Raw genomic sequence first — 115,343 nt, forward strand, 5'->3', positions numbered from 1 at the left:
GTTTGATCCGGCATCCTGGTCGGCCCTAAGGCCGCCATCGGGAGCAAGTCGAATCGTCGCACCGCCCCTCCCACAGGGACAGCGCCATACCAGAAGTTGTGTAGATACCCATGCCCATCGCAGGCAAGCCAGCTCCCACATTCGACTGCATTCCTTCAGACAAAATGCGGTCAACTGTGGGAGCTGGCTTGCCTGCGATAGCGGTCTAAAGGCTACACAGCTTCCCGATACGGATTACGCGGATCCTGCGTCCAATTCAAAAATGGCTTGCCGGTGTCCATCGGCACCATCTCGATGCAGTCCGCCACCGGGCAGGTGATCTGGCACAAGTTGCAGCCCACGCACTCATCATCAATCACTTCATACTTATGCGTGCCGTCCGCCTGTTTCAAACTGGCGATTGCCTGGTGTGAAGTGTCCTCACAGGCAATGTGGCAACGCCCACAACCGATACATGCCGCCTGATCGATCCTGGCGATCACCTGGTAGTTGATATCCAGGTACTTCCAATCCGTGGTGTTACCCACGGCCCGCCCGGAAAAGTCCTGCAGGCTGGTGTAACCCTGGCTGTCCATCCACCGCGACAGGCCGTCCTTCATCTCGTCCACAATCCTGAAGCCATGCAGCATCGCCGCCGTGCACACCTGCACTGCGCCACAGCCCAGGGCGACGAATTCCGCTGCATCGCGCCAGTTGCCGATACCGCCGATGCCGCAGATCGGCAAGCCCTGGGTCTGCGGGTCACGGGCGATTTCGGCGACCATGTTCAGGGCGATCGGCTTGACCGCCGAACCGCAGTAACCGCCGTGGGTACTCTGGGTGCCGACCACCGGCAGGGCGACCATGCGCTCCAAATCCACGCTGGTGATGGAATTGATGGTGTTGATCAACGACACCGCGTCCGCGCCGCCGCGATACGCTGCCCGCGCCGCCACGCGGATGTCGGTGATGTTGGGCGTGAGCTTGACGATCACCGGCAGCGAGCAATATGTCTTGCACCAGCGTGTCACCTGTTCCACATACTCCGGCACCTGGCCGACCGCTGCGCCCATGCCACGTTCGGGCATCCCGTGGGGGCAGCCGAAATTCAACTCGATGCCGTCGCAGCCGGTCGCCTCCACCAGAGGCAGGATGTTTTTCCAGGACTCCTCAACACATGGCACCATCAGCGATACGATCAGTGCACGGTCAGGCCAGTCCTTTTTCACCTGGGTGATTTCCCGCAGGTTGATCTCCAGTGAGCGGTCGGTGATCAGTTCGATATTGTTGATGCCCAGCACTTCACGATTCGCCCCGAAATGCGCCGAGTAGCGTGACGACACGTTCACCGCCGCCGGGTCTTCGCCCAGGGTTTTCCACACCACGCCACCCCAGCCGGCTTCGAACGCACGGACCACGTTGTAGGCTTTGTCGGTGGGCGGCGCGGAGGCCAGCCAGAACGGATTGGGGGCTTTGATACCGGCGAATACAATCGAGAGATCGGCCATTACGCAGCCTCCACATTCAGCATGAGTTGGGCGTGCATGGCCTCGGCGGCCAGCTTGCCGTGTTGCACGGCCTGCACGGTAAGGTCCTGGCCAAGGCTGACGCAATCGCCGCCGGCATACACGCCGGGGATACTGGTACGCAGCTGTTCATCGACAAAGATGCGCTCGCCCACGCGGTGCAGTTGCTGGGCCAGCAGGTCGTGCAGTGCGTCGTTGTCAAAGCCTTGGCCGATGGCCTTGAAGATCGCATCGGCGGCCAGTTCGAAGGTTTCCCCCGTCGGTAGCAAGCGACCATTTTCCAGGTGGGTGCGGGCCAGGCGCATACCGCGTACGCGGCCCTGGTCGTCGAGCAACACTTCGTCGGGTTGGGCCCAGGTCAGCAGCCGCACTTGATTGGCCTTGGCAATGTCTTGTTCGTGTTGGGTCGCGCCCATGTCCGCCAGGCCACGGCGGTATACAAGGTTTACCTCGCGGGCACCGAGGCGGGCCATTTGCACGGCCATGTCGATGGCGGTATTGCCCGCGCCGAGCACGATGCAGCGGTCGGCCAGGGGCAGTTGGGTGAGGTCATCGGCCTGGCGCAGCTCGCGGATGTAGTCGGTGGCGGCGAGCAGGCCGGGGGCGTCTTCGTGGGCCAAGCCGAGCTGTTTGCTGGCCGCCAGGCCGAGGCCGAGGAACACCGAATCGAATTGCTGATGCAGTTCGCTCAAGGTCAGATTGTCGCCCAGGCGCTGGCCATGGCGGATTTCGATGCCGCCTACTTGCAGAAGGAAATCCAGTTCTTTCTGAGCAAAATCATCCACCAGCTTGTACTTGGCGATCCCGTATTCATTCAGGCCGCCGGCTTTCTCCTGCGCTTCGAAAACCACCACGTCATGGCCGTGCAACGCGGCGCGGTGGGCGCAGGCCAACCCCGCCGGCCCGGCGCCGACCACGGCGATGCGCTTACCGGTGGGCGCGGCGCGCTGGAACGGGTGTTCGCTGAAGTGCGCGTTGTCGATGGCGTAGCGTTGTAACAAACCGATCAGCACCGGCGCGCATTCTTGGGCGTTGTTACGCACGCAGGCTTGCTGGCACAGGATCTCCGTGGGGCAAACCCGAGCGCAACTGCCGCCGAGGATGTTGGCCGAGAGGATTTTCTGCGCAGCGCCTTGCACGTTCTCGGTGTGGATATTGCGGATGAACGACGGGATGTCGATCTCGCTGGGGCATGCGTTCACGCACGGTGCGTCGTAACAGTACAGGCAGCGCGAGGCTTCCAGATGCGCTTGCCGGGCGTTGAGCGGCGGTGCCAGGTCGCTGAACTGGCTGGCGAGGGGGGCCGCGTCATCGCGGGGGTGGGGAAGGTGGGTCAGGGTCTGGATCACGGTATTGGCCTCACGGTTATTGAGGTGCTGCCTCTGATGGGCATTGGTTTTTGTGTTGATTGTTCGGGCCTCATCGGGAGCAAGTCGAATCGTCGCACCGCCCCTCCCACATTGGAATGCGTTCCACTGTGGGAGGGGGCTTGCTCCCGATAGCGGGTTCAGCGGTTCACAGCCACTGGTTTGGAAAGCGCTGCCCGCTTGCTCAACTGCTCGAACACCGACGGATACGCCGGCCGCTCCACATAGCGCCCGGCACCCCGTTCTGCGCGCAGGTCGCCATCGGCCCAGACCAGCTTGCCCTGGCTGATGGTGTGGCTCGGCACGCCGCGCACGGTCTTGCCTTCGAAGATGTTGAAGTCGACCTGCTGGTGGTGGGTCTTGGCCGAAATGGTTCGCGTGCCTTCAGGGTCCCAGAGCACCAGGTCGGCATCCGCCCCGACGCGAATCGCGCCTTTACGGGGGTAGAGGTTGAAGATTTTCGCCGTGTTGGTGGAGGTCAGCGCAACGAACGCCTGCATCGACAGGCGCCCCGTGTTGACGCCTTCGTGCCACAGCAGCGCCATGCGGTCTTCGATACCGGCGGTGCCGTTGGGGATCTTGCTGAAGTCGTCACGCCCGGCGGCTTTTTGCTCGGCGCAGAAGCAGCAGTGGTCAGTCGCGGTGGTGTGCAGGTTGCCCGATTGCAGGCCGTGCCACAGGGCCTCCTGATGCCCGCGCGGACGGAACGGCGGGCTCATGACATAGCCGGCGGCGGTCTGCCAATCCGGGTGCTGGTAGACGCTGTCGTCCAGCAGCAAGTGGCCGGCGAGTACTTCACCGTACACCGCCTGGCCCTTGCCCCGAGCGTAGGTGATTTCATCCAGCGCCTCTTTGGTCGACACATGTACCAGGTACAGCGGCGTGCCGATGGTCTCGGCAATTCGTATTGCGCGGCTGGCCGCTTCGCCTTCCACCTGGGACGGGCGCGACAGCGGATGGGCTTCCGGTCCGGTGATGCCCTGGGCCATCAGCTTGCGTTGCAGGTGATACACCAGCTCGCCGTTTTCCGCATGAACGGTGGGCACCGCGCCCAGTTCCAGGCAGCGTTCGAAGCTGGCGACCAAGGTATCGTCAGCGGCCATGATTGCGTTCTTGTAAGCCATGAAATGCTTGAAGCTGTTGATGCCGTGATGGCTGACCAGTTCGGCCATTTCCTCGCGTACCTGCTCGCTCCACCAGGTGATCGCTACATGGAAGCCATAGTCGGATGCGGACTTTTCTGCCCAGCCGCGCCACTGGTGGAAGGCTTCCATCAACGATTGCTGCGGGTTTGGAATCACAAAGTCGATGATCGACGTGGTACCACCGGCCAAGCCTGCGGCCGTACCACTGAAAAAGTCTTCGCTGGCCACGGTGCCCATGAAGGGCAGTTGCATATGGGTGTGGGGATCGATGCCGCCCGGCATCAAGTATTGGCCGCTGCCATCGAGTATTTCAGTGCCGGCGGGAATATCCAGATCGGTGCCAATGGCCCGAATTAGACCGCCTGCGCATAACACATCGGCGCGGTAACTTTCATCATGGGTAATAACGGTTGCGCCACGGATCAACAGCGACATGTCGAGTTCCTCACAGGCTTGACCGGCTTATGCCAGTTCTAAGTGTTGTAATACTGCCGGTCGATGGAGGATTAATTCCTGTCATCGGTGACAGGAATAGAAACTAGCCCGAGTTTTTCGATTGGGCAAGAAGATTTTTCTTAAGCTTATAATTAAATTAAGTGGCTGAATTAAAAGAGAAAAATAACAAAATCACCAAAATGTAGCGAGCGCTCACCATTTTGACGCACTTGACAGCTTCTGTTTTTGAGCAACATTTCTTATTGCAAATCAGGCGCTTGAGATATGCCTCTTGACGGCACTGAAAAATAAAAATAATTGTGTTGCACCAGATTGAGACCTGACGGTTCTGGCAACTTGCGCAATGGCTGGCCCCAATAGCGCGGCAAGTAACCCAGGCTCACTCGGAAAGCTGATAAACATCAGCATGTTATATAAGTGGTGCGGGTTCAGCAGCCGTTGTCGGCACGGTAATTGAGTGCAAAGGCAATTGGTCGGGGCCCGAGATGTCATGTTGTTTATGCGGTACTCCGGCCTCCTGTACACAGCGTGCAGGTGAGCAAAAATAATTTTAAAAAAACCGTGGAGCGGCCATGCAACAGAACAGATCGCAAGTCATCGAGCGCAACGGCCTGTACGAACTCGACGCCGGCCCCGACGTCCTCGACAGCCCTCGCTACAACCATGACATGGCACCCACCAAGGTGCATGAGCGCACCTGGAACAAATGGCACATCACCGCATTGTGGGTCGGCATGTCGATTTGCGTGCCGACCTACACCCTGGGCGGGGTACTCACCGCGTATTTCGGCTTGTCGGTGGGCGAGGCGCTGATAGCGATCCTGCTGGCCAATATCGTGGTGTTGATCCCGCTGACGCTCAACGCATTTCCCGGCACCAAGTACGGCATCCCGTTTCCGGTGCTGTTGCGCTCGTCATTCGGCATTCTCGGCTCCAACGTGCCGTGCCTGATTCGCGCGTTGGTGGCCTGTGGCTGGTTCGGGATCCAGACGATGTTTGGCGGGTTGGCGATTCACCTGTTTCTCGGTTCGATTTTCGAGGGTTGGAAGTCGCTGGGTGGTACCGGTGAAGTGATCGGCTTCATGATTTTCTGGTGCCTGAACCTGTGGGTGGTGTTGCGCGGTGCCGAGTCGATCAAGCGCCTGGAAACCCTGTCGGCGCCGTTGTTGGTGGCGGTAGGCATCGGCCTGCTGGTGTGGGCGATGCCGAATGTGTCCCTCAGCGAGCTGATGGCGATCCCACCCAAACGCCCTGAAGGCGCAAGCCTCACCGGCTATTTCATGGCGGGTCTGACCGCGATGGTAGGCTTCTGGGCCACCTTGTCGCTGAACATTCCCGACTTCAGCCGCTACGCCAAGAGCCAGAAAGACCAGATCCTCGGGCAGATCTTCGGCCTGCCGCTGACCATGTTCCTGTTCGCCGCCCTCGGCGTGATCATGACCGCCGCCTCGGTGAAACTGGTGGGCGTCAGCGTCTCCGACCCGGTGACCCTGATCGGCCATATCCAGAGCCCGGTGTGGGTGGCAGTGGCGATGGCGCTGATCATCGTCGCCACCTTGTCCACCAACACGGCGGCGAACATCGTTTCGCCCACCAACGACTTCCAGAACATCGCGCCCAAGCTGATCAACCGCACCACCGCGGTGATCCTGACCGGGCTGGTAGGGCTGGCGCTGATGGCCCATGAGCTGCTGAAAAAGCTTGGGTTGATCGTTTCCGATGTCAGCCTGGAGACCGTTTACTCCAATTGGTTGCTCGGCTATTCGAGCCTGCTGGGCCCGATTGCCGGGATCATGGTGGTGGACTACTTCATCACCCGCAAACAGCAACTGGACCTGGCAGGACTTTACCGTGATGACGTGTACCCGGCGTGGAACTGGAGTGGTTTCATCGCCTTTGGCGTGCCGGTGGTGCTGACCCTGTTGTCGCTGGGCAGCGATGCGTTCAGTTGGTTTTACAGCTATGGCTGGTTTACCGGTTCGGCGTTGGGCGGGGTGTTGTATTACGGGCTCAATGCCAAGCGCGGTATCAACCCGGCCGTAGCCAAATCATCCTTGTGAACGCGGTCAATGTGGGGGGCTTGCCCCCGATGGCGATGTATCAGTCACGCATATATCGACTCGGCCACTGCTATCGGGAGCAAGCCCCCTCCCACATTTGACCGCGTGCCACCTGTTCCAATCATAAGAAATACAGCCTGAGGAGATCCCCATGAACGCTGCCCTCGACGTTCTGCAATCGACCCATCAGCACATCAACCGCGACCGCCTGTGGCAGTCGCTGATGGACCTGGCCAGGCTCGGCGCCACCCCCAAGGGCGGGGTGTGTCGCCTGGCCCTTACCGACCTTGACCGCAAGGCCCGCGATCTCTTCGTGCAGTGGTGCGAAGAAGCCGGCTGTACCGTAAGCATCGACGGTATCGGCAATATCTTCGCCCGCCGTCCAGGGCGCAACGCGGACCTGCCGCCGGTGATGACCGGCAGCCATATCGATACCCAGCCTACCGGCGGCAAGTTCGACGGTTGCTTCGGTGTACTGGCGGGGGTGGGAGTGTTGCGCACCCTTAACGACCTCAAGATTGAAACCGAGGCGCCGTTGGAAGTGGTGGTGTGGACCAACGAGGAAGGTTCGCGGTTTCCACCGTGCATGATGGGCTCCGGCGTGTTCGCCGAAAAATTCAGCCTGGCCGATACCCTGGCCAAGGTCGATGCGGACGGCGTCAGCGTCGGCGATGCGTTGAATGCCATCGGCTATGCCGGGACCCGCCCCGAGAGTGGGCATAAGGTTGGCGCCTATTTCGAGGCGCACATCGAGCAAGGGCCGATTCTTGAGGATGAAAAGAAAACCATCGGCGTTGTACTCGGCGCCCTCGGACAAAAGTGGTTCGACCTCAAACTGCGCGGTGTCGAGGCGCACGCCGGCCCGACCCCGATGCACCTGCGCAAGGATGCCCTGGTGGGCGCAGCGGTGGTGGTGGCGGCGGTGAATGCGGCGGCGCTGGGGCATCAGCCGCACGCCTGTGGCACGGTGGGTTGCCTGCAAGCGTATCCAGGGTCGCGCAACGTGATTCCGGGGGAGGTACGCATGACCCTGGATTTCCGTCATTTAGAGCCAGCACGGCTGGACTCGATGATTGCCCAGGTGCGCCAGGTGATTGAGGACACTTGTGCCAAACATGGGCTGAGTTACGAGATGGAACCCACCGCCGACTTCCCGCCGCTGTACTTCGACAAAGGCTGCGTCGACGCCGTGCGCGATGCGGCCAATGGGTTGGGCCTGTCGAATATGGACATTGTCAGCGGGGCAGGGCACGACGCAATCTTCGTCGCCGAGCTTGGTCCGGCGGGGATGATCTTCGTGCCGTGTGAAGGTGGCATCAGCCATAACGAAATCGAAAATGCCGCGCCGGATGATCTGGCGGCGGGGTGTGCGGTGTTGTTGCGCGCCATGGTGGCAGCTTCAGCAGCTATCGCCAGCGGTTGAAAATGTGGGAGGGGGCTTGCTCCCGATGACGGTGTGTCAGTCAATTTGTCCGTCGCTGACCCGCCGCTATCGGGAGCAAGCCCCCTCCCACATTTGGACTTTTTTTGAAGTTACACCCAGATGGCATCCCACAGGGGGTAGTCGCCAATTCGCTCGACCAAGCCCGCTCGCAATGGGTTAGCCACCACATACCTGGCCATTTTGATCAGGTCATCTTCCTTGCGCAGCACCCGATCATGGAAGCTTTCCTGCCACAGCCGCCCGTTGCGTCCGCTAGCACCATTCACGGTGCGTGTGCTTTTGGATTTTACCTGGCACATCAAGTCCGCCAGCGAGCCTTTTTTCAGTTCGAAAATCCAGTGAAAGTGGTCGGGCATGATCACCCATGCCAGAGAATTCACCAGCCCTTGGTACTGAGCGAGCCGAAACTGCCAGACCACCAGGCGCCCGAGATGAAAGTCGCTGAATAGGCGAATGCGTTCATGCGTATTAGTGGTGATCAGGTAGACGCGGTTCGGTTCACTGAAGCGCCCGATGCGCAGGCGGTGTGACGCGGGTAGATCTGCCATTCCATGGCCCTCTCGTGTTGTGCTTGGAGAGGCTAGATTGCAGTGCCAATAACTGACGGGCAGGCTTATGGCAGGATGTGTCCGGGCGGACGCAATCGGGAGCAAACCCCCTCCCACAGGGGGCCGCGGTGTTCATACATAGTGTGTCTGGCGCGGAACCAGTGTGGGAGGGGGCTTGCTCCCGATTGCGGTATTGACGTCAGGCGCCAGGTTGCCAGCCACCGCCGAGTGCGGTCAAAAGCCCCACACTTGCCACCAACTGCCGCGTCTGTACGGCCTGTAATGTGCGCTGCGCCTGTAGCGCCGCAGTTTGTGCGGTGACCACATCCAGATAACTCACCGCCCCCGCCTGATAGCTGTTCATCGCCAACGCCTGGGTATGTTGCGCCGCCTGCGCCGCCGCCTGTTCATCCTGGGCTTGCTGCTGCAAGTCCCTCAGTTGCCCCAGGTTGTCCTCTACCTCTCGTACGGCTTGCAACACATGGCTACGGTATTGCGCCGACGCCTCTTCAAACTCGGCCTTGGCCTGGCGCTCATTGGCACTCAACCGCCCGCCATCAAAGATCGGCAGGCTCACCAACGGCCCCAACGCCCAATATCGATTGCCAGCTGACAGCAGATTCCCGACGCCTTGCGTCTGCCCGCCTATCAACCCGGTCAGGCTGAAATCCGGATACCACGCTGCCTTGGCTACGCCGATATTTGCGTTGGCCGCAAACACCCGGCGTTCAGCCGCGGCAATGTCCGGGCGACGTTGCAGCAAGTGGCTTGGCAACTGCGATGGAATCCTTGGCAAGGCCATCAACTGCGGGCTGGGCGGCAATGAAAAATCACTGGCCGCCACGCCCACCAACTCGCCGATTGCATGCTCGGTCAGGTTGCGTTGCCCACGCACTTCATCCAGTTGCGCCTTGGCCTCGGCCAGTTGATTTTGTGCGCGGGTCAGGTCCAGTTCCGAGGCAATCTGGCCTTCGTAGCGACTGCGCGTCAGTTGCAGCGCCTGGCTGAAATCCTCCAGCGAGCTGTCGAGTATTCGGCTCTGTGCATCCAGGCCATTGAGTTGCACATATAACGTCGTCAACTGCCGTTGCAGGCTCAGGCGAGCCACCGCCAAGTCATCGCCTGACGCTTGCGCCTGAGCGTCGCCGGCCGCGACCTGATTGCGGATCTTGCCCCACAGGTCCAGGTCGTAGCTCAACGAAAACCCGGCAATGTTGCTGTTGTACACCGACGGCTGCGTTGTGCCGCGCAACGGTCTCGCGTCCGATTGCCGTTGGCGCTGCGGCTGTGCGCTGGCGCTGATTTGCGGGAACAGCCCGGCGTGCAACTGGCTGGCATACGCCTGGGAGGCATCGAAGTGCGCCAGTGCCGCGGCCAGGTCCGGGTTGCTGTTGAGCAATTGCTGCTGCAGCTTGTTCAACGTTGGATCGTTATAGAGTTGCCACCACTGGGTCGCCAACTGATCGGACGGTTGCGCGCTGTGCCATGGGCCGTCGCTGGTCTGTTCGCGGTAGTGGGCGGGCAGGTCAATCGATGGCGCGGTATAGGTCGGTGCCATCGAGCAACCCTGCAACGCCAGCAGCATCAACGCCGCGAGCGGTTTAAGCCTTGGGCGCATGGGCACCTCCGGCGGCGTCGGCCAGTTGCACCGGGTCGCCTTCGCGCAGGGCATCGGGCGGGTTGTCGATGATGTGGTCGGTGGCTTTCAAACCCTGGTCGATCACCAGGCGCTCGCCCAGGTCCAGACCGATGTGGATGTCTCGCAGGTGCACATGATTCTGCCCATCCAACACTGCCACTTGCGTACCCTGGGCGCGGAAGATCAAGGCGCTGGCCGGGATGCTCACGCCGTGAGTGTCGGCCGGAATCGGCAGGCTGGCTTCGGCGTAGTCGCCCGGTAGCAATTCACCGCTGGGGTTGTCGACGACGAACTGGGCGAGCAGGGTGCCGGAGCGGCGGTCGATGGCGGTGGAGTCACCGATCAGGCGCGCCTTGAAGTGTTCGGCTGGGTGCTCAGGCACGGTCAACTCGGCTTGCAAGCCCGGATGGATTACTGCCGCGTAGTTCTGCGGCACCGGCACATACAGACGCAGTTGGTGGGTGTCGGCCAGGGTGAACAGCGCCAGGTCGCTGTCGGTATCGGCCTTGATCAACTGACCGATATCGGTATGCCGCGCAGTGATGGTGCCAGCGAATGGCGCACGCAGGGTTTTGTAGCCCTCCAATGCTGACAAGCGAGCGTAGTCCGCTGCGCCAGCCTCGGCATTGGCTGTGGTCGCGGCGGCGTTCGAGGTTTTTTCATCGGCTTCCTGACGCGACACCGAATGGCTCGCCAACAGGTGTTGCCAGCGCGTGGCAGTGGTGGCTGCCAGACGTGCATTGGCCTGTTCCTGAATCAGCCGTGCGTGAGTCTGCGCCAGTTGCTGGTCGAGGTCAGGGCTGTCGATTTCGGCGAGGATTTGCCCGGCCTTGACCTGCGTGCCCATATCCACTTTCCAGTCTTTCAGATAGCCGCTGACCCGCGCATGGATCGGCGCTGTGCTCCAGGCTTCCAGGTGCGCCGGCAAGCGCAGCGTATCGCCGGCAGTGTTCTGTTGGGGTTGGAACACGATCACTTGGGGAATGGCCGCCGTTTCGGTCCAGGCAGCGACAGATCGCTCGTGCAGCGTGCGGGCGTGCAAGCCGCTGGCCACCAACAGGGCAGCGAGGGTCAGGCCGCCGATACCCATCAGCATCAGACGCTTGCGCGAGGGTTTGTGATCAGACGACATGGGGCGTTTCTCCAGCAATTGCGCGAGTAGGGTGACGGCCGTGGACCAGGCTGAAGACCACGGGTACAAACAACAGAGTGGCGATGGTGGCGAAGATCAAACCGCCGATAACGGCGCGACCCAGCGGCGCGTTTTGCTCCTCGGACAGCGCCAGGGGCAACATGCCGATGATCATTGCCAGGGCGGTCATGCACACTGGGCGAAAGCGCGTGTAACCGGCTTCCATGGCGGCTTTCAACGCGTCGCCATGTTCGGCCAGGCGTTCACGGCAGAAGCTCACCACCAGGATCGAGTTGGCGGTGGCCACGCCCATGCACAGGATGGCGCCGGTGAGCGCCGGGACCGATAACGAGGTGCCGCTGAGGAACAGCATCCACACGATCCCCGCCAGTGCGGCCGGTAACGCCGTGATGATCACAAAGGGGTCGGCCCAGGACTGGAAGTTGACCACGATCAGCAAGTAGATCAGCACCACGGCGCCGAGCAGCCCCAAGCTCAAACCACTGAACGCCTCATGCAGCGCATCGATTTGCCCGTGCAGGCTGATGGTCGCGCCTTTGGGACGCATGGATGCAGTGTCGTCCAGCACTTTTTGCACATCACGGGCCACGCCGCCCAGGTCGCGACCTTGTACGTTGGCATACAGGTCCAGGGTCGGTTCGATGTTGTAGTGGGTGACCACCGCCGGGCTTTGTACGCGGGAGATGGTCGCCACGCCCCCGAGGATTTGCGATTGGCCATCGGCACCGGTCACCGGTAGGGCCTCCAGTGATGGCAGGCTGTCGAGACGGTACTGCGGGGTGGCGGCGACGATGGAATAGGACACGCCATTGGCCGGGTTGAGCCAGAAGGTCGGTGCCACCTGGGAGCTGCCGGCCAGGGAGGCAACCATGCTGTTGGTGACGTCTTTTTCGGTAATGCCCAAGCCGTTGGCGCGCAGGCGGTCGACATTGACCTGCAAGGAGGGGTAACCGGTGGACTGCTGGATATGCAGGTCTGCAATGCCTGGTACGTGTTGCAAGCGTCGTTCGAGTTCTACGGCGTAAGCGCGGTTTTCTGCATCGCTGCGCCCGGAGATTTTCACATCCAGCGGGGCCGGCGCGCCGAAGTTGAGAATCTGGCTGCTGATGTCTGCCGGCAGGAACGCAAAGTGGCTGCCGGGGAAACTTTGCGGCAGGGCTTCACGCAGTTTTTTCACGTAGTCGGCGGTGGGGGCGTGGTGCTTATTCAGGGTGACCTGGATATCGCCATCCTGAGGGCCGATGGTGCCGCTGCTGCTGTAGGCCATGTCGATACCGCTGAGCGGGATGCCGATATTGTCGACGATGGTGTCGAGTTCGTCGGCGGGGATGACCTCGCGAATGCGTGCTTCGATGCGATCGAACGCAGCGGCGCTTTCCTCGATTCGCGTGCCCAGCGGCAAGCGCACATGCAGCGCGAGGGCACCGGCATCGGTGGCCGGGAAAAAGTCCTGGCCCAGGCTCGGCAGCAACGCGAATGAGGCGATTACGCAGGCCAGGAAGCCGACAATGAAGCGCTTTCGCGCCCCCAGCGCCAACGTCAGCAAGCCATGGTAAGTGTCACGGATATTGGAGAAGTGACGCTCAAAGCCCTGTTGGAAATTCAGCACCGATTGCAGCAACGCATTGCGCGGTTTCGCGTGTTGCTCACCCTCATGATGGTTGATGAATTGATCTTCGGGATGATGCCCCACGCCTTGCTCCGGCGTATGCGGCTTGAGCAGGAACATCGCCAGCGTCGGCACCAGGGTGCGCGAGAGTATGAACGAACTGGCCATGGCAAAGATCACCGCCAGCGCCATTGGCCGGAACAGATAACCGGCGATGCCTTGCAGCAAAAACATCGGCACAAACACGATGCAGATGCACAGCAGCGAGACAAACGCCGGGCCGACGATTTGCGCGGCACCGTCGAGGATCGCAGTGTTCACCGCCTTGCCTTGTTCCAGGTGCCAGTTGATGTTTTCGATGGTCACTGTGGCGTCGTCCACCAGAATCCCCACCGCCAACGCCAGCCCGCCGAGAGTCATCACGTTGAGGGTTTGCCCGCTGACCGCCAGCAGCGCGATGGCCGAGAGCACCGCCAGCGGAATCGACGCGGCGATGATCAAGGTCGAGCGCCAACTGCCGAGAAACAACAGGATCATCGCACTGGTGAGCAGCGCGGCAATGATGCCTTCCTGGGCTACGCTGCCCACCGATTGCTTGACGAACACCGAGGCATCACCCAGCAGTGAGGTTTTCAGTGAAGGCGGCAGGGTTTCGTTGATGCGTGGCAGCATCTGGCGGATGCCGTCGATGATCGACAGGGTAGAGATGCTGCCGTTCTTCAACGCCGGCATCAGCACCGCGCGATGGCCGTCGACGCGCACGATGTTGGTTTGTGGCGGCGAACCGTCGCGCACATGGGCGACCTGGCCGATGGTGATGATTGCGCCGTCGACTGTCTTGATCGGCAGGTCATTGAGTTCATCGATGGCCTTGGGGCTGTTGTTGAGCAGGATCGTGTATTCGTTGGAACCCAGCTTGGCGGTGCCCACCGGGATGATCTGGTTCTGCAAGGCCAGGGCATTGCCGACGTCCTGGGCCGACAAGCCCTTGGCAGCCAGGGCCTGGGGGTCGAGGTCGAGGGTGATCTGACGCTGCTTGCCGCCCATCGGCGTGGGCATGGCCAGGCCGGGCAGCGCGCTCAGGGGCAGGCGGATGTTGTTCTGCACCAGGTCGCGGATCCTGGCTTCGGAAAGGCTCGGGCTGGAGAACGCCATTTGCAGGATCGGCACCGTGGAGGCGCTGTAGTTGAGGATCAGCGGCGGCGTGATACCCGGTGGCATCTGCTTGAGCACGGTTTGCGACACCGCTGTGACCTGGGCGTTGGCGGTGCGGATATCGACGCCGGGCTGGAAGAAGATCTTGACGATGCCCATGCCGGGCAGTGATTGCGATTCGATATGTTCGATGTCGTTGACGGTGGTGCTCAAGGAGCGTTCATAGGTGTAGATCACCCGCCCGGCCATGGCGTCCGGGGACAGGCCGTTGTACTGCCAGACCACCGCGACCACGGGTATGCCGATATCGGGAAACACATCAGTGGGCGTACGCAGGGCCGCCATGGGCCCGATGATGCAGATGAATATGGCCAACACGATAAACGTGTACGGCTTTTGCAGTGCGGTCTTTACCAGCCCGAGCATGCGTGAGTCTCCGAGAAGAGCAGGATTGCAAACCCCGGCAGTCTTGCCCGACCCACCTAACACGCACCTTTCAGCCAGGTGAAGGAAGATTTAGGTAATGGCTGAAGATCGTTTCATTTGTATTCATTTGTTCTGCAAACGCCGGCTCTTCAAGCTTGCCAGCCATCGGATACGTCTTTTTTTGATGTTCTTTGGAGCCCTGCCATGTCACTGAAAACCCTGTTGTTGATACCTATGCTGAGCGTTGTTGTGTTGCTCTCGGCCTGCGCCGGCCCGCTGCCCAAGGCCGACCCGAGCCAAGCCTGGATCGGCCTGAAAGAGGAAGCGCCAAATGACCTGATGGCCGAGCGGGTGGACGGTAAACGCGTCGATGACGGGCGCTACTTTGAAGTCAGCCCCGGTGACCATCGGCTGGACGTGACCTTGTTTGAAGACGAACCCGGCGACGACAACCAGCAAGACTGCCAGGGCCGGGTGGAATACAAACACTTCAAGGCGGGTGAGCATTACACACTGGAAGAGTCGAGCCTGGGCACCACCGTGCGTGCATCCCTCAAGGACGGGCACGGCAAGGAAATCGCCGCCACCCAAGACTTCAATTGCATGCCTGGCTAGGCGTGATGAGCCGTCGCCTTGGGAGGCTTGGCGGGCGCGGCAGGTTTGACGTGGGGGTGATGATGCCGGCGAGTCACGCGCATGACCCCCCACAACATGGCCGCGGCCACTGCCAACCAACCACAGATCAACAGAAAAATTGTCGTCGCAAGGCTCATTCGGGCCTCCTTTCGCCCACTTGGGGGCACACACAGTCTTCTCAATGGACAGTCTAGCTACCTGGCGGTTGCCTGCTATTGACCAATGGTCGTGTCTGTCCAACTTGTTTGCTCTATCGCGGGTGCTTTACTGATGTGCCAGGCTATACCCGCGCTCAAGAGCATCCTATGATCAGGGCCCTCACCGCCCGTTGATCAAGAGAGTAAAACATTGCGCTTACGCTCGAACCTTAAAACATCCATCTTGCTGGCTTGTGCCCTGGGGTTAACGGCTTGTTCCAGCCAACCGTCGAAGCTGTCCGGCCTGCCGGAGCGCGTTGAACTCAACGGCGTGCCGACCTTTCGCAGCGAGGCTTATCAGAGCGGTCCTACGGCACTTGCCAGTATGCTGTCGCAACAAGGCATTGTCATGACACCGGGGTTGCTGGACAAGCCGCTGCGCCTGCCGGGTGCTGAGGCGAACCTCGAACGCAACATGCAGGTGCTGGCGCGCGAATACGGGCTGATGGTGTACCCACTGGACGCCAAGCTGACCGCGGTGCTGGCGCAGGTGGCGGCGGGTTACCCGGTGATGGCGCGAATCAATTCCAGCTTCTGGTCCGGAGCGCGCTATGTCGTGGTGGTGGGGTTCAACCAGCAGAAGAGCACGGTGTTGTTGCGCTCTGGAAACGAGCGCCGATTGATTATGGAATTCAGCGACTTCGAGTCGGCGTGGAAGAGCGCGGGGCACTGGGCTATCCTCACACAGCGGCCGAGCCAATTACCGGCCAATGTGGATGCGCAGCGCTGGCGTGATGCGGCGAATGCAACAGGCCAGGCGGGGCAGGAAGGGGCAGCGGCCCAAGCGCTCAAAGTGTTGGCAGAACGCAAATAAAAATGTGGGAGGGGGCTTGCTCCCGATAGCGGTTGATCAGGATAAGTTTTATAGCCTGGCACACCGCCATCGGGAGCAAGCCCCCTCCCACATTGGGCCTGCTTATTTCAATAAGATGGTGGTTAGTTAGCGGCGAACTTCTACCGCATTCCCCCGGTTCTTCAGATTCTTGTCAGCCTTGTAGCGCAACGCAACGTCCGGCACCGCGCCGCCTTTGCCGGTCTCAACCCAGCTGCGAATCCGGCTGGCGTCGGCAAAGTGGGTGAACTTGCCAAAGGCATCCAGGATCACCAGCGAAACCGGGCGGTTGCCCATGCTTGTGACCAGCACCAGGCAATGCCCCGCCTGGTTAGTGAAGCCGGTCTTGGTCAGCTTAATGTCCCAGTTGGCGCGGTTGATCAGGTGGTCGGTGTTGGAGAAACCCAAGGTGTAGTTGGGCTTGCGGAACGCCACGGTCTTTTCCTTGGTGGTGCTCAACTGGCTCAGCATCGGGAATTTACGCGCGTACGCCAGCAGCTTGCTCAGGTCGCGAGCGGTCGAGACGTTATGGATCGACAGGCCGGTAGGCTCCACATAGTGGGTGCTGGTCATCCCCAGGGACTTGGCCTTGGCGTTCATCGCCGCAATGAATGCCGCATAGCCACCCGGATAGTGGTGGGCCAGGCTCGCTGCGGCGCGGTTTTCCGAGGACATCAGCGCAATCAGCAGCATTTCCTTGCGCGGCATCTGGCTGCCGATTTTTACCCGGGAGAACACGCCTTTCATCTCTGGCGTGTCGGTGATGTTGATGTCGATGTACTCATCCATGTTCTGCTTGGCTTCCAGCACGATCAGGCCGGTCATCAGTTTGCTCACTGAAGCGATGGGGACCACCACGTCGGGATTGCTGGAATAAATGACTTTGTTGGTTTGCAAGTCCACCAGCATGGCGCTGCCGGAGGCGATTTGCAGTTTGGAGGCGTCACGCGGGGCCAGGGTGGATTCGGCGGCGTGGGCGAAGGTGCCTGTCAAAGCGAAAAACAGGCCGACAATAGAGACGAATTTTCACGCGGATGAACTCGCTAAAAAGTAAGGAAATACCGTTCGGGAACGGGCTTTATGAAAAATGACGTTACATTCTAGGAGTATGGATCAGAAACTGTCGAATGTTCTTCCAGAACCGGATGAAAGTGCTTAAAAACTAAGAAAAAACAGTTTTTTCTCAGGCAATAAAAAGCCCCGCACTAAGGCAGGGCTTTTTCATTACGCTTGGTTATTAACCGTGCAGGGTTTCTGCTGCGTACAAGGTATTTTCCAACAGGCAGGCGCGGGTCATCGGTCCGACACCACCTGGCACTGGCGTGATCCAGCCGGCGCGGGGCAGGGCAGTGTCGTAGACGACGTCGCCGACCAGCTTGCCGTCATCCTGGCGGTTGATGCCCACGTCGATGACGATGGCGCCTTCCTTGATCCATTCACCTTTGACCAACCCCGGCTTGCCAGCAGCGACCACCACCAGGTCGGCGCGGCCAACGTGGCCAGCCAGGTCCTTGGTGAAGCGGTGGGTGACGGTCACGGTGCAGCCGGCCAGCAGCAGCTCCATGGCCATCGGGCGACCGACGATATTGGATGCGCCTACCACGACTGCGTCCAGACCATAGAGATCGACCCCGGTGCTTTCCAGCAAGGTCATGATGCCTTTGGGTGTGCATGGGCGCAGCAGCGGGATACGTTGGGCCAGGCGGCCGACGTTATAAGGGTGGAAACCGTCGACGTCTTTGTCCGGGCGGATGCGTTCCAGCAACTTGGAGGCGTCCAGGTGCTCGGGCAGCGGCAGCTGCAGCAGGATGCCGTCCATTTCCGGATCATCGTTGAGGCGGTCAATCAGGTCGGTCAGGGCCTGTTGAGTGGTGTCAGAAGGCAAGTCGTAGGCTTTGGAAATAAAGCCGACCTCTTCACAGTCTTTACGCTTGTGCGAGACATAAACCTGAGAGGCAGGATCGCTGCCGACCAGGATCACCGCGAGGCCAGGCGTGCGCAGGCCTTGCTGGCGACGCTCGGTGACGCGTTTGGCGATCTGCTGGCGCAGGCTGGCGGCGATTGATTTGCCGTCGATAAGTTGTGCAGTCATTACGCGTGATTAACCATCGAGAGGGGGAAGAAAAGTGCGCGCATTCTCGCACGCCAGGGCGCGAGGGCAAAGGCGCTTGGTCTGCAAATTGCCCTAAGCCCTTAAATAAAATCAGTTTTTTTCAAAAAAGATTTGACGGGTATCAGGACGCTCTATACTATTCGTCGCACTTGTCGGGCACAGCCTAGCACTGGTTAGAAGGTCGAGCAGAATTGTTGTCCTGCAAGGCTGGAAACACTTAGTTTGTAATCCTCCAAGAGTACAGATTAATCAGGCGCCCGTAGCTCAGCTGGATAGAGCATCCGCCTTCTAAGCGGATGGTCGCAGGTTCGAGTCCTGCCGGGTGCGCCATTAGGCAGCTTTGGCACAAGTAGCGCTATATGGTGGGCGTAGCTCAGTTGGTAGAGCACGGGATTGTGACTCCCGTTGTCGAGGGTTCGATCCCCTTCGTCCACCCCATATTTTGAAAGGCGCCAGATTAATCGTCTGGCGCCTTTGCTTTAAGAGCTTCAAGCGCGGATGTGGTGGAATTGGTAGACACACTGGATTTAGGTTCCAGCGCCGCGAGGCGTAAGAGTTCGAGTCTCTTCATCCGCACCAATTAAAGCTTTGCTGTGCCGTCAGGCGGGGCAGGGCTCAACAAAGAAGTAGTTTGGTTTCTTTGTTAACGCAATATGGTGGGCGTAGCTCAGTTGGTAGAGCACGGGATTGTGACTCCCGTTGTCGAGGGTTCGATCCCCTTCGTCCACCCCATATTCGAAAGGCGCCAGATTTAACAGTCTGGCGCCTTTTTTGGTTTTAGCGGTTCGTATATCCGGCAGCTGCAGGTGCAAGGTCGAAAGGGTGGGGTGTTTCATCGTATTTGTGTGTCTCGATGATGCCGCGCTGCCCGCAGGCCCTGTGCGCGGGGTCGGGCGTCAGGGAAATGACTGGTTTCTTCTATATAGAAGAGGCGGCGCAGAGCCCTGGCGCAGTTGGCTGTATTTGTCACCGGGGCGAGGTGCATCCGTGCCTTCGTACCGATAAATTGCCGGCTGTTTTCCGCTGTATTTTCAGTAGGGTGACTTCTTGAGTTTGACCCACTAGAATGCATGCCCTTGATTGGGGTCGGAAATGGCCGGCTAACGTCTGTGCAACGAGGAATATCCATGCAAGTTTCTGTTGAAAATACTACTGCTCTCGAGCGCCGCCTGAGCATCACCGTGCCGGCAGAGCGTATCGAGACTGCGGTCAACAAGCGTCTGCAGCAGACTGCCCAGAAGGCCAAGATCGCTGGTTTCCGTCCAGGCAAAGTGCCGATGAGCGAAATCAAGCGTCGTTTTGGTGCCGATGCGCGCCAGGAAGCTGTAGGTGACGTGATCCAGGCTTCCTTCTACGAAGCCGTTGTCGAGCAAAAGCTGAACCCGGCTGGCTCGCCTTCGATCGAACCCAAGTCCCTGGAAGCTGGCAAGGACCTGGAATACGTTGCCGTATTCGAAGTGTTCCCGGAATTCGAAGTGGCTGGTTTCGAAGGTATCGAAATCGAGCGTCTGAGCGCCGAAGTGGCTGATTCGGACCTGGACAACATGCTGGAAATCCTGCGCAAGCAGAACACCCGTTTTGAAGTGGCCGAGCGTGCTGCCCAGAACGAAGACCAGTTGAACATCGATTTCGTTGGCAAGGTTGACGGCGAAGTGTTCGCTGGCGGCTCCGCCAAGGGCACTCAGCTGGTGCTGGGTTCCAACCGCATGATCCCTGGCTTCGAAGACGGTCTGGTTGGCGCCAAATCCGGCGAAGAGCGCGTTCTGAACCTGGAATTTCCAGCGGACTACCAGAACCTGGACCTGGCCGGCAAAGCTGCCGAGTTCACCGTTACCGTCAACAGCGTTTCCGAGCCTAAGCTGCCAGAGCTGAACGAAGAGTTCTTCGCTCAATTCGGTATCAAGGAAACCGGCATCGAAGGTTTCCGCACCGAAGTTCGCAAGAACATGGAGCGTGAACTGCGCCAGGCCATCAAGTCCAAGGTCAAGAACCAGGTCATGGACGGTCTGCTGGCCGCCAACCCGATCGAAGTGCCAAAGGCCCTGCTGTCCAACGAAGTGGATCGCCTGCGCGTACAAGCTGTTCAGCAGTTTGGTGGCAACATCAAGCCTGACCAGTTGCCAGCCGAGCTGTTCGAAGAGCAAGCCAAGCGCCGCGTTGTGCTGGGCCTGATCGTGGCTGAAGTGGTCAAGCAGTTCGACCTCAAGCCTGACGAAGACCGCGTTCGCGAAATGATCCAGGAAATGGCTTCGGCCTACCAGGAACCTGAGCAGGTCGTGGCTTGGTACTACAAGAATGACCAACAGCTGAACGAAGTACGTTCGGTTGTGCTTGAAGAACAAGTTGTGGATACTGTTCTGCAGAAGGCTAAGGTGACCGATAAAGCGGTCTCTTACGAAGAAGCAGTCAAACCGGCGGAAGCAGCACAAGCCGACTGATTGTCCAACTCGTTGGAAATTCAACCATAAGCCAGCCTCGCGCTGGCTTATGCGTTTTCAAGACATGACTATTTGGGAGTAACTGCAGAGCATGTTCCGTAATTCCTATATTCAGCAGAACTCTGATATCCAGGCCGCCGGCGGCCTGGTCCCGATGGTTGTCGAGCAGTCCGCTCGTGGCGAACGCGCCTACGACATCTACTCGCGCCTGCTCAAGGAGCGAGTGATCTTTCTGGTTGGCCCGGTAGAGGACTACATGGCTAACCTGATCTGTGCGCAATTGCTGTTCCTTGAAGCGGAAAACCCGGACAAGGACATCCATCTCTACATCAACTCGCCAGGTGGTTCGGTGACCGCAGGGATGTCGATCTACGACACCATGCAATTCATCAAGCCAAACGTGTCGACTACCTGCATCGGCCAGGCTTGCAGCATGGGCGCGTTCCTGCTGACGGCGGGTGCCGAAGGCAAGCGTTTCTGCCTGCCGAACTCACGCGTGATGATTCACCAGCCACTGGGCGGTTTCCAGGGCCAGGCATCGGACATTGAAATCCATGCCAAGGAAATCCTCTTCATTCGTGAGCGTCTGAACACGCTGATGGCCAAGCACAGCGGGCACACACTGGAAGAAATCGAGCGCGATACCAACCGTGACAATTTCATGAGCGCAGAAGCCGCCCGTGAATACGGGTTGATCGACGCAGTGATCGAAAAGCGCCCCGCTTAATATAAGCCGCTCAAAATAGGGCTGGTCGGCATGTCCGACCACTTGCGGGCTTGAAAAAGCCCGCATAAGCCTTCATCTTGTGTTGCAAGCCTATCGGATTTGGATCGAACGAATGACTGACACCCGCAACGGCGAGGACAACGGCAAGCTGCTCTATTGCTCCTTCTGTGGCAAAAGCCAGCATGAAGTACGCAAATTGATTGCCGGCCCCTCGGTGTTTATCTGCGACGAATGCGTCGACCTGTGCAATGACATCATCCGCGAGGAGGTGCAGGAAGCCCAGGCCGAGAGCAGTGCGCACAAACTCCCATCGCCTAAAGAAATCAGCGGCATCCTGGACCAATACGTTATTGGCCAGGAGCGTGCAAAGAAGGTTCTGGCCGTAGCGGTGTACAACCACTACAAGCGCCTGAACCAGCGTGACAAGAAAGGCGACGAGGTCGAACTCGGCAAGAGCAACATCCTGCTGATCGGTCCTACAGGCTCGGGTAAAACCTTGCTTGCGGAAACCCTCGCTCGCCTGCTGAACGTTCCGTTCACCATTGCCGACGCCACCACCCTCACCGAGGCTGGCTATGTGGGCGAAGATGTCGAGAACATCATTCAGAAACTGCTGCAGAAGTGCGACTACGACGTAGAGAAGGCCCAGATGGGTATTGTCTACATCGATGAAATCGACAAGATTTCGCGCAAGTCCGACAACCCGTCGATCACTCGGGACGTTTCCGGTGAAGGCGTGCAGCAGGCACTGTTGAAACTGATCGAAGGCACGGTTGCTTCCGTACCGCCACAAGGCGGTCGCAAGCACCCGCAGCAGGAATTCCTTCAGGTTGATACGCGCAACATCCTGTTCATTTGTGGTGGCGCATTCTCCGGCCTGGAGAAGGTTATCCAGCAGCGCTCCACCCGTGGCGGCATTGGTTTCAGTGCGGAAGTGCGCAGCAAGGAAGAAGGCAAGAAGGTGGGCGAGTCCCTGCGTGAAGTCGAGCCTGACGATCTGGTCAAGTTTGGTCTGATCCCGGAATTCGTCGGCCGCTTGCCGGTCCTGGCGACATTGGACGAATTGGATGAGGCGGCTTTGATTCAGATCCTCACCGAGCCCAAGAACGCCCTGACCAAGCAATACGCCAAGTTGTTCGAGATGGAAGGCGTGGACCTCGAGTTCCGTACCGACGCGCTCAAATCGGTGGCCAAGCGGGCACTGGAGCGCAAGACGGGTGCACGTGGCCTGCGTTCGATCCTCGAAGGCGTGTTGCTCGACACCATGTACGAAATCCCCTCGCAGTCTGAGGTGAGCAAAGTGGTGATCGACGAAAGCGTTATCGAAGGCAAGTCCAAGCCACTGTATATCTACGAAAACAGTGAGCCGACGGCCAAGGCTGCGCCAGACGCGTAAGCGTTCAGCAGTTGCGGTACAAGCAAGGGGCCTTTAGGGGCCCCTTGTTTTTTGGGGCGTTTTCTTGGTGCGGTGGTTAAATTCGCGTGTATTCATGCGTTTAACTACTGGCATTGAGCTTGTTTTTTTTGCATGTAACCCCCATCTTGGTTTCATGCTTACTTATCAACTGTCATAGAGGCGAAATCATGAAGACAACCATCGAATTGCCTCTCCTGCCGTTGCGTGATGTCGTCGTCTATCCGCACATGGTTATCCCGCTGTTCGTGGGGCGCGAGAAGTCTATCGAAGCCCTCGAGGCTGCGATGACGGGCGACAAGCAGATCCTGCTGTTGGCCCAAAAGAATCCTGCTGATGATGATCCGGGTGAAGATGCCCTGTATCGCGTCGGCACCATTGCCACTGTGCTGCAATTGCTCAAGCTGCCTGATGGCACCGTCAAGGTGCTGGTGGAAGGCGAGCAGCGCGGTGCCGTAGAGCGTTTCATGGAAGTGGACGGGCACCTGCGCGCCGAAGTGGCACTGATCGAAGAAGTCGAAGCTGCAGAGCGCGAATCCGAAGTGTTTGTGCGCAGCCTGCTCTCGCAGTTCGAGCAGTATGTGCAGTTGGGCAAGAAAGTCCCCGCTGAAGTGCTGTCTTCCCTCAGCAGCATTGATGAACCAAGCCGCCTGGTTGATACCATGGCCGCGCACATGGCGCTGAAAATCGAGCAGAAGCAGGACATCCTCGAAATCATCGACCTGTCGGCCCGTGTCGAGCATGTGTTGGCGCTGCTGGACGGCGAAATCGACCTGTTGCAGGTAGAAAAGCGCATCCGCGGTCGGGTGAAGAAGCAAATGGAGCGCAGCCAGCGCGAGTACTACCTGAATGAGCAGATGAAGGCTATTCAGAAGGAGCTCGGCGACGGCGAGGAAGGCCACAACGAAATCGAAGAGCTGAAAAAGCGCATTGATGCCGCTGGCCTGCCCAAAGATGCCTTGACCAAGGCTACCGCCGAGCTGAACAAGCTCAAGCAGATGTCGCCAATGTCGGCCGAAGCCACCGTGGTGCGTTCCTACATCGATTGGCTGGTGCAGGTGCCGTGGAAGGCCCAGACCAAGGTACGCCTGGATCTGGCTCGCGCTGAAGAAATCCTCGATGCCGACCACTATGGTCTTGAGGAAGTCAAAGAGCGCATCCTCGAATACCTTGCCGTGCAAAAGCGCGTGAAAAAGATTCGTGGTCCGGTGTTGTGCCTGGTTGGCCCTCCGGGTGTGGGTAAAACCTCCCTGGCCGAGTCGATTGCCAGTGCCACCAACCGCAAGTTTGTGCGCATGGCCCTGGGCGGTGTGCGTGACGAGGCGGAAATCCGTGGTCATCGCCGTACCTACATCGGTTCGATGCCAGGAAGATTGATTCAAAAGATGACAAAAGTGGGCGTGCGCAACCCGCTGTTCCTGCTCGATGAAATCGACAAAATGGGCAGCGATATGCGTGGCGATCCTGCCTCCGCGCTGCTTGAGGTGCTCGATCCGGAGCAGAATCACAACTTCAACGACCATTACCTGGAAGTCGACTACGACTTGTCTGACGTAATGTTCCTGTGCACCTCCAACTCCATGAACATTCCGCCAGCCTTGCTGGACCGGATGGAGGTGATTCGTCTGCCGGGTTACACCGAAGACGAGAAGATCAATATCGCCGTCAAATACCTCGCACCCAAGCAGATTTCGGCCAACGGCCTGAAGAAGGGCGAGATCGAGTTTGAGGTCGAGGCGATCCGCGACATCGTGCGTTACTACACCCGCGAGGCCGGTGTACGGGGCCTTGAGCGCCAGATCGCGAAGATCTGCCGCAAGGCGGTGAAAGAACACGCACTGGAAAAACGTTTCTCTGTGAAGGTAGTTGCCGACTCCCTGGAGCACTTCCTGGGCGTGAAGAAATTCCGCTACGGCCTGGCCGAGCAGCAGGACCAGGTCGGGCAGGTGACTGGCCTGGCGTGGACTCAGGTGGGTGGCGAATTACTCACCATTGAAGCTGCGGTGATTCCCGGCAAAGGCCAGTTGATCAAGACCGGCTCCCTGGGTGACGTGATGGTCGAATCCATCACGGCCGCGCAGACCGTGGTGCGCAGTCGCGCCCGCAGCCTGGGCATCCCGCTGGACTTCCATGAGAAGCACGACACCCATATCCATATGCCGGAAGGGGCGACCCCGAAAGACGGCCCTAGCGCGGGCGTAGGCATGTGCACGGCCCTGGTGTCGGCATTGACTGGCATCCCTGTGCGAGCTGACGTCGCAATGACCGGGGAAATTACCCTGCGTGGTCAGGTATTGGCCATCGGTGGTCTGAAAGAGAAATTGCTGGCGGCTCACCGGGGCGGAATCAAGACGGTGATCATTCCGGAAGAGAATGTTCGCGACTTGAAGGAAATTCCTGACAACATCAAGCAGGATCTTCAGATTAAACCGGTTAAATGGATTGACGAGGTCCTGCAAATTGCGCTGCAATACGCGCCGGAACCCTTGCCGGATGTAGCTCCGGAGATAGTCGCGAAGGACGAAAAACGCGAGTCAGATTCCAAGGAAAGAATTAGCACGCATTAATGTGTTAAAGCCTGGGGGCTTCCTTGACAGCTTTTTAGAGCCCTTGTTATAAAGCGGCTCTTAAGTGTCTGTAGGCCACCCAGCACTGGTTTTTGCTTTTACCAAAAAACTTAGAATCATACTCAATAGATATATAAGGGGACTTAGAGTGAACAAGTCGGAACTGATTGATGCTATCGCCGCATCCGCTGATATCCCGAAAGCTGCTGCTGGCCGTGCGCTGGACGCAGTAATCGAATCCGTCACTGGCGCTCTGAAGGCCGGCGACTCCGTGGTACTGGTAGGCTTCGGTACTTTCTCTGTGACTGACCGCCCAGCTCGCACTGGCCGTAACCCACAGACTGGCAAAGCACTGCAAATCGCTGCTGCCAAGAAACCAGGTTTCAAAGCCGGTAAAGCCCTGAAAGAAGCCGTTAACTAAGCTTCGATCAAGCCTTTGCTTACCCGGGTCGGACGCACGTCCGACCTGGCAGCGGAGCGGTAGCGACCCACGTATCCATCGGGTCGCCACGCCGGGGGTGAGAGTTCAAACCCCCGTCCGCTCCGCCAGTTACGAGAAGGCGCATCCTCGGATGCGCCTTTCTTCTATCCGGACTCTACCCACGCTCCACGGTTGCCTATTTTTGAAGTTCAACCGTTTCTGGGGGACGCATGCTGCAAAATATCAGGGACAATTCACAAGGCTGGATTGCCAAGACCATTATCGGGATCATCGTCGCATTGATGGCGTTCACCGGTATCGAAGCCATTTTCCAGGCTTCGGGTAATAACGCGCAGGACGTGGCCAAGGTCAACGGTGAACAGATCACCCAGACCGAACTGAGCCAGGCTGTCGACATGCAACGTCGCCAGCTGATGCAACAGCTGGGCAAGGATTTCGATGCTTCGCTGCTGGACGAAAAACTGCTGCGCGACGCGGCCCTCAAGGGCCTGATCGACCGCAAGCTGCTGCTGCAAGGCGCTGCTGATGCCAAGTTCGGTTTCTCGGAAGCCGCTTTGGACCAGGTGATCCTGCAGACGCCGGAATTCCAGGTGGATGGCAAGTTCAATGCCGAACGTTTTGACCAGGTGATCCGTCAACTGGGCTATAGCCGTATGCAATTCCGTCAGATGCTGACCCAGGAAATGCTGATCGGCCAGGTTCGCGCAGGTATCGCCGGCAGCGGTTTCGTCACCGATGCCGAGGTGCTGGCATTCGCCCGTCTGGAAAAACAGACCCGCGATTTCGCCACCGTCAACATCAAGGCAGACCCGGCAGCGGTGAAGCTCACCGATGATGAGGTCAAGGCTTACTACGACCAGCACGCCAAAGAGTTCATGACCCCGGACCAGGTGGTCATCGACTATCTGGAATTGAAGAAGTCCTCCTTCTTCGACCAGGTCACCGTCAAGGACGATGAACTGCAGGCTGCCTACGAGAAGGAAACCGCCAACCTCGCTGAACAGCGTCGTGCCGCGCACATCCTGATCGAAGTCAACGATAAGGTCACCGAGGCGCAAGCCAAGGCCAAGATCGAAGAAGTCCAGGCACGCCTGGCCAAAGGCGAGAAGTTCGAAGCCCTGGCCAAGGAGTTCTCCCAGGATCCAGGTTCGGCCAACAATGGCGGTGACCTGGGCTTTGCCGGCCCGGGCGTCTACGATCCGGACTTCGAAACGGCCCTGTACGGCTTGAAGCAAGACCAGGTATCGGCGCCGGTGCGCAGTGCCTTCGGTTGGCACTTGATCAAGTTGCTGGGCGTTGAAGCACCTGAGGTGCCATCGTTTGCCAGCCTGAAAGACAAGCTGACCCGCGAGCTCAAGACCCAACAGGTTGAACAGCGGTTTGTCGAAGCGACCAAGCAATTGGAAGATGCGGCATTCGAAGCGTCCGACCTGGCCCAGCCGGCATCTGACCTGAAGCTGACCGTCCACACCTCGGCGCCGTTTGGCCGTGAAGGTGGCGAAGGCGTTGCAGCCAACCGTGCCGTGGTGACTGCGGCATTCAGCCCGGAAGTGCTGGATGAAGGTGCCAACAGCAGCGCCATCGAGCTGGACCCGGAAACCATCATCGTGTTGCGTGCCAAAGAGCATCTCAAGCCGGCTCAACTGCCGCTTGAGAGCGTTGCTGCGGCGATTCGCACCCAGATGACCAAGGAGCGTGCGAGCGCTGCCGCCAAAGCCCATGCCGACGAGTTGATCGCCAGCCTGCGTGACGGCAAAACCGCGCTGGACCAGCCGATTGACGGTCAGGCCTGGAAGGTGACTGAAGCGGCGACCCGCGGTCAGGAATCCATCGATCCAGCCGTGCTTCAAGCCCTGTTCCGCATGCCCAAGCCTGCGGCCAAGGACAAGCCTACTTTCACCACGGTGACGCTGCGTGATGGCAGCCTGGTGATTGTGCGCTTGAACGGCGTCAACGAAGCGGCAGCCCCTACGGACGAAGAAAAGGCGCAATACCGCCGCTTCCTCGCTTCCCGTATCGGTCAGCAGGACTTCGCGGCGTTCCGCAAGCAGCTGGAAACCCAGGCAGACATCAAGAAGTACTGATGCCGGCTTGAATAAAAAAGACCCCGTCCTGAAAAGGCCGGGGTCTTTTTTTGCCCTTGATAAAGTGGGTGCTTAACTCGCCTTATGGGTGCTTGCCTGAAAACTTGAGCTTGCCCCAGGTCAGGCCGATCACCGCTGCCAGGGTCGAAGCGGCCAATACACTGAGCTTGGCGGCCGAGAGCAAGGCCGGGTCCGAGAAGGCCAGGGACGAGATAAAGATCGACATGGTGAACCCGATCCCGGCCAGCAGGCCAACCAGGCCGACGCCTGTCCAGGTCACACCGTCCGGCAGCTTGCAGATATTGAGCTTGACCAGCATCAGGCTCGCCAGCATCACGCCCAGGGGTTTGCCGAGTACCAGCGCAAAGATGACCCCCATGAACACCCCGTGAGCCATCGGATCATCCAGGTTGAAGCCGTGCAGGCTCACGCCAGCATTGGCCAGGGCGAAAAGCGGCATCACGCCGAATGCCACCCACGGATGCAGTGCCGATTGCACCCGTTGCACTGGCGGCAACATCTCCCGTTGGGCTTCGCGCAGTTGTTTGAGAGGTTTGGCGACTTGCTGCGCCCCTTCATTCGATTGCGAGAAGCGCTCCATCAGCTCGTTGAACGTGCGTTCAATGGTCTCCAGCGGGCGCTCCGTGGTGGGCTTGGAGTTGACCGGCGTCATCAAGCCCAGGATCACCCCGGCGAGGGTCGGGTGCACGCCGGTCTTGAGCAGCCCGAACCATACAATCGCGCCAGGTAACAGATAGATCGTGGCCTTGCCGATGCCCATGCGTTGGAACACCAGCACCAGCGCCAGACCGCCTGCGGCAATCACCAAGCCCATGTAATCGAGACTGGCAGTGAAGAAGATCGCGATGATCAGGATCGCCACGATGTCATCGATGATCGCCAGGGCCAGCAACAGGATACGCACGCCACTGGGAATCGACTTGCCCAGCAGCGCCAGCACGCCCACAGCAAACGCGATGTCGGTCGCGGTGGGTACCGCCCAGCCACTGGCGGCGACGGTGCCGTGGTTGAGCAGGGTGTAGATGAGTGCAGGCATCAGCACACCGCCCAGCGCAGCGCCCAAGGGCAGCGTGGCCAGTTTCAGGTTGGCCAGGGCGCCATCTTTGATTTCCTGACGGATCTCGGCGCCGACTACCAGAAAGAAGATGGTCATCAGCCCGTCATTGACCAGAAAGTGCAGGGAGCGCGAGACGCTGTAATCGCCAAGTCCCAGGGTAACAGGCGTATTCCAGAAGTGTTCGTAGGTCGCTGCGGCGGGGCTGTTGGCCCAGATCAGCGCCACGATCGCTGCCAACAGCAGGACGATACCGCTCACGGCTTCGATATGGGAAAAACGCTCAAGGGCAGACAGCGCGCCCTCAGTCAGGCGCTGAGGGCGGGGGATGGCAGGGTGTTTATCAGGCACGACAAATCTCCATTGGCGGCCCGACCAATGCTTGGCTTTTAACCTGCGCCGCGCCTTATGCAGCAACGCACCCAGAGGCGATGATAGGAAGTAGAGGAATAAGTTGTAAACAAACTTGTCATCGGCCGTGCCAGGCCTTGCCCGTCATTGCACCCAGCGCCAGCGCTATCAACCCCATCACGGCCCATGGAAATGCGATGACGCCCCAGTGTTGGAGCATCAAGCCGCCAGCCAGCCCACCCCCGGCAATGCCAAGGTTCCACGCGGTGACCAGCATGGATTGCGCGGCATCAGCCGAGTTGCCGGCCGACTTCGCGAGTGCGGTTTGCAGCAGGGCCGGCAGGCCTCCGAAAGCCAGGCCCCAGGCCGCCACGCTGATGTAGATGCAGATCGCAGAGCTGGTCCAGAAACCCAGGAGCAGGGCAGCTGCGGCGAACGTCGCGCAACTGATGAGGGTCAGCAACCGCAGGTGTTGATCAATCCATATGCCCACCAACCAGATGCTTACCAACGCCATCAAGCCGAACACCAGTAATACCTGGTCGATCTCGCTGCCGATGCCGGCGGGCACCAGCAAGGGAGCGATGTAGGTGTAGAGGATGTTATGAGCCAACACATAGGTGAAGGTCACCCACAGCACTGGGCGGATTCCCGGCAGGGCCAGCACGCGATTCAGGCCCAGACGTTTGCTGGCTGCTTCGCCGGCAAAATCCGGCAATTGCCCGCGCGCCCACACCAGCAGTAACAGGGTCAGGCCGGTCATGATGGCAAAGCTGCTGCGCCAACCGACCAGCGTGCCTAGCAGGGTGCCAGCAGGTACGCCGAGGGACAAGGCCAGCGGCGCACCGAGCATGGCCACGGCGATCGCCCGGCCCTGCAGATGAGGGGCAACCATGCGGCTGGCGTAGCCTGCCAACAGCGCCCACAGCAGCCCGGCGAATACACCCGCAAAGAAGCGAGCGATCAAGGTCACGCCGTAGTGGCTGGAAAACGCGGTGACACTGTTGACCAGGGCAAAGCCGCCTATGGCGATCAACAGCAGAGGCCTGCGACGCCAGCCACGGGTCAGCAAGGTCAGCGGGATGGCCGCGAGCAATGAGCCCAGGGCGTAGAGCGTCACCAACTGCCCGACCAGCGCCTGTGACACTTCCAGCCCGGCGCTCATTTGCGGCAGCAGCCCGGCGGGCATGGCCTCGGTGAGGATGGTGATAAAGCCGGCCGAGGCCAGGGCCAGCAACCCTGCCAATGGCAAGGGTTCATGCACGGACGCCGTAGGGGCCAATGAAGTGTTGTTGTTCATGGGAGTCTCCTTGAAGGGGCAAGGAGGCAGGGTAGGGGGCTGCGATGCGCGGAAAAACAGGCTAAGGTGCCGAACTTATCGGGCATTTTCGTCCGCAATCGACCAAGGCATCAGCATGGACAGTCTGAGCGGGCTCTCGGTATTCGTACAGGTCGCGCAAACCCGTAGCTTCACCACCGCCGGGCGGGTATTGGGCGTGTCATCCTCAGCGGTAGGCAAAAGCATCGCACGCATGGAGGAGCGCCTGGGCGTCAGGCTGTTTCATCGAAGTACCCGCAGTATCACCCTGACCAGTGAGGGCGCGCTGTTGCTGGAGCGCTCGCGGCGCATCCTGGCGGAAGTGGAAGCGGCTGAGCTGGAGTTGAGCGAGGCCAGTGCCACCCCGCGGGGCAAACTGCGTATCAGCGTGCCCCAAGTGCGCGGGTTGCTGATGCCGGTGATCAGTGGTTTTATGCGCGCCTATCCGGATATCGAGTTGGACGTGGATTTTTCCGACCGTATGGTGGATGTCATCGATGAAGGCTTCGACGCGGTGATCCGCACCGGTAAACCGCAAGACTCGCGCTTGATGGCGCGCCATCTGGGGCATTATCAATTGGTACTTGTCGGTACGCCCGGCTATTTCGACCAATACGGCACGCCACTCCTGCCCCTGGACTTGAGTCATCACGCCTGCCTTCGGCACAAATTCTGCGCCTCCGGCAAACTCGAGCCCTGGCCGCTGCGACTGGTGCCGGGCGCGGCGGAGCCGAGCTTGCGTGCGCCGCTGGTCAGCAGCACCATTGAGTCTCTCAAGCATGTGGCCCAGGAAGGTCTCGGTATTGCGTGTCTGCCGGACTACATGGTCAACGAGGCGGTTGCGCAAGGGGCTTTGCAGCGCGTGCTGGATGAGCACCTCGAACACCGCGGCAGTTTCTGGTTGCTGTGGCCGGCCAGTCGCCATGCCTCGGCCAAATTGCGCGTGTTTATCGACCATATGTGTGCCGGGCTTTTTCCTACTGACGCGGCTTCACAAGGCTGAGATGTTTAACCGACAGGAATGCGCGCTTCAAGGCCGCGTTCTGTTGCACAATACCGTCCGGACCGTTTTCCACAGGATTTTCAATGTCGACATCATTTCACTTGCGTAGCCTCGGGTTGGCGCTGGTGCTGGCGGGCGCCGCGGGCTGCTCCTCACCCAAGACCGCTATCTATGAACATGAGAATTTCGACGATTCCGGTACGTTTTCCCGCGATTACCCGGTCAGCGATGTAGTGGCGTGTGAAGCGGCGCGTCGTGCCCTGCTGAGCCAGGGTTACATCATTACCAGCAGCGATCCAAAGCTGGTGGCGGGCAACAAGAGTTTTCAGCAGACCGGCGAGACCCATCTGCAGATCAGTTTCAACGTGGTGTGCGCTGCTGATGGCAAAGGCAGCAATCACTCGACGATGTTTGCCAACGCCTTGCAGGATCGCTATGCGCTGAAGAAGGTCAACAACTCCGCCAGCCTCGGCGTGGGTGTGCTGGGTTCGGTGTCGATGCCGATCGGCTCCACTGACGACTCGATGGTGAAAGTCGCGAGCGAGACCGTCTCGGCGCCGAAGTTCTACGAGCGTTACTTTGCGCTGGTGGATGTGTTCCTGCCGCAGGAGGTCAAGCAGGCCGAGCATATACCCGAGCAGCCCAAGGCTGACCTGGGTGTGCCTGAACCCAAGGCCGCTCCGGTAGCCGAGAAGGTCGAGGCGCCGAAGGAGGCACCTGTAGCGCCTGCCGCTTCGCAACCCCTGGCACCGCCACCTGAGGCTGCGCCGATCGCACCGACCCCGGAACCTGCGCCTGCCTCGGCGCCAGCAACCGAGCCCGCGCCGGCGCCGACCAATCCCAGCCTGCCTGCGCCGACAGAGGCAATACCGCCCTTGCCAGCGCCTGCGCAGTAACTCAGATGGCTACGGGATCGGCCTTGTCGACGTTGATCCCGTAGCGGCTGATGGCCAGGGCGACGTTGTCACGACCAATCACACCGTCATCAGCCAACGCCTTCAAGGCTGCTAAAGCGATAAAGTGCCGGTCTACCTCGAAGAACTCGCGCAATGTCTCGCGGGTGTCCGATTGCCCGAAACCGTCGGTACCCAGTGCGACAAAACGGCGGTTATGCACGAAGGGGCGAATCTGGTCGGCGAACAACTTCATGTAGTCCGTGGCCACCACCACAGCGCCGGTTCTCCCGGCAAGGCAGGTTTCGACGTAGCTTTGGCGCGGCTCGCTTTGCGGGTGCAGGAGGTTCCAGCGTTCGGCGGCGTGCCCATCACGGCGCAATTCGGTCAGGCTGGTGACGCTCCAGACATCGCTATGCACGGCGAAATCCTTGGCGAGCAACTCGGCTGCGGCGATCACTTCGCGCAAGATTGAACCGCTGCCCATGAGCTGCACCTTTGCCTGCGGGTGGCTGCTCAGCGGATACATGCCCTTGAGAATGCCTTCTTCAACGCCTTCCGGCATCGCCGGGTGCGGATAGTTTTCGTTGAGCAGGGTGATGTAGTAATAGATGTCCTCCTGTTCGACATACATGCGCCGCATACCCTCGCGAATAATCACCGCCAGTTCGTAGGCAAAAGTCGGGTCATAGGCCACGCAGCAGGGAATCACCGACGCCAGGATATGGCTGTGTCCGTCGTCGTGTTGCAAGCCTTCCCCCATCAGCGTGGTGCGTCCGGCCGTGGCGCCCAGCAGGAAGCCCCGTGCTCGCGCATCGCCCGCCGCCCAGGCCAGGTCGCCGACGCGCTGGAAGCCGAACATCGAGTAGAAAATATAGAACGGCACGGTCATCAGGCCATGGTTGCTATAGGACGTGCTTGCCGCAATCCAGGAAGAAATGGCGCCGGATTCATTCAGCCCTTCCTGCATGATCTGTCCGTCTTTGCTTTCTTTGTAGTAGCTCAATTGCCCGGCGTCCTGTGGGGTATAGAGCTGGCCGACGGCTGAGTGGATACCGATCTGGCGGAACAGGCTTTCCATGCCAAAGGTACGCGACTCATCCGGCACAATAGGCACGATCAGCTTGCCCAAATGCGGGTCCTTGAGCAGCGTGCCGAGGATGCGCACAAAGGCCATGGTGGTGGAGATGGCGCGCTCACCGGTGTCTTTGAGTTGGGTGGCGAAGGCGCTCAGCTCGGGGATTTGCAGCGGCGCAACGCTCGTGTGGCGCGCTGGCACATAGCCTCCCAGCGCCTGCCGTCGTGCGGCAAAGTAGTGGGCCTCTTCGCTGTCGACGGCGGGTTTGAGGTAGGGGATTTCTTCGAGCCGGTCATCGTCGACCTCCAGGCCGAAGCGGTCGCGGAAAGCTTTTACCGCTTCGGCCCCCATCTTCTTCAGATGATGGTTGATGTTTTGGCCTTCGCCAGCTTCACCCATGCCGAAGCCCTTGACCGTCTTGGCCAGTATCACCGTGGGCTGGCCCTTGTGGCGCACGGCGGCGGCGTAGGCGTTGTAGACCTTGTCCGGGTCATGCCCGCCCCGTGAGAGTTTCCAGATGTCGTCGTCGGACATGTCCGCAACCAGCGCCAGCAACTGCGGGTATTTGCCAAAGAAGTGTTCACGCACATAAGCGCCATTCTGGGATTTGTAATTCTGGTAGTCGCCGTCCACGCATTCCATCATGCGTTGGCGCAGCAGGCCGCTCTGGTCCTTTTCCAGCAGCGCGTCCCAGCCGCCGCCCCAGATCACCTTGATCACATTCCAGCCGGCGGCACGGTACAGGCTCTCGAACTCCTGGATCACCTTGGCATTGCCGCGCACCGGACCATCCAGGCGTTGCAGGTTGCAGTTGACCACGAAGATCAGGTTGTCGAGTTTTTCGCGGCCCGCCAGCGAGATGGCCGCCAGGGATTCGGGCTGGTCCATTTCGCCATCGCCGAGGAATGCCCAAACCTTGCGGCCCTGATGCTGCTTGAGGTCTCGAAACTCCAGGTATCGCATAAAACGCGCCTGGTACGCGGCAGTGATCGGTCCCAGGCCCATGGAGACCGTAGGGAATTGCCAGAAGTCCGGCATCAATCGTGGGTGAGGGTAGGAAGACAAACCCTCGCCACCGGCCTCGCGCCGAAAGTTATCCAGCTGCGCTTCGCTGATACGGCCCTCCAGGTAGGCACGGCCATAAATGCCTGGTGAGGAATGGCCCTGGATGTACACCAGGTCGCCGTCGAATGTGTCGGTTCGGCCACGGAAAAAATGATCGAAGCCTACGTCATACAGCACGGCGGCTGACGCATAGGTGGCGATATGCCCACCCACGCCTGAGTGTTTGCCTGCGCGCAATACCATCGCCATGGCATTCCAGCGGATGAACGCATTGGTGCGCCGCTCGATGGCCTGGTTACCGGGGTAGGGCAACTGGCGCTCAACCGGGATGGTATTGACGTAGGGGGTGGTCACCCGCCCGTAGAAGTCGCCATGCCGTGCAACGTCGAAATCCAGCAACTGATCGATCAGGTAATGAGCGCGGGGACGGCCCTCGGTGGACAGCACCGATTCGATGGACTCCAGCCATTCGCGGGTTTCCTGCGGATCATCGTCGAGTCTTACTGGGTCATTCGGGGTCATGTGAGGCTCCAGGGTAGGCGGATTCAAGCAGCGAGCTCCTCGCGGGAGTGATGCAAAATGTAGTTGCAATTGCAATGACATGCCAGAATCTAGCGCGGGATGAGCTACTATTGCAATCTTCTTGAAATTCCCCGGATGGTGTTGCATGTCGTCGAAAGAGCCGGATGTATGGTTCCGTTTTGTCAGGGCTCACAGGACGGTCATCCGTGAAATCGAGCGGCGCCTGGCTGCGGCGGGCCTGCCGCCGTACGCCTGGTACGATGCGTTGTGGGGCCTGGAAAGCGGGCCCGGCGGCACCCGGCGTATGCACGAACTGGCCGATGTGCTGGCCATTGAGCGCTATAACCTCACGCGCCTGGTGGACCGCCTGGAAAAGGACGGCCTGGTAGTGCGTTCCCGCTCCGATGGCGACGGTCGTGCGGCGTTTGCCTCGATCACGGACACGGGTCGAGCGCTGCGCAAGAGCATGTGGAAGATCTACGAAAGCACCGTGGACGAGCTGTTCATTTCACAAATCGAACCCGAGCAGCGCCAGGCATTTGCCGATGCCCTGGAGCGCACGGCGGGCTTGGCGATGGATGCGGGTGTGCAAGTGCGCAGCCGACGTAAATCGTAGGTTCGAAAACAGACTCAGTGCGGGGGACCTTGCTTGCGCAATTGCATTCCCCCTCACTTCAGGTGATAGCGCTGCAGTGCGTTTTCCACCTGCTGCACCTCGGTACGCCCTTCATCGGCCAGCGCTCTTAACGCTGACGCCACAATCCAATAGCGGCTCGGCGCAGAGGCCTGCATCGAGCCTGCGCCCAAGGCGATAAATCGTGCATCTACATGCGCGGCTAATTGATCGACAATCACCTGCGGATAACCGGTGACGGCAATGACGGGTGCGCTAATGCCTGCCAGGCAATCACGTAAATGGCAGCTGCGCCTGGGGGCCAAGGGGTGCAAGCGGTTCCAGCGCTCCGCGGTCGCCGCCTCACGGGCCAACCGTGTGTAGCTGGGGCTGCTCCACACCTGCGCCGTAATATTCCAGTCCTGTTCCAGCAACCTTGCGGCATGCATGACCTCTTGCAATGCCCGGCCAGCCCCGAGCAGGCGCACATCGGCTGCTTGATTACGCTGGATCGGATACATGCCTTTGTGGGCATCCTCTCGGTCCTGGGCAGTCAGTGTCGTGGGGGCATCCTGGTCATGCAGCGCCAGATAATAAAAACCTGGCTGGCCGTCGACGTACAGCGTGCGTAGTCCTGCCAGCACAATCGCTCGAGCTTCGTCTCCCGAGGCGGGATCGTAGGGTGTGCAGCGTGGATGAGCCGCCAGCCATACTGGCAATGACGGGTGCGTGCCCTTGGGCCACGGGGAAGGCTGGTTCTCGATGTCATTGCACAAGATGCCACGTTGGGCGGTCTGCTCCGACAGTGCGCACAACTGTGCAGACGACACTGCGCTGTGCAGATAGAGCAGGGGTTTTTCGCCGCGATTGCGCGCAAACCAGATAGGCCAGTTGCCCACGCGGCGGCTGCATGACTGGCCACGGATCACCCAGGCGTGCCGGCTGGATTCCAGAGTATTGGCCATGCTCATCACCGTATACAGCGGCGAGTTGCCCGGGCAAACGGCGGTGCTGAGTGCATCGATGCAGCTCTGCGCAGAATGCGCGATAGAGGCAGGCATGGGTCCAAGCTCCTTCCAACGGATATTTGTACCCTACTGGAAATGTGATTGCATTTGCAATGATTGCAATCGTACTTCAAGTCATGGGATTAAATTATCCGGCGCCTGTCGCGTTTAACTTTTCAAGCGCAGGAATGTCACAACGTCGACATTTTTTCGTCATGACGGCACTTTAGGCTGGGTTCGCAGGTCATTTACCTGCCACCGCTTTCATTTGAAGAAGGAGTCCACCATGGATGATTACCAGGAAGAACTGCTGGAGTATCAGGCATTCGAGTTGGACCCGCTGGATCCGGTCGACGATGCCACCGAGCTGTAACGCTGACTTCAGGCGGAATGCCGCTGACTGCGGCGAAATTCCCCTGGGGTCTGGTTATTCCAGCGCCTGAAGGCCCGCTGGAAGGCTTGGGCTGAAGCAAAGCCAAGCAAGTAGGCGATCTCGCCAAATGCCAGCTCGGTATCGCGAATATAGGTCATGGCCAGGTCGCGGCGGGTGTCGTTGAGAATTGCGCGAAACTGTGTGCCTTCCTCGGCCAGTTTGCGCCGCAGTGTCCAGGTCGGCAGTTTCAAGCGTGCCGCCACCTCTTCCAGGTCGGGTTCCCGGCCGCCATTGAGCATCGGCCCGAGCAACCGCGTGATGCGCTCGCGCAGGCTGCGGGTGCGAGTCAGCTGCTCCAACTCCCTTTCACACAGCTGCAGCAGCAGGTGCCAGGTGCTTGGGCAGTGCTGTGGGTTGCGCAGCGCCAAGGTGGGTTGGCTCAGACGCAGTTGATTGGCATCGGCGCCGAAGTGCACCAGGCCGCTTCCCAGCCTGTTGTAGTGTTCGTGATAGTCCGGCGCGTCGAATTCGATTTCTATCCGTTGTGCCTGCACCGGCTGTTGCGCCAGGCTGGATAATTGTTGCAGCCAACCGGCGATGATCGAGTCCACCACAAAGCGGTTATAGGCGTTGTAGGGGCTGATGGAGTAGAACCGCAGCCAGGCGCCTTCGGCATCTTCATGAAAGCTCGATTGCCCACGATAGTTGGAGCCGTACAGCGCTTCAAAGCGTGTGAGCGTGCGCGCCGCTTCGCGCACATTGGGGGCCTGGGCGGCGGTGACACCGGCCAGGCCGGCCTGGCTCAAGCGGCTGAGTTGGCCCATGCGCAGGCCCAGGCCCGGGTCGCCGGTCAGTTGGATGGCCGCGTGGCCCAGGCGCATATAGCGCGGGATCGACAGGCGTGCGCCGGCTTCAGCCAGGCGTGCAGGGTCCAGGCCGTATTGCAGCAACAGCGGTTGCGGGTCCAGGCCGTGGCTCTGGATGGCATCGGCCAGGGTGTGCACGAAGCCCACCGACAGATCCCCCAGGCGCACCGGCTTCAAGGGCTACAGCCAGATATTCAGCAGGCGCGCGCCACGGGCATCGCCGTCGGCGAACACTTGCCCGTTGCTGCTCAGAAAACTCTGGCCGGCGCTGCCCAGGTCCCAGAACTGCCCACGTAAAAACACGCTCATGCCCGCCATTGCCTGGCTGACAGGCTGCTGGCTGATCAGTGTGAGGCGGCGCCAGGCGGCGCCTTCGCTGGTTTCTTCGGGTTTGAGGCTGACCTCGGAAGGCGTCGACACGCTCTTGAAGCCGCGCCATGGACGGTCCCAGGTGTCGCGGCCAGTGACGAAGGCCGGTACTGCGATCAGTTGCGCACCTTGCTCGTTGAGCTTGCGATAGTTGTCCGGGTACCAGCTGTCGCTGCCGACCAGGGTGCCCAGGCGCCCGGCAGGCGTATCCACCACGCTGACGACATTCTCATCGCCTGGCTCGATAAAGCCACGCTCATCGTAGATCGGGTAGAGCTGACGCTGCGGTTGGCCCAGTGGCAAACCGTCGGCGGCAAACACCACGCTGGCGTTGTACAGCGCGCCATGGCCGACTTCCAACTGCCCCTGGATCACGCTCGGGTTGGGCAGGGCGATGGAACCGGCCACCAGGGTTACGCCAAATTCTTTTGCCAGCCCGCCGAACACCACTTGATAGTCGCGCGCCATGGCAGGGGCCTTCATGCGCAGGTAGGCGTCATCCATGCGGTTGTCGCCGGTGGCGCTGATCCAGGCTTTCGCAAACTGCAGTGGGTTGCTGATCGACAGCCAGTTCATCGCATCCTTCAAATGCGTGGCCTGGTACAGCTCGTTTTTTTCGCCCTTGAGCATCAGCCAGGTGCCGATATGTTCGGGCAGCACCACGATGGTCTTGGCGTTGATCAGGCCTTGGTCGCGCGCTTTTTGCAGGTAGCTCGACAGCTTCAAATGCAGGCGTTCCAGGCTTTGATAGTCGGCAGGGAACAGCTCTGGCTGAATGCCGAGCAGGTTGCCACGGTCGGCTGGTTCGCCCTCATTGACGGCGAGGGTGATACGCAGGTCCGACAGGTAATGCGCCACGGGGCGCTCCTGGGTCCACACCAGATACGCGGAGAGGGCGGCAACCAGGGCCATGGTGACGGTGAACGCTAGAAGTTTACGCATGGGGCAACAGACAACAGACCAGGTGCAGGGTTCGCGACTAGGGTAGGGCCCATGGCGCGGCTTGCCAAGGGGCGCTGTGCATTTGGATCAATAACTTGTCAGTTTCAGTCATTGAGCCGTGGTCCACCGCCTCTTAGTCTGTGGGACATAAACCGATGGCACACCGTTCGAGTGCGCCACGTCCCGTGATGATCCGTTGTGGAGCTGTACCATGACCGCTGCTGCCTACCCGCACCTGCTGGCCCCGTTGGACCTGGGTTTTACCACCTTGCGCAACCGTACCCTGATGGGCTCGATGCACACCGGCCTGGAAGAAAAGCCCGGCGGTTTCGAGCGCATGGCAGCCTACTTTGCCGAGCGCGCCCGTGGTGGCGTGGGCCTGATGGTCACCGGCGGCATTGGTCCGAATGATGAAGGCGGTGTATACGCCGGGGCAGCCAAGCTGACCACTGAAGAAGAGGCGCGCAAGCACAAGATCGTCACCCAGGCGGTGCACGAGGCGGGCGGCAAGATCTGCATGCAGATCCTTCACGCCGGGCGTTATGCCTACAGCCCCAAGCAGGTGGCGCCGAGTGCGATCCAGGCGCCGATCAACCCGTTCAAGCCCAAGGAATTGGATGAGGAGGGCATCGAGAAGCAGATTCAGGATTTTGTCACCTGCTCGTTGCTGGCCCAGGCCGCCGAATACGACGGTGTGGAGATCATGGGTTCGGAGGGCTACTTCATTAACCAGTTCCTCGCCGCCCAGACCAACCATCGCACCGACCGTTGGGGCGGCAGCTTTGAAAACCGTATGCGCCTGGCGGTGGAGATCGTGCGTCGCGTGCGCGAGGCCGTCGGCCCGAACTTCATCATTATCTTCCGCCTGTCGATGCTTGATCTGGTGGAAGGCGGCAGCGTCTGGAAGGAAATCGTGCAGTTGGCCAAGGCTATCGAGCAGGCTGGCGCGACGATCATCAACACCGGTATCGGCTGGCACGAAGCGCGTATCCCTACCATTGCCACCAAGGTCCCGCGTGGCGCCTTCAGCAAAGTCACCGCCAAATTGCGCGGTGCGGTGCAGATTCCGCTGATCACCACCAACCGCATCAACACCCCGGAAATCGCCGAGCAGATCCTGGCCGAAGGCGATGCCGACATGGTCTCGATGGCGCGCCCGTTTCTGGCCGACCCGGAGTTCGTCAACAAGGCCGCCGCTGGGCGCGCCGATGAAATCAACACCTGCATCGGCTGCAACCAGGCGTGCCTGGACCACACCTTCGGCGGCAAGCTGACCACCTGTTTGGTCAACCCGCGCGCCTGCTATGAAACCGAACTCAATTACCTGCCCGTCAAGCAGATCAAGAAAATCGCGGTGGTCGGCGCCGGCCCTGCCGGTCTGGCCGCTGCCACTGTTGCCGCTGAGCGTGGGCATCAGGTGACCTTGTTCGATTCCGCCAGCGAGATTGGCGGCCAGTTCAATATCGCCAAGCGTGTGCCGGGTAAGGAAGAGTTTTTCGAAACCCTGCGTTACTTCAAACGCAAATTGCAGACCACTCACGTAGAGCTGTGCCTCAACACTCGTGTGGGCGTCGAGCAGCTGGTGGCAGGTGGTTATGACGAGGTGATCCTGGCCACCGGTATCGCGCCGCGCACCCCGGCGATCCCGGGAGTCGAGAACGCCAAGGTGTTGAGTTACCTGGATGTGATCCTGGAGCGCAAGCCGGTGGGCAAGCGTGTGGCGGTGATCGGTGCCGGCGGCATCGGTTTCGATGTATCGGAATTCCTCGTACACCAAGGCGTGTCTACCAGCCTGGATCGCGAGGCGTTCTGGAAAGAGTGGGGCATCGATACCCAACTGGAAGCACGTGGCGGGGTGGCCGGGATCAAGCCCGAGCGCCATGCGCCGGCCCGCGAGGTGTTCCTGCTGCAACGCAAGGCTTCCAAGGTTGGCGACGGCCTGGGCAAGACCACCGGCTGGATTCACCGTACCGGTTTGAAGAACAAACAGGTGCAGATGCTCAACAGTGTCGAGTACTTGAAGATCGATGACGCAGGCTTACATATCCGCATCGGCGCCGAGGGTGAACCGCAGGTGCTGGCGGTGGACAACATTGTCATCTGCGCCGGCCAGGACCCGCTGCGCGAACTGCATGACGGCCTGGTCGCTGCCGGCCAGAACGTGCACCTGATCGGCGGTGCCGATGTGGCCGCCGAGCTGGACGCCAAGCGCGCCATCAATCAGGGCTCGCGCCTGGCGGCCGAGTTGTAAGGCGACAATAGGGGGGGTGTTAGACTTGCCGCCCCTTTCTCATTCAGATACCTGCCGATGGGCCCTTTCGATTGGCTGCCTTATGCGCCCCTTGAACCTGTGCAGCTTGATTGGCTGAACGGCATCGAGTTGGCCGTGCTGCGCCTGGACCGCATCGACCCGCTGATCAGCGGCAACAAGTGGTTCAAACTTGCCGAACACTTGGCTCAGGCCCGCGCTACCGGCGCCAAAGGGGTTATCAGCCTTGGCGGGGCTCACTCCAACCATCTGCACGCACTGGCAGCGGCGGGCAAGCGCTTTGATTTTCCCACGGTCGGCCTGTTGCGCGGCCATCCCCAAGACACTCCCACGGTGCTCGACCTCAAGACCTTCGGCATGCAACTGCATTGGTTGGGCTACGGCGGTTATCGGGTGCGGCATGAGCCGGGTTTCTGGCTGCCCTGGCGCGAGCAGTATCCCGACCTTTATCCGATACCCGAAGGCGGTGGCGGTCTGGACGGTGCGCTGGGCTGTGGGGTGTTGGTGGAGCAGGCGCGGGTGCAGTTGAGACACCTCGGTTGGACGGATTACGACGCATGGTGGCTGGCGGCGGGCACCGGTACTACTCTGGCCGGGTTGGTGCTGGCGGAGGCCGGCGCGCATCCGGTGTACGGCGCAATGGCTGTGCCGGATGATCATGGCGTGGCGCAGAATGTGAGTGCGATTGTGCAGACCGGTTATGAGTTGCTGGACGCCTGCCGTGGCGGCTTTGCCAAGGTCGATCCGCTGCTGCTCGACTTTATCGAGCGCACCGAACGGGCCTGCGGTGTGCCACTGGAGCCGCTCTACACCGGCAAGGCGCTGCTGGCATTGAAGCAACAGATCGAGGCCGGACGCTTTGCCCCCGGCGCGCGGCTGATCTTCATCCACACTGGCGGCCTGCAAGGCCGCCGAGGTTTCCTGTAGGTGTCAACGGGTGGGATTGTGCCCGCCCGGCATCATTCGCAAGGCAGTGTTATCGCGCATCACATAATGGTGAAAGATCCCCGCCAGCGCATGCAGCCCGATCAGCCAGTAACCGATCTGGGCGAACAGCACGTGCCAGCCTTCAATCTCCTCGGCCAACGCCTTGTTTTCTGCAATCAGCGGCGGTAACTCCATCCCATAGAACATCACCGAATGCCCCTTGGCACTGACGATCAACCAACCGGCAATCGGCAACCCGATCATCAACGCATACAGCGCCCCATGCATCAGCTTCGCCAGCCGGCTCTGCCATGGCGGCGGTGCCGGCACGATCTTCGGCGCCACCCCCAGGCTGCGTGCGAACAGGCGCAGCCACACCAGCACAAACACGGTAAGTCCGAACATAAAGTGCATTTCGACAATCAGCGTGCGCGCACCGCTGCCTTTGGGGAATTGCCCGCGTAACTCAATGCAGGCGTAGACCACCGCCAGCAGCACTACCATCAACCAGTGCAGCGCAATCGACATGGTGCTGTAGCGCGTATCGGAATTTTTCCACGGCATTGCTTTTTTCCTCACTCATCAGGGCATACCTCCGCTCTTTAGCGACGGAGTACGTTAACTGTATGCCCGTTTTGAGCGCTTCGCTCGTTGCCAATGCCGTTGCCTTGATCCTGGTCAGTAACTTTGCGGCATTTCCCCGCGTGCCAGGCGTGCGTTGATGTCGGCGATGACATTCGGCAGGTCGTTGATAGTGTCGATCAGGTAGTGCGGGCGCGAGCCTTCGAACATCGTTTCGATGCGCTGACGCTCGCTGGCCAGTGTGGCGCTGTCCAGGGCGCGAAATTGCTCGTAGGTCAGGCCCAGGGCATTGCCCGAACAGGTCAGCGCTACGGTCCACATCCCGGCACGACGGCCTTCGAGAATACCCGGCACGGTGTCGTCGACCTTCACGCACGCGGCCACATCATCAATGCCCAGGGCGATCACGTTGGCCAGGGCCTGGGCCGGCCAAGGGCGGCCGTTGGGGACTTCATCGGTCGCGACCACGTGGTCGGCGACATAGCCGTTGGTGGCGGCCAGGGCGACGACTTTGTCCATCACCTGCTTGGGATAGCCGGAGCAGGAGCCGATCTTGATACCTTGGGCGCGCACGCCGGCCAGGGTGTTGAGGGCGCCGGGGATCAGGGCTGAGTGTTCGGCGATCTTCTCGATTTGCAGCGGCATGAAACGCTGGTAGATGGCGGTCACGTCATCATCGGTCGGTGTGCGGCCGAAGGCCTTGCGGTAGCGCTCGGCAACTTGCGGCTGGTCGCAGAGAGTGCGGATATGGTCCCACTTGCCCATGCCCATCGGGCCACGGGCTTCTTCGATAGAGACTTGCACGTCGAACTCGGCAAACGCCTCGACAAAGATCTGCGTGGGGGCAAAGGAGCCGAAGTCGACCACGGTGCCGGCCCAGTCGAGGATAACGGCCTGGAGGGTGTTGGGGTTTTGATAGTTCATGGTTCAGGTCCTGTGGGTAATGGGGGCAGTCAAATGTCCAGCACTTCCATTTCTTGCAGCACGTCGGCGATAGCCTTGACCGCCGCCTGCATACCGGCCGCATCGACATGGCCGATGCAGCCCACGCGAAAGGTTTCCACCTGGGTCAGCTTGCCGGGGTAAAGGATGAAACCCTTGGCCTTGACCCGTTCGTAGAAGTCCTTGAACTGGTAGCGCGGGTCTTTTGGTGCGTGGAAGGTGACGATGATCGGCGCCTGGATCGCCGCCGGCAGGAAACTGCGCAGGCCCAGCGCAGCCATGCCGTCCAGCAGTGCCTGACAGTTGTCGGCGTAGCGTTGATGACGGGCGGGCAGGCCGCCTTCTTCGGCGTATTGCAGCAACGCTTCATGCAGGGCCGCGACGACGTGGGTCGGTGGGGTGAAACGCCATTGTCCGGTCTTGGCCATATAGGTGTGCTGGTCGAACAGGTCCATTGCCAGGGAATGGCAGTTGCCCTGGGAGGCGGCCAGCGCAGCTTTTTCGGCAAAGACAAAGCCCATGCCCGGTACGCCTTCCAGGCATTTGCCCGAGGCGGCGATCAGCGCCTCGAACGGCACTTCGCGAGCATCGATCGGCAGCGCGCCGAAAGAACTCATGGCATCGATGATCAGGCGCTTGTCGTGGCGTTTGACGACCTGGGCGATCTCCGCCAGCGGGTTGAGAATGCCGGTACTGGTTTCGCAATGGATCAACGCGACGTGGGTGATTGCCGCGTCAGCCTGCAGTAGGCGATCTACATCGGCAGCGGTGGTGGGCTCGTCCTCAGCGGTTTCAAAGGTGCTGAACGAGCGACCGAGCACTTCGCAAATCTTCGCCAGGCGCTTGCCGTAGGCGCCGTTGATCAGCACCAACACCTTGCCATTGCGCGGGACCAGCGTGCCGATGGCGGCTTCGACGGCGAAGGTGCCGCTGCCCTGCAACGGCACGCAATGGTGGCTGTCGGCAGCATTGAGGATCGCCAGCAGCTGCGTGCAGACGCTGGCGGTGAGCTGGTTGAAGCGATCATCCCATGACCCCCAATCCACCATCATCGCCTGACGGGTGCGGGTCGAAGTGGTCAGGGGGCCAGGGGTCAACAGGATCGGCGCGGCAGTGGTCATCTCAAATCCTCGCAAGGGTCGGGGTTGAAGCTACGGCGCCTAAATTGCAGTTTGGCTTGTTATCAATCAAATTGTTTGTTGTTATGCGAGCTATCAGTGAGGCCGATAGCTATGAACCTGTTTCAACTGCGTGCATTCGATGCCGTGGCCCGCGAGGGCAGTTTTACCCGTGCTGCGGCGCGGCTGTTCATCAGCCAGCCGGCGGTAACCGGGCATATCAAGGCGCTTGAAGAGCATTACCAGATTGCGCTGTTGCGCCGTACCGCCCGCCGGGTGGAGTTGACCGAAGAGGGCGCACGCCTGGCGGCCATCACCCGGGCGATCTTCGGTTTGGTGGATGAGGCGCAGACCATGCTGGAGGCCAACCGTCAGTTGCTCACTGGGCGTCTGGAGGTGGCGGCGGATGGTCCGCACCTGGTGATGCCGATGATCGCCAGCCTGCGTTCGCGCTACCCGGGCATTACCGTGAACCTGCGCCTGGGCAATGCCCAGGAAACCCTGGCGGCGCTGCTGTCCGAACATGCCGATGTGGCAGTGCTCACCGAGGTGGAGCCGCGCAATGGCTTGCACCTGCAACCTCTGGACGAGTCACGGATTTGCGCCCTGGTGCCGAAAGCGCATCCGTGGGCAAAGCAGCCCGACGGGATTGAACTGGCGCAGCTGCATGAGGTGATCATGGTGCTGCGTGAACCCAGTTCCATTACCCGGCGCACGTTCGACGACGCGTGCATGGCGGCGAATGTGCAGCCCAAGGTGCTGCTGGAACTGGACAGCCGTGAAGCCGTGACCGAAGCCGTCGCGGCCGAACTGGGGGTAGGGGTGGTGTCGTCGATGGAGGTCAGCCCGGACCCGCGGGTACACGCTGTGCCGATCCTGGGCGATGGCCTGCTGAACCGGCATACGCTCGGCTGCATGGAGCGGCGCCGTTCGCTGCGCTTGATTCAGGCTTTTTTCGAGTTGGCGTGAAGGCTGTCACGCACGATCTCCAAAAAGCTCGCCACCACGCGACGTGAGCTCTGTTCTTTCAGGCAGACGAGGGTTTCCTTCATGCGCTGAGTGCAGTCGCGGATCGGCATGGCGTACACCCGAGCGTCGGCGCCGAACTCTGCCGCCGATACCACGCCCACGCCAATGCCCACCACCACTGCTTCACGCGCGGCTTCGCGGCCTTCAACTTGAATCGCCGGGCGAATGCGCAGGCCGGCCTGGCGCATTTCCTGCTCCAGGGTCTGACGGGTCACTGAGCCGATTTCCCGCAGCACCAAGGGCGTGTCATCCAGGTCGGCCAGGCAGATGGATTCGCGCCCGGCCCAGGGATGGTTGCAGGCGACAAACGCCAGCAGTTGATCGTCGGGCAATGGCAGCGACAGCAGGCGCGCATCGTCGACATCGCGACCCAACAGCGCCAGGTCGGCCTGGTAGTTGTACAGGCGCAACAACGACTCATCGGTGTTGCCGGTTTCGATCTTCACGCTGATTCCCGGGTACAGCCGGCAGAAGCGGGCAATCTGTGGCAGTACATGTACGGGCGCATCCACCGCCAGGGTGAGGGTGCCAGTGAGCAGGGCGCGGGAGTCTTGCAGCAATTCTTCGGCTTGCGCCTCGATCACAAACAGGCGCTGAGTAATGCCCAGCAGGCGTTCGCCCAGGTCGGTCAGGCGTACCGAACGTTTGTTGCGGTGAAACAGCAATACGCCGAAGCGCTCTTCGAGTTTGCGCACCTGGTCGGAAATCGCGGGCTGGGTCAGGAACAGGCGCTCGGCGGCGCCGGTAAAACTGCCGTGCACGGCCACCGCATGGAAGGCTTTGAGCTGGGCATGGGAAACCGACATGGCACGTCCTCTTACAAGCTGAGCTTATATTTGAAATACGATAAATCGATTTTACCTATTAGTCAGGCATTGCTTTGATGCACCTCAGCCGCCGTAGGTTGAGTCCTACAACCTCGACGGCCATGGGCGCAGGCACACCGCGTTCATCTGACCAATACCGCGCCCTCCAAGGCCCGGCATTGCAGTGCTCAACCATAAAAAAAACAGGCGTTTTCTTTCGATTCTGCCGGCACACTCACACCTGAGGTCAGAACCACCATGAATATCCCTATGGGTAGCATCAAGCGTTGGCGCGTGCAGATTTTCGCCATCACCTGGCTGGCGTACGCCGCGTTCTATTTCACCCGCAAAGCCTTCTCGGTGGCAAAACTGGGGATCGGCGACGACCCAAGCTTCCCCCTCGATAAAATGATGATGGCCAACCTCGATGGCTTGTATCTCGCCGCGTACGCCGTGGGCCAGTTCACCTGGGGCATGCTCGCCGACCGCTTCGGGCCACGGGTGGTGGTGCTTGGCGGCTTGCTGGTTTCCGCCGCCGCCGCGCTGGTGATGGGCACGTTTGCGACCTTGCCGATCTTTGTCACCTGCATGTTGATCCAGGGGTTGGCGCAGTCCACCGGCTGGTCGGGGTTGTGCAAGAACCTCGGTAGTTTCTTTCCGGCCCAGCAGCGTGGGCGGGTGTTGGGGCTGTGGAGTTCGTGCTATGCCTTTGGCGGCTTGGTGGCTTCACCGTTCGCCGGCTGGTGGGCCTACACCCTGATCGGTAGTTGGCACGCGGCGTTTATCTCCAGTGCTGCGGTGGTGGCGGTGGTGGCCGGGCTGTTCTTTATGTTCCAGCGCAATACCCCCCAGGATGTGGGTTTGCCAGCGGTGGAGCCCGAGCCGCTCATGAGTGCCGAGAACAGAGCCGCCGAACAGCGCATCAGTGTGCTTGAACCGTTGCGCGCTATCTTGCGCAACCGCACGGTGTTGACGCTGGGGCTGGCGTACTTCCTGCTCAAGCCGGCGCGCTACGCGATTTTGCTGTGGGGCCCGGTAATCGTCTACGAACAGATGCCGTCGGTGGGCAAGGTCGGCGCGGCCATCGTGCCCACCGCGTTTGAGCTGGCCGGTTTGCTCGGGCCGGTACTGATCGGCCTGGCTTCCGACAAACTGTTCGGCGCCCGGCGTATGCCGGCCTGTGTGCTGAGCCTGCTGGCGTTGACCGTGGCCCTGGCGTTGTTCATGGGCGCGCTGCACACCGGCAGTGTGGTGCTGGTGATGGCCTTGCTGTTTGTCATGGGCCTGACTCTGTACGGTCCGGACTCGATGATCAGCAGCACCGCTGCCATTGACTTCGGCACTGCCAAAGCCGGCGCCACGGCGGCAGGGTTTGTGAATGGTTGCGGTTCGGTGGGCGCGATCCTCGGCGGTTTGCTGCCGGGCTACTTCGATACCGTAACGGTGTTTATCGTGTTTGCCGGCGCGGCGCTGTTTTCTTCACTGGTATTGATGCCCTACTGGAACGCCAGGCCGGCTGTTCTGGCGCAGGTGGGGGACTTCATACCGGATCGCAGTGCCACCATCAAACCCCTGCGCACCTGAGGCACCTGGCCGGTTTTTTGGTGGATTAGCGTGTTCTTGCGCTATAAACTCTGCCCCCAAAGCGCCGGCCAGTAGACGTTTCGGCGCCATGGAAAGTAGAGAGTGAGTCATGGGCGCACAGTGGAAAGTCAAACATAAAGAAGCGGCAGCCAATGCCAAGGGCAAGATTTTCGGCAAGCTGGTGAAAGAGATCACCATCGCCGCCCGCAACGGCGCCGATACCGCGACCAACGCGCACCTGCGCCTGGTGGTGGAGCAGGCCAAGAAAGCCTCGATGCCCAAGGAAACCCTGGATCGTGCGATCAAGAAGGGCGCCGGTCTGCTCGGTGAAACCGTGCAGTACCACCGTGTGACCTACGAAGGGTTTGCCCCGCACCAGGTGCCCCTGATCGTTGAGTGCGTAACCGACAACATCAACCGCACCGTGGCGGAAATCCGCGTGGCGTTCCGCAAGGGCCAGATGGGCGCTTCCGGTTCGGTGGCGTGGGATTTCAACCACGTCGGCCTGATCGAAGCATCGCCGGACACCCCTGATGCTGATCCGGAAATGGCCGCCATCGAAGCTGGCGCCCAGGATTTTGAAGACGGTGAAGAAGAGGGCACCACCCTGTTCATCACCGAAACCACCGACCTGGATGCCGTGCAGAAAGCTTTGCCTGAGCAGGGTTTCACCGTGCTGTCGGCCAAGCTGGGTTACCTGTCGAAGAACCCGGTCAGTGGTTTGACCGATGAGCAGATGGCCGAAGTCGAGGCGTTCCTGGAAGGCCTGGATAACCATGATGATGTGCAGGATATGTTTGTCGGCCTGGCTGGCTGATTCTTATCCGGATGCATGGGATCAAAATGTGGGAGGGGGCTTGCTCCCACATTGTTCCAGCGGTGTTAGATAGCGCTCAGTACGCCGTCGATTTCTTCAAAGCTTGGCCGCGCCAGCACATCGGGCTGGCAGCAGCTTTTTTGCAGTTCAACCAGATCCTCACTTACTGCCCCTTCACCCCGATCCAACAATTCCCCCAGCAACACCCCGAATGCGCGCACTTCAATACGCTGCAACGCCCTGGTTTCCAAGGTGTCGGCCGTGGCATGGAATGACGCCGCGCCGAAGTCTCCGAGCAAACAATCACCCGTCACATTCCACAGGATGTTGTGGCCATACAGGTCACCGTGGGTAATCCCCTGACGGTGCAAGTGCGCCGCCACCGAAGCGATGCCTCGTGCCATGCGCAGCGCCACGTCGAGGCTGAAACGGGTATCGGCTTCGTAGATGTCCCGGGTGCAGGACGCCAGGCTAGGCAGCGCCGCGAGGTTGCGGTAGCTCGGGTCGATCAGGCTCATGACCAATGCTGCCTGATGTTGCGGGTGCCCGATGACACGGCCTTGCACCTTGATCAGGTTGGGATGCAGCCCGGCGGCAATGCAGGCTTGCATTTCATGCAGCGGTGACCCGTCGCTGGTGATGGTGCCTTTGTATAGCTTGACCGCGACCGGCAGCGCCTGGGGTTTCCAGATTGCTTTGTGAATGATCCCGGAAGCGCCTTCGCCCAATACTTCTCCCAGTTCCAGTTCAGACCAGGGAATGTTCGGCGTCCCATCTTCGCCCGTCACTGTCACGGCCATTTCCACCGGGTTGCCGGCGTAGGCCAGCCAGGTCAGGCTTGGCAGCTTCAGCAGCCACTGCGGCAGGTGGGTCAAGCGGTTGGAGGCGATGCGGATCAGTTCCAGGTTTTGGCAGTGGGCCAGGCTTTGCGGCAATTGCGTCAGTTGGTTACCGGCCAGCATCAACTTTTGCAGCAACGGGCGCTGACCCAGTTCATCGGGCAATTGGCTGATGCAGTTGTCGGTGAGGATCAGCCAGCGCAACTTCGGCGGCAGGGCGGCGGCGGGCACATGGCCGATCTGGTTGGCCTTGAAGCCGATCATGCTCAACTTCGCGCACTGGCCCAGGCACGCCGGCAGCTCGGTAAACGCGTTGTCCGAACAAAACAGCACACGCAGGTGCGTCAGGCGGTGCAGGTCCTCGGGCAGGCTACTCAAGGCATTGCCGGTGAGATTGAGGATTTCCAGGGAGTCGGCCAGGTCGAAGATTTCCCGGGGGAACTCGGTCAGCCCGCAGGCCAGGTCCAGGCGCTTGGCGCCGGCCAATTGGCCGGCCTTGAGTTGGGCGAGGGTATTCATGAACAGCGCGGCACTCGGAAGGGGGCGTAAAAGGCGCTCATGATAGCGGCTCGGGCGCGGTTTGCGGGCAGAGCATGTGCAATTGGCGCAGGCGACTGGCGGTCCGGGCGAGGTCGATGGCCTGGCCTTCCAGGGCTTTATCCAGCGGCTGGTGACCCATGAGGGTCAGGTGTTTGTCCTGATCGTAGAGCACGTCCACCAGGTTGATAAAACGCTGTTGCACGGCGATAGGGCATTCGGCCAACTGCGGCAGGCCGTCGATGATCCAGTGGTCGAAGTCCTGGCACAGCAGCAGGTAATCCATCACGGCGGTGAGCTGTTCACACAGGTCGTTGAAGGTGAACAGGATGGTCCGTGCCTGATGGTCTCGGCACAGCAACTGCCGATTGCCAACCGTCAGGGTTTGCGCCGGGCCATTGGTGGCAGGCACACCCAGGCTTTCCCGCTGTGCCGGTGTACCCGGCCACACATAGTGGCCGCGGGTGAAACGTTGTTGAGCGTGGGCCTGGGGCAGGCTGCGAAAGTCCTGGGGCGCGCTGACTTCCAGCACGTCCATGCGTGCGGCAATCAGGTCGATCACCGGTTTGAATCGTTCGTGATACAGCGGGTTGGGCAGCAACCCTTCGGGCGGGTAGTTGGACGTTACCAATACCAGCACGCCGCGTTGGAACAGGGCCTTGAACAAGCGGCTGATGAGCATTGCATCGCCGATATCGTGCACATGGAACTCGTCAAAACACAGCACACGGCAATCAGCGAGCAACTGATCCAGAGTGACACCCAAGGCATCCTCATGCTCGCGGTGCACAAACATGCCCTGGTGCAGCCGGGCAAAGAAGTCGTGGAAATGCACGCGTTGCTTCTCGGCGATGGGCAGCGCCTGGAAAAACCCATCCAGCAGCCAGCTCTTGCCGCGACCTACCGGGCCGTGCAGGTACAGGCTGCGCGTGGCCTGGCCATTAAGCAGGTGCTGGGCCTGCCGATTCAGGGCGGTAATCGCCCGGATTTGGCCGTCACTGAGGGTGTAGCCTTGTTGTTCGGCCTTTTTCTGAAAATAGGCAGGAATGGGCGAGGCTCCCCAGGCGTCGGATTTTTTACCCAGCAGGCGCTGGAACAGGGCAAGCACGGCCAAGAATAATCACTCTGTATTGCGGTGGTCGCTTACTGTAGGACGCTTGATGCCATTTGACCAACAGTGAAGGGCGCCGAGCCTTGCAAACTGGCACTTTCGCGTTAACTGGCTAACCTCATACAAGGTTGTTACCCCTGTATAAGGAATTGGGGCAGTGAAGGGATTGGCGGTATTGGCTGTCATGGGCGCGATGCTCTGCAACACGGCTTCTGCTGCGCAACTCCAGGTGGAGGTGCGTATCGACGTGCAGCGGGGTTGCCAGTTGGTGGGCACCACTCGCACTGCGGGCATCGAGCAACTTGGCGTATTGGATTTCGGCAGCGGCCCGCGTCTGGATGACCCGGCCGGCCCCCTGAGTGCGGCCCTGATCAGCCAGCGCCAGCCGCGCCTGGAGTGCAACCCCGACACGCCTTACCAAATGCGCGTTGACGGCGGCCTGCACGGTGGCGTGGGCGAAGTGCGTTACCTCAGTAATGCGATGCCCTCAAGCAAGCCCATTCCTTATCGCATTTATGCCGACGCAGCCCGGTTGATCCCCTTGCCGGTGGACGTGCCGGTCAGCGGCCGCGTACCGGACACCGGCTCGGTTGATCTGCCGTTGTATGGCCGCATTGAACCGCTCAAAGACATCCCTGCGGTGGGGCGTTATTCCGACCTGCTCAAGGTCACGGTCACATGGTAAGCCGCTATCTGGCCGTCGCGGCCTTGGGCGGCCTGCTGTTGCTGGCCGAGGACGCGCAGGCGGCTGTGGTCAACGGGCAGATTCATGCGCGGTTGGTGATTACCGCCAGTTGCGAAGTCAGCAAAGGCGTGGAACGCGCGCCAGTGACGCCGGACGGTGGCACTGCGCTGTTGGATTTTGGCAGCCAGGGACCGACCTGGAACGACACCTTGGGCGCGACCATTTCCGATGGCGATAAAGCGCCGCTGTCGGTCTCCTGCAACCCGTCGTTGGTCAGCAGTTTTACCGTGACCATCGACGGTGGCGCCCATGGCGACGGCACCACGCGCCGCTTGAGCAACGGGCGCCAGACCATTCCCTATCGGCTATCGGCCGATGCGCTGGGCCAGAGTGCCTACCGCATCGGCCAGCAACGCAATTTCGTCGTGACCCAGGGCGCGCAGGTACCCATCCCGGTATTCGGCTCCGTGGTGGCGAATACCAGGGCCCTACCGGCCGGCATCTACACAGACACCCTGACGGTGACTCTGGATTGGTAAACCATGAGGATGGATATCATGCATGTACTCGTATCGCGAATGGGCGTGTGTGCCCTGGGCCTGGCGCTGGCCTCCAGCCTGAATGCGGCGACCACGGTTACCGGGCAGATCAGTTCGAGCCTGACCTTGATCGCCAGTTGCCAGGTCAACGGCTCCGGGGCGGCTACCGGGCTGAATTTCGGTAGCTTGAACTTCGGCACCACCAACAGCCTGTTTACCAATGCCGACGCCCAGTTGCTGGGCGGCACCGGCACCGGCGGGGCGCTGTCGATTCTGTGTTCAGCCGGTACCACGCCAACGGTGACGGTGCGTGCCGGCGCCCATGATGGCGCCTCGCCGGGGGGCACCCGTGCGCTGGCCGATGGGGCGGGTAACTTCGTGCCTTACGATTTCTACACTGACAGCGGGCGTTCCGCGCTGTTGGCGATCGATGGCGTGGTGACGCTCGCCACCAGTACCGGCGTGGCACAAACCGTCAACCTCTACGGTCGCGCGGTGGGCAAGGCGGGCCTGCCGGCAGGTACTTACACCGATACCGTGGCCGTGGAGCTGACGTTCTGACCCTGTGGCTCAGGCTGGGGGTGGCCTGTGGATTGGCGCTGCCGTTGCCGTTGTCGGCAGCGACCAGCCAGAGCTTCCAGGTCAGCGCGACCATTACTCCCGGTTGCCTGATCGTGGGCGGCGGCTCCAACTACGGCGCGTTGGCCTATGGCAGCTATTCGGCATTGGCCACCGGTACGGTCACGGCAGCCCTTACTGGCGGTGTGACCTTGCAATGCACTCCGGGGGTGGCGCTGACCATGAGTGTGGATGGCGGTCTTTACAACAGCGCCGGGCGCAATTTGCAGCTCAACAGCGGCAGCGCGCGGGTGGCCTATCAACTGTTTCGCGACGCGGCGTTCAGCCAGAGCCTGGGCGTCAGCCAGAGCGTCAGCGTGACTTACAGCGATGCCAACAACATCAGCCTGCCGATTTACGGGCGGGTGGTATTACCCGGCAATCAGCCTGGGGGGACGTACAGCGACACGCTGCAGGTGCAGCTGTCGTGGTAGGGCTAACGGTATTGAGGAGTGGATTTATGCATTCAACTTCCCGGCGGTGGTGGGCCGCGGGTATTGCCTTGGGGCTTTTGTGTGGCGCAGGGCTGGTGCAGGCGGCCAGTTCGGTGCTGATCTGGCCCATCGACCCGGTGCTGGAGGCCGATCAACAGGCCAGCGCGCTGTGGTTGGAGAACCGTGGCACGGAAACGGCCAACCTGCAGATCCGCGTATTTGCCTGGAGCCAGAACGGTTTCGACGAGCAGTACCAAAACCAGCGCGACGTGATCGGCAGCCCGCCGGTGGCCAAAATCGAGCCCGGCCAGAAGCAACTGGTGCGCCTGACCCGAACCCGCGAAGTACCGCCGGGACAGGAGCTGGCCTATCGCATCATCATCGATGAAATCCCCTCGGCGCTGCAGGTGCCGGCGCCGCCGGAAGGCAAGAACACAGCGGCAGCGATTCGCTTCCAGATGCGCTATTCGGTGCCCTTGTTTGCCTACGGCGCCGGGTTGTGGAGCAAGGACGACGCCACACGTCAACGCGACCCCAAGGGTGCCGGCAAGCCGGACTTGAGCTGGCAAAAGGTCAACGTAGGCGGGCGCAGTTACATCGAGGTGCGCAACCAGGGCGCCGTGCATGCGCGGCTCACCGATGCGTCGTTCAAACAAGGCGGGCAGGCCCGGCCGCTGGTAGAAGGTTTGCTCGGCTATGTGCTGCCGGGCGCGAGTATGCGCTGGCCGGTGCCGGATGCCGTATCGGCCGACCAGCCGTTGCAGGTCAGGGTCAACGGTGCGCCGCAATTGGAAAGCCTGGCGCCCAAGCGATAACCGTCAGGTAGCGCTACGGGCATACGCCCGGGTTTTAACAGGATGGAGATGTCCATTGAAGGACACAACGCCATGGTGAGTCGTGGTTGGGCTCGGGGTTTATGGCCATCGGTGGCAGTGGCAAGCGGGTTGTGGGGCGCTGCGATGGCAGGCGACTTGCCGCCGCCGCCGGGCAGCATGGAGGCAGTCGCCGATGCACAGCTGTTTCTGGAACTGGTGGTCAACCAGATGGACACCGGCCGCGTCATTGCGGTCGACCAGCGCGCCGGCCAGCTGTTTGTGCCCGCCAGCGCGCTGCAGGACGTGGGTATGAAATTGCCCGGCGAGCCTGTCGGCAGCGTGGCCCTGGACCAGGTGCCTGGGCTGCACAGCGACTACGACAGCAACGGCCAGCGCCTGTTGCTGGATGTACCGCCATCCTGGTTGCAGGCGCAGTTTATCGGCAATCGCAATACCTATCCGCGCACCCAGGCCATGAGCAGCTTCGGCGCCTTGCTCAACTATGACGTGTATTTCAACGACACCGATGACGGCGGCAGCTACCTCGCCGCCTGGAACGAAGTGCGGCTGTTCGACACCAGGGGCACCTTGTCCAACACCGGGCAGGTGCGCCAGACCCTGGCTGATGGCATCACCGACAGTACCCTCGGCAACGGTTACCGGCGCTACGACACCACCTGGCGATTTTCCGATGATGAGCGCCTGCTCACCTACGAGGCGGGCGACGTGATCAGCGGCTCGCTGCCCTGGAGCAGCTCGGTGCGTCTGGGCGGGGTGCAAGTGTCCCGGGACTTTGCCGTGCGCCCGGACCTGGTCACTTACCCTTTGCCGCAGTTCGCCGGTGAGGCGGCGGTGCCCTCGTCGGTGGACCTGTTTATCAACGGCTATAAATCCGACACCGCGCAGCTGAAACCCGGGCCTTATACCCTGACCAACGTGCCATTTATCAACGGCGCCGGGGAGGCTGTCGTGGTGACCACCGACGCCCTCGGGCGCCAGGTGTCGACCACGATGCCGTTCTACGTCACCAGCACCTTGCTGCAACAAGGCTTGACGGATTTTTCCGTGGCTGCCGGTACCTTGCGCCGTGACTACACCCTGCGCGATTTCGGTTACGGGCCGGGCATAACCAGTGGCACCTTTCGCTATGGCTATTGCGACAGCCTGACCCTGGAAAGCCATGCCGAAGCATCCAGCGACCTGACCCTCGGCGGGCTTGGCGCCAACCTGCGCCTGGGCAACTTCGGCGTGCTCAATACCGCCCTCAGCCAGAGCCAGTTCGACAGCCGCAGCGGCCAGCAACTCAGCCTTGGCTACCAGTACAACAGCACGCGCTACAGCCTGATGTACCAGCGCGTTGAACGGCGCGATGACTACGCCGACCTGACCCTGGTCGACACCCCTTACGCCAGCCTCAGCAAGCGCAGCGAGCAGGTGACGCTGAGCCTCAACCTTCAACGTTTCGGCAGCCTGGGCCTGGGGTATTTCGACGTGCAGGCGGCAGACGATTCGCGCACGCGCCTGCTCAACCTCAGCTGGAGCAAACCGCTGTGGCGCAACACCAGCTTCTACCTGTCGGCCAACCGCGAAATCGGCGACAGCAACTGGGCCATGCAGGCGCAACTGGTGATCCCGTTCGACCTCAACGGCAGCCTGGCCTTGAGCACCGAGCGCAGCAAGGACGGCACCAGTCGCCAGCGCATCAACTACAGCCGCGCGGTGCCCAGCGAAGGCGGCGTGGGCTACAACCTCGGCTATGCCCAGGGCGATGCGCCAAGCTATCGGCAGGCCGACCTGACCTGGCGCTTGCAGTCAGTGCAGTTGCAGGCCGGCGTGTACGGCAGCAGTGACGCCCAAACGCGCTGGGCGGATGCCAGCGGCTCGCTGGTGTGGATGGGCGGCGAAACCTTTGCTGCCAACCGTATCAATGACGCGTTTGTGGTGGTGAGTACCCAGGGGTTCGCCGGGATTCCAGTGCGCTACGAAAACCAGCTGGTGGGCCAGACCGACCGCAACGGTCATTTGCTGGTGCCATGGAGCAGCGCGTATTACCGCGGCAAATATGAAATTGACCCGTTGAACCTGCCGGCGAACGTGCAGAGCCCCAATGTGGAGCAGCGCGTGTCGGTACGCCGGGGCAGCGGCTATCTGTTGGAGTTCCCGCTGCGCCGGGTGCTCGCCGCCAGTATCACCCTGGTGGATCGCCAGCATCAGGAGCTACCGCTGGGCAGCCTGGTGGTGCACGAGCAAAGCAACACCCAGGCGGTGGTGGGGTGGGATGGGCTGGTCTATCTGGAAAACCTCAGCGCCCACAATACTTTGCAGGTCACCCTCAGTGAGGGGCGCACCTGCCAGGCGACATTCGCTATCGATGAGCAGCAACAGGACGTGCCCCTGATCGGGCCGTTGGTGTGCCAGTGAGTGCTTGAGCAAGGAGACTGCGGGTGAGGGGCAAGGCATGGATGTATGGGGCAGGGCTGTTATTTTCCGGGCAGGTTATGGCGGTGTGTTCGGTGGTTTCCACGGTGCCGGCCAGTTTCGGTTCGATCAGCTCGATGACGGTGCGCACTGCCGCGCAAACCAGCTCTACCACCAACTCCGGATTGAGTTGCACCCAGGCGTTGATTTCGCTGCTGGTGTCCACCGACCACTTCTACGCCACGATCACCTCGTCCACCGCTGGCATGGTCGGGCCGACCGGTGATGTGATTGGCTACACGATTTATGGCAATAACAGCACCAGTTATCCCATCACCCGCGGCACTCAATTCGATTTTGGGGGCGCGGGCGGCATTGCCCAGAGCATTGGCCTGATCGCCGGGCCCGGGGCGAAAACCGTGCCGTTGTACCTGAGCAGCATTACCGGCAGCAATATCGCAGCGGGGCTGTACACCGAGACATTGAACATCGCCTGGGTGTGGAATTATTGCTCGGGAATCGGCGTTGGCGGCATTTGCCTGGGGCGTGACACGGGCAGCGGCACGGCAAGCCTGACCGTCAGCATGACCGTGACCAATGACTGCCAGATCACCGCGCCGAATATCAGCTTTGGCAGCGCGCCGGTGGTCAGTGGGTTTACCGCAGTGACCGGCCAGACCATCAATATCGCCTGCACCAAGGGCAGTGCCTACACCGTGGGCTTGAGCGACGGCCAGAACCCGATCAGTGTCGGCGGGCGCCGACGCATGGTTTCCGGCAGCAACTACCTGGCCTATGACCTCTTCAAAAGCGCCGGCACCACACGTTGGGGCAGCGTCGGCGCGGCGCGGCGGGCCAGTTCCACAGCGGAGGTCAACCCTGGCAATGGGTTGGGCACAGGCAGCCAGGTATTTAACTACAACGCTCGCATCTACACCGACCAGCCCACACCCCCCGGCGGCACCTACCTGGACAACGTGGTGCTGGACGTGGGCTTCTAGAACTTCATCAGCGCCGGGGTGGGCTGGTCTGCCGGGCTGACCATTGCGTAGTTATAGCCGCCGCCCGACCAGTACTCGGCCTGCAAACCGTCGGCGCTGCGGCTGCCACGGGGCAGGAAGCCGTTGTTCGGTCCCGGCGGGCGGATATAAAAGCTGATGCGTCGGCCTTGGGGGTCTTGGTACAGCACCATGGCGGCTGCCCCCTGATCGGTAGTGAGCAGGCGCCCGCTGACCGGTTTGAAGCCTGCCTGGCTCAGGTCGGGCAGGCGATGGGCTTGATTGAAATAGCGGTCGAGCCAGGCTTGCATAGTGCCGCTGCCGTCGTCGTTGTAGTCGGCGGGCATGACGCCGTCCTGGGCAAACAGACGGTAAGCCTGCATGGCATCGGTCATCGGCAGCGGCTGTGGTTGGGTGGCTTCGCGGGCGTGCCAGCCGCCAAGCCCGCCAAGGCTCACGGCAATCAGCAACACCGCCGCGCTGGCGAAGTGGCGGCGGGACTGACGCTTGATACGCTGACGGATCAACGCCGGGTCCAGTGCCGGATTACTCGGCTGCTGCAGGGTACCGCTCAAGGATGCCCGCAATAATTGCGCGTCCTGTTGCCAGGCGTGGACCAGGGCGGCCGCTTCGGGGTGGTTGGCCAGCCAGGTTTCAAGCACGCGGCGGTCACTGTCCGGCAGTTGGTGATCGACGTAGGCATGCAAATCGCGTTCGCTGGGGGGCAGGCTGATCATTTGAGTCTCCGCAGGGCAGGGCCGGTAATTTCGCCATCGCTGAGCTGACGCAACGCTTGGCGCGCACGGGACAGGCGCGACATCACGGTGCCGATGGGTACCTGAAGGATCTCGGCGACTTCCTTGTAACTCAAACCCTCCACGGACACCCACAGCAAAAGGGCGCGTTGTTCGGTGCTGAGTTGGTCGAAGGCTTGCAGGGTGGATTGGGCCATCACTGTGCGCTCCACCGACGGTTGCGCATCATCGCGCCCGGTGAAGAATTCGAGCATACGTGCATAGCGTCGGCTGCGGCGATGGGCGTCGAGGAACTGCCGATAGAGGATCGCGAACAGCCAGGCGCGCAGGTCGCCTTCGACACGCTTATCAGCCCAGGCGATGATCGCCCGCTCCAGGGTCGCCTGCACCAGGTCATCGGCGCTGCTGCTGTTGCGCGTCAGCGACACGGCAAAACGCCGCAACCTGGGGATGAGTTCGTGTAACTGTTCGTCGAGTTCATGCATGGGGATGAGTCTACTCACGTGTGTTGAAGTAGACGTTGGTCCCTGTAGGTTATTCCACGCTTTGCGCAAAGAAACTTCCCGGCTAATACGTGGGAAGCGTCTGTATACCTTGAGAGTCTGTAATCTCGTGCGCAGCCCTCTATCCACCCTTGCATCTGTCGGCATTCAGCCGGCAGTTGAATAGTGAGAGGGTGCTTATGACGTGTTTGCTGAGTGATAAACAGTTTTTTTCCTGCATCTCGCTGGCTCATTTGCCTGCCGCGCAGCGGGTTTTATTTGAGCAATGGGGTTGTGGCCTCTCAACCCGAGCCACCTACGCCAACGTGCACCACGCCTTCGAAGCGCAAGCGAGGCTGGCACCCCAGGCGACCGCTGCGGTATGCGCGGGCCAACGTATCAGCTATGAACAACTCAACCGACAAGCCAATCGATTGGCTGAGCACCTGCTTGGGCAGGGTGTTAAGCGTGGGGACACGGTGGGATTGTTCGTCGAGCGCTCGATTCCCATGCTGGTCGGGCTCCTGGCGGTGTTAAAGATTGGCGCCGCGTATGTCCCTCAGGACGCCAGAATCGTACCCACCCTGCAATTGGGCATGGTCCTCGAATCATTGACCAGCCCGGTGATTCTGACCTTATCGAGCCTGGTGGAGCGCATTCCGGCAGACGCGTCCCACCGCTGCCTCAATTTGGATACGTTCATTGCTCAAACGCCATGGCTGGCTGAAGACAATGATTGCGTGCGTGTCGGTGCTGGCCCGGATGATCTGTGCTTTGTACTGTTTACATCTGGAACCACAGGGCGCCCTAACGGCGTGTGTGTCAGCCACCGTAACGTATGCAATATTCTGCTCACTGAACCTGGGCGGATGGGTATGGCACCGGGTCGTACCGTAGGGCAGATTCTCAATATCGGCTTTGACATGGCGGCTTGGGAAATACTCGGTTGCCTGGCTCATGGTGCGACCTTGCTGATTCGCGGCAAAGACATCGCGCAGACGGCCGCACAGTGCAATGTGTTGATCGCAACGCCTTCGATACTGGCCACCCTTGAGCCTCGACAGTGTCCCCACCTCAACGTCGTTGCGGTGGCTGGAGAAGCCTGCTCCCAGGCTCTGGCGGATCGGTGGGCCGAGCACTGTACGTTCTACAACGGCTGCGGTCCTACCGAGACGACCATCGTCAACACGCTGCACCGGCATGTACCAGGCACGCCACTGACTATTGGCCGGCCAACCCCCAATAACACTGTCTATGTGCTCGATGAGCAGGGGCGTGCCTGTGCCTTGGGTGAAACGGGAGAGATGTGGGCCGGTGGTGCGGGTGTGACAGCAGGCTATCTGAACAATACGGCATTGACCCAGCAGCGATACCGTCCGGATCCCTTTCTCGGTGGCGACGCCATGATGTTCCGCACACGAGATTTGGGGCGCTGGGTGGGAGACGGCCAGCTCGAACACTTAGGGCGCGTGGATGACCAAGTGAAAGTCCGCGGCTTTCGCGTGGAACTGGATGCGGTGTCGGCGGCTCTGGAGGCCGGCGCTGGATGCATGCGCGCCGTCACTTTGAAGCTGGACAGCCGCACGTTGGTGGCCTTTGTTTCGCCTGCCAGCACTGACATCGAGGCTTGCCAAACCGCGTGCCAACAGCGCCTGGCCTATTACTGCGTGCCTCAGTCCATCTACGCAGTGGAGCATTTTCCACTGACCGCGAGGGGCAAGATCGATAAGGCATTGTTACTGCAAACGGCCCGGGAGAACCAGTTGGCGGTGCAGGCGCTCGCGACCGGGGAGCCCGGCCATGATTGATACGCTGATCCGTACCGTTGTACCGCCCAAGCCGGCGCTTTGGCGTCGCTGGACGTCACTGCCGATGTTTTCCTGTTACAACCGCCTGGCAGCCGCCGCGCTGATGGGCAACCTGGTGTTTTTGCTGTTGGCTGTGGACCTGCACGCCATCCCGGTTCAGACGCTGTCGGACATGGTGCTGATCAACCTGTCGGTTGCCATTCTCGTTCGCCAGCAATACGTGATCAATGGGCTGTTCTGGCTGGCAACGCGAATACCGCCTACATGGCCCTTACAGGTGCGGCGTAGCGCGGCCAAGGTGTACCACTTCGGTGGGCTGCACAGTGGCGCAGCCTTTGCGGCCACTGGGTGGTTTGCCGCCCTGGTTGGCGTGCAGGTTACGCGTTACCTGCAACAACCTGACAGTGTTTCGGTGGCCGAGTTAGGGGTCAGCGTTATGCTGCTCAGCTTATTGCTGCTCATGGTGGTCATGGCTCAACCACGTATTCGAGGCCGGTTCCACAATGGGTTCGAACGCGTTCATCGGTTTGGCGGTTGGAGTGCGTTGCTGTTGTTCTGGTGGCAAACGTTACTGACCACGTCGAGCCTGCTGCACAGCGTTACGTTTTGGATGCTGGCAGTGCTGACCCTGAGCGTCCTGCTGCCCTGGCTGCGGCTGCGCAAGGTGGCTGTTGAACACGCACGGCCTTCCGGGCATGCGGTGATTACGCGTTTGAGCCACACCACACCGTTCGCCGGTTCATCCACCGCAATCAGCCGCAACCCACTGCTGGAGTGGCATTCCTTTGCCAATATTCCCACGCCACACGAGGCGGGTTTCCGCCTGATAATTTCCCGCGCGGGGGATTGGACCGGGCGATTTATCGAGGACTTGCCGCGACATGTGTGGGTTAAGGGCATCACCACAGCGGGTGTTGCCAATGTAGAAACCCTGTTCAAGTCGGTGGTGTACATCGCCACTGGCAGCGGCATCGGGCCTGTCATGCCGCATCTGCTGGCGGCTCAGGTACCGATTCAGTTGATCTGGTCTGCCCGTAGCCCGAGGACGACCTATGGCGATGAACTGGTGGAGGAAATTCTGCGCGCCCAGCCTTGCGCATTGATCTGGGACACCGATGAGCGCGGCAAGCCAGACCTGGTGAAGTTGGCTTACGGTGCAGTGCAAGCCTTTGGTGCAGAAGCCGTGATCTGTATTGCCAACCAAATGGTGACCCAGCGTCTGGTGCAAGAGTTGGAAGCTCGGGGAATACCCGCCCATGGCGCGATCTGGGATTCCTGAGACAGCCCCAAGTGTGAACAACATCAATCAGTGGAGATGCCTATGAACGTGTTTGTGGAACGTCATGATCGAGTGGTCCTGGTCAAGCTCAACCGTCCTGAAGTCAAGAATGCGCTGAGTTCGGCGCTGATGACTGAGTTGATCAGTCATCTGGAAGCAATGGATCGAGACCCTCGGATTGGGTGTTTTGTCATTACCGGCACCGCAGAGTTCTTCGCGGCAGGGGCCGATATCAAAGAGATGAGCGGCAAGTCCTATCTGGACGTGCTCAACGAAGACTACTTCGTCGGTTGGGAGGGCTTCACCCGTTTGCGCACCCCGACGATTGCCGCAGTGGCGGGCTATGCGTTTGGCGGAGGCTGTGAGCTGGCGATGATGTGCGACATGATTTTCGCTGCTGATACCGCCACCTTTGCACAGCCGGAAATTAAGCTAGGCGTCATCCCGGGCATGGGCGCGACCCAGCGGTTGACCGGGCTGATCGGCAAGGCCAAGACCATGGACCTGGTGTTGACTGGCCGGTCAATGACCGCCACGGAAGCAGAGCAGGCGGGGTTGGTGTCGCGGGTTTACCCGGCTGCGAACTTGCTGGACGAGGTGATGGCGGTGGCGGCACAAATTGCCTCCTTCTCGCGAACGGCCACCCGTGCAGCGCGGCAGGCGGTGGAGCATTCTCTGGAGGTCGGGTTGCACGAAGGCGTGCGTCAGGAGCGAAGGTTGTTTCATGGACTGTTTGCCACGCCTGATCAGCAAGAAGGAATGCAGGCATTTCTTCACAAGCGGCAGGCCTTGTTTAATCAGCCCTAGCCGGCACTCGATCTGGCCGCGCGTTGACTACAAAGAAACTACAGTGAAGGGGGAATAAGCCTACGTGGGATTCGTCTCATAACACTTTCCCCCTGCGGCCTCGGGCCCTGGAGCTTCTATGGTTGATCACTCTTTACCGCCGCGTCCGCCTCTTGGTACTACAAGTCTGCTCGTCAGGCTGGCGTGTATAGGGGGCGTGGTGGCAGTGTTGGTGGTTGCATTTGCCTACGTCAACGGCACCCTCGACCCACAGCGTCTGCGGCCAAAGACCTTGGTCAATGCCCTGGAAACCAATAACGGCGTACACCCGGGCTTTCGCCGCAATCATGCCAAAGGTGTGTGTGTGGCGGGTTACTTCGAGGCGAGCACAGAGGCGCGTGCTTACTCCAGCGCCCAGGTGTTCAGCGAGGCCAAGACCCCGGTGATTGGCCGGTTTGCTTTGCCCAGCGGCAATCCATATGCACCGGACAGCAGTGTGCCGATTCGCAGTTTTGCCGTGCAATTCAGCCAGGCAAACGGCCAGCAGTGGCGAACGGGAATGAACAGTATGCCGGTGTTTCCGGTGGGCACGCCCGAGGCGTTCTACCAACTGCTCAAGGCGGGTGCGCCAGACCCGGCCACCGGCAAGCCGAACCCTGCGAACATGCCGGCGTTTTTTGCCGCACACCCGGAGACGGCGCCGTTCCTGGCCTGGGTCAAGACTGCCAAGCCATCGGCCAGTTATGCGACGCAAACCTACAACGGCATCAATGCGTTTTACCTGGTGGGCGAAGGTGGCAAGCGTCAGGCCGTGCGGTGGAGCGTGGTGCCGCAAAGCCAGGACGCGGCGGGTGATGCTGCGCCGTCGGGCAGTGACTTCCTGGGACAGGATTTGGTGCAGCGCCTGGCCGCCGGGCCTTTGCGTTGGCAGTTGAACATGACCCTGGCCAACCCCGGCGACCCCTTGGATGACGCGAGCAAGACCTGGACCGGCCCGCATACGCAGTTCAACGCCGGCACTCTGGTACTGCAAAGCAGCCAGCCGCAGGCAGACGGTGATTGCCGTGATATCAACTTTGACCCGCTGATTTTGCCCAGCGGTATCGAGGCCTCCAACGACCCGTTGCTGGCCGCACGCTCCGCCGCGTATGCCAGTTCGTATCTGCGCCGTGCGGGTGAAGTCAGCCCGTTGCACAGCATCCCTCAGGAGTCGAAGCCATGAATGCTCAACCGCGTTTTTTTGCACCGCTGGCGCGTCTGTTGCACTGGCTGATGGCGCTGATGATCATTGCCATGCTGTTTATTGGTGCGGGATTGGCGGCGTCGGTGTCGGAACGCCATGAATGGCTGATCCACCTGCACAAACCGCTGGGTATTGCGATCCTGGCCCTGGTGCTCGTGCGTTTGGCCGTGCGCTTTACCACCCGGCAACCGCCGCTGCCAGCCGATTTGCCGATGTGGCAAGTGCTGGCGGCCAAGGCTTCCCATGTGCTGCTGTATGCGTTGATGCTGGTGTTGCCGCTGCTGGGCTGGGCGATGATTTCGGCCGCCGGTGACCCGGTGATGCTCAGCAGTTCTGTGCAACTGCCAGCCCTGGTAGGGGCGAATGCGCCGTTGTTTGCGCTGTTGCGCAAGGCTCACGGCTACCTTGCCTACCTGTTGTTCCTGACAGTGCTGGTGCACTTGGCGGCGGCGCTGTTCCACGGGTTGATCCGCCGCGATGGGGTATTGCAGAGCATGACCGGCACCCGGGATTGATCGCTTCTGTGGCGAGCAAGCTCGCTCGCCACAAAAAGCTTGCCACAAGGGTTAACGCAAAAGCCCGACGATATCGGCGACGCTGCTCAATACGTCCTTGCCCAGCTGTTTCGATCGATCGCCCGACCAGCCGGTACGCGGGTTGGGCGCATCGTCGTTGTCCTTGAAGGGCATCTCCAGGGTCAGGGACAGGCAGTCGTACTTCTCACCGACTGCGTTGCAGGCCAGGGTCATGTTAGCTTCGCCCGGCAGGTCGCGGGTGTAGCCGTAGGTGGTTTGGAAGTCCCGGGTCAGATGGCTCAGGTGGTTGCGAAAGTGTTTTTCCAGGGCTTCGATGCGTGGGGTGTAGCCTGGATTGCCTTCGCAGCCGGCGGTGAAGATGTAGGGGATTTCTTCGTCGCCATGGATATCGAGGAACAGGTCCACGCCGTACTTTTCCATTTGCTGCTGCACAAACAGTACTTCCGGGCTGGTTTCCTGATTGGCGCTCTGCCAGGCGCGGTTCAGATCCTGGCCCATGGCGTTGGTACGCAGGTGACCGTGAAAAGCGCCATCGGGGTTCATGTTGGGCACCAGGTACAGGTCGGCCACTTTCAAGAGTTTTTTCAACTCCGCGTCACCGTCCTTTTGCAGGCGTTCAATCACGCCCTCCATAAACCATTCGGCCATGTGTTCGCCGGGGTGCTGTTGGGCAATGATCCACACCTTACGGCGACCTTCAGCCCCTTTGCCACGGCGCAACAGTTGTATATCGCGGCCCTCGACACTCTTGCCGGTGGCCAGCAGCTTGACGCCGGCGTACTTCAGGGCTTGTTCGATCAGCCAGTCGTGACGTTCACGGCTGTAGGGTTCGAAGTAGGCGAACCATACGTGCTTTTCGCGGGTCTGGAGCGTGATATGCAGGATCTCGCCATCAAAGCGCGTTGGCACCCGGAACCAGTTGATATGGTCATAGGATGCCACGGCATTGTAGCCGCTCCAGGCGTGTTTATAGGATGAGCCACCGGCGTTGCTCAATCGAAAAGTGTGGGTGTGCCCCACATGCATGCCTTCGGCCTTGAAGTGGAACCATTGAAAATGTTTGCTGCGGGTGTCGGGTTTGATTGCCAGTAACAACTGATAGGCATCGCTGGCATCCAGGACCTGGATATTGCCGCTGTCGAAGTCGGTGCTGATCTTGATGGAGGTCAAGGCCACGGTCATAGTCTGGTTGCCTGAATATGAGTGATGTGGCGGCTATATTACACAGAGGTCAGGTAAAACCTGGATGCAAAATTGTTGCACGGGGAGGGGGCGTCATCCCTGACGCCGCGGCAGCTTAGGGGCTATGAGATTGATTCTCAAGCGCTATTTCGCAAAGATCCGGGCTAGAGCTGTCGTGTGGCTTTCTTTCGACGATGGTCTTTTGCTACCATGCGCGCCATCGAGCAACACACAGTCTTCATTAGCCTGAAGCCATGCCAGGGAAACTGGCAAAAAAAAGACCCGGCCAAAGAGCCGGGTCAAAAACCGTGATTAGCCTGATGAGGAGATATTCCAAGAGTCCGACCTAAGGTCCCTTGGTCTATCGACTGATCTCGCGATCAGCTTGGTCCAATAATAATCATTATCATTTGCAAGTCAAATGTTTTTATCCCTTGGATAGAAATATTTTTCTTTCGTGTCTGTTACGCGTTTGCCTGGGCCCCCGGCGCTTGCAACGAGCGCTCCACCATCGCCTTCGCCATATCGATCAAATACACCACGGAAAACGCCAGGTCGCGCTGATTGCCTTGATGGCTGCACGCTGATTCGTAGGCGGTTGCCGCAGCACTGCGCAGCAGGTCAGACGCGTGAACCAGGGCTTCCTCTTGGCTGACGCCCGGCTTGATCGCGAACAGGGCACCCTCCACGGCTGGTGCCGACATATCTTCTTTCAAGTAATAGTCCAGCGCGCGCTGGGCCGCGCCGCTGTGGCACATGTTCTGTAATTCAACCTGTTCGGGTATTTCAGGCAATGAAAGCGGGCTATTCGTCATAAGCGGCAGTACTCCGGTGGGTGTCGAAATCCTTAGGCTTGATGATAGTACGTATCGTATTTATGTCGTTTTATGGATTACTACAAACTGTTTATTGCCCCGAAAAATACGCACCGTATTGTCAGGCGCCATGGATAACTGGATAGCGTTGGTCAAAGCCAACATGAAAGACCGCAAGGTCACGCAGGAGCAACTGGCAGAGCGCCTGGGTATGTCCCAGGGCGGCGTCGGCCATTGGCTCAACAAGCGCCGAGTGCCGAGCCTTGCGGACATGAACCGGGTGCTGGCCGAGCTCGGGCTGGGCTACCTGGAGGTGGCGCTGGAGATTCGCGAACGGGCCGCGCAAGAGCCTGCGTTGCAACAGCACTACAACCCGTATTTTCGCTATCCGGTCAGCGACTGGCAGCAGGCGTGCGAGCTGCGCGAAGAGCGTGCACTCTATGGGCCTGGCCGCTACGAATTGACCGATTACCACGCGCGTGGCGAGGCGTTCTGGCTGCCTGTAATGGGCGACGCCATGACCGCGCCCACGGGCATGAGCATCGGTGCCGGGACGATGATCCTGGTGGACCCGGCCATCGATCCTGTACCCGGCAAACTGGTTGTCGCCCAATGGTCTGGCAGTTCCCAGGCCACTTTTCGCCAATTGCAGGAAGAGAGCGGCCAGCGCTATCTGGTGCCGCTCAATCCGACGTACCCCAAGGCGCTGCTCACCGACGACTGCCACATCCTTGGCGTCGTGGTGCAAGCCACCGCGAAGTTCTAGGCGGTGGTTTCAAGCTCCACCAGCGCGCTGCCTTCGGCAACCATTTCACCTTCCTGGCAGAACAGCGCCTTGACCACCCCGGCATGGGGCGCACGGATGCTGTGCTCCATCTTCATGGCTTCGAGTACCACCAGCTGTGTGCCAGCCTCAACGGTTTGGCCTACCTCTACCAGCACGCGAACGATGCTGCCGTTCATCGGTGCGCTGAGACCGCCCTGATGAGATTGGCCGGCCTCGACCGCCGCAATCGGGTCGAACAGCCTGACGGCATGCATCTCGCCATTCCAGCGCAGGTACAGGCTGCCTTCGTTGCGGACCGCCAGATGGGCACGGCGTACACCCTGGTGTTCGATCAGCAGCTGCTCGCCGCACAACTGCGACGTGTGCCCGGCCAATGTCACCAGCCGATCCTGCCCGTTGCAGCTCAGATGCAGCGACACTTCGGCGGGCAGGCCCGCACGAAAGCCCTGGTTATTGGCCCAAGGCCCATCACCTACCGGCAGGCTCTGCATAAACGCCGAACCTGCTGCCTGCCAGAATGCATCGCTCAACGCACCGGGCGCCGGTAACAGTTCATCCTGATAACGCGGGATAAACCCGGTGTCCAATTCGGCCGCCGCGAACGCGGGATGGCCGATGATGCGCCGCAGAAAACCCAGGTTGGTCTTGAGCCCACCCACCGCGAACTCATCGAGCATACTTAAAAGTCGCAGGCGTGCCTGTTCGCGGTCTTCACCCCAGGCAATCAGTTTGCCGAGCATCGGGTCGTAGAAGGGCGACACGCTGTCCCCTTGCTCGACACCGCTGTCTACCCGACGGCCCGGGCCTGGGCTGGATTCGCGGTACAGCGCCAGGTGACCGGTGGCCGGCAGGAACTCGTTGGCCGGATCTTCGGCATACAGCCGCACTTCAATCGCATGACCGATCAAGGGTACCTGCTCCTGTGTGATCGGCAGCGCCTCGCCTTGGGCGACCCGAATCTGCCACGCCACCAGGTCCAGACCGGTAATCGCTTCGGTGACCGGATGCTCCACCTGCAGTCGCGTGTTCATCTCCATAAAGAAAAACTCGCCACGGGCATCCAGCAGAAACTCCACCGTACCGGCACCGACGTAGCCGATGGCCTGGGCCGCCCGCACGGCCGCTTCGCCCATGGCCTTGCGTTGCTCAACGCTGAGCCCTGGCGCCGGCGCTTCTTCGACAACCTTTTGATGGCGCCGCTGGATCGAACAGTCGCGCTCATTGAGGTACAGGCAATGGCCATGCTGGTCGGCAAACACTTGAATCTCGACATGACGCGGCTTGAGCAGGTACTTCTCCACCAGCATCTGCCCATTGCCGAAGGACGACAGCGCCTCGCGCTGGGCGGAGGCCAGGGCATCGGCCAATTGGCTGACATCCTCGACCACCTTCATGCCCTTGCCGCCGCCACCGGCCGTAGCCTTAAGCAATACCGGGTAGCCAATACGCTCACAGGCGGCGCGGAAGGTCTCCAGGTCCTGGGCCTCGCCGTGATAGCCCGGCACGAGGGGCACACCGGCGGTTTCCATCAATGCCTTGGCCGCCGATTTGCTGCCCATGGCGTCAATGGCGGCAGCGGGCGGGCCGAGGAAAATCAAGCCTGCCGCCTCGATGGCCCGGGCAAAGCCAGCGTTTTCCGAGAGGAAGCCGTAGCCGGGGTGAATCGCCTGGGCGCCACTGGCGTGAGCGGCGGCAATCAGTTTGTCGATTTGCAAGTAACTGTCGGTGGCTTTGCTGCCTCCCAGATCGACACGAATATCCGCCTCGCGGCTATGGCGCGCATCACGGTCGATGGCGCTGTGCACGGCCACGGTCGTCAGCCCCATGGCCTTGGCGGTGCGCATGACCCGGCAGGCAATCTCGCCACGGTTGGCTACCAGTACGGTGGTCAGTGTGCTCATGAGCGCGGCTCCTGGGCTTGCCAGTTCGGCGCACGTTTTTGCAGGAAGGCCCGCAACCCTTCCTGGCCCTCGGCGCTTACGCGAATGCGCGCAATGGCGTTTTCGCAATAACGTCGCAGCGCCGGGGTGAGGGCACCGTTGCCCACTTCACGCAGTAAATCCTTACTGGCGCGCATCGCCGCCGGACTGTTTTGCAGCAGGTTGGCCACCCACTGGTCCACCTGGTGATCCAGGCTCTCGGCCGGATAACTCTCTGCCAGCAAGCCGATCTCCTGCGCCCGCTGGCCGCCAAATCGCTCGGCCGTCAGAGCATAGCGGCGGGCCGCGCGTTGGCCGATGGCCTGCACCACGAATGGGCTGATCACTGCGGGCGCCAGGCCGATGCGCACTTCCGACAGGCAGAATTGCGCGTCATCGGCGCCGATGGCCATGTCGCAGCAACTGATCAACCCCAGCGCGCCACCATAGGCCGCACCTTGCACCACGGCCAGCGTGGGGATTTTCAGCTTGGACAGGTTGTACATCAGCTCCGCCAGTTCGCGAGCGTCGTCCAGGTTGGTGTGGTAGTCCAGCTCGGCCGACTGCTGCATCCAGGCCAGGTCGGCGCCGGCACTGAAATGCTTGCCGCGCCCGCGCAGTATCAGAAATCGCAGGGACGGGTCGGCTTGCACCCGGTCCAGGGCGATGATCAGTTCGCGGATCATTTCGGCATTGAACGCGTTGTTCTTGGCTTCACGACTGAGCCACAGCGTGGCAAAGCCACGGCTGTCGGTGATCAGTTCGAGGGTGTTGAAATCGTTCATGGGGTGCAGCTCCATTTACATGCGGAACACGCCGAAGCGGCTCGGCTCGATGCGGGCGTTCAGTGCGGCGGACAAGGCCAGGGCCAGCACGTCGCGGGTCTGCAGTGGGTCGATGACACCGTCATCCCACAAGCGCGCGCTGGAGTAATAGGGGTGGCCCTGGGTTTCATACTGGTCGAGGATCGGCTGCTTGATGGCGGCTTCCTCCTGCGCACTGAAACCGTTGCCTGCGCGCTCAGCCTGCTCGCGCTTGACTTGTACCAGCACCCCGGCGGCCTGTTCGGCGCCCATCACGCCAATGCGTGCGTTGGGCCACATCCACAAGAAGCGCGGGTCATAGGCGCGACCGCACATCCCATAGTTACCGGCGCCAAAACTGCCACCGATGATCACGGTGAACTTCGGCACCCTGGCGCACGCCACCGCCGTGACCAGCTTGGCACCATGTTTGGCGATGCCGCCGGCTTCGTACTTCTGGCCGACCATAAAGCCGGTGATGTTTTGCAGGAACAGCAGGGGGATCCCACGCTGGCAAGCCAGTTCGATAAAGTGCGCGCCTTTCTGCGCGGCCTCGGCGAACAGGATGCCGTTGTTGGCCAGGATCGCAATCGGGTAGCCATGCAAGTGCGCAAAGCCGCAGACCAACGTTGTCCCGAACAACGCCTTGAACTCGTCGAACACCGAAGCGTCCACCAACCGCGCGATGACTTCGCGCACATCGAACGGCTGCTTGGCATCCGCCGGAATCACGCCGTACAGCTCTTCGCTGCTGTACAGCGGTGCCACAGGCGTGCGCTGCAGCAACTCACCTTGTTTGCGCCAATTAAGGTTGGCCACGCTGCGCCGGGCCAGCGCCAGGGCGTGTTCGTCGCTGTCGGCGTAGTGGTCGGCCACGCCGGAGATCTTGCAGTGCACATCGGCGCCGCCGAGGTCTTCGGCGCTGACCACCTCACCGGTGGCCGCCTTCACCAGCGGCGGGCCCGCAAGGAAAATGGTGGCTTGCTGGCGCACCATGATTGCTTCATCGGCCATCGCCGGCACATAGGCGCCGCCGGCGGTACATGAGCCCATCACCACGGCGATCTGCGGGATGCCCTGGGCGCTCATGTTGGCCTGGTTGAAGAAAATTCGCCCGAAGTGTTCGCGGTCGGGGAATACTTCGTCCTGGCGCGGCAGGTTGGCGCCGCCGGAATCCACCAGGTAGATGCACGGCAGACGATTCTGCTCGGCGATGGTTTGGGCGCGCAGGTGCTTTTTCACTGTCAGTGGGTAGTAGGAACCGCCTTTGACCGTGGCATCGTTGGCGACGATCATGCACTCCACGCCTTCCACACGGCCGATTCCGGCAATCACGCCAGCCGCCGGTACGTCTTCGCCATACACCTGATGAGCCGCCAGTTGGCTGAGTTCAAGAAACGGCGAACCCGGGTCGAGCAAGCGATTGATGCGCTCCCGGGGCAGCAGCTTGCCGCGCGAGGTGTGGCGTTCCTGGGCCTTGGCACCGCCACCCTGTTGCACGTGGGCGAGCAGGGTATGCAGGGCGTCGACCTGTGCAAGCATCGCCGCGCTATTGGCGGCAAATTCCGCCGAGCGCGGGTTGAGTTGGGTATGCAGGGTGGCCATGACGCGCTCCTTCAGCGGGTTTCGTTGAACAGTTCGCGACCGATCAACATCCGCCGAATCTCACTAGTGCCGGCGCCGATTTCATACAGCTTGGCGTCACGCAACAGGCGCCCGGCGGGGAATTCGTTGATATAGCCGTTGCCGCCCAGGATCTGGATCGCATCCAGGGCCATCTGCGTGGCGCGCTCGGCGCTGTACAGGATTACACCGGCGGCGTCCTTGCGCGTAGTCTCGCCCCGCTCGCAGGCTTGGGCCACGGCGTAGAGGTAGGCGCGGCTGGCGTTGAGCTGGGTGTACATGTCGGCAACCTTGCCCTGGATCAGCTGGAATTCGCCAATGCTCTGGCCGAACTGCTTGCGGTCGTGGATGTAGGGCACGATCAAATCCATGCACGCCTGCATGATCCCGGTAGGGCCGCCGGACAGCACCACGCGTTCGTAGTCCAGGCCGCTCATCAGCACTTTCACGCCGCCATTGAGCACGCCGAGGATGTTTTCCTCCGGTACTTGCACGTCATCAAAAAACAGCTCGCAGGTATTGGAGCCGCGCATGCCCAGCTTGTCGAACTTGTTGCTGCGACTGAAGCCTTTCCAGTCGCGCTCGACGATGAAGGCTGTGATGCCGTGGGGGCCTTTTTCCAGGTCGGTCTTGGCGTAGATCACATAGGTATTGGCGTCGGGGCCGTTGGTGATCCAGGTCTTGCTGCCGTTGAGTACGTAGTGGTCGCCGCGTTTGTCGGCGCGCAGTTTCATCGAGACCACATCGGAGCCGGCATTCGGCTCGCTCATGGCCAGGGCGCCGATGTGCTCGCCGCTGATCAGCTTGGGCAGGTACTTGAGTTTCTGTTCGTGGTTGCCGTTGCGATTGATCTGGTTGACGCACAGGTTGGAGTGCGCACCGTACGACAGCGCCACCGAGGCCGAGCCGCGGCTGATTTCTTCCATGCTCACCACATGGGCCAGGTAACCCAGGCCGGCGCCGCCGTATTCTTCCGGCACGGTGATGCCCAGCAGGCCCATGTCCCCGAACTTGCGCCACAGGTCGGCGGGGAACAGGTTATCGATGTCGATCTGCGCCGCACGCGGTGCGACTTCCTTGGCCACAAAGGACTGCACCTGGTCGCGCAGCATGTCGATGGTTTCGCCGAGGGCGAAGTTCAGGGACGGGTAACTCATGGGCAGGCACCTTAATGTCAGCTTTGTTGTTGTGTGGGTTGGGCGCAGGAGGAGGGCGCTCACCTTTACGTTAACGTAAGCTTGCGTTGCGGTGCTGTCAATCGTAGTTTACGTTTACGTCAACCTACAAAAAAGACAACAAGGGGTCGTTATGGATCAACCGAATCAGAGCTACAGCCGTGGCTCTCAGGACAAGCGCTTGCTGGCCATGACCATAGGCCAGGCATTCGATCAAACCGTCGCGCAGTATCCCGATGGCGAAGCCTTGGTGGTTCGCCATCAGCAGCGGCGCTACACCTGGCGGCAACTGGCCGAGACGGTTGATCTGCATGCACGGGCGTTCCTCGCCTTGGGTATGCAGATCGGTGACCGCCTGGGTATCTGGGCGCCCAATTGCGCCGAATGGCTGATCTGCCAAGTGGCAAGCGCTAAGCTCGGTGTGATCCTCGTCAATATCAACCCGGCCTATCGCAGCAGTGAGCTGGATTACGTGCTCAAGCAATCCGGCTGCCAATGGCTGGTGTGCGCCGGTTCGTTCAAGAGCTCCGATTACCACGCCATGCTCCAGGCATTGAAGCCTGAGCTGAGCGGCCTCATCAGTCTCGATCCCAGCCCGCCGCCGACATTCATGCCCTGGTCGCAATTATCGGCCCTGGGCGCAGGCGTGCCGCCCGAGCAACTGCAAAGCCGGCAGACCAGCCTGCACTTCGACCAACCCGTGAATATCCAATACACCTCCGGCACCACCGGTTTCCCCAAGGGTGCCACCCTCAGTCACCACAATATCCTCAATAACGGTTACATGGTCGGCGAAAGCCTGGGCTTGACCGCGCAGGACCGCCTGGTCATCCCGGTGCCGCTGTATCACTGCTTCGGCATGGTGATGGGTAACCTCGGTTGCATCACCCACGGCACCACCATGATCTATCCCAATGACGGTTTCGACCCGCTGCTGACATTGACTGCCGTCGCCGAAGAACGAGCCACCGGCCTGTATGGCGTGCCGACCATGTTTATCGCCATGCTTGATCACCCAGGCCGGGCCGGGTTCGACTTGGCCAGCCTGCGCACCGGTATCATGGCCGGGGCGACATGCCCGATCGAAGTCATGCGTCGGGTCATCAACGAACTGCACATGCGCGAAGTGCAAATTGCCTACGGCATGACCGAAACCAGCCCCGTGTCGCTGCAAACCGGGGCGGATGACGATATAGAACGGCGCGTCACCACGGTGGGCCGCACCCAACCGCAACTGGAGACCAAGATTGTCGATGATGCCGGCAACACCGTGGTGCGCGGCGTGATCGGTGAACTATGTACGCGCGGCTACAGCGTGATGCTCGGTTACTGGAACAACCCCGACGGCACCCGCGAGGCAATCGATGAGGCCGGCTGGATGCACACCGGCGACCTGGCAACCATGGACGAGCACGGCTACGTCTGCATTGCCGGGCGTAACAAGGACATGATTATTCGCGGGGGCGAGAACGTGTACCCGCGTGAGCTGGAAGAGTTTTTCTTCACCCACCCGGCAGTGGCCGATGTGCAGATCATCGGTATTCCGGATGAGCGTTACGGTGAAGAAATCGTCGCCTGGATCAAGTTTCATCCCGGCCATGTGGCCAACGAGCTGGAACTGTCGAGCTGGTGCAAGGACCGCATCGCCCACTTCAAGACGCCCAGGTACTTCAAGTTTGTGGACGAGTTTCCGATGACGGTGACGGGCAAGATCCAGAAATTTCGCATGCGCGAGATCAGCATTGAGGAGTTGGCGTCTGCCCGAGAATGAGCCGTGGGGCGCTTTGTAGCGCGGGCTAGCTGAATACCACCGTTTGAAGCGCGAACGATCGCACATTGATCGTTTGTTCCTTCAAATGGAGTTTGGTAAATGAGTGAGCTTGATCAACCTGGCAGCAGTCAATCAACGGCGGTGCAGAGCGTTCATGCACGGGTGATACAGGACCGGTTGCCGTCCTGGTACGGCGCCGCCGACCTTAAGCGCAAAAAGGAGTTTTCTGAAACGCAGTTCGCGATGCCCGAATGGTATAAAAACTTGTCGTCGGGGAAAAAGTTGAAGCTGAGTGATGCTTACATCCGCAGCTTTAATTCGCTGAATAGACTGGATGACAGTTTTAATGGGCTTAAAGGGGTTGTGGATTTTGTCGAACCACTTTTAGTGGCGGCCATGAAAGAAAAATTCGGTGGGCGTCACAATGTAAGGCAGCTATTTTTTGCCACTGAAAAGTTGATGCCGGCTGATCGCTCTAAAGTCTTTGGGCGAGAGGCATCATGTTATTGCTATTACGAAGGTGTTAGTCTGCTTGAGGCGGCATTAAAGAACTTTGCGATAGAAGATACCCTTGAGGTGGCCGATCAGAACGCCAGGCTTATCACTCAGTATGATTTTCATCGACAATCGCCCTCTTATACGTTCAATCATACGCAAACGCTCGGCGGTAGAGTCTCGATACAACCTCATTTGTTTGCCAGCCTGTGCCGAGAATTGGATTTGGGTACGCAATACTTGAGGCATGTCGAGTCGTTTATCTGTCCCGAAGACACATCCAACTTTGCAGCGGGCACCGCCACCAAGACCATGCGTAATCGCATGTTGAATTCGGCCAGGTATCAGTTCCTGTTCGCCGCCGAGGTAGCGCTTGGGTGCGGGGATATTCAAGAAGACACCTACCAGGTGATGCGGAAAACAGCGGATAACCATCAGGAATTAAAGTGGCGAGAGAAAACACTCACTTATTCGGGACTTAAGTTGCTTGGGCAGCCGCTGGCGCAAATTGTTGTTATAGGTAATGTCAATGTGCAAGTTGCTCATCGCAGCCTGGTGTTCATGAATGAGCCTTGTGTGGTGTTCATTCCAGGAGATCCTGTTTGTATGTTGAAGGAATACTCGAGTTTGACAAGCTTCAAACTTGATTTGGTTGAGCGATTGTATTTGGTAAGTTATCGAAGGTTTTTTAGTCAGTTCATACCCTACGAGCGACAAGGTGTATTTTTTACTAAGCTCAAGCGGCATCTTGATCCCTCCGGTAAATTTTCTGAACGTGAAGATTATGATTCTGACAAAAAGGATCTCAGGGGCGTCACCGCTTCTTATGGGGGGCGTTTTTCGGTGTTGTGGCGCGAACACGCTTGGCAAAAAGCCAATCTAATACTGAGGAATGCGCAAGCGATGGCCGTTTCCAATGATGCGGCGGATCAGCGTGCACGTAACGCCTGGTTGGTCAAAATGGGCAGCATGGCTTTGAATGTATTGAATGTTGCAGTTTTTATTTTCCCCGAGCTGGCTCCCGTGATGCTCGCAATTGGGGCAGCGCAAATGTTATGGGAGGTCGCATCGGGAATAGCGGCGTGGGACGAAGGGGATACAAAAGCGGCATGGGCCCACGTTTCGGCCATTGCCTTTAATGTATCTACGGCGGCGGTGGGGGCCAAGTTGTTTCCGCTGGTCAAGACGGCATTTGTTGAAAGCCTGGCCCACGTTCGTTGCCCCGATGGCAATATCCGTCTGTATTCTCCTGACCTGAGGCCTTATCAGCGCCAGGTCACAATGCCTGATGGTCTCACGGCCAATGAAGACGGATTGTTTGAACATGAAGGGGGATTATACCTGCGGGAAAAAAATAACACGCATTACTTGGTGGAGCGGATGGGTGCCAGCAATGACTTTAAAATCCTGCATCCGGACAACCCGGCGGCTTATACCCCAAAGGTAAGCCGTACGGGCGCCGGGGCGTGGGCACATGAGCACGAGAACCCGATGACATTGACCGGGCCGCAGTTGATGCAGCGGTTGGGCCCGATGGCAGAGCGTTTTGCCAATGAGCCTCTTAAGCTCGAACGCATAGTGCAAATGACTGCAACGGAAGTGGACACTCTACGTAAGATACATACAGACCAGGCAGCACTGCCCGCGCTACTGACCGATACCTTGAAGCGACTTGAAATGGATAATGTCGTGGCAGAGGAAGTTTCCACTGTCAGGGCCTCACAGAGAGCGGCGTATCAATCTGACCTTTTCACCCAGCGCTACGCCGCCGCCGAGGGTGGAGAAAGCGCGACAGTAAGGTTTATCAAACGCTTATTCCCTTCTCTACCCACGGCGGTTGTCGAGGAACTGTTGAACGGTGCCAACTCCTCCGAAATGCAAGCGCTCACCGAGCGCCAACGCATGCCGCAGAACTTGGCTGAAGAGGCCCGTCATTATCAGCAGCAGGTGCGTTTGGCGCGAACGTATGAAGGGTTATACCGAAAAACCCTGGCCAATGACGACACGCAACGCATGGTGCTGCACAGTCTGGATAAGCTTCCTGGTTGGCCATCAGACCTGCGCATTGATGTTGTCGAACGGCTGCCGGGTGGAGAGCGCCTACTGGATTCGGTGGGGCCAGAGAATGCGGCGGTCAAGCGTCGTTTCATCAAGTTCGGTCCCAAGAACCTTTATGAGGTACAGGACGAAAAAATCGCGGTATTGAACCATCAGGCGGACATCTATGGGGCTGTACAGTCAGCAGTTTCACCTGAGGATTGGAGGGCGATGAACCTGACGGCCTCTGATCGCGGCGCGAGTCTGAAACAGGCACTGGAGCAAATGCCGCTGATGCCTCGCGATGAACTGCGTGCGTTGCTGCGCATGCAGCCTGCCAAACCACGCTACAAACCGCCAATGCGCCTTGCCGATGGACGCTTTGGTTATCCATTGAGCCCGGTAGGCGGTGCGGGTCGTCGACCTTATGCATGTGAAAGGGCAGCGTTAGACCTTTATCCGTCAACGTCCATCGAGGAGGTGGATCAGATGCTGGGGCTAGAGGGCGTCAACGATATTGGATTTATGGCAAAAATGGATTTGCTCAAAGACGAGTTCAAGCAACTCAATACAGACTTGGACGCCTGGCGGGCCGACGGTGATAGCCAGCAACGCAGGACCCGTGGCCGGGTCGCCGATGCAATCAAGGATGCATGGCAGCGTCGGTCGCCGCAACAGGCCGTGGCCGCCGAGCAAGAGCGCATGGCGTACATCCTGCGCTTGGCTGATGAGCAACCCGGTGAGTTACCGGCGATTACGGCGAACATGGACCATGTGGACTGTTTGGATTTATCCAGAATGTACCTTTCGGATGCGTCCTTGCCCTTCTTGAGCGCATTCGGCGGTGTGCGCTGGTTGGATATCAGCTCTAGCAACTTCACGCAGCTGCCGGAGTTTGCCAACGGTGGAGCGGATTTGACCTGGCTCGATGTGAGTGGTAACGACATTCGGTTGACGAGGCAAGGCCAGACGCAACTCGAAGGCATGCAGCGTTTGACCGTACTTAACCTCTCCCATAACCGTCAGTTGGGATGGGCCGCCGATCTGAGCAATATGCGTGACTTGAACCGGCTGAATCTGGCGAATACCGGAACGACGACCTTCCCCAGAGGTGCCGGGCGCCTGCATAACCTGGACTGGATCGATCTGCACACAAACGCGATTACTCAGCTGCCCGAGTACGCCGTTGAGAATCCGGACCGAATCAACGTGCATGAAAATCCTGTGTTGCAAGTAGTCCTTACCGATGACCACGTCACCCTGGCTGAGGCGCGCAGGTTGTGGCTGCACGATTCCCCCCCAGCCATGCAGGCCGGTCGCGGCGAAATGTGGGACCAGCTCAGTTCCAGCCCTGAGGCGGCGGCATTTTTTACCGTGGTGGCGGACACAACCCGTTGTGCAGAGTACAAATCCGGGGTTACCCGGCCGCAACTGGCGGAGCGCGTTTGGGACATGATTGGGGCCGTCCATGAGAACCAACACACTCGCGATGTATTGTTTAAATCAGCTGATGATCGCGTTACCTGTGGTGACGGGAGTGTGCTGGAGTTCATGAACATGGAAACTGATCTGTTGGTGGAAAAATCGCTTGAGAGGGTCGGAGAGCATGACGTTGAGGCGACCCTGATTGGCACCGCAGAGCGACTATTTCGCCTGGAGTTGGTAGATATCATCGCTGAGCGTGACGTCGAGGCGCGCGGGCCGGCCTTCACCGAGCAGGCCGAAGTCATCTTTGCTTATCGCTCCGGCTTGGCGCAGCGACTGGATTTGCCGATCAAATCCCTTGAAATGCTCTATCGCCCTATCGCGGGTGTGGCCCCGGAGACTCTTGATGCTGCCTATGTACAAGTGCTTGAGGGCGAAAAAAACATCAGTGAAAAAAGTCATTTTTTTGTGGACATGGAATTTTGGAGAAACCAACTTCGCGCCCAATACCCACAGGACCTCAGCACCCTGACGATGGCCGATTTTGAGGTAATAACCGAGAAGCAAGAGGCGTTGGAAAAGGTGGTAGATCTGCAGAACACACAGGATGACCTTGTAGAGCAGGATGCAAAGAAGGCTTGGCAGCTAGAGTACGAGACAGCGGTTAACAGAGTTGCCAGCCTGCTGGGTAAGAGCCGGGATCAAATTCTGGCCGATGGGTCAATGACCAGTGGTTTCTATAACCAGGAAATGAAACAACTGAGGGCGCAGCGACAAGCCAAGGAAACAGCTGCGCTGCGGGCTTTGACGGTTACTGTGCTTAACCAATTTTCGACGAAGAAGGTGGCATCCGCCTAAGTCACATAAGTGCAAGCAGCACAAAGGGGACCCGAAGGTCCCCTTTAATTTGTCGTTGCGTGCTCTTTTCTTATTATTGAGGGGCGGCCTGTTGTTGTTTTTGGTAGCCGTGGCCCGTACCGCTGTTTTTGGCGACCCCCATCCGGGGTCAAGAGCAAACGTATTTTTTTGAGCGCTGACCTGCTTCTTCGTAAACGATCCAACCAGTGGTAGCTACCTGAGGTAGTTTTGTTTTTCTCTATCCGGTTGCGGGTTGCGGCATGCCGTACCCTGCGAAGCACATCTTCTCCAAAAAAATCTGTTAGCTGCGTCTCTGCCGTGTTGTTTTTGTTATGTCAGAGTCGTTTCGTCTTGTTTTTATTAGGTTTGGCGCTTTTTATTCTTGTTATGCCATAGAGATAGCAGGAGCCGTGCCAACTTTTTAAATTCGTTTAAAATCATGTGGTTAGTATTTTTCTGGCAAATAGTTTTGCCTAGGCATGACGAATTATGTTCCCGCGTTACCCGTTGTGCAGGTGTGCGGTAACACATTGTCACAGCTGTGCTACTCAACTGGCGTTACGCACCTTCGCAACACGCGACCCGCTAGGTCGACCAAGGACGTGGCTGATCTGCCGGCCCGCGCCAATCAAGCGTTCCAGGTCGATCCCCGTTTCGATCCCCAAACCGTTGAGCAGGTACAACACGTCTTCGGTGGCCACGTTACCGCTGGCGCCCCTGGCGTAAGGGCAGCCGCCGAGGCCCGCGATAGAGCTGTCGAATACATTTATGCCTTCCAGCAGGCTGGCATAGATATTGGCGATGGCCTGGCCGTAGGTGTCATGGAAATGCCCGGCCAGCTTGTCCCTTGGCACTTGCGCCCCGACCACTTCGAACAGGCGCCGAGTTGCGCCCGCGGTGCCCGTGCCGATGGTGTCACCCAGGGACACTTCATAGCAGCCCATGGCGTACAGCTCACTGGCGACCGCGGCCACTTGCTCCGGGGCGATATCGCCTTCGTAAGGGCAGCCCAACACGCACGACACATACCCGCGCACGCTGATGCCGTGCTGTTTGGCCGCGGCCATGATCGGCGCGAATCGCTCCAGGCTTTCGCTGATGGAGCAGTTGATATTGCGCTGGGAAAAAGCCTCGGACGCCGCGGCAAACACCGCAACTTCCTTGACCCCGGCCGCCAGCGCATCCTCGAACCCGCGCAGGTTCGGCGCCAGTGCACCGTAGGTCACGCCGGGCTTGCGCTGGATCTGCGCGAATACCTCAGCCGAGCCGGCCATCTGCGGCACCCATTTGGGCGAGACAAAACTGCCGACTTCGATATAGCTCAAGCCGGCTTCGCTCAACGCGTTTACCAGCTGGACTTTGTCCGCCACGCTGATGGGCTGGGCTTCGTTCTGCAAACCGTCGCGTGGGCCGACTTCCACCAGGCGCACGTAAGAGGGGAGGGACATGGCAGTTACCTTCTGGTTAATGGCCGGCTTGGCTCATGGTGTGCGCAAGGGCCTGGGTGCAACGCTCTTCGGCGGTGTCCAGTTCCAGCTTCATTTGTTCGATATCCAGCAGTTGCTGTTCCAACTGTTCGCGGCGTTCGGCGATCTTCGCCAACATGCTGTTGAGCTGGATCTGGTTGCCGCCGCTGGGGTCGTAGAGTTCGATCAGTTCGCGGCATTCGGCCAGGGAAAAGCCGATGCGCTTGCCCCGCAGGATCAGCTTGAGGCTGACTTTGTCCCGCGCCGAGTAGATACGCTCCTGGCCCCGACGTTCCGGGGCCAGTAGGCCTTGTTCTTCATAGAAGCGAATGGCGCGGGTGGTGATGTCGAGCTCGCGGGCGAGGTCGGAGATGCTGTAGGTGGTGCTCATGGCGATGCTCAAGAAAGGCTTGGCGCTAAGCTAATTGCAGGTTGACGTGAACGTCAAGGGGCGCTGCGCGTGCCATCGGGGGCAAGCCCCCTACCACAATGGGTATTCTTGAACCTTAGGATTGCTGTTTGTCGAGCTTCTTTTCGTGGGCGGTGACTTGCTGGCACAACTCGATCATCTGCTCACGCATCCAGCGGTTTGCCGGGTCCTGGTCGGTGCTTTCATGCCAGTACAGGTGGGTTTCCACCGGGGGCACGTCGTTGACCGGCAGGTTGAACCAGTGCAGTTCATGGCGACGAGCGAAGCGTTCGGGCACGGTCATGACCATGTCGGTCTGCTGCAACACTTGCGAAGCCATCAGGTAGTGCTGCGAGCGCAGGGCGATCTTGCGTTGGATGCCCATTTTGCCCAGCGCCAGGTCCACATGGCCCAAGCCATTGCGACGGCTGGAGATATGGATGTGGGTCAATGACAGGTAGTCATCCAGGCTGAATTTGTCCTTGCCTGCCATGGGGTGACCCTTGCGCATGGCGCACACGTAGCGGTCTTCCATCAATTTGACATGGCGCACCTGCGGGTCGGTGTTGAGCGGCGCATCCACGGCAAAATCCAGGCGCCCGGCGGCCAGTTCCTTGGTGGTCTCACGGCGCTTGCACAGGAAACTCTCGATCACCACGGTCGGCGCCAGGCGGCGCAGGCGCTGGAACAATAACGGCAGAATCACCGCTTCAGTGAGGTCGGTCATGCTGATGCGGTAGGTCTTGGCGGCCTGCTGGGGATTGAAAATCCGGCTTTCCTGCACCGACACGCGCAGCAACGACAGGGCATTGCGCACCGGGCCGATGATGTTCTGCGCCATCGGTGTGGGCACCATGCCTTGGGCTGTGCGTACAAACAGCGGGTCGTTGAAGGTTTCGCGCAGACGTGCCAAGGCGTTGGACACTGCCGGCTGGGTGATGCCGACGATCTGCCCGGCGCGGGTCAGGTTGGCTTCGGTATAGATCGCATCAAAGACGATGAAGAGGTTGAGGTCGACCTTGCTCAAATTCATTTCGTTGCGCTCTTATTGTGAGTGTCCATGCGCCGATCATATATCGGTGATGAATGTTAATACACGCCGAGAATAGGCTAGGTAAATTATCAGCGCTGTTCTAGCATCGAATACATGACCTAAACAACCTCTCAAAGAAGGGAGCTGCTCATGGATTTCGCCTATTCGCCCAAGGTTCAGGAACTGCGTGAGCGCGTCACTGCGTTCATGGACGCATACGTCTATCCGGCCGAGCCGGTGTTTGAGCGCCAAGTCAGCGAAGGTGATCGCTGGCAGCCCACGGCCATCATGGAAGAACTCAAGGCCAAGGCAAAAGCGGAGGGCTTGTGGAACCTGTTCCTGCCGGAATCCGAGCTGGGCGCTGGCTTGACTAACCTTGAGTACGCGCCGCTCGCGGAAATCATGGGGCGTTCCTTATTGGGCCCGGAGCCGTTCAACTGCTCCGCTCCCGATACCGGCAATATGGAAGTGCTGGTGCGCTACGCCAACGAAGAGCAGAAACAACGCTGGCTTGAACCACTGTTGCGGGGAGAGATTCGCTCCGCCTTCGCCATGACCGAGCCCGATGTTGCCTCCTCGGATGCCACCAACATGGCCGCCCGCGCCGAACGCCAGGGTGATGAGTGGGTGATCAACGGCAAGAAATGGTGGACCTCCGGCGCCTGTGACCCGCGTTGCAAAATCCTGATCTTCATGGGCTTGAGCAACCCGGATGCGCCGCGCCATCAGCAGCACTCGATGATTCTGGTGCCGGTAGACACCCCCGGCGTGAAAATCGTGCGCCCGTTGCCGGTGTTCGGATACGACGATGCCCCCCATGGCCACGCCGAGGTGCTGTTCGACAACGTGCGCGTGCCGTATGAGAACGTCTTGCTGGGGGAAGGTCGTGGCTTCGAAATCGCCCAGGGCCGCCTTGGCCCGGGCCGTATCCACCACTGCATGCGCTCCATCGGCATGGCTGAGCGTGCCCTGGAATTGATGTGCAAACGCTCGGTGAGCCGCACCGCGTTCGGCAAGCCGCTGGCCCGTCTGGGCGGCAATATCGACAAGATTGCCGACTCACGCATGGAAATCGACATGGCGCGCCTGCTGACCCTGAAAGCGGCGTACATGATGGACACCGTGGGCAATAAAGTGGCGAAAAGCGAAATCGCCCAGATCAAGGTGGTGGCGCCGAATGTGGCCTTGAAGGTGATCGACCGTGCGATCCAGATCCATGGCGGCGCCGGGGTTTCCAATGATTTTCCGCTGGCCTATATGTACGCCATGCAACGTACCCTGCGCCTGGCGGATGGCCCGGACGAAGTGCACCGCGCGGCGATCGGCAAGTTCGAGATTGGCAAGTATGTGCCGCGGGAGATGATGCGCGGCGGGCAGTAACACCGCGTCACCTCTATCGGGAGCAAGCCCCCTCCCACATTTTGACTGTATTCACAAATCCAAGTGTGGGAGGGGGCTTGCCCCCGATGAGGCCAGTCCAAGCACCTCAAACTCCAAGGCTCAGTACACCCAAACCTCCACCCGCCGATTCTTGATCCTACCTTCGTCCGCGGTATTCGCCGCCACCGGCATCTGGGCGCCAAACCCGCGAATATCCTTGAGCACCACGCCGCTCTTTGCCAGCTCGCGGCGCACCGCCATCGCCCGTAACTTCGACAGCAACGCCGCACGTTGCGGATCGTTCTTGGTATCGCCAAAGCCCACCAGCGTGACCTGCTTGTTCAGCTTGCCGTGGCTTTTGATATAGGCCACCACCCGCTGCAAATCCTGGCGTGCCTTGTTGTCGAGGCTGGCGCTACCCTCTTCGAAGCGAAAATTTACCGTCAGGCGCTGAGCGTCGCGGGCGATGGCCTGGTAGTCGTCAGGCATTGACGGGCGAGGTGTCACGCCGATCGCCTGCACCTGCTGGGCGATAAACCCATTGGCCGCCACAATCGCCTGGCCTTTACTGGATTGGGTAAAGTCCACCAACGCCTTGGCCCACGGATTGCGGGAGGAGGGCGGCAGATAAAAGAACAGCCGTCGCGACAGCGGGTAATCTTCGGTGGCGATGAGGCTGGTCAGCGGCAACATCGGTTGCGAGGCGCCATCGGCAATCGCCACTGCTTTAGCCTGACGCACATAGGGCAGGCCGATAAAGCCGATACCCTGGGGGTCCTGGCTGACTGCGTCGGACAGTTGTTCGCTGGATTCGAAACGCTTGGCTGACGGCGCGAGCGGCTGCTGACGTCGGCTCAACACCAGCTCCCTGAAGGTGTCGTAGGTGCCGGACTGATCATCACGGGCATATAAATGAATGGCACCGCCACTCCCGCCCAACGCCTCCCAGGTGCTGACTTCGCCGTTGAAGATCTGGGCCAACTGCTCGGTGTCAAGAGTATTGAGTGGGTTGCGTGGGTTAACAATGATCGCCAGGCCATCAATGGCGATGACCTGTTCGGCATCGGGGCTTTTCAGGTCGCCCAGAGGTTCAAGGTCCACCAGTTCGCCGTCCTTGATCGCGCGGGACGCGGCGGCGAGGTCCGCGCGGGTATTTTTCAGCGCGGCAAAGCCGGTGCTGGAACCGTGGGCCGCGACTTCGATGGTCACCGTCTTGCCTTGGTGCGTCGTGCCGACCACGCTCTGTTCATTTGCCCCGGCGCCCGGTTCGCTGCGCACATCCCGTAAGCCTTGATGCTCCATCAAACCCATGACCAACGCCGGGCCGAGTGCCGCGCCAATGGTGTTGGAGCCCTGGATGCGCAGGGCGGGACCTTGGCCGGGGACGGGAAGAGGGGCTGCCACGGCGGGGAGGGCGATCGCAATACACAGGAACAGAACGCGCAGCATCATGCCGGCACCTTCTCAAGCCAAAGGAAGTGCCGCGAGATTAAGTCAGTTGGGTTGCAGCAATGTGACTGATGCATCGCAAGGCTAAATGTGGGAGGGGGCAAGTCGAATCGTCGCACCGCCCCTCCCACATTTAGATCTTCACCAGGCTTGCTATCAGCTCAGTTCCAACCAGATCGGTGCATGGTCCGACGGCTTCTCCAAGCCACGCAAATCGTAATCCACCCCGGCATCCTTGACCCGTGGCACCAGCCCGGTGGACGCCATGATCACGTCAATGCGCAGCCCGCGCTTGGGCTCATCCTCAAACCCACGGCTGCGATAGTCGAACCAGCTGAAACGGTCGGTCACGTCCGGGTTGAGGTGGCGGAAGCTGTCCACCAGGCCCCAGTTCTTCAGGCGCTCCATCCACTCGCGCTCCTCCGGCAGGAAGCTGCACTTGCCGGTTTTCAGCCAGCGCTTGGCGTTATCGGCGCCGATACCGATGTCGCAGTCTTGCGGGGAAATGTTCACGTCGCCCATCACCACCAGCGCCTGGTCATTGCTGAACTGGCTTTCCAGCAGGTGCTGCAAGTCTTCATAGAAGCGCTGCTTGGCCGGGAACTTGGTGGGGTGGTCGCGGCTTTCGCCCTGGGGGAAGTAGCCGTTCATGATGGTCACCGGGTGGCCATTTTCATCGGCGAAGGTGCCCCAGATAAAACGACGCTGGGCGTCTTCTTCATCGCTGGCAAAACCTTTGTGCAGGCTCAAGGCCGGCTGGCGCGAGAGCAGGGCCACGCCGTAGTGGCCTTTCTGCCCGTGGTAGTACACGTGATAACCCAAAGCCTGCACTTCGGCCAGCGGGAACTGATCATCGTGAACCTTGGTTTCCTGCAGGCCGATCACGTCAGGTTGATGCTTTTCAATCAGCGCCGCCAGCTGATGAGGGCGAGCACGCAGCCCGTTGATATTGAAGGAGACGATTTTCATGGTCGGCAGTCCAGTCTGGCAAAAGGGCGATGCTAGCCGACAAGTCGGACGGGGGCCAGCGTGGCGGCAGGGTGAATGCGCTGCTAATGTCTGGGAACGACTGGAGCTGCACAGGTTCGTACCCATAAGAACGCCATGTTTGAGTGGCGCCCAGGGAGATTGACTGTTATGCCAGACACTTCGACGGCCACTGCCGAAATCCGCCTGCTCAATAGCGGTTATTCCCGTGAAGCGCGATCCCTGCTTTACCAGGCGTATCGCCATGAACCGACCTTCGCCTATATCTTCGAAGCCGAACGGCCGGGTTATGAACAACGGGTGCGCGCCACCGTGCGCGAATTGGTCAAACAGCACTTTTTTCAGAAGCTTCCCGCCATCGGCCTGTTCGTCAACGACCGGCTGATCGGTATCGCCCTGATTGCGCCGCCGCAACGACGGCTGGGCATCACCGAGAGCTGGGCCTGGCAGATCCGCATGTGGCTGAGCACCGGCGTGCGCGGTACCCGGCGTTACCTGGAATACCATCAGGCAGTCCTGGCGTGCCTGCCCAGCGAGGCCGTGCATGTGCTGCCGTTGCTGGGTATTCACCCGCAGTTCCAGGGCCAGCATCATGGTGAGCAACTGCTTGAAGCCGTGCACAACTGGTGCGCCGACGATCCGCACTCCTCAGGCGTGGTGCTCGACACCGGCAACTCCCGTTACCTGGATTTCTACAAGCGCCAAGGCTATGAGGAGATCGGTGAAGTCGCCGTAGGGCCGGTGCTGGAGCATGTGTTTTTCCATCCCAATCCCCAGGCGTTACATCCTGCAACGTCTTAGGACAGAATTATTCAGACAAATCCGAGTTCAAAGTCCCTCCCTAGCTCGTGTAGCATCCGCGCCTATGAAGTATCCAGGAAGATTTACCAGCGGCTTGATTCTGCTGTTCACAAGCTGCGGCGCATTGGCGCAAAGTGAACTGGACGTGCGGATCAAACCCTCAAACGACGCGCTGAAAGCCAACATCGAAGGCTATATCGGCGGGGTTGGCGATCGTGACGAAGAAGCCTTGCTGCGGTTCAGCCGTGGCGCCGAGGAGCAGGCGCGCAAAGCCGCGCAGGCACTGGGCTTCTATCAGCCACAGATCGCCAGCGAGGTGAAGGGCGGCAAGAATCCGCGCCTGACCCTCACCATCGACCCCGGCGAACCGGTGCATTTGCGCGACGTGACCATTCGGGTCGATGGCCAGGCCGCGAGCCTCAAGGCCTTTCGCGTACCCGCCAGCGACGACCTCAAGCCCGGTGCCGTGCTCAATCACGGTCATTACGAAGACGCCAAGCGCCTGATCCAGAACCAGGCGTCACGCTACGGCTTTTTCAGCGGGCGCTTCACTAGCCAGAAGCTCGCGGTTGATCCTCAAGCGGGCGTGGCCGACATCGAACTCATTTACGACAGCGGCCCGCGCTACAGCATGGGCAAGGTCAGCTTCAGCGGCGACACGCCGTTTGATGAAGAACTGTTGCAACGCATGGTGCCCTTTGACAGTGGCACGCCGTACGACTCCGAGCTGGTCGCCGAACTCAACCAGAACCTGCAAGCCAGCGGCTTCTTCGAAGGCGTGCGCGTGGACGCCAGCCCCACCGCCGCGACTGATGACGTGATCCCGGTCGCTGTACAATTGGAAACCCGCAAGCCCCGCACCATGGGCCTCGGCCTGGGTTACTCCACCGACGTCGGCCCACGGGGCAAAGCCAACTGGACGCGGCATTGGGTCAACCCCCAGGGCCACAGCTACGGTTGGGAAGCCGAATTGTCGGCACCGCGGCAGAACGTCGGCCTGTGGTATGACATCCCGCTGGACCCGCCGCTCACCGACAAATTGCGTTTTGCCGGTGGCTATCAGAATGAAGAGATCGCCAACACCGACACCTTGAGCAAGCTGCTCACCGTCGGTCCCGAATGGCACAGCAAGTTGCCCAGCGGCTGGACGCGGGTGATTTCCCTCAAGTACCAGCGTGAGGAATACCGCCTGGGCAATGACTCGGGGCTGAGTAACCTGTTGATGCCGGGGGTGAGTTATTCCTACCTGCGCAGCGACAACCGTATCGACCCGCACCATGGCTATCGCCTGATGTTCGACACCAAGGTCGCCAAAGAGGGCCTGGGGTCTGACACCAACCTGCTTTACGGCACGGCCACGATCAAGGGCCTGACCACCTTGTGGGACAACCACCGTTTTCTGGGGCGCGCACAATTTGGCGGCAGTGCCACCAACGGCTACAAATCCGTGCCGCCGTCGTTGCGCTTCTTTGCCGGTGGCGACCAGAGCGTGCGCGGCTACGAGTACCAGACCCTGTCGCCGGAGAACGACCGCGGCGACCGTATCGGTGGTCGCTACATGGTGGCCTTGAGTGCCGAGTATCAATACTCCATCACCGATAAATGGCGGATCGCGACCTTCATCGACCAGGGTAACTCGTTCAACAACCTGGACCTGCCGAGCCTGAAAACCGGCGTCGGCGTCGGCGTGCGCTGGGTGTCGCCGGTGGGGCCGATCCGCCTCGACCTGGCCCATGCCCTCGAAGATCCGGGCGGCGTTCGCTTGCACTTTTCCATGGGGCCTGAGCTGTGATGCGTGGTTTGAAGATAGCGGGGCTGGTGCTGGTCGCCATCCTCGTGTTGCTGTTGTTGGCGCTGTGGTCAGTGCTTGGCACCCAGGCGGGCAGTCGCTGGGCCTTGGGCCAGGTGCCAGGTTTGAGCGTGGAGAATTACCAGGGCCGCCTGGGCGGGCAGTGGAGTGCCGATCATCTGCTGTGGCAGCAGGACGGCAGCCGCGTCGAGCTGAATGCGCCGACGTTTGACTGGTCGCCCGGCTGTCTGTTGCGCATGACCCTGTGTATCAACCGACTGGACGTGGAACAGGTCAGCCTGGAATTTGCCCCCAGTGCCGAAGAGAGCAGCAGCGGGCCGATTCAACTCCCCGACCTGAAACTGCCGGTTGCCATCCAACTGGGCGACGTTCGCATCGGTAGCCTGCTGTTCAACGGCAGCGAAGAACTCAAGGGCCTGCAACTGGCGGCGCACTGGACCACCGCTGGTATGCAGATTGACTCGGTACATTTGCAGCGCGATGACCTGGTGCTCGACCTTGCCGGCCTGCTGCAACCTACCGGCGATTGGCCGCTGAATGCCACCGGCAACCTGAGCCTGCCCTACGCCCCAGGCGGTGCACCCTGGAGCGTCGCGCTCAAGCTCGACGGCGACCTGCTCAAGACCCTCAAGCTCGACGCCGACAGCAGCGGCTACCTGCCGGCCAAGCTCAAAGGCGAGCTGCAACCCCTGGCCGAAAACCTGCCGGCGCAGTTGCACATCACCTCCGAGGCGTTCAAACCCAGCGCCGACCTGCCTGACACCTTGCAACTCAACCAGTTGGACTTGAGCGCCAAGGGCAACCTGAAAGATGGCTACCAGTTGCTGGGCAAGGCCGTGCTGCCAGCGGAAAAAGGCCCGGTGGATTTACTCCTGCAAGGCAAGGTCGACGCCAAGGGCGCGCAGATCGCCGGGCTGGACCTGAATGCCGGTGACCAGCAAAGCCTCAAGCTCAGTGCCAACCTGGACTGGCAACAAGGCTTCAGTGCTGACGCCAAAATCGACTGGCTGGACTTCCCCTGGCATCGCCTCTATCCCGTCATCGACGAGCCGCAAGTGGCATTGCGTACCTTCAATGGTGAAATCTCCTATAAGGACGGCAATTACCTGGGCAACCTCAAGGCCGACCTCGACGGCCCGGCGGGTAAGTTCAATGTGGTCACCCCCTTCAGTGGCGACCTCAAGCAAGTCTTCCTGCCCGAGTTGAAACTGACGGCCGGTCAGGGCAAGGCCGAAGGCCACCTGAACCTGCAATTTGCCGACGGTATTGCCTGGGACACCGCGCTGGACCTGTCGGCACTGAACCCGGCGTACTGGGTGGCCGAGTTACCTGGCACCCTGGCCGGACCGCTGCGCAGCAAAGGCGAGTTCAAAAATGAACAACTCAAGCTCAACGCCGACCTCGATCTCAAGGGCCGCCTGCGCGGGCAAACCGCTGTGCTGGCGGCCAAGGCCGAAGGTGCAGGCGAACAATGGACCCTCGCCAACCTGGACATCCGCCTGGGTGACAACCGCATCAACGGCAGTGGCAGCCTGCAACAACGCTTGGCCGGGCAGATCGACATCAAGCTGACGCGCCTGGCCCAGCTTTGGCCGCAACTGCGCGGGCAAATCAATGGGCGTGTCGATGTGGCCGGCACTTTGAAGGCGCCGCAAGGCAAGCTCGACCTCAAGGGCCAGCAATTGGCATTTGCTGACAATCGCCTGCAAACCCTCAACCTCGACGCCAGCCTCGATAGCGCCCAACGCGCCAAGCTCGACCTGAAGGCCAGCGGCATCTACGCCGGCGAAACCCAGGTCGGCAACCTGACCGCCAGCGCCCAGGGCGATATCAAGAACCAAAAGGTCCAACTGGACCTGGCCGGCCCCCTGGTCAAGCTGGCCCTGGCATTGGATGGCAACCTTGATAAAAACAACTGGCGCGGGCGCCTGGCCAGCGGTGATGTACAAGCCGGCGGCCAGGACTGGCGGCTGCAAGCCCCGGCGAAAATCGAGCGCCTGGCCGATGGCAAGCTGACCTTCGGTGCGCACTGCTGGGTCTCCGGGCCCGCCAGCCTGTGTGGCGAAGACCAGCGCCTGATGCCCGAACCGAAGCTGCGTTACCACCTCAAGCAATTCCCCATCGACAGCCTTGCGGCATTTTTGCCCAAAGACTTCGCCTGGCAGGGCAAGCTTAATGCTGACGTACAGCTCGATTTGCCCGAAAGCGGACCCAAGGGCGTAGTGGCGGTAGATGCCAGCGGCGGCACCTTGCGCGTGCGTGACAAGGGCCAGTGGCTGGATTTCCCCTACGACACCCTGAAGCTGGAAACCACCCTCAACCCCAAGCGTATCGACACCCAGCTGAATTTTCGTGGCGGCAAGCTTGGCGAGTTGTTGTTGCAGGCGCAGATAAATCCGCTGCCGAACAATAAGCCGATCACCGGCAATTTCAGCCTCACCGGCCTGGATCTCGCCGTGGCGCGGCCGTTTGTGCCGATGGTGGAAAAGCTCACCGGCAAGCTCAACGGCAGTGGCCGCATCTCGGGCGGTTTGCTCGCGCCGCTGGTCAACGGCAACCTGAACCTGGTGGACGGTGAAGTCTCCGGGCCCGAGTTGCCCATCAGCCTTGAGGGCTTGAACCTGCAGGCGCAGATCGCCGGCGAAAGCGTGCAGCTCAACGGTGGCTGGCGTAGCGGCAAGGCCGGGCAGGGTAGCCTCACGGGCCAGATCGACTGGGGCCGCGCCCTGGTGGTCGACCTCAGCCTCAAGGGCTCGCAACTGCCGGTCACCGTAGAACCCTATGCCAAGCTGGAAGTGGCACCCGACCTGAAGATCAGCCTCAAGGACGACAAACTGGCGATTGCCGGCAAAGTGCATATCCCCCGTGGCGATATCACCGTGCGCGAGCTGCCGCCTTCGACGGTCAAGGTCTCTGACGACACGGTGATCATCGGCAGCCAGACCGAAGAGGGCAAAGCGCCAATGGCCATGGCCATGGATATCGACGTGGAGGTGGGTGAAGACCAGCTCAACTTCGCCGGCTTCGGCCTCACCGCCAAGGTCCAGGGCCATGTGCATATTGGCGACAACATGGATACCCGTGGCGAGCTGTGGCTCAACGACGGCCGTTACCGTGCCTACGGCCAGCGCCTCAACGTGCGCCGCGCGCGGCTGTTGTTTGCCGGGCCGCTGGACCAGCCGTTCCTGGATATCGAAGCGGTGCGCGTAGTGGTCGAATCGTCCCGCACCGTGACTGCCGGTATTCGCCTGAGCGGCAGCGCCGAACAGCCGGCCACGCAGATTTTCTCCGAGCCGGCCATGGCCCAGGAAGATGCGCTGTCGTACCTGGTGCTGGGCCGTTCGCGCACCAACACCGGCGAAGACAACAACATGCTCGCCGAAGCCGCCCTGGGCCTGGGCTTGATGGGCAGCGCCGGCGTGACCTCGGATATCGCCAATAAGCTGGGTATCCAGGATTTCGACCTCGACACCCAGGGCACCGGTAACAGCACCGCGGTGGTGGCCAGCGGCAAGATCAACGAGAAACTCAGCCTGCGTTATGGGGTCGGGGTGTTTGAACCGGCTAACACCATTGCGTTGCGCTACCTGCTGAGCAAGAAGGTGTACCTGGAAGTCGCTACGGGCGTAGCCAGTTCCCTGGATATCTTTTACAAACGCGATTTCTGATCGGTACGCGGTAAAAAATGTGGGAGGGGCGGTGCGACGATTCGACTTGCTCCTCCCACATTGGTTTTCATTTCACTCCAGCCTTCGGTCAACTACCAAGCAACCTAATTATTCCATTTGACATTCGCTGCCTAAGCAGTAACATCTCGTCACACATTCACTGCCTAGGCAGTAATAAGGTGACTTTCGATGCCTCACTTCACCCCCGATAACTTCCACAACTGCCACCTCGGCCTGTTGCTGGGCCGCGCCGCGATTCTCAAGGACCGCATCATCGACACCCATATGGAACCCCACGGCATCACCGCCGCGCAGTTCAAGGTGTTGATCATCATGGCCCAGTTCGGCGTCGACACCCCGGCCGAGCTGTGCCGCAACCTGTCCCTGGACAGCGGTTCGATGACGCGGATGCTCGACCGGCTGGAGCAAAAAGACCTGCTCAGCCGCAAGCGCTCCGAGCTGGACCGACGCCAGGTGCAGTTGGTGCTGACTGCCGAGGGCCAGCGCCTGGCGGACATGCTCCCGCACATCGGCGCCCAGGCCCTCAACCAGCTGGCCGGCGCGCTTGAACCGGGCGAGCTGGAAACCCTGGAGCGGATCCTGAAGAAGATACTGATCGCTGCGGGTGACCCCATCACGATCCAGCGGGTAGGTAGATCATGAACACACGCGCACTCAGCCTGGTGCTGGCGGCGATGACGTTGGCCGGTTGCGCCAATTACAGCGGCCTCGACACCCAGGGCAAGCGCCTCGACGCCAACACTCTGCAAACCGGCAAATCCCTCAGTGGCGTAACGCTGTCGAGCGCCGCCTGGCCGGCCGCCGACTGGTGGAAAAGCCTAGGCGACCCACAGCTTGACGGCCTGATCCAGGAAGCCCTGCAAAACAGCCCCGACATGCAAGTCGCCGACGCCCGTGCCCACCAGGCCGAAGCCGCCGCCTATGCCGCCAACGCCGCCCGTATGCCGACCGTGGATGCCAGCGCCGGTGTAAGCCGCTCTCGCTTGGCCAAGGACCAGGACCCGCGTGGTCAGGGCGATGCCTATTCGACGGTGCGCAACATCGGCGCCAGCTTCAACTACAACTTCGACCTCTGGGGCGGCCAGCGCGCAGCCTGGGAAGCCGCGTTGGGCCAGGCCCGCGCCGCCGAAGTCGACCAGCAGGCCGCGCGCCTGACCCTGGCGGCCAACGTGGCCAAAGCCTACAGCGACCTGGGCCAGGCGCATATCGTGCGTGACCTGGCTGTCGATGACCTCAAGCGCACCCGCCAGATGCTCGACCTGAGCAAGCGCCGCCTGAGTTCCGGCATCGACAGTGAATACCAATACCAGCAGACCGAGAGCCTGGAAGCCAGCTCCCAGTCGCAACTGATCGACGCGGAAAAACAACTGCAAAGCGCCAAGATCGCCCTCGCCGTATTGCTCGGCAAAGGCCCGGACCGGGGTGGCGAGTTGGCCCGCCCGGCGGTGCTCAAACCCAGCGCCGTCGCGGTGCCCGCGGTGTTGCCTGCCGAGCTGCTCGGTCGTCGCCCGGACCTGGTCGCCGCACGCTGGCGAGTGGAGGCGGCGAGCAAGAACATCGACGCCAGCAAAACCCGCTTCTACCCCAACCTCAACCTGAGCGCGAGCGCAGGCGCCGAGTCGTTGCTGGGCGATGCGATGTTCGGTTCGGCCAGCCGTTTCTTCAATATTGCGCCGACGATTTCGCTGCCGATTTTTGATGGCGGCCGCCTGCGCGCCGACCTTGACGCCCGCGACGCCGACTACGACCTGGCCGTGGCCCAGTACAACAAAACCCTGGTGCAAGCCCTGGGTGATATCGGCAACAGCCTTTCGCAGCTGCGCGACACCGGCCGCCAGATCCAGGCCCAGCAACATGCCGCTGACATCGCCCAGCAGTCCTACGACACCGGGGTGCAACGCTACAGCTCAGGCATCGGTAACTACCTGGATGTGCTCAGCATCGAGCAGCAACTGCTGCAGGCCCAGCGTCAGCTGGCGACCCTGAAGGCGGCGCAGATCGATCTGTCGATTCAACTGATGCAGGCCCTGGGTGGCGGATACAACGCCAGCAACGTGGCCGCGACCACCCCCGCCACACGCACGGAATAATTTGAGGTATTTGTCATGGCCACTGCCGACAGTAACAACGCAACTGAACAACCCAAAGACAACAACCCACGCAAACGCAAAGTCATGCTCATCGGCCTGGCGCTGATCGTCATCCTCGGTGTGGTAGGCGTGTGGGCCTGGTATGAGTTCTACGGGCGCTTCAACGAGAGCACCGATGATGCCTACGTGAACGGCAACGTGGTGGAAATCACCCCACTGGTCACCGGCACCGTGGTCAGCATCGGCGCCGACGATGGCGACCTGGTGCATGAAGGCCAGGTGCTGATCAATTTCGACCCCAACGATGCTGCCGTCGGCCTGCAAAGTGCCCAGGCCAACCTGGCCCGCACTGTGCGCCAGGTGCGCGGCTTGTACAGCAATGTCGACGGCATGAAAGCCCAGGTCAATGCGCAGAAGGCCGATGTGCAAACGGCCCAGGACAACTACAACCGGCGTAAGACCCTGGCCCAGGGCGGCGCGATCTCCCAGGAAGAACTGTCCCACGCTCGCGACAGCCTGACCGCGGCCAAGAACGCCTTGACCAACCTTGAGCAACAACTCAAAACCACCAATGCCCTGGTGGATGACACGGTGATTTCGTCCCACCCCGACGTGCAAGCCGCCGCTGCACAACTGCGTCAGGCCTACCTGACCAATGCGCGCAGCACCCTGATTGCGCCGGTCACCGGCTATGTAGCCAAGCGCACCGTACAACTGGGCCAGCGTGTTCAACCGGGCACCGCGCTGATGGCCGTGATTCCGCTGGACCAGCTGTGGATTGACGCCAACTTCAAGGAAACCCAACTGCGGGATATGCGCATCGGCCAGCCGGTGGATATCGAGTCGGACATCTACGGCAGCGACGTGAAGTACAGCGGCACCGTCGACAGCCTCGGCGCCGGCACCGGCAGCGCGTTCGCCTTGCTGCCCGCACAGAACGCCACCGGCAACTGGATCAAGATCGTGCAGCGGGTACCGGTGCGCATCCATATCAACGCTGAAGAGTTGGCCAAGCACCCGCTGCGGGTGGGCTTGAGCACCGTGGTCAACGTAGACCTGCACGACCAGAGCGGCCCGGTGCTGGCGCAACAGGCGCCGCAAAAGGCCTCGTTCACCACCAGCGTGTATGACCGTCAATTGGCCGAAGCGGATGCCATGATCAATCAGTTGATTCATGACAACAGCGTCGCCGCTCCCAAGGCTGCGCAACGCTGATGAGCAATAACGCCTCGTTCACGCCACCCAGCCTGTTGATGGCCACTATTGGCCTGTCGCTGGCGACCTTTATGCAGGTGCTCGACACCACCATCGCCAACGTGGCGTTGCCGACCATTTCCGGCAACCTGGGCGTGAGTTCGGAGCAGGGCACCTGGGTGATCACCTCGTTTGCGGTGAGCAACGCCATCGCGTTGCCGCTCACCGGCTGGTTGAGCCGGCGCTTTGGCGAGGTGAAGCTGTTTCTGTGGGCGACCATCCTGTTTGTGCTGGCTTCGTTCCTGTGCGGGATTTCCACCTCGATGCCCGAGTTGATCGGCTTTCGGGTGCTGCAAGGTTTGGTCGCCGGGCCGTTGTACCCGATGACGCAGACGCTGTTGATCGCGGTCTACCCACCCGCCAGGCGCGGGATGGCCCTGGCGTTACTGGCAATGGTCACGGTGGTGGCACCGATTGCAGGCCCTATCCTTGGCGGCTGGATCACTGACAGCTACAGCTGGCCGTGGATCTTTTTCATCAACGTGCCCATCGGTATCTTCGCGGTGATGGTGGTGCGCTCGCAATTGAAGAAGCGTCCGGTGGTTACCAGCTACCAGCCGATGGATTACGTTGGTTTGTTGAGCCTGATCGTCGGGGTCGGCGCCTTGCAGATCATCCTCGACAAGGGCAATGACCTGGACTGGTTCGAATCCAATTTCATCATCATTGGTGCGGCCATTTCGGTGATCGCCCTGGCGGTGTTCGTCATCTGGGAAATGACCGACAAGCACCCGGTGGTCAACCTGCGGCTGTTCGCACACCGTAATTTCCGTATCGGCACCATCGTGTTGATCCTGGGGTATGCGGGCTTTTTCGGCATCAACCTGATCCTGCCGCAGTGGCTGCAGACCCAGATGGGCTACACCGCCACCTGGGCCGGGCTGGCGGTGGCACCGATCGGTATCCTGCCGGTGCTGATGTCGCCGTTCGTAGGCAAGTACGCGCACAAGTTCGACCTGCGCTTGCTGGCAGGCCTGGCGTTCCTGGCGATTGGCCTGAGCTGCTTTATGCGCGCCGGTTTCACCAACGAAGTGGACTTTACCCATATCGCCATGGTGCAGCTGTTCATGGGTATCGGCGTGGCGCTGTTCTTCATGCCGACCTTGAGCATCCTGATGTCCGACCTGCCGCCGCACCAGATTGCCGACGGCGCAGGGCTGGCGACGTTCCTGCGCACCTTGGGCGGCAGTTTTGCGGCGTCGCTGACCACCTGGATCTGGATTCGCCGGGCGGACCAGCACCATGCCTACATGAGCGAGAACATGACCACCTACGACTCGGCCACCCGTGATGCCTTGCAGGCGCTGGGCGGGGCAGGGCAGAAGGCGTACACGCAGCTGGACCAGATTCTCACCAGCCAGGCGTACATGATGTCCACCGTGGATTACTTCACGTTGCTGGGGTGGATGTTCATGGGGTTGATGTTGCTGGTGTGGCTGGCCAAGCCGCCATTTACCGCAAAGGCAGGGCCGGCGGCTGCGGGGCACTGATCATAAGGTCAGCGCGGTCCCTGTGGGAGCTGGCTTGCCTGCGATGCCGACACCTCGGTGTATCAGATGCACCGAGGTGATGCTATCGCAGGCAAGCCAGCTCCCACAGGTTGATCGGTGTTGTGTCATAGGTTTAGGCGCCAGGCAACGCCAACTGCGGGTTGACGAAATCAAACGCCGCCAGTTGAAAGCCTTGCTCATCCACCTGCAGCGCCCATCCTTGCTTGTCCCAGTCCCCCAGCACAATGCGCTTGGCCGCCTGGTCGCCGATCTGCAACTTATGGATCGCAGGGCGGTGCGTATGGCCGTGGACCAGGGTGCGCACGCCGAACTGCTGCATTACTCGCGGCACTTCTTCAGGCGTGACATCGACAATGTCGTTGGCCTTCATGCGCACTTGGGCAGAGCTTTCGCTACGTAGTTTGCGTGCCAGTTTGTGGCGCGTGCCCAGGGGCAGATGGCGCAGGATAAACAACACAATCGGGTTACGCAGGATGCGCCGCAGCTTCATATAGCCAAGGTCGCGGGTGCAGAGGCTGTCGCCGTGCATCAGCAGCACAGGCTCGCCATACAATTGCACGACACTCGGGTCCTTGAGCAAGGTGGCGCCTGCCGCTTTGCAGAACGCCTTGCCGATCAGGAAATCGCGGTTGCCATGCATGATGAAAATCGGGGTGCCGCTGTCGCTCAGTTCACGCAACGCCGCACAGATGGAACGCTGGAAGGCGGTCATGCCATCATCGCCAATCCAGGCTTCGAAGAAGTCCCCCAGAATGTACAACGCCTGGGCGCCACGGGCGCGGCCGTGGAGCAGATCCAGAAACGCCCGGGTGATGTCCGGGCGCTCCTCTTCCAGATGCAAATCTGAAATCAGTAATATCACCCAACGATCTCGGCTTTCTCGACGATCACGTCTTCGGCTGGAACGTCCTGGTGACCGGCCTTGGAGGTGGTGGACACGCCTTTGATCTTGTCGACAACGTCCTGGCCTTCGGTGACTTTACCGAACACCGCGTAGCCCCAACCCTGCACGTTCTTGCCGCTGTGGTTGAGGAAGGCGTTGTCGGCGACGTTGATGAAGAACTGCGCGGAGGCCGAATGCGGCTCCATGGTACGGGCCATGGCGACGGTGTACTTGTCGTTGGAAAGGCCGTTGTCCGCTTCGTTCTGGATGCTTGGGCGCTTGTCTTTCTTTTCTTTCATGCCAGGCTCGAAACCGCCGCCCTGGATCATGAAGTTGCCGATGACACGGTGGAACACGGTGTTTTCGTAGTGGCCGGCTTTCACGTATTCGATGAAGTTGGCGACGGTGATCGGCGCCTTGTCGGCGTTCAGCTCGATGACGATGTCACCGTGGTTGGTGGTCAGTTTGACTTGAGTCATGTTCACTACTCTTTTCAGGGAATTCGTGGGTTTGGGCGCCTGGGCGCCACGACCGGTTTGGCCAGGCTTGGGCCAAGACGCGCAGTTTAGCGTGCCTTGCAGGAATTTCGAGGTGGTTTTTTACCGCGCCTGTCATTAAAGCAGCAATTTAAGCAGCAGTTTTCGACCGCGCTCTGTCAGGTGGTTGACAGCTTCGGCTATGATAAGCCCTTTGTTTTATCTGGCCTGACCCGGCCACGAACCTGTCTGTTCAAGGATCCTATGAGCAAGCCCACTGTCGACCCTACCTCGAATGCCAAGGCCGGACCTGCCGTCCCGGTCAATTTCCTGCGCCCGATCATCCAGGCGGACCTGGATTCGGGCAAGCATACGCAGATCGTCACCCGCTTCCCGCCAGAGCCCAACGGCTACCTGCACATCGGTCACGCCAAGTCGATCTGTGTGAACTTCGGCCTGGCCCAGGAGTTCGGTGGCGTCACGCACCTGCGTTTCGACGACACCAACCCGGCCAAGGAAGACCAGGAATACATCGACGCCATCGAAAGCGACATCAAGTGGCTGGGCTTCGAATGGTCCGGTGAAGTGCGCTATGCCTCCAAGTATTTCGACCAGTTGTTCGACTGGGCCGTCGAGCTGATCAAGGCCGGCAAGGCCTATGTGGACGACCTGACCCCGGAGCAGGCCAAGGAATACCGTGGCACGCTGACCGAACCGGGCAAGAACAGCCCGTTCCGCGACCGTTCGGTGGAAGAGAACCTGGATTGGTTCAACCGTATGCGCGCCGGAGAATTCCCGGACGGCGCCCGCGTGCTGCGCGCCAAGATCGACATGGCCTCGCCGAACATGAACCTGCGCGACCCGATCATGTACCGCATCCGCCATGCCCATCACCACCAGACCGGTGACAAGTGGTGCATCTACCCCAACTACGACTTCACCCACGGCCAGTCGGACGCCATCGAAGGCATCACCCACTCCATCTGCACCCTGGAGTTCGAAAGCCATCGCCCGCTGTACGAGTGGTTCCTGGACAGCCTGCCGGTACCGGCGCACCCGCGTCAGTACGAATTCAGCCGCCTGAACCTGAACTACACCATCACCAGCAAGCGCAAGCTCAAGCAACTGGTGGATGAAAAGCACGTACATGGCTGGGATGACCCGCGCATGTCCACGCTGTCGGGCTTCCGTCGCCGTGGCTACACCCCGGCGTCGATCCGCAACTTCTGCGACATGGTCGGCACCAACCGTTCCGACGGTGTGGTCGACTTCGGGATGCTGGAATTCAGCATCCGCCAGGACCTCGACGCCAACGCCCCCCGCGCCATGTGCGTGCTGCGGCCGTTGAAGGTGGTGATCACCAACTACCCGGAAGGCCAGGTCGAGAACCTCGAACTGCCGCGTCACCCACAGAAAGAAGAGCTGGGCGTGCGCAAATTGCCGTTCGCCCGCGAAATCTACATCGACCGTGACGACTTCATGGAAGAGCCGCCCAAGGGCTACAAGCGCCTGGAGCCGAACGGCGAAGTGCGCCTGCGCGGCAGCTACGTGATCCGTGCGGACGAAGCGATCAAGGACGCTGACGGCAACATCGTCGAGCTGCGTTGCTCCTACGACCCGGACACCCTGGGCAAGAACCCTGAAGGCCGCAAGGTCAAGGGTGTGGTCCACTGGGTGCCGGCCGCTGCCAGCATCGAATGCGAAGTGCGCCTGTACGATCGCCTGTTCCGCTCGCCGAACCCCGAGAAGGCCGAAGACAGCGCGAGTTTCCTCGACAACATCAACCCTGACTCCCTGCAAGTGCTCACTGGTTGTCGTGCCGAGCCATCGCTTGGCGACGCACAGCCGGAAGACCGTTTCCAGTTCGAGCGCGAAGGTTACTTCTGCGCAGATATCAAGGACTCCAAACCTGGTGCTCCGGTATTCAACCGTACCGTGACCTTGCGAGATTCGTGGGGCCAGTGATTCTGTTTAAGGAACTGTCGTGCTAACGATCTACAACACACTCAGCAAGACCAAAGAAGTCTTCAAGCCGCTGGATGGCAACAAGGTGCGCATGTACGTGTGCGGCATGACCGTGTACGACTACTGCCACATCGGCCACGGCCGCAGCATGGTTGCCTTCGACCTGGTGACCCGCTGGCTGCGTTTCAGCGGCTATGACTTGACCTATGTGCGCAACATCACCGACATCGACGACAAGATCATCAACCGCGCCAACGAAAACGGCGAGTCGTTCGACGCGCTGACCGAGCGCATGATCGCTGCCATGCACGAGGACGAGGCGCGCCTCAACATCCTCAAGCCGGACATGGAACCGCGTGCCACGGACCACATCCCTGGCATGCACGCGATGATCCAGACCCTGATCGACAAGGGTTACGCCTACGCCCCAGGCAATGGTGACGTGTACTACCGCGTCGCCAAGTTCATGGGCTACGGCAAGCTGTCGCGCAAGAAGATCGAAGACCTGCGCATCGGCGCGCGCATCGAAGTCGACGAAGCCAAGCAGGACCCGCTCGACTTCGTACTGTGGAAAGGTACCAAGCCCGGCGAGCCAAGCTGGGAATCGCCGTGGGGCCCTGGGCGTCCGGGCTGGCACATCGAATGCTCGGTAATGTCCACCTGCTGCCTGGGCGAGACCTTCGATATTCATGGCGGCGGCAGCGACCTGGAGTTCCCGCACCACGAAAACGAAATCGCCCAGAGCGAAGCCGCCACTGGCAAGACCTACGCCAACGCCTGGATGCACTGCGGCATGATCCGCATCAATGGCGAGAAGATGTCCAAGTCCTTGAACAACTTCTTCACCATCCGCGACGTGCTGGAAAAGTACCACCCGGAAGTGGTGCGTTACCTGCTGGTGTCCAGCCACTACCGCAGCGCCATCAACTACTCGGAAGACAACCTCAAGGACGCCAAGGGCGCCCTGGAGCGTTTCTACCACGCGTTGAAAGGCTTGCCAGCGGTGGCACCTGCTGGTGGCGAAACGTTCGTGGCACGCTTTACCGAAGTCATGAACGACGACTTCGGCACGCCGGAAGCCTGCGCGGTGCTGTTCGAGATGGTGCGTGAGATCAACCGCTTGCGTGAGACTGATCTCGACGCGGCAGCGGGCCTGGCGGCGCGCCTCAAAGAACTGGCCAGCGTACTGGGTGTGTTGCAGATGGAAGCCGATGACTTCCTGCAGGCCGGCGCTGAAGGGCGTGTGGATGCGGCGCAGGTGGATGCGTTGATTCAGGCGCGTCTGGCTGCTCGGGCTAACAAGGACTGGGCGGAATCCGACCGTATCCGTGACCAACTGACCGCGATGGGTGTGGTGTTGGAAGACGGGAAGGGTGGGACGACGTGGCGGTTGGCTGATCAGGCCTGATCCAGATGTGGGAGGGGGCTTGCTCCCGATGGCGGTAGGTCAGTCAGCTCGTCTGCAACTGGCCCACTGCCATCGGGAGCAAGCCCCCTCCCACTTTTGACCGTGCTCACTTTGCTCGGTCTTCGGATCAGATCTATCCGTGAATTGGTTTGTCTTTGAGTTTTAGCGTTTTATCCACCATCAGCTGAATCCCTTCCAGCATCCGGCAAATTCCCAGAGCTACGCTACGCGGGGTGCCTTCGATCTCAAAAGCCAAATGGCTTGCCAGCGCTTGAACCGACGCAAGATCCTCCGACGCGTTGACCAGCAGCGTCTCGACGTCTAATCCTTCACGTACGGTAAACAAACCATGATCCTCAGCAGCTGGCTCTGGTTTTTCAGACGGGTTCAGGTAGTGATTTATCGCTCGATGAGCGGCAGTGTGAAATGCGGTTGAATCTGACGGTGGATTCGGACTGTCTTTAATCATGGCGTAGCTCCTAGAGTATTGGAGTCACCACCCATCGCTGCGAAACGATATTTGGGTGGCAGCTGTACGCAGGTTCGCAGACCGGGACTCTAGCACCCGGCATACCCGAAGGTATCCCGCGCACAGCCGCCATAACATCAGGCATTAAAAAGCGCCCGCTATCTGAGGTGGACACTGTGCGTCTAGAGTTTAACCGAGCTGCGAAACCCGGTCGCTGAATTTGCAGCGACCGCCAAAGATTAGGCGGCCATTTTCTGAGCGGCAACCCTAAAGAGCTGTAGGGCGTTTCCTTGCAATGGGCTCCGAAGTGCTGCTGAGTTTATATGCACTACCAGTCGTGTAGTTATGAACAGTCGCATGGTATTCACCGTTCTTGAAATGCAGGGCAACTCCGTCATCCAGCGCGTAGGCGGGGCGTATGTTTTTAAGTCGAACCAGTTCAACGAACGTAGATTCTCTTCCCGCCTCTGAGCTGAAGTGCGGGCACAGCGCGCCAGGGAGAAAACCCAGCCCGTCGATCAGCGCATATACGCCCCCTGAGTCGGAATGCCCGTGGTTGAACCAGCAGATGGCGCCGGCACTGACGCCGCAAAGCACTTTGCCGTGTTCCTGGGCTTGCTTCAAAAGGGCGGTCACGTCAAATTCACGCCAGATGGCCAGCAAGGCTCGGGTGTTGCCGCCGGCCACGTAGATGATGTCAGCCTGTTCAAACAGCGCGGCAACATGAGCTGGGGTTGGAAAAGGCGGAATGAAAAACGTCAATGGCACAACGGTGCAGCCGGCGCTTTGGTATTTGAGCGTGAAGTCGGCAATCTTCGTACGGTCATCGCCATTGGCGGTGGAGATATAGAGCACCGTGGGCTGGGTTTTGCCCGACGAAGCGACGATATATTCGTCGATGCGGGTCATGCGCGTCATGTCTTCGCTGGACTCGCCGCCGATGACAATGATGTTTTTATCCATGGTGAACTCCTGTCTCAGCACAGCGGGCATACCCAGGTCTTAGGACATTTCCCAAAATGCCCATAGGGTTTGACGCCCATACCATCCTAGCTTTAGATGATTGCCACGACCAAACCCAAGACGAAACTGGCGGTGATTCAAATGGATTGTATTTTCTGCAGCATTGTCCGCAAAACTTCCCCGGCCCATATCCTGTGGGAGGATGATCAGCATATGGCGTTCCTGTCGATCTTCCCTAACACACCGGGTTTCAGCGTGGTGATTCCAAAGCAGCATTACGGCAGCTATGCGTTTGCGCAGTCGGATGAAGTGTTGGCAGGGCTCGCGGTCGCAGCAAAGAAAACCGCACAACAGATCGACCGCGCATTTCCCGATGTGGCGCGTACGGGGATGATTCTGGAAGGGTATGGGGTGGACCACCTGCATGCGAAGTTGTTTCCCATGCATGGGACCGGGCAGGACAGTACATTCAAGCCAATGAGTTCGAAGGTGGAGAAGTTTTTCGAGGCGTATGAGGGCTACATCTCGTCCCACGATTGTGTGCGGGCGGATGATGCCGAATTGGCGGAATTGGCGGCAAGAATCCGATCCTTCGCCTAGCACCCATCCAACTGTGGGAGCTGGCTTGCCTGCGATAGCGGTGGGCCAGCCAACCTCTTCAGTGACTGATCCGACCTCATCGCAGGCAAGCCAGCTCCCACATTTTTATGTGCCTGCCTGAGAGGTCAGCGGCGGCTGCTGACTTCAGCCGGCACATCGTCACCGGCCATGCGTTTGCGGAATAGGGCGGTTCGCGCCAACAGCACTGTGGTGACCGGCACGGTGATCGCGAGCAAAACCGGAATCAACCAACCATGCAACACCGGCCCGGACTTGAGCACCGAAAAATAGATAATCGACGCCAGTGCCACGCACCATGCGCCCAATGTCGAGGCGAGTGCCGGCGGGTGCATGCGTTGGAAAAATTCCTTCATCCGCAGCAAGCCAATCGCGCCAATCAACGCAAACACACTGCTGAGTAACAGCAACGCCGCGACTATGACTTCAACCCATAACGGCATCATTCAATCACCTCCCCACGCAGCAGGAATTTCGCCAGGGCAAACGAGCCCACGAAGCCGAACAGCGCGATCAGCAGCGCCGCTTCAAAGTAGGTATCACTGGCATAGCGAATACCCAGCACCAGCATCATCAGCATGGCCAGGATGTACAGGTAGTCCAGCGCCAGGACTCGGTCCTGGGCGGACGGGCCTTTAAACAGGCGGATCAGGGTCAGCACCATCGCCAGCGAGAACAGGAACAGGCTGGCCAGGATCGCATTGGAGAGCAGGGCGCTCATTCGAAGATCTCCATCAGGGGCCGCTCGTAGGTGGCTTTGAAGTGCTGGATAAACAGGGCTTCATCGTCAAGGTCGAATACGTGCAGCAGCAAGATGCTACGGTCCAGCGCCAGTTCCGACCAAATGGTGCCGGGGATCACCGTGGTAATCATCGACAGCGCGGCAAGGCCGTTGGGGCTGTGCAGGTCCAGGGGGATCCTGATGAAGCGCGAGCGCGGCGGGCGTGTGCCGCAGGTCAGTACACCCCACGCCACTTGCAGGTTGGAGACGATCACGTCGCGGCCCACCAACAGGAACAGGCGCAGGATCACGCCAGGGCGACGCAGGCTGATCGGCTGCGGGCGCAGCGGCGCCATCAGCAAAGGCGCGAGAAAGCCCAGCAGCGCGCCCAGCAGCAGGTTGCCGGGGCTGATCGACAGGTTCAGCAGCAGCCACAACACCCACAGGGCCAGCGACAACCAGGGTGCAGGAAACAGGCGCTTCATGGTTGCACCTCCAGCGCGGCGGCCTTGGCTTCAGGGCTCGGCACCGGCCGCGTGGCCATTACCGCCATCACATAGCTTTCCGGGTTGTTCAGGCTCTTGGCGGTGGCCAGGGTGTAGCGCATCAAGGGTTCGGCCTTGAACGTCAAGGCGATGCTCAAGCCCAGCAGCACGAAGATCGGCACGCACTCGTAGCGTCGCAGCAGCGGTGATGGGCGCTCTTCCGGGGTCCAGAAGCGCTGGATGCCAAGGCGGGCGAAGGCGATCAGCGACGCCAGGCCAGACAAAATCAGTAACGCCACCAGGCCCCAGGCTGCAGGACGGATCGATTCGTCCACGGTGTTGCCCAGGCCCAGTGGGTTGATCAGCGCACTCAAAAGGCTGAGCTTGCCGATGAATCCCGACAATGGCGGCATGCCGATAATCAGCAGCGCGCAGGCGATAAAGCTCAAGCCGAGAAAGGCCATGGTCCAGGGGATGACCTGGCCGACCACGGCTTTCTGCTCATCGTCCAGGTTCACACCCGGACGCGGATGCAGCGACTCCATGGCCTTGGGCAGCGCATCAATCTCTTCATCAAGCGGCAGGTCGTTGGCCGAGCGCGAGCGTTCGATCAATTCAGCCAGCAGGAACAGCGCACTCAATGCCAGGGTGGAGCTGACCAGATAGAACAATGCCCCAGCGGTCAGGCTTGGCTGGGCAAACCCTACCGCCGACAGCAGGATCCCGGCCGAGACCAGAATGCTCAGGCTCGCCATGCGCTCCAGGCGTTGCGCCGCCACCATCGCCAGCGCCGCGCAGACGATGGTCGCCATGCCGCCATACACCAGCCAGTCGCCGCCAAACAGCGCCGAAGCGCCGGCCTGGCCGGAAAACAGCAGGGTCCACAGGCGCAGCACGGTGTACACGCCAACCTTGGTCATGATCGCAAACATCGCCGCCACCGGCGCACTGGCCGAGGAGTAGGCGGGCGCCAGCCAGAAGTTCAGCGGCCACATGCCGGCCTTGGCCAGAAACGCGGTCGCCAGGATCGCTGCGCCAGCGTGCAGCAGGCCGCGATCAGCCTCCGGCACCAGCGGGATTTTCAGTGCCAGGTCAGCGAAATTCAGCGTGCCGGTGACGCCGTAGATCATCGCCGCACCAATCAGGAACAGCGACGACGCCAGCAGGTTGATCGCAATGTAATGCAGGCCGGACGACACCCGAGCACGACCCGAACCATGCAGCATCAGGCCGTAGGACGCCGCCAGCAGCACCTCGAAGAACACGAACAAGTTGAACAAGTCCGCGGTGAGAAATGCGCCGTACAGACCCATCAGCTGGATCTGGAACAGCGCATGGAAGCTAGTGCCCGCACGGTCCCAGCGGGCCATGGCGAAGAGCAATGCGCTTACGCCGATAACCCCGGTGAGCACCAGCATCAGCGCCGAGAGCTGGTCCACCACCAACACGATGCCGAACGGTACTTGCCAGTTACCCGGCAGGTACACGCCGATCGAGCCGGGCCCGCCTTTTTGTGTCCAGTACAGCAACAGGACGGCCACGCCCAGGCCGATCAAGCTGGAGACCAGATTGATTTTGGCCTTCAGCGGCCGGCGTTTCTCGCCGAGCATCAGCATCAGCGCCGCCGTGAACAACGGCAGCAGAATCGGCGCAACGATCAGTTGATTGACCCAATTCATTCCTTCGGCTCCCGGCCATCCACATGGTCAGTGCCGGTCAGGCCCCGGGATGCCAGCAGCACCACCAGGAACAACGCGGTCATGGCGAAGCTGATCACGATGGCTGTAAGTACCAGGGCCTGGGGCAGGGGGTCGGTGTAGTTGAGCAGGTCTTGCGGCACGCCGTCCTTGATGATCGGTTCCTTGCCGATAAACAGGCTGCCCATGCTGAAAATGAACAGATTGACCCCGTACGACAACAGGCACAGGCCCATCACCACCTGGAATGTCCGTGGCCGCAGCACCAGCCAGACGCCGGAGGCCGCCAGGACCCCAATGGCAATTGCGATGACTTCTTCCATCAGGCGGCTCCTTCGGTTGCAGCAACGACTTTGGGCTGGTTGCTCGGTTTATGTGCTCGCACAGATTGGTGGCCGAGGGCGGTCAGCATCAGCAGCGTCGAGCCCACGACCATGGCGTACACGCCAATGTCGAAGAACAACGCACTGGCGATATGGATATCGCCGAGCAGTGGCACGTGGAAATGCCAGGTATGGGTGGTCAGGAACGGGTATCCGGCGAACAGCGCGCCAAGGCCGGTCAAGGTCGCCGACAGCAGGCCGAAGCCCATCCAGCGCATGGGCCGCAGGCTCATCTGCGCTTCGACCCATTGGGTGCCCGCCACCATGTATTGCAGGATAAACGCTACCGACATCACCAGCCCGGCGACAAACCCGCCGCCTGGTTGGTTGTGACCGCGCAGGAACAGGTAGAACGACACCACCAGCGCAATCGGCAACAGCAGGCGCACCAGCACCGCCGGCACCATCATAAAGCCCAGCGCGGTGTCACTGGCCTGGCGCGGGTTGACCAGGTCGGTGGCCACGTCCGGTGCCAATTGGCGCTGTTGCGCAGGCAACTGCATGCTTTCCTTGGACGGGCGGAAGCGTCGCAGCAAGGCATATACGGTCAAGGCCACGGCACCCAGCACGGTGATTTCGCCCAGCGTATCGAAGCCCCGGAAGTCCACGAGCATCACGTTCACCACATTGCTGCCGCCTCCTTCGGGCAGGGCGCGGCTCAAGTAGAACGAGGAGATATCGTTGGGTGTCTGGCGGGTCAGCATCGCGTAGGACAACAGCGCCATGCCGCCGCCCACTACAGTGGACAGCAACAAGTCGCGCACCCGGCGAATGCGCGCCTTGCGCAAGGTGTTGGGCAATGGCCAAACCTCCTCGATACGCCGTGGCAGCCAGCGCAGGCCGAGCAGGATCAGCACGGTGGTCACCACTTCCACCACCAATTGGGTCAGGGCCAGGTCCGGCGCCGAGAACCACACGAAGGTCACGCACGTCATCAGGCCGCACACGCTGACCATGGTCAGGGCCGCCAGCCGGTGATACTTGGCTTGCCAGGCGGCGCCCAGCGCGCAGGCGATCGCCAGCAACCACAGGGTGACGAAGACGATGGAGCCCGCAATCTTCGGCCGGTCGCCCCAGGTGAGGCCACTGTTGATCATGGGGATCATGGCCCCGATCACCGCGACGATCACCAGTAGGAACAATTGGGTTTGCAGGCGCTTGGTGCTGATGCGTTTCTCGATCCTGCGCACACCGCGCATCATCACCACCAGGCAGCGCTCGAAGCCACGCTTGCCGTTGAAATAGCCGATCAGCGGCGGGTATTCGAAGCGGCCACGCTTGAGTTGCTTGCGCAGCATCAGGTACAGCACCACGCCGCCGGTCATTGCCACCAGGCTCATGATCATTGGCGCGTTCCAGCCGTGCCAGATCGCCAGGCTGTACTCGGGCAGCACACCACCGACCACGGGCAACGCCGCTGCGGCAAGGATCGAGCCGACCACCTGGGCCGGGAAAATCCCCACCAGCAGGCAGGTGAACACCAGCAATTCCACCGGCGCACGCATCCAGCGCGGTGGCTCGTGAGGCGTGTGCGGCAAGTCGGTAGCCGGTGGGCCGAAGAACACATCCACGGTAAAGCGCAGGGCGTAGGCCACGCTGAACGTACCGGCGATGGTCGCAATCACCGGCAGGGCGATTTCCACCCATTGCGTCGACGAGATGAATACGGTTTCGGCAAAGAACATCTCTTTGGACAGGAAGCCATTGAGCAACGGCACACCGGCCATGGAGGCGCTGGCTACCATGGCCAGGGTCGCGGTAAACGGGATCAACCGCACCAGGCCACTGAGCTTGCGGATATCCCGCGTGCCGCTTTCGTGGTCGATGATGCCCGCCGCCATGAACAGCGACGCCTTGAAAGTCGCGTGGTTGAGGATATGGAACACTGCGGCGACCGCGGCCAGCGGGCTGTTGAGGCCCAGCAGCAGGGTGATCAGCCCGAGGTGGCTGATGGTGGAGTAGGCCAGCAGGCCCTTGAGATCGTTTTGGAACATGGCGCAGTACGCGCCGAGGAGGAGGGTGAGGGCGCCGGCACCGCCGACGATCCAGAACCATTCTTCGCTGCCGGACAGCGACGGCCACAGGCGGGCCAGCAGGAACACGCCGGCCTTCACCATCGTCGCCGAATGCAGATACGCCGAAACCGGGGTCGGTGCCGCCATGGCATGGGGCAGCCAGAAGTGGAACGGGAACTGCGCGCTTTTGCTCAAGGCGCCGATCAGCACCAGGGCCAGCATGACCGGGTACAGCGAGTGCGCGCGAATCTGGTCGCCCGCCGCCAGCACCTGGTCCAGGTCATAGCTGCCGACGATATGCCCCAGCAACATCACCCCGGCCAGCAGGCACAACCCGCCTGCGCCAGTGACCATCAGCGCCATGTACGCACCACGCCGCGCATCGGCGCGGTGGTGCCAATAGCCGATCAGCAGGAACGAGAACAGGCTGGTCAGTTCCCAGAAGAACACGATCTGAATCAGGTTGCCGGAAATCACCAGGCCAAGCATGGCGCCCATGAACGCGAGGAAGAACGCAAAGAAGCGCGGCACCGGATCGTCCGGCGACATGTAATAACGCGCATACAACGACACCAGCGTGCCGATGCCGAGCACCAGCATCGAGAACAGCCAGGCAAAGCCGTCCATGCGCAACACGAAGTTCAGCCCAAGACTGGGCAACCACAGGAATTCTTCGCGTATTACGCCACCATGGGCGATCTGGGGGTAGAGCAGTGCGACTTGAATAGTGCCGACCAATGCCACCAGGCCGGCCAGCAGGGATTCGGTATTACGTGCGTTGTGCGGCAGCAAGGCCGCCAGACAGCTGCCAATGAATGGCAGAAGCAGTAGAACTATCAGGGACATAGGCTTCTAATCTGCGGGAGTTTGGGATGCATCATACGTGCCGCTTTCACGATCACCAAACGGCAAGATGTGGCAGGATCCTACAAGGTAGGCCGAAACCTCTCATTCAGCACTGGTTCAAAACCCTTGAATTGAAACGCCGACCCCTGTGGGAGCCGGGCTTGCCCGCGATGACGATAGAGCGGGCACCACAGGGTTTGCAGGTTATCCCTGACGCTCCTGTTCCAAGGCATCTGCGAGTTCAATTGCCTTCTGCCCCTTCGTCTTCATCTCACTCACAATCACCGCTACCACAATCAACACCGCCCCGACCATTGCAATCGGCGGGAAGCGCTCTCCGGCAATTCGCCCGACCACGCCTGCCCACACCGGCTCGCCGGCATAGATCAAGGTAGCCCGGGTTGGCGACACACTCTGCTGCGCCCAATTCATCGCGACCTGGATCACCGCACTGGTCAAGCCCAGGCCCACGGCGCTGAACAGCAACAGCCAAGAAAAGCCCGGCAACGCCTCGCCCATGGGCACCACCATCATGAACGACAGCACCGAAGCGGTGGCCAGTTGCACCACGGTCACCCGGCGAATATCCACCTGGCCGGCAAATGCACTGATCAAGATGATCTCGGCCGCTATTGCCACGGCACCGATCAGCGTAGCGATTTCACCTGGGCTGAAGTTCAGTGAAGCCCCCGCCGGGCCAGTCAACAGCATCAACCCGGCAAACGCCAGCATGATGCCGATGCTGGGCATCAACCCGGGGCGACGGCCCAGCACCAGCCACTGCAACAGCGGTACGAACGGTACATACAACGCGGTGATAAACGCCGACTGGCTGCTCAGGATGGTCTGCAAGCCAATCGTCTGCAAACCGTAGCCAAACATGATCGCCACCCCGATAAACACCCCGGCCTTCAATTCGAACAGGGTCAGGTCGCGCAGGGTGCGCAAGGAAAAGAACCCCACCACAATTGTCGCCGCCGCGAAGCGCAGCCCCACAAAAAACATCGGCCCGCTGACGGTCATGGCATGTTGCACCAGCAAGAAGGTGCCGCCCCAGATCATGGTGATCACCACCAGGATGCATTCGGCTTTGCTGAAGCGGTTGAATCGCGAAGGGGAGTTCGGGGCTGTCATGGCGGCTCGGTCTTGCAAGGGAAAGGCACGGACCGCACAATGCGCCGCACGTTGGGCAGTATACTGCGCACACCCACCTATTGAGCAATATAGTGCACAAAGAAAATCCGCAACGGGCTTCGGTCCTGCAGCACGTCAGCCAGAACGTCCGTCGCCTGCGCCACGCCGCCGACCTGAGCCAGACTGCACTTTCGGAAAAGTCCGGGGTCAGCCGGCGCATGCTGGTGGCGATTGAAGCGGGGGAGAAGAACGTCAGCCTGTCCACTTTGGATCGTGTGGCTGAAGCGTTGGACGTGGCGTTCAGTGATCTGATTCAGGCGCCGGATGTGCGGGACCACAGCCGTATCAACGAGCTGGCCTGGGCGGGCGAGATTGTCGGCAGTAAGGCGGTGCTGCTGGCCAAGGCCACGGCACGGCGTGAAGTCGAATTGTGGGAGTGGCGGCTTGAACCCGGGGATCGTTATTGCCCGGACCCTGATTTGGAAGGGTGGAGCGAACAACTGTTCGTGTTCGAGGGCAGCCTGACGCTGGTGATAGGTGATCAGGAAAATGTCATCGAGGCTGGAGAGTTCTTTATGTTCGCCAGCCACCAGCCCCATGCTTATCGCAATGATGGGAACGCGGCGGTACGGTTTGTTCGAAATGTGGTGATTTGAGCAACAATAAGGGCGAACTGGCATGAGTGAATCCACCCGCGTTGCCGATGTACTGATCATCGGCGGCGGCCTGAGCGGTACGATGCTGGCCGTGCAACTGCTGCGCCTGCCGGGCACGCGGCGCATCCTGGTGATTGAGCCGCGTGCTGAGCTGGGGCGGGGCGAGGCCTATAGCGCGGTCGAGCTGGGTCATACCTTGAACGGCAATGCGGCGCGCATGAGCGTCGACCCGGACAACCCCGACGACCTGACCCAATGGCTCACTGACTACATCGCTGGCGGTGGTTGGCCTGAGTCGGATCAGCAGCATGTGCCCATCAGCGAACTGTTCCCGCCACGCGGGATTTTCGGGCTGTACGCGCAACAGCGCTTGGCCGAGGCCAAGGCGTTGTCTACGTCGACCGTCGAGCATATCCGCGCCGAAGGGGTGGACCTGCAAGTCGACGCAGCCTCCACGCTGTTGACCCTCGATAATGGGGAGCAACTGCGTGGCACTTTTGCGGTATTGGCCACCGGCATGTTCCCGGCAGCGCGCACGCCCCTAACCGAGTCCAGCGGTTTGAACACCGCAGCCATGGACCCATGGGACGTGCAAGCGATGACCCAACTCGACCCGCAATCAACGGTACTGATCATCGGCTCCGGGTTGACCATGGTCGATGCCGTGGTGTCGCTGGAACAGGCCGGGCATCGCGGTCCCATCGAGATCTTTTCGCGCCACGGCCTGTTGCCCCATGTACGCCGGCAACCGCCAAGTTGGGACGATTTCCTGGCCGCCGACCACCGCCTGCGTAGCCCTCGGCAATTGCTGCGCGAGGTGCGTCGGCAATGCCGCATCGCACTCGACCAAGGCATCGATTGGCAGGCACCGCTGGACACCGTGCGTGTGCATATCGCACGTTTATGGAGCCAGGCCAGTGAGCGTGAGAAGCGCCAGTTCGTGCGGCATGTGCGGCCTTGGTGGGAAAGCCACCATCACCGCTCGCCCCCATTGAGTGCGCACTTGGTGGAGCGCTTACAGGGGGAAGGGCGGCTGCGAGTTCGCGCAGCGTCATTCAAGGGCTTGGTGCCGTCGGATGAGGGCGTTGCCATTGCGGTGCGCCAGCGTGGCGAGCAAGGACTCATCCTGGTTTCGGGCGCGGCGTTGATCAACTCGAGCGGCATTGAATACGATTGGCGCCGCGTGGCCCGGCCATTGCCGCAACAACTGCTCAAGCGTGGGTTGATCCGGCCTGGGCCTTTGGCGTTGGGGATTGCGGCGGATGCAGCCGGCGCGGTGCTGGATGCCCAGGGCCATGCCAGCCAGCGACTGTTTGCCATGGGGCCGCCGTTGCGGGGCATGTGGTGGGAGAGCACGGCGGTGACGGATGTGGCGCTTCAGGCCAAGGCACTGGCAACCAAGCTCACACAGATCTAAGTGGGGGAGGTGAGCAAGCCCTGATCCGCGAAGTGAACGTCAATGCTTAAAGCAACGAAAATCAAATGTGGGAGAGGGCTTGCTCCCGATGAGGGCGTGTCAGTAAATACATTTGTGGCTGATGCACCGCTATCGGGAGCAAGCCCCCTCCCACATGTTGATCTGCGCTTATCTTGAGGTTTTCACGAAGCCTGGTTTGAGTCCGAATACCTCAACGCCCTGGGGCGTCGATTGCCCGGTGGTGACTTTCACCAGCTCGACCGGTTTATCCATCGCCGCCCGATACTCCACCGTCATGTCTGCCTGGATCGCCTGGCTGGGAATCACGATCGCCTGGTCATTGTTATAAGTGACAATCGTCAACCGCGCACTCATGCCCAGGCGCACCCGTTGCAACTGCTGCGGTGTCAGCTTGGGGATCGACAGGGTCACCGGAAATTGCGCGCTGCCCTGGTTGTCGCTGGCGATGGCCAAGCCACTGACCACGCTGACCGAGCCGGTCAGCCGTTCGCCGTCGAAGCCATCGCCCATTACTTCCACCGCCTGGCCCTGGTGCAACTGGTTGATGTCCAGCTCGGAGACCTTGGCGACGATTTTCAGCCGCTCGATATTGGCCAGGCCAAACAGCACTTGGCCCTGGCTGACCTTGCTGCCGGCCTGCACCGGCGCGTTGTTGTTGCCACCCCCTTGTGCGGTGTTGCTGCTGCCGGGCGCGGGCACTACGATGCCGGAGAACGGTGCCTTGACCTCCTTGCCTTCAAGGAGTTTTTGCAAGGCTTCGTATTTCACCGTGGCATTGGTCAGCTCCATTTCGGCAATCTGTCGGTATTCGCCTCTGCCTTGGTCCTGGGCCTGTTGCAGTTCGCCGCGCGCCGCTGCCAGGTCGAGTTGCTGCTGTTGGGTTTGCTGCTTGAGATCGTCCAGTTCGTTGCGCGGAATGATGCCGCGTTTGAACAGGTTTTCGCTTTCGGTGAGCTTGCGTTGGGTGTTGCCAGCGGTCATTTCAGCGGTGCGCAAGCTGCGGCGGGCGCGGCTGACGGCGGGGCTGC

At 60.4% G+C, this 115,343-nt stretch carries 93 protein-coding genes and 4 tRNA genes (1 of these 97 running past the window's edge); 50 read left to right on the forward strand and 47 right to left on the reverse strand.

All coding sequences use genetic code 11. The features are described from left to right. Positions 1 to 212: 212 nt before the first annotated feature. The 3 genes from preA to hydA all read right to left on the reverse strand — a co-directional run bounded on the left by preA (position 213) and on the right by hydA (position 4,452). Positions 213 to 1,487: an NAD-dependent dihydropyrimidine dehydrogenase subunit PreA gene (gene preA / locus E4O97_RS23685; RefSeq protein ID WP_032880504.1), complete on the reverse strand. Its 1,275-nt coding sequence runs from the start codon at positions 1,485 to 1,487 to the stop codon at positions 213 to 215. Then, positions 1,487 to 2,854: an NAD(P)-dependent oxidoreductase gene (locus E4O97_RS23690; RefSeq protein WP_248162400.1), complete on the reverse strand. Its 1,368-nt coding sequence runs from the start codon at positions 2,852 to 2,854 to the stop codon at positions 1,487 to 1,489. The genes preA and E4O97_RS23690 overlap by 1 nt, the downstream gene beginning before the upstream one ends. A gap of 158 nt (positions 2,855 to 3,012) precedes the next feature. Further along, positions 3,013 to 4,452, reverse strand: coding sequence for a dihydropyrimidinase (gene hydA, locus E4O97_RS23695; RefSeq protein WP_005789316.1), 1,440 nt, complete (start codon positions 4,450 to 4,452; stop codon positions 3,013 to 3,015). Between the two features lie 593 nt (positions 4,453 to 5,045). Here hydA and E4O97_RS23700 point away from each other — a divergent pair. Both E4O97_RS23700 and E4O97_RS23705 read left to right on the forward strand, forming a co-directional pair. Beyond that, on the forward strand, positions 5,046 to 6,533 hold the full coding sequence (locus tag E4O97_RS23700) for an NCS1 family nucleobase:cation symporter-1 (RefSeq protein WP_005789314.1): 1,488 nt from the start codon (positions 5,046 to 5,048) through the stop codon (positions 6,531 to 6,533). 151 nt (positions 6,534 to 6,684) lie between these two features. Next, a complete protein-coding gene (locus tag E4O97_RS23705) occupies positions 6,685 to 7,956 on the forward strand; it encodes a Zn-dependent hydrolase (RefSeq protein ID WP_248162401.1) in 1,272 nt (423 codons plus the stop codon). Positions 7,957 to 8,066: 110 nt separating this feature from the next. On the opposite strand, the gene E4O97_RS23710 is transcribed toward E4O97_RS23705, so the two are convergent. From E4O97_RS23710 to E4O97_RS23725, 4 genes are all read right to left on the reverse strand, one after another. Continuing rightward, positions 8,067 to 8,525, reverse strand: a complete 459-nt coding sequence (locus E4O97_RS23710) for a transposase (RefSeq protein WP_078821736.1) — start codon at positions 8,523 to 8,525, stop codon at positions 8,067 to 8,069. A 199-nt stretch (positions 8,526 to 8,724) separates the two neighbouring features. Further along, on the reverse strand, positions 8,725 to 10,143 hold the full coding sequence (locus E4O97_RS23715; RefSeq protein ID WP_248162402.1) for an efflux transporter outer membrane subunit: 1,419 nt from the start codon (positions 10,141 to 10,143) through the stop codon (positions 8,725 to 8,727). Further along, entirely contained in the window at positions 10,127 to 11,296 is a 1,170-nt protein-coding gene (locus E4O97_RS23720; RefSeq protein WP_248162403.1) for an efflux RND transporter periplasmic adaptor subunit, read from the reverse strand. Before E4O97_RS23720 ends, E4O97_RS23715 begins: the two co-directional genes overlap by 17 nt. Beyond that, positions 11,286 to 14,507, reverse strand: a complete 3,222-nt coding sequence (locus E4O97_RS23725; protein WP_103734445.1) for an efflux RND transporter permease subunit — start codon at positions 14,505 to 14,507, stop codon at positions 11,286 to 11,288. Before E4O97_RS23725 ends, E4O97_RS23720 begins: the two co-directional genes overlap by 11 nt. A gap of 204 nt (positions 14,508 to 14,711) precedes the next feature. Between E4O97_RS23725 and E4O97_RS23730 the strand changes: the two genes are divergently transcribed. Further along, positions 14,712 to 15,122, forward strand: a complete 411-nt coding sequence (locus E4O97_RS23730; protein ID WP_005789306.1) for a hypothetical protein — start codon at positions 14,712 to 14,714, stop codon at positions 15,120 to 15,122. Here E4O97_RS23730 and E4O97_RS23735 read toward each other — a convergent pair. Next, positions 15,119 to 15,280: a hypothetical protein gene (locus E4O97_RS23735; RefSeq protein WP_005789305.1), complete on the reverse strand. Its 162-nt coding sequence runs from the start codon at positions 15,278 to 15,280 to the stop codon at positions 15,119 to 15,121. The two genes, E4O97_RS23730 and E4O97_RS23735, sit on opposite strands and share 4 nt — an antisense overlap. Positions 15,281 to 15,491: 211 nt before the next feature. Between E4O97_RS23735 and E4O97_RS23740 the strand changes: the two genes are divergently transcribed. Further along, positions 15,492 to 16,154, forward strand: coding sequence for a peptidase C39 family protein (locus E4O97_RS23740; protein ID WP_032880515.1), 663 nt, complete (start codon positions 15,492 to 15,494; stop codon positions 16,152 to 16,154). Between the two features lie 126 nt (positions 16,155 to 16,280). On the opposite strand, the gene pbpG is transcribed toward E4O97_RS23740, so the two are convergent. Continuing rightward, positions 16,281 to 17,165, reverse strand: a complete 885-nt coding sequence (pbpG, locus tag E4O97_RS23745; RefSeq protein WP_248162404.1) for a D-alanyl-D-alanine endopeptidase — start codon at positions 17,163 to 17,165, stop codon at positions 16,281 to 16,283. A 244-nt stretch (positions 17,166 to 17,409) separates the two neighbouring features. Next, positions 17,410 to 18,264, reverse strand: a complete 855-nt coding sequence (folD, locus tag E4O97_RS23750; RefSeq protein WP_005789300.1) for a bifunctional methylenetetrahydrofolate dehydrogenase/methenyltetrahydrofolate cyclohydrolase FolD — start codon at positions 18,262 to 18,264, stop codon at positions 17,410 to 17,412. A 274-nt stretch (positions 18,265 to 18,538) separates the two neighbouring features. On the opposite strand from folD, the gene E4O97_RS23755 reads away from it, so the two are divergent. The 10 genes from E4O97_RS23755 (at position 18,539) to E4O97_RS23800 (ending at position 27,957) form a co-directional block, all read left to right on the forward strand. Next, a tRNA-Arg gene (locus tag E4O97_RS23755) sits at positions 18,539 to 18,615 on the forward strand. Positions 18,616 to 18,647: 32 nt separating this feature from the next. Continuing rightward, a tRNA-His gene (locus E4O97_RS23760) sits at positions 18,648 to 18,723 on the forward strand. A 56-nt stretch (positions 18,724 to 18,779) separates the two neighbouring features. Beyond that, a tRNA-Leu gene (locus E4O97_RS23765) sits at positions 18,780 to 18,864 on the forward strand. Between the two features lie 77 nt (positions 18,865 to 18,941). Then, positions 18,942 to 19,017: transfer RNA gene (locus tag E4O97_RS23770), tRNA-His, on the forward strand. A 395-nt stretch (positions 19,018 to 19,412) separates the two neighbouring features. Beyond that, positions 19,413 to 20,723: a trigger factor gene (gene tig, locus E4O97_RS23775; protein WP_216091748.1), complete on the forward strand. Its 1,311-nt coding sequence runs from the start codon at positions 19,413 to 19,415 to the stop codon at positions 20,721 to 20,723. Positions 20,724 to 20,814: 91 nt separating this feature from the next. Further along, complete coding sequence (clpP, locus tag E4O97_RS23780) at positions 20,815 to 21,450, forward strand: ATP-dependent Clp endopeptidase proteolytic subunit ClpP (RefSeq protein WP_005789297.1); 636 nt, start codon at positions 20,815 to 20,817, stop codon at positions 21,448 to 21,450. A 112-nt stretch (positions 21,451 to 21,562) separates the two neighbouring features. Further along, positions 21,563 to 22,846: an ATP-dependent Clp protease ATP-binding subunit ClpX gene (gene clpX, locus E4O97_RS23785; protein WP_003238279.1), complete on the forward strand. Its 1,284-nt coding sequence runs from the start codon at positions 21,563 to 21,565 to the stop codon at positions 22,844 to 22,846. Positions 22,847 to 23,034: 188 nt separating this feature from the next. After that, positions 23,035 to 25,431, forward strand: coding sequence for an endopeptidase La (lon, locus tag E4O97_RS23790; RefSeq protein WP_032880520.1), 2,397 nt, complete (start codon positions 23,035 to 23,037; stop codon positions 25,429 to 25,431). Positions 25,432 to 25,579: 148 nt separating this feature from the next. After that, positions 25,580 to 25,852 carry an HU family DNA-binding protein gene (locus E4O97_RS23795; RefSeq protein ID WP_003174819.1) on the forward strand — a complete coding sequence of 91 codons (273 nt, stop codon included), beginning with the start codon at positions 25,580 to 25,582 and terminating at the stop codon, positions 25,850 to 25,852. Positions 25,853 to 26,082: 230 nt separating this feature from the next. Then, positions 26,083 to 27,957, forward strand: coding sequence for a SurA N-terminal domain-containing protein (locus E4O97_RS23800; RefSeq protein WP_032880522.1), 1,875 nt, complete (start codon positions 26,083 to 26,085; stop codon positions 27,955 to 27,957). Positions 27,958 to 28,039: 82 nt separating this feature from the next. Here the strand turns inward: E4O97_RS23800 and nhaA are convergent, their stop codons facing one another. Then, positions 28,040 to 29,383, reverse strand: coding sequence for a Na+/H+ antiporter NhaA (gene nhaA, locus E4O97_RS23805; RefSeq protein WP_248162405.1), 1,344 nt, complete (start codon positions 29,381 to 29,383; stop codon positions 28,040 to 28,042). 118 nt (positions 29,384 to 29,501) lie between these two features. Beyond that, the gene (locus E4O97_RS23810; RefSeq protein ID WP_248162407.1) at positions 29,502 to 30,683 is read right to left on the reverse strand and encodes an MFS transporter; all 1,182 of its coding nucleotides are present in this window, start codon (positions 30,681 to 30,683) and stop codon (positions 29,502 to 29,504) included. A 115-nt stretch (positions 30,684 to 30,798) separates the two neighbouring features. Here E4O97_RS23810 and E4O97_RS23815 point away from each other — a divergent pair, with 115 nt between their 5' ends. Then, positions 30,799 to 31,704: a LysR family transcriptional regulator gene (locus E4O97_RS23815; RefSeq protein WP_248162409.1), complete on the forward strand. Its 906-nt coding sequence runs from the start codon at positions 30,799 to 30,801 to the stop codon at positions 31,702 to 31,704. An 83-nt stretch (positions 31,705 to 31,787) separates the two neighbouring features. After that, positions 31,788 to 32,600, forward strand: a complete 813-nt coding sequence (locus E4O97_RS23820) for a DUF2242 domain-containing protein (protein ID WP_248162411.1) — start codon at positions 31,788 to 31,790, stop codon at positions 32,598 to 32,600. A 1-nt stretch (position 32,601) separates the two neighbouring features. Here E4O97_RS23820 and aceE read toward each other — a convergent pair whose 3' ends face one another. Then, complete coding sequence (aceE, locus tag E4O97_RS23825; RefSeq protein WP_248162414.1) at positions 32,602 to 35,262, reverse strand: pyruvate dehydrogenase (acetyl-transferring), homodimeric type; 2,661 nt, start codon at positions 35,260 to 35,262, stop codon at positions 32,602 to 32,604. A 145-nt stretch (positions 35,263 to 35,407) separates the two neighbouring features. On the opposite strand from aceE, the gene E4O97_RS23830 reads away from it, so the two are divergent. After that, on the forward strand, positions 35,408 to 35,878 hold the full coding sequence (locus tag E4O97_RS23830; protein WP_032880533.1) for a MarR family transcriptional regulator: 471 nt from the start codon (positions 35,408 to 35,410) through the stop codon (positions 35,876 to 35,878). A gap of 53 nt (positions 35,879 to 35,931) precedes the next feature. On the opposite strand, the gene E4O97_RS23835 is transcribed toward E4O97_RS23830, so the two are convergent. From E4O97_RS23835 to E4O97_RS23845, 3 genes are all read right to left on the reverse strand, one after another. Then, a complete protein-coding gene (locus tag E4O97_RS23835; RefSeq protein ID WP_248162416.1) occupies positions 35,932 to 36,936 on the reverse strand; it encodes a pyruvate dehydrogenase in 1,005 nt (334 codons plus the stop codon). Positions 36,937 to 37,263: 327 nt separating this feature from the next. Continuing rightward, the gene (locus E4O97_RS23840; RefSeq protein ID WP_103734452.1) at positions 37,264 to 38,298 is read right to left on the reverse strand and encodes an AraC family transcriptional regulator; all 1,035 of its coding nucleotides are present in this window, start codon (positions 38,296 to 38,298) and stop codon (positions 37,264 to 37,266) included. A 3-nt stretch (positions 38,299 to 38,301) separates the two neighbouring features. Further along, on the reverse strand, positions 38,302 to 39,432 hold the full coding sequence (locus E4O97_RS23845) for a carbon-nitrogen hydrolase family protein (RefSeq protein WP_248162418.1): 1,131 nt from the start codon (positions 39,430 to 39,432) through the stop codon (positions 38,302 to 38,304). A gap of 211 nt (positions 39,433 to 39,643) precedes the next feature. On the opposite strand from E4O97_RS23845, the gene E4O97_RS23850 reads away from it, so the two are divergent. Together E4O97_RS23850 and E4O97_RS23855 are read left to right on the forward strand one after the other, a co-directional pair. Then, positions 39,644 to 41,683: an NADPH-dependent 2,4-dienoyl-CoA reductase gene (locus E4O97_RS23850; protein WP_032880539.1), complete on the forward strand. Its 2,040-nt coding sequence runs from the start codon at positions 39,644 to 39,646 to the stop codon at positions 41,681 to 41,683. Positions 41,684 to 41,740: 57 nt separating this feature from the next. Further along, positions 41,741 to 42,628, forward strand: coding sequence for a pyridoxal-phosphate dependent enzyme (locus E4O97_RS23855; protein ID WP_248162420.1), 888 nt, complete (start codon positions 41,741 to 41,743; stop codon positions 42,626 to 42,628). 3 nt (positions 42,629 to 42,631) lie between these two features. On the opposite strand, the gene E4O97_RS23860 is transcribed toward E4O97_RS23855, so the two are convergent. The 3 genes from E4O97_RS23860 to E4O97_RS23870 all read right to left on the reverse strand — a co-directional run bounded on the left by E4O97_RS23860 (position 42,632) and on the right by E4O97_RS23870 (position 45,273). Continuing rightward, entirely contained in the window at positions 42,632 to 43,192 is a 561-nt protein-coding gene (locus tag E4O97_RS23860) for a cytochrome b (protein WP_078821712.1), read from the reverse strand. Between the two features lie 114 nt (positions 43,193 to 43,306). Further along, on the reverse strand, positions 43,307 to 44,134 hold the full coding sequence (gene phnX / locus E4O97_RS23865) for a phosphonoacetaldehyde hydrolase (RefSeq protein WP_248132552.1): 828 nt from the start codon (positions 44,132 to 44,134) through the stop codon (positions 43,307 to 43,309). A 29-nt stretch (positions 44,135 to 44,163) separates the two neighbouring features. After that, the gene (locus E4O97_RS23870; RefSeq protein WP_078821710.1) at positions 44,164 to 45,273 is read right to left on the reverse strand and encodes a 2-aminoethylphosphonate--pyruvate transaminase; all 1,110 of its coding nucleotides are present in this window, start codon (positions 45,271 to 45,273) and stop codon (positions 44,164 to 44,166) included. A gap of 111 nt (positions 45,274 to 45,384) precedes the next feature. Between E4O97_RS23870 and E4O97_RS23875 the strand changes: the two genes are divergently transcribed. Continuing rightward, a complete protein-coding gene (locus tag E4O97_RS23875) occupies positions 45,385 to 46,239 on the forward strand; it encodes a LysR substrate-binding domain-containing protein (RefSeq protein ID WP_078821709.1) in 855 nt (284 codons plus the stop codon). Here E4O97_RS23875 and E4O97_RS23880 read toward each other — a convergent pair. After that, complete coding sequence (locus E4O97_RS23880) at positions 46,215 to 47,105, reverse strand: LysR substrate-binding domain-containing protein (RefSeq protein WP_103734459.1); 891 nt, start codon at positions 47,103 to 47,105, stop codon at positions 46,215 to 46,217. The two genes, E4O97_RS23875 and E4O97_RS23880, sit on opposite strands and share 25 nt — an antisense overlap. Before the next feature lie 258 nt (positions 47,106 to 47,363). Here E4O97_RS23880 and E4O97_RS23885 point away from each other — a divergent pair, with 258 nt between their 5' ends. Next, positions 47,364 to 48,689: an MFS transporter gene (locus E4O97_RS23885; RefSeq protein ID WP_248162424.1), complete on the forward strand. Its 1,326-nt coding sequence runs from the start codon at positions 47,364 to 47,366 to the stop codon at positions 48,687 to 48,689. Positions 48,690 to 48,798: 109 nt separating this feature from the next. Then, positions 48,799 to 49,506, forward strand: coding sequence for a YebC/PmpR family DNA-binding transcriptional regulator (locus tag E4O97_RS23890; RefSeq protein WP_248162425.1), 708 nt, complete (start codon positions 48,799 to 48,801; stop codon positions 49,504 to 49,506). 65 nt (positions 49,507 to 49,571) lie between these two features. Here the strand turns inward: E4O97_RS23890 and E4O97_RS23895 are convergent, their stop codons facing one another. Both E4O97_RS23895 and zapE read right to left on the reverse strand, forming a co-directional pair. Further along, positions 49,572 to 50,864, reverse strand: coding sequence for a protein kinase (locus E4O97_RS23895; RefSeq protein WP_248162426.1), 1,293 nt, complete (start codon positions 50,862 to 50,864; stop codon positions 49,572 to 49,574). A gap of 37 nt (positions 50,865 to 50,901) precedes the next feature. Beyond that, on the reverse strand, positions 50,902 to 51,996 hold the full coding sequence (gene zapE / locus E4O97_RS23900; RefSeq protein WP_248162428.1) for a cell division protein ZapE: 1,095 nt from the start codon (positions 51,994 to 51,996) through the stop codon (positions 50,902 to 50,904). A 190-nt stretch (positions 51,997 to 52,186) separates the two neighbouring features. On the opposite strand from zapE, the gene E4O97_RS23905 reads away from it, so the two are divergent. The 7 genes from E4O97_RS23905 (at position 52,187) to E4O97_RS23935 (ending at position 58,503) form a co-directional block, all read left to right on the forward strand. Then, positions 52,187 to 52,678, forward strand: coding sequence for a spore coat U domain-containing protein (locus E4O97_RS23905; protein ID WP_248132724.1), 492 nt, complete (start codon positions 52,187 to 52,189; stop codon positions 52,676 to 52,678). Continuing rightward, positions 52,672 to 53,217: a spore coat protein U domain-containing protein gene (locus E4O97_RS23910; protein WP_216091736.1), complete on the forward strand. Its 546-nt coding sequence runs from the start codon at positions 52,672 to 52,674 to the stop codon at positions 53,215 to 53,217. The genes E4O97_RS23905 and E4O97_RS23910 overlap by 7 nt, the downstream gene beginning before the upstream one ends. 18 nt (positions 53,218 to 53,235) lie before the next feature. Further along, complete coding sequence (locus tag E4O97_RS23915; RefSeq protein WP_032881297.1) at positions 53,236 to 53,778, forward strand: spore coat protein U domain-containing protein; 543 nt, start codon at positions 53,236 to 53,238, stop codon at positions 53,776 to 53,778. 2 nt (positions 53,779 to 53,780) lie between these two features. Next, positions 53,781 to 54,269, forward strand: a complete 489-nt coding sequence (locus tag E4O97_RS23920; protein WP_032880552.1) for a spore coat U domain-containing protein — start codon at positions 53,781 to 53,783, stop codon at positions 54,267 to 54,269. 26 nt (positions 54,270 to 54,295) lie between these two features. Further along, entirely contained in the window at positions 54,296 to 55,084 is a 789-nt protein-coding gene (locus E4O97_RS23925; protein WP_032880553.1) for a molecular chaperone, read from the forward strand. A gap of 72 nt (positions 55,085 to 55,156) precedes the next feature. After that, on the forward strand, positions 55,157 to 57,505 hold the full coding sequence (locus tag E4O97_RS23930; protein ID WP_248162548.1) for a fimbria/pilus outer membrane usher protein: 2,349 nt from the start codon (positions 55,157 to 55,159) through the stop codon (positions 57,503 to 57,505). 41 nt (positions 57,506 to 57,546) lie between these two features. Beyond that, the gene (locus E4O97_RS23935) at positions 57,547 to 58,503 is read left to right on the forward strand and encodes a spore coat U domain-containing protein (RefSeq protein ID WP_216092176.1); all 957 of its coding nucleotides are present in this window, start codon (positions 57,547 to 57,549) and stop codon (positions 58,501 to 58,503) included. Here the strand turns inward: E4O97_RS23935 and E4O97_RS23940 are convergent. Together E4O97_RS23940 and E4O97_RS23945 are read right to left on the reverse strand one after the other, a co-directional pair. Continuing rightward, positions 58,500 to 59,237, reverse strand: a complete 738-nt coding sequence (locus E4O97_RS23940; protein ID WP_148853535.1) for an anti-sigma factor — start codon at positions 59,235 to 59,237, stop codon at positions 58,500 to 58,502. The two genes, E4O97_RS23935 and E4O97_RS23940, sit on opposite strands and share 4 nt — an antisense overlap. Beyond that, positions 59,234 to 59,740, reverse strand: coding sequence for a sigma-70 family RNA polymerase sigma factor (locus tag E4O97_RS23945; protein ID WP_032880556.1), 507 nt, complete (start codon positions 59,738 to 59,740; stop codon positions 59,234 to 59,236). The genes E4O97_RS23940 and E4O97_RS23945 overlap by 4 nt, the downstream gene beginning before the upstream one ends. Before the next feature lie 197 nt (positions 59,741 to 59,937). Between E4O97_RS23945 and E4O97_RS23950 the strand changes: the two genes are divergently transcribed. The 5 genes from E4O97_RS23950 to E4O97_RS23970 all read left to right on the forward strand — a co-directional run bounded on the left by E4O97_RS23950 (position 59,938) and on the right by E4O97_RS23970 (position 65,368). Further along, entirely contained in the window at positions 59,938 to 61,545 is a 1,608-nt protein-coding gene (locus E4O97_RS23950; protein WP_248162429.1) for an amino acid adenylation domain-containing protein, read from the forward strand. Next, complete coding sequence (locus E4O97_RS23955) at positions 61,538 to 62,824, forward strand: hypothetical protein (protein WP_248162431.1); 1,287 nt, start codon at positions 61,538 to 61,540, stop codon at positions 62,822 to 62,824. The genes E4O97_RS23950 and E4O97_RS23955 overlap by 8 nt, the downstream gene beginning before the upstream one ends. Positions 62,825 to 62,866: 42 nt before the next feature. Beyond that, positions 62,867 to 63,631, forward strand: a complete 765-nt coding sequence (locus tag E4O97_RS23960; protein WP_032880559.1) for an enoyl-CoA hydratase-related protein — start codon at positions 62,867 to 62,869, stop codon at positions 63,629 to 63,631. A 118-nt stretch (positions 63,632 to 63,749) separates the two neighbouring features. Beyond that, entirely contained in the window at positions 63,750 to 64,832 is a 1,083-nt protein-coding gene (locus E4O97_RS23965) for a catalase family peroxidase (protein WP_248162433.1), read from the forward strand. Next, on the forward strand, positions 64,829 to 65,368 hold the full coding sequence (locus tag E4O97_RS23970; protein ID WP_078821698.1) for a cytochrome b: 540 nt from the start codon (positions 64,829 to 64,831) through the stop codon (positions 65,366 to 65,368). The genes E4O97_RS23965 and E4O97_RS23970 overlap by 4 nt, the downstream gene beginning before the upstream one ends. Positions 65,369 to 65,419: 51 nt before the next feature. On the opposite strand, the gene E4O97_RS23975 is transcribed toward E4O97_RS23970, so the two are convergent. Both E4O97_RS23975 and E4O97_RS23980 read right to left on the reverse strand, forming a co-directional pair. Beyond that, positions 65,420 to 66,571 carry a M14-type cytosolic carboxypeptidase gene (locus E4O97_RS23975; protein WP_005789223.1) on the reverse strand — a complete coding sequence of 384 codons (1,152 nt, stop codon included), beginning with the start codon at positions 66,569 to 66,571 and terminating at the stop codon, positions 65,420 to 65,422. A 464-nt stretch (positions 66,572 to 67,035) separates the two neighbouring features. Beyond that, positions 67,036 to 67,386: a DUF3077 domain-containing protein gene (locus tag E4O97_RS23980; RefSeq protein ID WP_177464476.1), complete on the reverse strand. Its 351-nt coding sequence runs from the start codon at positions 67,384 to 67,386 to the stop codon at positions 67,036 to 67,038. Between the two features lie 130 nt (positions 67,387 to 67,516). Between E4O97_RS23980 and E4O97_RS23985 the strand changes: the two genes are divergently transcribed. Then, positions 67,517 to 68,152: a S24 family peptidase gene (locus tag E4O97_RS23985; protein WP_032880563.1), complete on the forward strand. Its 636-nt coding sequence runs from the start codon at positions 67,517 to 67,519 to the stop codon at positions 68,150 to 68,152. Here the strand turns inward: E4O97_RS23985 and E4O97_RS23990 are convergent. The 4 genes from E4O97_RS23990 to E4O97_RS24005 are packed head-to-tail and all read right to left on the reverse strand — an operon-like array spanning position 68,149 to position 73,675. Continuing rightward, positions 68,149 to 70,074, reverse strand: a complete 1,926-nt coding sequence (locus E4O97_RS23990; RefSeq protein WP_248162435.1) for an acetyl/propionyl/methylcrotonyl-CoA carboxylase subunit alpha — start codon at positions 70,072 to 70,074, stop codon at positions 68,149 to 68,151. The genes E4O97_RS23985 and E4O97_RS23990 overlap by 4 nt on opposite strands. Next, positions 70,071 to 70,877: a gamma-carboxygeranoyl-CoA hydratase gene (locus tag E4O97_RS23995; protein ID WP_216091729.1), complete on the reverse strand. Its 807-nt coding sequence runs from the start codon at positions 70,875 to 70,877 to the stop codon at positions 70,071 to 70,073. The genes E4O97_RS23990 and E4O97_RS23995 overlap by 4 nt, the downstream gene beginning before the upstream one ends. Before the next feature lie 15 nt (positions 70,878 to 70,892). Beyond that, entirely contained in the window at positions 70,893 to 72,500 is a 1,608-nt protein-coding gene (locus E4O97_RS24000) for a carboxyl transferase domain-containing protein (protein ID WP_228308596.1), read from the reverse strand. Positions 72,501 to 72,511: 11 nt separating this feature from the next. Further along, positions 72,512 to 73,675 (reverse strand): isovaleryl-CoA dehydrogenase, encoded by a 1,164-nt coding sequence (locus E4O97_RS24005; protein ID WP_005789212.1) that lies wholly within the window; start codon positions 73,673 to 73,675, stop codon positions 72,512 to 72,514. 151 nt (positions 73,676 to 73,826) lie between these two features. Between E4O97_RS24005 and E4O97_RS24010 the strand changes: the two genes are divergently transcribed. Further along, positions 73,827 to 75,464, forward strand: coding sequence for an AMP-binding protein (locus E4O97_RS24010; protein ID WP_248162438.1), 1,638 nt, complete (start codon positions 73,827 to 73,829; stop codon positions 75,462 to 75,464). A gap of 99 nt (positions 75,465 to 75,563) precedes the next feature. After that, complete coding sequence (locus E4O97_RS24015; RefSeq protein WP_248162440.1) at positions 75,564 to 80,279, forward strand: NEL-type E3 ubiquitin ligase domain-containing protein; 4,716 nt, start codon at positions 75,564 to 75,566, stop codon at positions 80,277 to 80,279. A 548-nt stretch (positions 80,280 to 80,827) separates the two neighbouring features. On the opposite strand, the gene E4O97_RS24020 is transcribed toward E4O97_RS24015, so the two are convergent. The 3 genes from E4O97_RS24020 to E4O97_RS24030 form a co-directional block, all read right to left on the reverse strand. Beyond that, positions 80,828 to 81,727 (reverse strand): hydroxymethylglutaryl-CoA lyase, encoded by a 900-nt coding sequence (locus E4O97_RS24020; protein ID WP_248162442.1) that lies wholly within the window; start codon positions 81,725 to 81,727, stop codon positions 80,828 to 80,830. Between the two features lie 16 nt (positions 81,728 to 81,743). Continuing rightward, positions 81,744 to 82,136, reverse strand: a complete 393-nt coding sequence (locus E4O97_RS24025) for a MerR family DNA-binding transcriptional regulator (RefSeq protein ID WP_005789203.1) — start codon at positions 82,134 to 82,136, stop codon at positions 81,744 to 81,746. Between the two features lie 115 nt (positions 82,137 to 82,251). Further along, a complete protein-coding gene (locus E4O97_RS24030; protein ID WP_078821691.1) occupies positions 82,252 to 83,187 on the reverse strand; it encodes a LysR family transcriptional regulator in 936 nt (311 codons plus the stop codon). A gap of 150 nt (positions 83,188 to 83,337) precedes the next feature. Here E4O97_RS24030 and E4O97_RS24035 point away from each other — a divergent pair, with 150 nt between their 5' ends. Then, a complete protein-coding gene (locus tag E4O97_RS24035; protein WP_005789200.1) occupies positions 83,338 to 84,567 on the forward strand; it encodes an acyl-CoA dehydrogenase in 1,230 nt (409 codons plus the stop codon). 120 nt (positions 84,568 to 84,687) lie between these two features. On the opposite strand, the gene E4O97_RS24040 is transcribed toward E4O97_RS24035, so the two are convergent. Further along, positions 84,688 to 86,019, reverse strand: a complete 1,332-nt coding sequence (locus tag E4O97_RS24040) for a phosphate ABC transporter substrate-binding/OmpA family protein (protein WP_248162444.1) — start codon at positions 86,017 to 86,019, stop codon at positions 84,688 to 84,690. Positions 86,020 to 86,172: 153 nt separating this feature from the next. Next, positions 86,173 to 86,985, reverse strand: coding sequence for an exodeoxyribonuclease III (xthA, locus tag E4O97_RS24045; protein WP_032880573.1), 813 nt, complete (start codon positions 86,983 to 86,985; stop codon positions 86,173 to 86,175). A gap of 168 nt (positions 86,986 to 87,153) precedes the next feature. On the opposite strand from xthA, the gene E4O97_RS24050 reads away from it, so the two are divergent. The 7 genes from E4O97_RS24050 to E4O97_RS24080 all read left to right on the forward strand — a co-directional run bounded on the left by E4O97_RS24050 (position 87,154) and on the right by E4O97_RS24080 (position 98,137). Further along, a complete protein-coding gene (locus tag E4O97_RS24050) occupies positions 87,154 to 87,804 on the forward strand; it encodes a GNAT family N-acetyltransferase (RefSeq protein WP_005789194.1) in 651 nt (216 codons plus the stop codon). A 64-nt stretch (positions 87,805 to 87,868) separates the two neighbouring features. Further along, entirely contained in the window at positions 87,869 to 89,596 is a 1,728-nt protein-coding gene (locus E4O97_RS24055; RefSeq protein ID WP_078821687.1) for an autotransporter assembly complex family protein, read from the forward strand. Then, the gene (locus E4O97_RS24060; RefSeq protein ID WP_248162446.1) at positions 89,596 to 93,282 is read left to right on the forward strand and encodes a translocation/assembly module TamB domain-containing protein; all 3,687 of its coding nucleotides are present in this window, start codon (positions 89,596 to 89,598) and stop codon (positions 93,280 to 93,282) included. Before E4O97_RS24055 ends, E4O97_RS24060 begins: the two co-directional genes overlap by 1 nt. Positions 93,283 to 93,471: 189 nt before the next feature. Next, the gene (locus tag E4O97_RS24065) at positions 93,472 to 93,945 is read left to right on the forward strand and encodes a MarR family transcriptional regulator (RefSeq protein ID WP_005789189.1); all 474 of its coding nucleotides are present in this window, start codon (positions 93,472 to 93,474) and stop codon (positions 93,943 to 93,945) included. Beyond that, positions 93,942 to 95,393 (forward strand): efflux transporter outer membrane subunit, encoded by a 1,452-nt coding sequence (locus E4O97_RS24070; protein ID WP_078821685.1) that lies wholly within the window; start codon positions 93,942 to 93,944, stop codon positions 95,391 to 95,393. Before E4O97_RS24065 ends, E4O97_RS24070 begins: the two co-directional genes overlap by 4 nt. Positions 95,394 to 95,408: 15 nt before the next feature. Then, the gene (locus tag E4O97_RS24075) at positions 95,409 to 96,608 is read left to right on the forward strand and encodes an HlyD family efflux transporter periplasmic adaptor subunit (RefSeq protein ID WP_032880580.1); all 1,200 of its coding nucleotides are present in this window, start codon (positions 95,409 to 95,411) and stop codon (positions 96,606 to 96,608) included. Next, on the forward strand, positions 96,608 to 98,137 hold the full coding sequence (locus E4O97_RS24080) for a DHA2 family efflux MFS transporter permease subunit (RefSeq protein ID WP_032880582.1): 1,530 nt from the start codon (positions 96,608 to 96,610) through the stop codon (positions 98,135 to 98,137). Before E4O97_RS24075 ends, E4O97_RS24080 begins: the two co-directional genes overlap by 1 nt. A gap of 133 nt (positions 98,138 to 98,270) precedes the next feature. Here the strand turns inward: E4O97_RS24080 and lpxH are convergent, their stop codons facing one another. After that, entirely contained in the window at positions 98,271 to 99,020 is a 750-nt protein-coding gene (gene lpxH, locus E4O97_RS24085; protein WP_078821683.1) for a UDP-2,3-diacylglucosamine diphosphatase, read from the reverse strand. After that, positions 99,017 to 99,520 (reverse strand): peptidylprolyl isomerase, encoded by a 504-nt coding sequence (locus E4O97_RS24090; RefSeq protein ID WP_005789179.1) that lies wholly within the window; start codon positions 99,518 to 99,520, stop codon positions 99,017 to 99,019. The genes lpxH and E4O97_RS24090 overlap by 4 nt, the downstream gene beginning before the upstream one ends. Positions 99,521 to 99,781: 261 nt before the next feature. On the opposite strand from E4O97_RS24090, the gene E4O97_RS24095 reads away from it, so the two are divergent. Beyond that, positions 99,782 to 101,482, forward strand: a complete 1,701-nt coding sequence (locus E4O97_RS24095; protein WP_005789177.1) for a glutamine--tRNA ligase/YqeY domain fusion protein — start codon at positions 99,782 to 99,784, stop codon at positions 101,480 to 101,482. Between the two features lie 19 nt (positions 101,483 to 101,501). After that, the gene (gene cysS, locus E4O97_RS24100; RefSeq protein ID WP_078821682.1) at positions 101,502 to 102,890 is read left to right on the forward strand and encodes a cysteine--tRNA ligase; all 1,389 of its coding nucleotides are present in this window, start codon (positions 101,502 to 101,504) and stop codon (positions 102,888 to 102,890) included. 133 nt (positions 102,891 to 103,023) lie between these two features. Here cysS and E4O97_RS24105 read toward each other — a convergent pair whose 3' ends face one another. Together E4O97_RS24105 and E4O97_RS24110 are read right to left on the reverse strand one after the other, a co-directional pair. Further along, positions 103,024 to 103,359, reverse strand: coding sequence for a DUF6124 family protein (locus E4O97_RS24105; protein WP_078821681.1), 336 nt, complete (start codon positions 103,357 to 103,359; stop codon positions 103,024 to 103,026). A 267-nt stretch (positions 103,360 to 103,626) separates the two neighbouring features. Next, entirely contained in the window at positions 103,627 to 104,322 is a 696-nt protein-coding gene (locus E4O97_RS24110; protein ID WP_078821680.1) for a peptidase E, read from the reverse strand. 141 nt (positions 104,323 to 104,463) lie between these two features. On the opposite strand from E4O97_RS24110, the gene E4O97_RS24115 reads away from it, so the two are divergent. Continuing rightward, a complete protein-coding gene (locus tag E4O97_RS24115; RefSeq protein ID WP_248162549.1) occupies positions 104,464 to 104,922 on the forward strand; it encodes an HIT family protein in 459 nt (152 codons plus the stop codon). Between the two features lie 125 nt (positions 104,923 to 105,047). On the opposite strand, the gene E4O97_RS24120 is transcribed toward E4O97_RS24115, so the two are convergent. From E4O97_RS24120 to E4O97_RS24150, 7 genes are all read right to left on the reverse strand, one after another. Continuing rightward, on the reverse strand, positions 105,048 to 105,386 hold the full coding sequence (locus E4O97_RS24120; RefSeq protein ID WP_216091718.1) for a Na+/H+ antiporter subunit G: 339 nt from the start codon (positions 105,384 to 105,386) through the stop codon (positions 105,048 to 105,050). Beyond that, entirely contained in the window at positions 105,383 to 105,661 is a 279-nt protein-coding gene (locus E4O97_RS24125; RefSeq protein ID WP_032880591.1) for a K+/H+ antiporter subunit F, read from the reverse strand. Before E4O97_RS24125 ends, E4O97_RS24120 begins: the two co-directional genes overlap by 4 nt. Further along, positions 105,658 to 106,146 carry a Na+/H+ antiporter subunit E gene (locus E4O97_RS24130; protein WP_078821678.1) on the reverse strand — a complete coding sequence of 163 codons (489 nt, stop codon included), beginning with the start codon at positions 106,144 to 106,146 and terminating at the stop codon, positions 105,658 to 105,660. The genes E4O97_RS24125 and E4O97_RS24130 overlap by 4 nt, the downstream gene beginning before the upstream one ends. Then, positions 106,143 to 107,825, reverse strand: a complete 1,683-nt coding sequence (locus E4O97_RS24135; protein WP_248162448.1) for a monovalent cation/H+ antiporter subunit D — start codon at positions 107,823 to 107,825, stop codon at positions 106,143 to 106,145. Before E4O97_RS24135 ends, E4O97_RS24130 begins: the two co-directional genes overlap by 4 nt. Next, positions 107,822 to 108,166, reverse strand: coding sequence for a Na+/H+ antiporter subunit C (locus tag E4O97_RS24140; RefSeq protein ID WP_005789164.1), 345 nt, complete (start codon positions 108,164 to 108,166; stop codon positions 107,822 to 107,824). The genes E4O97_RS24135 and E4O97_RS24140 overlap by 4 nt, the downstream gene beginning before the upstream one ends. After that, positions 108,166 to 111,087, reverse strand: a complete 2,922-nt coding sequence (locus E4O97_RS24145; protein WP_103734483.1) for a monovalent cation/H+ antiporter subunit A — start codon at positions 111,085 to 111,087, stop codon at positions 108,166 to 108,168. Before E4O97_RS24145 ends, E4O97_RS24140 begins: the two co-directional genes overlap by 1 nt. 204 nt (positions 111,088 to 111,291) lie before the next feature. Further along, positions 111,292 to 112,221, reverse strand: a complete 930-nt coding sequence (locus E4O97_RS24150) for a DMT family transporter (RefSeq protein ID WP_248162452.1) — start codon at positions 112,219 to 112,221, stop codon at positions 111,292 to 111,294. Between the two features lie 92 nt (positions 112,222 to 112,313). Between E4O97_RS24150 and E4O97_RS24155 the strand changes: the two genes are divergently transcribed. After that, positions 112,314 to 112,877 carry an XRE family transcriptional regulator gene (locus tag E4O97_RS24155; protein WP_032880600.1) on the forward strand — a complete coding sequence of 188 codons (564 nt, stop codon included), beginning with the start codon at positions 112,314 to 112,316 and terminating at the stop codon, positions 112,875 to 112,877. Positions 112,878 to 112,899: 22 nt separating this feature from the next. Further along, positions 112,900 to 114,294: an FAD/NAD(P)-binding protein gene (locus E4O97_RS24160; RefSeq protein ID WP_248162455.1), complete on the forward strand. Its 1,395-nt coding sequence runs from the start codon at positions 112,900 to 112,902 to the stop codon at positions 114,292 to 114,294. 168 nt (positions 114,295 to 114,462) lie between these two features. On the opposite strand, the gene E4O97_RS24165 is transcribed toward E4O97_RS24160, so the two are convergent. Next, positions 114,463 to 115,343, reverse strand: partial view of an HlyD family efflux transporter periplasmic adaptor subunit gene (locus E4O97_RS24165; RefSeq protein ID WP_248162456.1) — the 3' portion only. 373 nt of this gene lie beyond the right edge of the window; only the last 881 of its 1,254 coding nucleotides appear in the window; the start codon falls outside the window, past its right edge — the gene reads right to left on this strand; its stop codon occupies positions 114,463 to 114,465.

This window comes from Pseudomonas sp. W15Feb34 (assembly GCF_023127765.1).
Lineage (GTDB): Bacteria > Pseudomonadota > Gammaproteobacteria > Pseudomonadales > Pseudomonadaceae > Aquipseudomonas > Aquipseudomonas synxantha_A.

Coding starts and splice junctions, on each gene's coding strand:
- preA (WP_032880504.1), bottom strand. CDS start 1,487: ATGGCCGATCTCTCGATTGTATTCGCCGGTATCAAAGCCCCCAATCCG.
- hydA (WP_005789316.1), bottom strand. CDS start 4,452: ATGTCGCTGTTGATCCGTGGCGCAACCGTTATTACCCATGATGAAAGT.
- E4O97_RS23700 (WP_005789314.1), top strand. CDS start 5,046: ATGCAACAGAACAGATCGCAAGTCATCGAGCGCAACGGCCTGTACGAA.
- E4O97_RS23705 (WP_248162401.1), top strand. CDS start 6,685: ATGAACGCTGCCCTCGACGTTCTGCAATCGACCCATCAGCACATCAAC.
- E4O97_RS23710 (WP_078821736.1), bottom strand. CDS start 8,525: ATGGCAGATCTACCCGCGTCACACCGCCTGCGCATCGGGCGCTTCAGT.
- E4O97_RS23715 (WP_248162402.1), bottom strand. CDS start 10,143: ATGCGCCCAAGGCTTAAACCGCTCGCGGCGTTGATGCTGCTGGCGTTG.
- E4O97_RS23720 (WP_248162403.1), bottom strand. CDS start 11,296: ATGTCGTCTGATCACAAACCCTCGCGCAAGCGTCTGATGCTGATGGGT.
- E4O97_RS23725 (WP_103734445.1), bottom strand. CDS start 14,507: ATGCTCGGGCTGGTAAAGACCGCACTGCAAAAGCCGTACACGTTTATC.
- E4O97_RS23730 (WP_005789306.1), top strand. CDS start 14,712: ATGTCACTGAAAACCCTGTTGTTGATACCTATGCTGAGCGTTGTTGTG.
- E4O97_RS23735 (WP_005789305.1), bottom strand. CDS start 15,280: ATGAGCCTTGCGACGACAATTTTTCTGTTGATCTGTGGTTGGTTGGCA.
- folD (WP_005789300.1), bottom strand. CDS start 18,264: ATGACTGCACAACTTATCGACGGCAAATCAATCGCCGCCAGCCTGCGC.
- tig (WP_216091748.1), top strand. CDS start 19,413: ATGCAAGTTTCTGTTGAAAATACTACTGCTCTCGAGCGCCGCCTGAGC.
- clpP (WP_005789297.1), top strand. CDS start 20,815: ATGTTCCGTAATTCCTATATTCAGCAGAACTCTGATATCCAGGCCGCC.
- clpX (WP_003238279.1), top strand. CDS start 21,563: ATGACTGACACCCGCAACGGCGAGGACAACGGCAAGCTGCTCTATTGC.
- lon (WP_032880520.1), top strand. CDS start 23,035: ATGAAGACAACCATCGAATTGCCTCTCCTGCCGTTGCGTGATGTCGTC.
- E4O97_RS23800 (WP_032880522.1), top strand. CDS start 26,083: ATGCTGCAAAATATCAGGGACAATTCACAAGGCTGGATTGCCAAGACC.
- E4O97_RS23810 (WP_248162407.1), bottom strand. CDS start 30,683: ATGAACAACAACACTTCATTGGCCCCTACGGCGTCCGTGCATGAACCC.
- E4O97_RS23815 (WP_248162409.1), top strand. CDS start 30,799: ATGGACAGTCTGAGCGGGCTCTCGGTATTCGTACAGGTCGCGCAAACC.
- E4O97_RS23820 (WP_248162411.1), top strand. CDS start 31,788: ATGTCGACATCATTTCACTTGCGTAGCCTCGGGTTGGCGCTGGTGCTG.
- aceE (WP_248162414.1), bottom strand. CDS start 35,262: ATGACCCCGAATGACCCAGTAAGACTCGACGATGATCCGCAGGAAACC.
- E4O97_RS23830 (WP_032880533.1), top strand. CDS start 35,408: ATGTCGTCGAAAGAGCCGGATGTATGGTTCCGTTTTGTCAGGGCTCAC.
- E4O97_RS23835 (WP_248162416.1), bottom strand. CDS start 36,936: ATGCCTGCCTCTATCGCGCATTCTGCGCAGAGCTGCATCGATGCACTC.
- E4O97_RS23845 (WP_248162418.1), bottom strand. CDS start 39,432: ATGCGTAAACTTCTAGCGTTCACCGTCACCATGGCCCTGGTTGCCGCC.
- E4O97_RS23850 (WP_032880539.1), top strand. CDS start 39,644: ATGACCGCTGCTGCCTACCCGCACCTGCTGGCCCCGTTGGACCTGGGT.
- E4O97_RS23855 (WP_248162420.1), top strand. CDS start 41,741: ATGGGCCCTTTCGATTGGCTGCCTTATGCGCCCCTTGAACCTGTGCAG.
- E4O97_RS23860 (WP_078821712.1), bottom strand. CDS start 43,192: ATGCCGTGGAAAAATTCCGATACGCGCTACAGCACCATGTCGATTGCG.
- phnX (WP_248132552.1), bottom strand. CDS start 44,134: ATGAACTATCAAAACCCCAACACCCTCCAGGCCGTTATCCTCGACTGG.
- E4O97_RS23870 (WP_078821710.1), bottom strand. CDS start 45,273: ATGACCACTGCCGCGCCGATCCTGTTGACCCCTGGCCCCCTGACCACT.
- E4O97_RS23875 (WP_078821709.1), top strand. CDS start 45,385: ATGAACCTGTTTCAACTGCGTGCATTCGATGCCGTGGCCCGCGAGGGC.
- E4O97_RS23880 (WP_103734459.1), bottom strand. CDS start 47,105: ATGTCGGTTTCCCATGCCCAGCTCAAAGCCTTCCATGCGGTGGCCGTG.
- E4O97_RS23885 (WP_248162424.1), top strand. CDS start 47,364: ATGAATATCCCTATGGGTAGCATCAAGCGTTGGCGCGTGCAGATTTTC.
- E4O97_RS23890 (WP_248162425.1), top strand. CDS start 48,799: ATGGGCGCACAGTGGAAAGTCAAACATAAAGAAGCGGCAGCCAATGCC.
- E4O97_RS23895 (WP_248162426.1), bottom strand. CDS start 50,864: ATGAATACCCTCGCCCAACTCAAGGCCGGCCAATTGGCCGGCGCCAAG.
- E4O97_RS23905 (WP_248132724.1), top strand. CDS start 52,187: ATGCTCTGCAACACGGCTTCTGCTGCGCAACTCCAGGTGGAGGTGCGT.
- E4O97_RS23910 (WP_216091736.1), top strand. CDS start 52,672: ATGGTAAGCCGCTATCTGGCCGTCGCGGCCTTGGGCGGCCTGCTGTTG.
- E4O97_RS23915 (WP_032881297.1), top strand. CDS start 53,236: ATGCATGTACTCGTATCGCGAATGGGCGTGTGTGCCCTGGGCCTGGCG.
- E4O97_RS23925 (WP_032880553.1), top strand. CDS start 54,296: ATGCATTCAACTTCCCGGCGGTGGTGGGCCGCGGGTATTGCCTTGGGG.
- E4O97_RS23930 (WP_248162548.1), top strand. CDS start 55,157: ATGGTGAGTCGTGGTTGGGCTCGGGGTTTATGGCCATCGGTGGCAGTG.
- E4O97_RS23935 (WP_216092176.1), top strand. CDS start 57,547: ATGTATGGGGCAGGGCTGTTATTTTCCGGGCAGGTTATGGCGGTGTGT.
- E4O97_RS23940 (WP_148853535.1), bottom strand. CDS start 59,237: ATGATCAGCCTGCCCCCCAGCGAACGCGATTTGCATGCCTACGTCGAT.
- E4O97_RS23945 (WP_032880556.1), bottom strand. CDS start 59,740: ATGCATGAACTCGACGAACAGTTACACGAACTCATCCCCAGGTTGCGG.
- E4O97_RS23950 (WP_248162429.1), top strand. CDS start 59,938: ATGACGTGTTTGCTGAGTGATAAACAGTTTTTTTCCTGCATCTCGCTG.
- E4O97_RS23955 (WP_248162431.1), top strand. CDS start 61,538: ATGATTGATACGCTGATCCGTACCGTTGTACCGCCCAAGCCGGCGCTT.
- E4O97_RS23960 (WP_032880559.1), top strand. CDS start 62,867: ATGAACGTGTTTGTGGAACGTCATGATCGAGTGGTCCTGGTCAAGCTC.
- E4O97_RS23965 (WP_248162433.1), top strand. CDS start 63,750: ATGGTTGATCACTCTTTACCGCCGCGTCCGCCTCTTGGTACTACAAGT.
- E4O97_RS23970 (WP_078821698.1), top strand. CDS start 64,829: ATGAATGCTCAACCGCGTTTTTTTGCACCGCTGGCGCGTCTGTTGCAC.
- E4O97_RS23975 (WP_005789223.1), bottom strand. CDS start 66,571: ATGACCGTGGCCTTGACCTCCATCAAGATCAGCACCGACTTCGACAGC.
- E4O97_RS23980 (WP_177464476.1), bottom strand. CDS start 67,386: ATGACGAATAGCCCGCTTTCATTGCCTGAAATACCCGAACAGGTTGAA.
- E4O97_RS23985 (WP_032880563.1), top strand. CDS start 67,517: ATGGATAACTGGATAGCGTTGGTCAAAGCCAACATGAAAGACCGCAAG.
- E4O97_RS23990 (WP_248162435.1), bottom strand. CDS start 70,074: ATGAGCACACTGACCACCGTACTGGTAGCCAACCGTGGCGAGATTGCC.
- E4O97_RS23995 (WP_216091729.1), bottom strand. CDS start 70,877: ATGAACGATTTCAACACCCTCGAACTGATCACCGACAGCCGTGGCTTT.
- E4O97_RS24000 (WP_228308596.1), bottom strand. CDS start 72,500: ATGGCCACCCTGCATACCCAACTCAACCCGCGCTCGGCGGAATTTGCC.
- E4O97_RS24005 (WP_005789212.1), bottom strand. CDS start 73,675: ATGAGTTACCCGTCCCTGAACTTCGCCCTCGGCGAAACCATCGACATG.
- E4O97_RS24010 (WP_248162438.1), top strand. CDS start 73,827: ATGGATCAACCGAATCAGAGCTACAGCCGTGGCTCTCAGGACAAGCGC.
- E4O97_RS24015 (WP_248162440.1), top strand. CDS start 75,564: ATGAGTGAGCTTGATCAACCTGGCAGCAGTCAATCAACGGCGGTGCAG.
- E4O97_RS24020 (WP_248162442.1), bottom strand. CDS start 81,727: ATGTCCCTCCCCTCTTACGTGCGCCTGGTGGAAGTCGGCCCACGCGAC.
- E4O97_RS24025 (WP_005789203.1), bottom strand. CDS start 82,136: ATGAGCACCACCTACAGCATCTCCGACCTCGCCCGCGAGCTCGACATC.
- E4O97_RS24030 (WP_078821691.1), bottom strand. CDS start 83,187: ATGAATTTGAGCAAGGTCGACCTCAACCTCTTCATCGTCTTTGATGCG.
- E4O97_RS24035 (WP_005789200.1), top strand. CDS start 83,338: ATGGATTTCGCCTATTCGCCCAAGGTTCAGGAACTGCGTGAGCGCGTC.
- E4O97_RS24040 (WP_248162444.1), bottom strand. CDS start 86,019: ATGATGCTGCGCGTTCTGTTCCTGTGTATTGCGATCGCCCTCCCCGCC.
- xthA (WP_032880573.1), bottom strand. CDS start 86,985: ATGAAAATCGTCTCCTTCAATATCAACGGGCTGCGTGCTCGCCCTCAT.
- E4O97_RS24050 (WP_005789194.1), top strand. CDS start 87,154: ATGCCAGACACTTCGACGGCCACTGCCGAAATCCGCCTGCTCAATAGC.
- E4O97_RS24055 (WP_078821687.1), top strand. CDS start 87,869: ATGAAGTATCCAGGAAGATTTACCAGCGGCTTGATTCTGCTGTTCACA.
- E4O97_RS24060 (WP_248162446.1), top strand. CDS start 89,596: ATGCGTGGTTTGAAGATAGCGGGGCTGGTGCTGGTCGCCATCCTCGTG.
- E4O97_RS24065 (WP_005789189.1), top strand. CDS start 93,472: ATGCCTCACTTCACCCCCGATAACTTCCACAACTGCCACCTCGGCCTG.
- E4O97_RS24070 (WP_078821685.1), top strand. CDS start 93,942: ATGAACACACGCGCACTCAGCCTGGTGCTGGCGGCGATGACGTTGGCC.
- E4O97_RS24075 (WP_032880580.1), top strand. CDS start 95,409: ATGGCCACTGCCGACAGTAACAACGCAACTGAACAACCCAAAGACAAC.
- E4O97_RS24080 (WP_032880582.1), top strand. CDS start 96,608: ATGAGCAATAACGCCTCGTTCACGCCACCCAGCCTGTTGATGGCCACT.
- E4O97_RS24090 (WP_005789179.1), bottom strand. CDS start 99,520: ATGACTCAAGTCAAACTGACCACCAACCACGGTGACATCGTCATCGAG.
- E4O97_RS24095 (WP_005789177.1), top strand. CDS start 99,782: ATGAGCAAGCCCACTGTCGACCCTACCTCGAATGCCAAGGCCGGACCT.
- E4O97_RS24105 (WP_078821681.1), bottom strand. CDS start 103,359: ATGATTAAAGACAGTCCGAATCCACCGTCAGATTCAACCGCATTTCAC.
- E4O97_RS24110 (WP_078821680.1), bottom strand. CDS start 104,322: ATGGATAAAAACATCATTGTCATCGGCGGCGAGTCCAGCGAAGACATG.
- E4O97_RS24115 (WP_248162549.1), top strand. CDS start 104,464: ATGGATTGTATTTTCTGCAGCATTGTCCGCAAAACTTCCCCGGCCCAT.
- E4O97_RS24120 (WP_216091718.1), bottom strand. CDS start 105,386: ATGATGCCGTTATGGGTTGAAGTCATAGTCGCGGCGTTGCTGTTACTC.
- E4O97_RS24125 (WP_032880591.1), bottom strand. CDS start 105,661: ATGAGCGCCCTGCTCTCCAATGCGATCCTGGCCAGCCTGTTCCTGTTC.
- E4O97_RS24130 (WP_078821678.1), bottom strand. CDS start 106,146: ATGAAGCGCCTGTTTCCTGCACCCTGGTTGTCGCTGGCCCTGTGGGTG.
- E4O97_RS24135 (WP_248162448.1), bottom strand. CDS start 107,825: ATGAATTGGGTCAATCAACTGATCGTTGCGCCGATTCTGCTGCCGTTG.
- E4O97_RS24140 (WP_005789164.1), bottom strand. CDS start 108,166: ATGGAAGAAGTCATCGCAATTGCCATTGGGGTCCTGGCGGCCTCCGGC.
- E4O97_RS24145 (WP_103734483.1), bottom strand. CDS start 111,087: ATGTCCCTGATAGTTCTACTGCTTCTGCCATTCATTGGCAGCTGTCTG.
- E4O97_RS24150 (WP_248162452.1), bottom strand. CDS start 112,221: ATGACAGCCCCGAACTCCCCTTCGCGATTCAACCGCTTCAGCAAAGCC.
- E4O97_RS24160 (WP_248162455.1), top strand. CDS start 112,900: ATGAGTGAATCCACCCGCGTTGCCGATGTACTGATCATCGGCGGCGGC.